103 protein-coding genes, 1 tRNA gene and 1 pseudogene (1 of these 105 only partly in view) are annotated in these 111,354 nt (G+C 73.0%); 45 read left to right on the top strand and 60 right to left on the bottom strand.

The genetic code is table 11. The features are described 5' to 3' along the window. The 11 genes from ACWEPF_RS17495 to ACWEPF_RS17445 form a co-directional block, all read right to left on the bottom strand. Positions 1 to 2,116, bottom strand: the 5' portion of a protein-coding gene (locus tag ACWEPF_RS17495) for a hypothetical protein (RefSeq protein ID WP_452173245.1). It extends 251 nt beyond the left edge of the window; only the first 2,116 of its 2,367 coding nucleotides appear in the window; it begins with the start codon at positions 2,114 to 2,116; the stop codon falls past the left edge of the window. A gap of 7 nt (positions 2,117 to 2,123) precedes the next feature. After that, on the bottom strand, positions 2,124 to 2,951 hold the full coding sequence (locus tag ACWEPF_RS17490) for a hypothetical protein (RefSeq protein WP_452173244.1): 828 nt from the start codon (positions 2,949 to 2,951) through the stop codon (positions 2,124 to 2,126). A gap of 50 nt (positions 2,952 to 3,001) precedes the next feature. Beyond that, positions 3,002 to 4,153: a phage tail protein gene (locus ACWEPF_RS17485; RefSeq protein WP_449797780.1), complete on the bottom strand. Its 1,152-nt coding sequence runs from the start codon at positions 4,151 to 4,153 to the stop codon at positions 3,002 to 3,004. A 17-nt stretch (positions 4,154 to 4,170) separates the two neighbouring features. Further along, positions 4,171 to 4,971: a hypothetical protein gene (locus tag ACWEPF_RS17480; protein WP_452173243.1), complete on the bottom strand. Its 801-nt coding sequence runs from the start codon at positions 4,969 to 4,971 to the stop codon at positions 4,171 to 4,173. Between the two features lie 15 nt (positions 4,972 to 4,986). Further along, on the bottom strand, positions 4,987 to 5,334 hold the full coding sequence (locus ACWEPF_RS17475; RefSeq protein ID WP_345289247.1) for a hypothetical protein: 348 nt from the start codon (positions 5,332 to 5,334) through the stop codon (positions 4,987 to 4,989). Between the two features lie 65 nt (positions 5,335 to 5,399). Continuing rightward, on the bottom strand, positions 5,400 to 5,690 hold the full coding sequence (locus tag ACWEPF_RS17470) for a hypothetical protein (RefSeq protein ID WP_452173242.1): 291 nt from the start codon (positions 5,688 to 5,690) through the stop codon (positions 5,400 to 5,402). A gap of 85 nt (positions 5,691 to 5,775) precedes the next feature. Next, positions 5,776 to 6,351, bottom strand: a complete 576-nt coding sequence (locus tag ACWEPF_RS17465; RefSeq protein WP_345289244.1) for a phage tail tube protein — start codon at positions 6,349 to 6,351, stop codon at positions 5,776 to 5,778. A 119-nt stretch (positions 6,352 to 6,470) separates the two neighbouring features. After that, positions 6,471 to 6,878 (bottom strand): hypothetical protein, encoded by a 408-nt coding sequence (locus ACWEPF_RS17460; protein WP_449797782.1) that lies wholly within the window; start codon positions 6,876 to 6,878, stop codon positions 6,471 to 6,473. Positions 6,879 to 7,179: 301 nt separating this feature from the next. Next, a complete protein-coding gene (locus ACWEPF_RS17455; protein WP_345289242.1) occupies positions 7,180 to 7,392 on the bottom strand; it encodes a hypothetical protein in 213 nt (70 codons plus the stop codon). After that, positions 7,389 to 8,171, bottom strand: a complete 783-nt coding sequence (locus tag ACWEPF_RS17450) for a hypothetical protein (RefSeq protein WP_452173241.1) — start codon at positions 8,169 to 8,171, stop codon at positions 7,389 to 7,391. Before ACWEPF_RS17450 ends, ACWEPF_RS17455 begins: the two co-directional genes overlap by 4 nt. Before the next feature lie 47 nt (positions 8,172 to 8,218). Next, the gene (locus ACWEPF_RS17445) at positions 8,219 to 8,536 is read right to left on the bottom strand and encodes a WhiB family transcriptional regulator (RefSeq protein WP_452173240.1); all 318 of its coding nucleotides are present in this window, start codon (positions 8,534 to 8,536) and stop codon (positions 8,219 to 8,221) included. A gap of 271 nt (positions 8,537 to 8,807) precedes the next feature. Between ACWEPF_RS17445 and ACWEPF_RS17440 the strand changes: the two genes are divergently transcribed. Together ACWEPF_RS17440 and ACWEPF_RS17435 are read left to right on the top strand one after the other, a co-directional pair. Next, positions 8,808 to 9,302 (top strand): helix-turn-helix domain-containing protein, encoded by a 495-nt coding sequence (locus tag ACWEPF_RS17440; RefSeq protein ID WP_452173239.1) that lies wholly within the window; start codon positions 8,808 to 8,810, stop codon positions 9,300 to 9,302. Between the two features lie 30 nt (positions 9,303 to 9,332). Beyond that, on the top strand, positions 9,333 to 9,932 hold the full coding sequence (locus ACWEPF_RS17435) for a hypothetical protein (protein ID WP_452173238.1): 600 nt from the start codon (positions 9,333 to 9,335) through the stop codon (positions 9,930 to 9,932). A gap of 27 nt (positions 9,933 to 9,959) precedes the next feature. Here the strand turns inward: ACWEPF_RS17435 and ACWEPF_RS17430 are convergent, their stop codons facing one another. The 5 genes from ACWEPF_RS17430 to proC all read right to left on the bottom strand — a co-directional run bounded on the left by ACWEPF_RS17430 (position 9,960) and on the right by proC (position 14,640). After that, complete coding sequence (locus ACWEPF_RS17430) at positions 9,960 to 11,615, bottom strand: penicillin-binding transpeptidase domain-containing protein (protein WP_452173237.1); 1,656 nt, start codon at positions 11,613 to 11,615, stop codon at positions 9,960 to 9,962. A 42-nt stretch (positions 11,616 to 11,657) separates the two neighbouring features. Next, positions 11,658 to 12,548, bottom strand: a complete 891-nt coding sequence (locus ACWEPF_RS17425) for a hypothetical protein (protein WP_452173236.1) — start codon at positions 12,546 to 12,548, stop codon at positions 11,658 to 11,660. Continuing rightward, the gene (locus ACWEPF_RS17420; protein WP_452173235.1) at positions 12,545 to 13,048 is read right to left on the bottom strand and encodes a SigE family RNA polymerase sigma factor; all 504 of its coding nucleotides are present in this window, start codon (positions 13,046 to 13,048) and stop codon (positions 12,545 to 12,547) included. The genes ACWEPF_RS17425 and ACWEPF_RS17420 overlap by 4 nt, the downstream gene beginning before the upstream one ends. A 103-nt stretch (positions 13,049 to 13,151) precedes the next feature. Next, entirely contained in the window at positions 13,152 to 13,805 is a 654-nt protein-coding gene (locus tag ACWEPF_RS17415) for an HAD family hydrolase (RefSeq protein WP_452173234.1), read from the bottom strand. A 10-nt stretch (positions 13,806 to 13,815) separates the two neighbouring features. Beyond that, positions 13,816 to 14,640, bottom strand: a complete 825-nt coding sequence (gene proC, locus ACWEPF_RS17410) for a pyrroline-5-carboxylate reductase (protein ID WP_345289234.1) — start codon at positions 14,638 to 14,640, stop codon at positions 13,816 to 13,818. A gap of 202 nt (positions 14,641 to 14,842) precedes the next feature. On the opposite strand from proC, the gene ACWEPF_RS17405 reads away from it, so the two are divergent. The 4 genes from ACWEPF_RS17405 to ACWEPF_RS17390 all read left to right on the top strand — a co-directional run bounded on the left by ACWEPF_RS17405 (position 14,843) and on the right by ACWEPF_RS17390 (position 18,897). After that, positions 14,843 to 16,402 carry an extracellular catalytic domain type 1 short-chain-length polyhydroxyalkanoate depolymerase gene (locus ACWEPF_RS17405; protein ID WP_452173233.1) on the top strand — a complete coding sequence of 520 codons (1,560 nt, stop codon included), beginning with the start codon at positions 14,843 to 14,845 and terminating at the stop codon, positions 16,400 to 16,402. A gap of 170 nt (positions 16,403 to 16,572) precedes the next feature. Beyond that, on the top strand, positions 16,573 to 17,022 hold the full coding sequence (locus tag ACWEPF_RS17400; RefSeq protein ID WP_452173232.1) for a hypothetical protein: 450 nt from the start codon (positions 16,573 to 16,575) through the stop codon (positions 17,020 to 17,022). A gap of 110 nt (positions 17,023 to 17,132) precedes the next feature. After that, entirely contained in the window at positions 17,133 to 18,386 is a 1,254-nt protein-coding gene (locus ACWEPF_RS17395; RefSeq protein WP_452173231.1) for an SCO2583/SCO2584 N-terminal domain-containing protein, read from the top strand. A gap of 58 nt (positions 18,387 to 18,444) precedes the next feature. Further along, the gene (locus tag ACWEPF_RS17390; RefSeq protein ID WP_452173230.1) at positions 18,445 to 18,897 is read left to right on the top strand and encodes an SCO2583/SCO2584 N-terminal domain-containing protein; all 453 of its coding nucleotides are present in this window, start codon (positions 18,445 to 18,447) and stop codon (positions 18,895 to 18,897) included. Positions 18,898 to 18,904: 7 nt separating this feature from the next. Here the strand turns inward: ACWEPF_RS17390 and ACWEPF_RS17385 are convergent, their stop codons facing one another. The 5 genes from ACWEPF_RS17385 to ACWEPF_RS17365 form a co-directional block, all read right to left on the bottom strand. Continuing rightward, complete coding sequence (locus ACWEPF_RS17385; protein ID WP_345289230.1) at positions 18,905 to 19,411, bottom strand: hypothetical protein; 507 nt, start codon at positions 19,409 to 19,411, stop codon at positions 18,905 to 18,907. A gap of 83 nt (positions 19,412 to 19,494) precedes the next feature. Then, entirely contained in the window at positions 19,495 to 21,339 is a 1,845-nt protein-coding gene (ilvD, locus tag ACWEPF_RS17380) for a dihydroxy-acid dehydratase (RefSeq protein WP_345289229.1), read from the bottom strand. A gap of 121 nt (positions 21,340 to 21,460) precedes the next feature. After that, the gene (locus ACWEPF_RS17375; RefSeq protein ID WP_452173229.1) at positions 21,461 to 22,225 is read right to left on the bottom strand and encodes a class I SAM-dependent methyltransferase; all 765 of its coding nucleotides are present in this window, start codon (positions 22,223 to 22,225) and stop codon (positions 21,461 to 21,463) included. A gap of 20 nt (positions 22,226 to 22,245) precedes the next feature. After that, entirely contained in the window at positions 22,246 to 23,043 is a 798-nt protein-coding gene (locus tag ACWEPF_RS17370) for a sugar phosphate isomerase/epimerase family protein (protein WP_345289301.1), read from the bottom strand. Between the two features lie 434 nt (positions 23,044 to 23,477). Then, complete coding sequence (locus tag ACWEPF_RS17365) at positions 23,478 to 24,434, bottom strand: Ppx/GppA phosphatase family protein (protein WP_345289227.1); 957 nt, start codon at positions 24,432 to 24,434, stop codon at positions 23,478 to 23,480. A gap of 117 nt (positions 24,435 to 24,551) precedes the next feature. On the opposite strand from ACWEPF_RS17365, the gene ACWEPF_RS17360 reads away from it, so the two are divergent. Next, the gene (locus ACWEPF_RS17360) at positions 24,552 to 25,301 is read left to right on the top strand and encodes an alpha/beta fold hydrolase (RefSeq protein WP_452173228.1); all 750 of its coding nucleotides are present in this window, start codon (positions 24,552 to 24,554) and stop codon (positions 25,299 to 25,301) included. A gap of 127 nt (positions 25,302 to 25,428) precedes the next feature. Here ACWEPF_RS17360 and ACWEPF_RS17355 read toward each other — a convergent pair whose 3' ends face one another. From ACWEPF_RS17355 to ACWEPF_RS17345, 3 genes are all read right to left on the bottom strand, one after another. Then, positions 25,429 to 26,697 (bottom strand): SUKH-4 family immunity protein, encoded by a 1,269-nt coding sequence (locus ACWEPF_RS17355; protein WP_452173227.1) that lies wholly within the window; start codon positions 26,695 to 26,697, stop codon positions 25,429 to 25,431. A gap of 43 nt (positions 26,698 to 26,740) precedes the next feature. After that, entirely contained in the window at positions 26,741 to 29,734 is a 2,994-nt protein-coding gene (locus ACWEPF_RS17350; RefSeq protein ID WP_452173226.1) for a toxin glutamine deamidase domain-containing protein, read from the bottom strand. A 138-nt stretch (positions 29,735 to 29,872) separates the two neighbouring features. After that, positions 29,873 to 30,232: a hypothetical protein gene (locus ACWEPF_RS17345; protein WP_452173225.1), complete on the bottom strand. Its 360-nt coding sequence runs from the start codon at positions 30,230 to 30,232 to the stop codon at positions 29,873 to 29,875. 240 nt (positions 30,233 to 30,472) lie between these two features. Here ACWEPF_RS17345 and ACWEPF_RS17340 point away from each other — a divergent pair, with 240 nt between their 5' ends. Next, on the top strand, positions 30,473 to 31,258 hold the full coding sequence (locus tag ACWEPF_RS17340; RefSeq protein WP_452173256.1) for a hypothetical protein: 786 nt from the start codon (positions 30,473 to 30,475) through the stop codon (positions 31,256 to 31,258). 48 nt (positions 31,259 to 31,306) lie between these two features. Here ACWEPF_RS17340 and ACWEPF_RS17335 read toward each other — a convergent pair whose 3' ends face one another. Both ACWEPF_RS17335 and ACWEPF_RS17330 read right to left on the bottom strand, forming a co-directional pair. Then, positions 31,307 to 32,470, bottom strand: a complete 1,164-nt coding sequence (locus tag ACWEPF_RS17335) for an NADH-quinone oxidoreductase subunit D (protein ID WP_345289221.1) — start codon at positions 32,468 to 32,470, stop codon at positions 31,307 to 31,309. Beyond that, the gene (locus ACWEPF_RS17330; RefSeq protein WP_452173224.1) at positions 32,467 to 33,468 is read right to left on the bottom strand and encodes an SAM-dependent methyltransferase; all 1,002 of its coding nucleotides are present in this window, start codon (positions 33,466 to 33,468) and stop codon (positions 32,467 to 32,469) included. The genes ACWEPF_RS17335 and ACWEPF_RS17330 overlap by 4 nt, the downstream gene beginning before the upstream one ends. Positions 33,469 to 33,802: 334 nt before the next feature. Between ACWEPF_RS17330 and ACWEPF_RS17325 the strand changes: the two genes are divergently transcribed. Together ACWEPF_RS17325 and ACWEPF_RS17320 are read left to right on the top strand one after the other, a co-directional pair. Then, positions 33,803 to 34,987, top strand: a complete 1,185-nt coding sequence (locus ACWEPF_RS17325) for a sensor histidine kinase (RefSeq protein WP_452173223.1) — start codon at positions 33,803 to 33,805, stop codon at positions 34,985 to 34,987. An 11-nt stretch (positions 34,988 to 34,998) separates the two neighbouring features. Next, positions 34,999 to 35,688: a response regulator transcription factor gene (locus ACWEPF_RS17320; protein ID WP_345289218.1), complete on the top strand. Its 690-nt coding sequence runs from the start codon at positions 34,999 to 35,001 to the stop codon at positions 35,686 to 35,688. Positions 35,689 to 35,691: 3 nt separating this feature from the next. Here the strand turns inward: ACWEPF_RS17320 and ACWEPF_RS17315 are convergent, their stop codons facing one another. Continuing rightward, complete coding sequence (locus tag ACWEPF_RS17315) at positions 35,692 to 35,916, bottom strand: hypothetical protein (RefSeq protein WP_452173222.1); 225 nt, start codon at positions 35,914 to 35,916, stop codon at positions 35,692 to 35,694. A 153-nt stretch (positions 35,917 to 36,069) separates the two neighbouring features. On the opposite strand from ACWEPF_RS17315, the gene ACWEPF_RS17310 reads away from it, so the two are divergent. The 13 genes from ACWEPF_RS17310 to ACWEPF_RS17250 all read left to right on the top strand — a co-directional run bounded on the left by ACWEPF_RS17310 (position 36,070) and on the right by ACWEPF_RS17250 (position 48,001). Continuing rightward, positions 36,070 to 37,017, top strand: coding sequence for a Rossmann-like and DUF2520 domain-containing protein (locus ACWEPF_RS17310; RefSeq protein WP_452173221.1), 948 nt, complete (start codon positions 36,070 to 36,072; stop codon positions 37,015 to 37,017). After that, on the top strand, positions 37,017 to 37,913 hold the full coding sequence (gene panC, locus ACWEPF_RS17305) for a pantoate--beta-alanine ligase (RefSeq protein WP_345289216.1): 897 nt from the start codon (positions 37,017 to 37,019) through the stop codon (positions 37,911 to 37,913). Before ACWEPF_RS17310 ends, panC begins: the two co-directional genes overlap by 1 nt. A 51-nt stretch (positions 37,914 to 37,964) precedes the next feature. Further along, the gene (gene panD / locus ACWEPF_RS17300) at positions 37,965 to 38,414 is read left to right on the top strand and encodes an aspartate 1-decarboxylase (protein WP_345289215.1); all 450 of its coding nucleotides are present in this window, start codon (positions 37,965 to 37,967) and stop codon (positions 38,412 to 38,414) included. A 15-nt stretch (positions 38,415 to 38,429) separates the two neighbouring features. Continuing rightward, positions 38,430 to 40,091 carry an L-aspartate oxidase gene (locus ACWEPF_RS17295; protein WP_345289214.1) on the top strand — a complete coding sequence of 554 codons (1,662 nt, stop codon included), beginning with the start codon at positions 38,430 to 38,432 and terminating at the stop codon, positions 40,089 to 40,091. Between the two features lie 32 nt (positions 40,092 to 40,123). Continuing rightward, on the top strand, positions 40,124 to 41,110 hold the full coding sequence (gene nadC, locus ACWEPF_RS17290) for a carboxylating nicotinate-nucleotide diphosphorylase (protein WP_345289213.1): 987 nt from the start codon (positions 40,124 to 40,126) through the stop codon (positions 41,108 to 41,110). A 24-nt stretch (positions 41,111 to 41,134) separates the two neighbouring features. After that, a complete protein-coding gene (locus tag ACWEPF_RS17285; RefSeq protein WP_345289212.1) occupies positions 41,135 to 41,929 on the top strand; it encodes a type III pantothenate kinase in 795 nt (264 codons plus the stop codon). A gap of 103 nt (positions 41,930 to 42,032) precedes the next feature. Continuing rightward, a complete protein-coding gene (locus tag ACWEPF_RS17280) occupies positions 42,033 to 42,707 on the top strand; it encodes a hypothetical protein (RefSeq protein ID WP_452173220.1) in 675 nt (224 codons plus the stop codon). A gap of 246 nt (positions 42,708 to 42,953) precedes the next feature. After that, complete coding sequence (locus ACWEPF_RS17275; RefSeq protein ID WP_452173219.1) at positions 42,954 to 44,642, top strand: hypothetical protein; 1,689 nt, start codon at positions 42,954 to 42,956, stop codon at positions 44,640 to 44,642. Between the two features lie 50 nt (positions 44,643 to 44,692). Beyond that, positions 44,693 to 46,321 (top strand): bifunctional lysylphosphatidylglycerol synthetase/lysine--tRNA ligase LysX, encoded by a 1,629-nt coding sequence (lysX, locus tag ACWEPF_RS17270; protein WP_452173255.1) that lies wholly within the window; start codon positions 44,693 to 44,695, stop codon positions 46,319 to 46,321. A 4-nt stretch (positions 46,322 to 46,325) separates the two neighbouring features. Next, complete coding sequence (locus ACWEPF_RS17265) at positions 46,326 to 46,475, top strand: hypothetical protein (RefSeq protein ID WP_345289208.1); 150 nt, start codon at positions 46,326 to 46,328, stop codon at positions 46,473 to 46,475. Between the two features lie 103 nt (positions 46,476 to 46,578). Beyond that, the gene (locus tag ACWEPF_RS17260) at positions 46,579 to 46,998 is read left to right on the top strand and encodes a BlaI/MecI/CopY family transcriptional regulator (protein WP_345289207.1); all 420 of its coding nucleotides are present in this window, start codon (positions 46,579 to 46,581) and stop codon (positions 46,996 to 46,998) included. Positions 46,999 to 47,007: 9 nt separating this feature from the next. Beyond that, on the top strand, positions 47,008 to 47,535 hold the full coding sequence (locus ACWEPF_RS17255) for an amino-acid N-acetyltransferase (protein WP_345289205.1): 528 nt from the start codon (positions 47,008 to 47,010) through the stop codon (positions 47,533 to 47,535). Positions 47,536 to 47,650: 115 nt separating this feature from the next. Next, entirely contained in the window at positions 47,651 to 48,001 is a 351-nt protein-coding gene (locus tag ACWEPF_RS17250; RefSeq protein ID WP_345289204.1) for a histone-like nucleoid-structuring protein Lsr2, read from the top strand. A gap of 7 nt (positions 48,002 to 48,008) precedes the next feature. Here the strand turns inward: ACWEPF_RS17250 and ACWEPF_RS17245 are convergent, their stop codons facing one another. Next, entirely contained in the window at positions 48,009 to 48,503 is a 495-nt protein-coding gene (locus ACWEPF_RS17245) for a hypothetical protein (protein WP_452173218.1), read from the bottom strand. A gap of 451 nt (positions 48,504 to 48,954) precedes the next feature. Between ACWEPF_RS17245 and ACWEPF_RS17240 the strand changes: the two genes are divergently transcribed. Both ACWEPF_RS17240 and ACWEPF_RS17235 read left to right on the top strand, forming a co-directional pair. After that, positions 48,955 to 51,468, top strand: coding sequence for an ATP-dependent Clp protease ATP-binding subunit (locus ACWEPF_RS17240; protein WP_452173217.1), 2,514 nt, complete (start codon positions 48,955 to 48,957; stop codon positions 51,466 to 51,468). Positions 51,469 to 51,829: 361 nt separating this feature from the next. Then, on the top strand, positions 51,830 to 54,187 hold the full coding sequence (locus tag ACWEPF_RS17235; RefSeq protein WP_452173216.1) for an immune inhibitor A domain-containing protein: 2,358 nt from the start codon (positions 51,830 to 51,832) through the stop codon (positions 54,185 to 54,187). An 84-nt stretch (positions 54,188 to 54,271) separates the two neighbouring features. Here the strand turns inward: ACWEPF_RS17235 and ACWEPF_RS17230 are convergent, their stop codons facing one another. Together ACWEPF_RS17230 and ACWEPF_RS17225 are read right to left on the bottom strand one after the other, a co-directional pair. Next, positions 54,272 to 55,390: a threonine aldolase family protein gene (locus tag ACWEPF_RS17230; RefSeq protein ID WP_452173215.1), complete on the bottom strand. Its 1,119-nt coding sequence runs from the start codon at positions 55,388 to 55,390 to the stop codon at positions 54,272 to 54,274. Between the two features lie 58 nt (positions 55,391 to 55,448). After that, a complete protein-coding gene (locus tag ACWEPF_RS17225) occupies positions 55,449 to 55,928 on the bottom strand; it encodes a hypothetical protein (protein WP_452173214.1) in 480 nt (159 codons plus the stop codon). Between the two features lie 391 nt (positions 55,929 to 56,319). Here ACWEPF_RS17225 and ACWEPF_RS17220 point away from each other — a divergent pair, with 391 nt between their 5' ends. Next, positions 56,320 to 57,123 carry a M23 family metallopeptidase gene (locus ACWEPF_RS17220; RefSeq protein WP_452173213.1) on the top strand — a complete coding sequence of 268 codons (804 nt, stop codon included), beginning with the start codon at positions 56,320 to 56,322 and terminating at the stop codon, positions 57,121 to 57,123. Positions 57,124 to 57,157: 34 nt separating this feature from the next. On the opposite strand, the gene ACWEPF_RS17215 is transcribed toward ACWEPF_RS17220, so the two are convergent. Next, complete coding sequence (locus tag ACWEPF_RS17215) at positions 57,158 to 57,772, bottom strand: TetR/AcrR family transcriptional regulator (protein ID WP_345289196.1); 615 nt, start codon at positions 57,770 to 57,772, stop codon at positions 57,158 to 57,160. Between the two features lie 133 nt (positions 57,773 to 57,905). On the opposite strand from ACWEPF_RS17215, the gene ACWEPF_RS17210 reads away from it, so the two are divergent. Continuing rightward, on the top strand, positions 57,906 to 59,459 hold the full coding sequence (locus tag ACWEPF_RS17210) for an MDR family MFS transporter (RefSeq protein ID WP_452173212.1): 1,554 nt from the start codon (positions 57,906 to 57,908) through the stop codon (positions 59,457 to 59,459). Between the two features lie 71 nt (positions 59,460 to 59,530). On the opposite strand, the gene ACWEPF_RS17205 is transcribed toward ACWEPF_RS17210, so the two are convergent. After that, on the bottom strand, positions 59,531 to 60,427 hold the full coding sequence (locus tag ACWEPF_RS17205; protein ID WP_452173211.1) for an A/G-specific adenine glycosylase: 897 nt from the start codon (positions 60,425 to 60,427) through the stop codon (positions 59,531 to 59,533). A 216-nt stretch (positions 60,428 to 60,643) separates the two neighbouring features. Between ACWEPF_RS17205 and ACWEPF_RS17200 the strand changes: the two genes are divergently transcribed. Both ACWEPF_RS17200 and ACWEPF_RS17195 read left to right on the top strand, forming a co-directional pair. Next, a complete protein-coding gene (locus tag ACWEPF_RS17200) occupies positions 60,644 to 61,522 on the top strand; it encodes a hypothetical protein (RefSeq protein WP_452173210.1) in 879 nt (292 codons plus the stop codon). Between the two features lie 322 nt (positions 61,523 to 61,844). Beyond that, positions 61,845 to 63,053, top strand: a complete 1,209-nt coding sequence (locus ACWEPF_RS17195; RefSeq protein WP_380149566.1) for a S8 family peptidase — start codon at positions 61,845 to 61,847, stop codon at positions 63,051 to 63,053. Positions 63,054 to 63,110: 57 nt separating this feature from the next. On the opposite strand, the gene ACWEPF_RS17190 is transcribed toward ACWEPF_RS17195, so the two are convergent. Next, entirely contained in the window at positions 63,111 to 63,704 is a 594-nt protein-coding gene (locus tag ACWEPF_RS17190) for an MBL fold metallo-hydrolase (protein ID WP_452173209.1), read from the bottom strand. Positions 63,705 to 63,795: 91 nt separating this feature from the next. Between ACWEPF_RS17190 and ACWEPF_RS17185 the strand changes: the two genes are divergently transcribed. The 3 genes from ACWEPF_RS17185 to ACWEPF_RS17175 all read left to right on the top strand — a co-directional run bounded on the left by ACWEPF_RS17185 (position 63,796) and on the right by ACWEPF_RS17175 (position 66,507). Further along, the gene (locus ACWEPF_RS17185) at positions 63,796 to 64,782 is read left to right on the top strand and encodes a GlxA family transcriptional regulator (protein WP_452173208.1); all 987 of its coding nucleotides are present in this window, start codon (positions 63,796 to 63,798) and stop codon (positions 64,780 to 64,782) included. 94 nt (positions 64,783 to 64,876) lie between these two features. Then, positions 64,877 to 65,239 (top strand): YciI family protein, encoded by a 363-nt coding sequence (locus ACWEPF_RS17180; protein ID WP_452173207.1) that lies wholly within the window; start codon positions 64,877 to 64,879, stop codon positions 65,237 to 65,239. Then, complete coding sequence (locus ACWEPF_RS17175) at positions 65,236 to 66,507, top strand: RNA polymerase sigma factor (protein ID WP_452173206.1); 1,272 nt, start codon at positions 65,236 to 65,238, stop codon at positions 66,505 to 66,507. The genes ACWEPF_RS17180 and ACWEPF_RS17175 overlap by 4 nt, the downstream gene beginning before the upstream one ends. A 137-nt stretch (positions 66,508 to 66,644) precedes the next feature. Here ACWEPF_RS17175 and ACWEPF_RS17170 read toward each other — a convergent pair whose 3' ends face one another. Then, positions 66,645 to 67,883, bottom strand: a complete 1,239-nt coding sequence (locus ACWEPF_RS17170; protein WP_452173205.1) for an MFS transporter — start codon at positions 67,881 to 67,883, stop codon at positions 66,645 to 66,647. 104 nt (positions 67,884 to 67,987) lie between these two features. On the opposite strand from ACWEPF_RS17170, the gene ACWEPF_RS17165 reads away from it, so the two are divergent. Next, positions 67,988 to 68,698: an ArsR/SmtB family transcription factor gene (locus ACWEPF_RS17165; RefSeq protein ID WP_452173204.1), complete on the top strand. Its 711-nt coding sequence runs from the start codon at positions 67,988 to 67,990 to the stop codon at positions 68,696 to 68,698. A gap of 7 nt (positions 68,699 to 68,705) precedes the next feature. Here the strand turns inward: ACWEPF_RS17165 and disA are convergent, their stop codons facing one another. Both disA and radA read right to left on the bottom strand, forming a co-directional pair. Continuing rightward, positions 68,706 to 69,764, bottom strand: coding sequence for a DNA integrity scanning diadenylate cyclase DisA (disA, locus tag ACWEPF_RS17160; protein ID WP_345282609.1), 1,059 nt, complete (start codon positions 69,762 to 69,764; stop codon positions 68,706 to 68,708). Positions 69,765 to 69,949: 185 nt separating this feature from the next. Then, a complete protein-coding gene (radA, locus tag ACWEPF_RS17155) occupies positions 69,950 to 71,482 on the bottom strand; it encodes a DNA repair protein RadA (protein WP_345282605.1) in 1,533 nt (510 codons plus the stop codon). A 155-nt stretch (positions 71,483 to 71,637) separates the two neighbouring features. On the opposite strand from radA, the gene ACWEPF_RS17150 reads away from it, so the two are divergent. Further along, on the top strand, positions 71,638 to 73,359 hold the full coding sequence (locus ACWEPF_RS17150) for a BACON domain-containing protein (protein ID WP_452173203.1): 1,722 nt from the start codon (positions 71,638 to 71,640) through the stop codon (positions 73,357 to 73,359). 33 nt (positions 73,360 to 73,392) lie between these two features. Here ACWEPF_RS17150 and ACWEPF_RS17145 read toward each other — a convergent pair whose 3' ends face one another. The 3 genes from ACWEPF_RS17145 to ACWEPF_RS17135 all read right to left on the bottom strand — a co-directional run bounded on the left by ACWEPF_RS17145 (position 73,393) and on the right by ACWEPF_RS17135 (position 77,319). Then, on the bottom strand, positions 73,393 to 74,202 hold the full coding sequence (locus tag ACWEPF_RS17145; RefSeq protein WP_452173202.1) for a DUF1254 domain-containing protein: 810 nt from the start codon (positions 74,200 to 74,202) through the stop codon (positions 73,393 to 73,395). A 534-nt stretch (positions 74,203 to 74,736) separates the two neighbouring features. Further along, complete coding sequence (locus ACWEPF_RS17140; protein ID WP_452173201.1) at positions 74,737 to 75,828, bottom strand: family 2 encapsulin nanocompartment cargo protein polyprenyl transferase; 1,092 nt, start codon at positions 75,826 to 75,828, stop codon at positions 74,737 to 74,739. A gap of 72 nt (positions 75,829 to 75,900) precedes the next feature. Continuing rightward, on the bottom strand, positions 75,901 to 77,319 hold the full coding sequence (locus ACWEPF_RS17135; protein ID WP_452173200.1) for a family 2B encapsulin nanocompartment shell protein: 1,419 nt from the start codon (positions 77,317 to 77,319) through the stop codon (positions 75,901 to 75,903). A gap of 461 nt (positions 77,320 to 77,780) precedes the next feature. On the opposite strand from ACWEPF_RS17135, the gene ACWEPF_RS17130 reads away from it, so the two are divergent. Beyond that, on the top strand, positions 77,781 to 78,860 hold the full coding sequence (locus ACWEPF_RS17130; protein WP_452173199.1) for an ATP-grasp domain-containing protein: 1,080 nt from the start codon (positions 77,781 to 77,783) through the stop codon (positions 78,858 to 78,860). 22 nt (positions 78,861 to 78,882) lie between these two features. On the opposite strand, the gene ACWEPF_RS17125 is transcribed toward ACWEPF_RS17130, so the two are convergent. Together ACWEPF_RS17125 and ACWEPF_RS17120 are read right to left on the bottom strand one after the other, a co-directional pair. Continuing rightward, positions 78,883 to 79,434 carry a methylated-DNA--[protein]-cysteine S-methyltransferase gene (locus ACWEPF_RS17125; protein WP_452173198.1) on the bottom strand — a complete coding sequence of 184 codons (552 nt, stop codon included), beginning with the start codon at positions 79,432 to 79,434 and terminating at the stop codon, positions 78,883 to 78,885. A gap of 97 nt (positions 79,435 to 79,531) precedes the next feature. Then, complete coding sequence (locus ACWEPF_RS17120) at positions 79,532 to 79,720, bottom strand: hypothetical protein (protein WP_345282594.1); 189 nt, start codon at positions 79,718 to 79,720, stop codon at positions 79,532 to 79,534. 140 nt (positions 79,721 to 79,860) lie between these two features. Here ACWEPF_RS17120 and ACWEPF_RS17115 point away from each other — a divergent pair, with 140 nt between their 5' ends. Together ACWEPF_RS17115 and ACWEPF_RS17110 are read left to right on the top strand one after the other, a co-directional pair. Further along, positions 79,861 to 80,400 (top strand): DUF6197 family protein, encoded by a 540-nt coding sequence (locus ACWEPF_RS17115; protein WP_449798505.1) that lies wholly within the window; start codon positions 79,861 to 79,863, stop codon positions 80,398 to 80,400. 46 nt (positions 80,401 to 80,446) lie between these two features. Continuing rightward, positions 80,447 to 80,593 carry a DUF6126 family protein gene (locus ACWEPF_RS17110; RefSeq protein WP_345282590.1) on the top strand — a complete coding sequence of 49 codons (147 nt, stop codon included), beginning with the start codon at positions 80,447 to 80,449 and terminating at the stop codon, positions 80,591 to 80,593. Between the two features lie 18 nt (positions 80,594 to 80,611). Here ACWEPF_RS17110 and ACWEPF_RS17105 read toward each other — a convergent pair whose 3' ends face one another. The 3 genes from ACWEPF_RS17105 to ACWEPF_RS17095 all read right to left on the bottom strand — a co-directional run bounded on the left by ACWEPF_RS17105 (position 80,612) and on the right by ACWEPF_RS17095 (position 83,180). Continuing rightward, positions 80,612 to 81,634 (bottom strand): YdcF family protein, encoded by a 1,023-nt coding sequence (locus ACWEPF_RS17105; protein WP_452173197.1) that lies wholly within the window; start codon positions 81,632 to 81,634, stop codon positions 80,612 to 80,614. Positions 81,635 to 81,744: 110 nt separating this feature from the next. Next, positions 81,745 to 82,446, bottom strand: coding sequence for a hypothetical protein (locus ACWEPF_RS17100; RefSeq protein ID WP_452173196.1), 702 nt, complete (start codon positions 82,444 to 82,446; stop codon positions 81,745 to 81,747). Next, complete coding sequence (locus tag ACWEPF_RS17095; RefSeq protein ID WP_452173195.1) at positions 82,446 to 83,180, bottom strand: MerR family transcriptional regulator; 735 nt, start codon at positions 83,178 to 83,180, stop codon at positions 82,446 to 82,448. Before ACWEPF_RS17095 ends, ACWEPF_RS17100 begins: the two co-directional genes overlap by 1 nt. A gap of 191 nt (positions 83,181 to 83,371) precedes the next feature. On the opposite strand from ACWEPF_RS17095, the pseudogene ACWEPF_RS17090 reads away from it, so the two are divergent. Further along, positions 83,372 to 85,747, top strand: a pseudogene (locus ACWEPF_RS17090) (discoidin domain-containing protein); the annotation flags it as partial. Beyond that, positions 85,739 to 86,200, top strand: coding sequence for a discoidin domain-containing protein (locus ACWEPF_RS17085; protein ID WP_452173254.1), 462 nt, complete (start codon positions 85,739 to 85,741; stop codon positions 86,198 to 86,200). The pseudogene ACWEPF_RS17090 and the gene ACWEPF_RS17085, both read left to right, overlap by 9 nt. 57 nt (positions 86,201 to 86,257) lie before the next feature. Here ACWEPF_RS17085 and ACWEPF_RS17080 read toward each other — a convergent pair whose 3' ends face one another. The 7 genes from ACWEPF_RS17080 to ACWEPF_RS17050 form a co-directional block, all read right to left on the bottom strand. Further along, positions 86,258 to 87,271 carry a LacI family DNA-binding transcriptional regulator gene (locus ACWEPF_RS17080; protein ID WP_345282583.1) on the bottom strand — a complete coding sequence of 338 codons (1,014 nt, stop codon included), beginning with the start codon at positions 87,269 to 87,271 and terminating at the stop codon, positions 86,258 to 86,260. Between the two features lie 116 nt (positions 87,272 to 87,387). After that, positions 87,388 to 91,761, bottom strand: coding sequence for a galactose-binding domain-containing protein (locus ACWEPF_RS17075; RefSeq protein ID WP_452173194.1), 4,374 nt, complete (start codon positions 91,759 to 91,761; stop codon positions 87,388 to 87,390). A gap of 84 nt (positions 91,762 to 91,845) precedes the next feature. Then, on the bottom strand, positions 91,846 to 93,465 hold the full coding sequence (locus tag ACWEPF_RS17070; RefSeq protein WP_452173193.1) for a glycoside hydrolase family 13 protein: 1,620 nt from the start codon (positions 93,463 to 93,465) through the stop codon (positions 91,846 to 91,848). Between the two features lie 38 nt (positions 93,466 to 93,503). After that, positions 93,504 to 94,388, bottom strand: a complete 885-nt coding sequence (locus ACWEPF_RS17065; protein WP_345290923.1) for a carbohydrate ABC transporter permease — start codon at positions 94,386 to 94,388, stop codon at positions 93,504 to 93,506. A 12-nt stretch (positions 94,389 to 94,400) separates the two neighbouring features. Next, the gene (locus ACWEPF_RS17060; RefSeq protein ID WP_449797851.1) at positions 94,401 to 95,273 is read right to left on the bottom strand and encodes a carbohydrate ABC transporter permease; all 873 of its coding nucleotides are present in this window, start codon (positions 95,271 to 95,273) and stop codon (positions 94,401 to 94,403) included. After that, entirely contained in the window at positions 95,270 to 96,658 is a 1,389-nt protein-coding gene (locus tag ACWEPF_RS17055) for an ABC transporter substrate-binding protein (protein ID WP_452173192.1), read from the bottom strand. The genes ACWEPF_RS17060 and ACWEPF_RS17055 overlap by 4 nt, the downstream gene beginning before the upstream one ends. Positions 96,659 to 97,117: 459 nt before the next feature. Continuing rightward, a tRNA-Thr gene (locus ACWEPF_RS17050) sits at positions 97,118 to 97,191 on the bottom strand. Between the two features lie 256 nt (positions 97,192 to 97,447). Here ACWEPF_RS17050 and ACWEPF_RS17045 point away from each other — a divergent pair. From ACWEPF_RS17045 to ACWEPF_RS17035, 3 genes are all read left to right on the top strand, one after another. Next, positions 97,448 to 98,539: an ABC transporter ATP-binding protein gene (locus ACWEPF_RS17045; protein ID WP_345290926.1), complete on the top strand. Its 1,092-nt coding sequence runs from the start codon at positions 97,448 to 97,450 to the stop codon at positions 98,537 to 98,539. Between the two features lie 146 nt (positions 98,540 to 98,685). Continuing rightward, a complete protein-coding gene (locus tag ACWEPF_RS17040; RefSeq protein WP_345290927.1) occupies positions 98,686 to 99,123 on the top strand; it encodes a hypothetical protein in 438 nt (145 codons plus the stop codon). Positions 99,124 to 99,248: 125 nt separating this feature from the next. Beyond that, positions 99,249 to 99,995, top strand: coding sequence for a nucleotidyltransferase family protein (locus ACWEPF_RS17035; RefSeq protein ID WP_452173191.1), 747 nt, complete (start codon positions 99,249 to 99,251; stop codon positions 99,993 to 99,995). 115 nt (positions 99,996 to 100,110) lie between these two features. Here ACWEPF_RS17035 and ACWEPF_RS17030 read toward each other — a convergent pair whose 3' ends face one another. The 7 genes from ACWEPF_RS17030 to ACWEPF_RS17000 form a co-directional block, all read right to left on the bottom strand. Then, positions 100,111 to 101,646: a DoxX family protein gene (locus ACWEPF_RS17030; RefSeq protein WP_452173190.1), complete on the bottom strand. Its 1,536-nt coding sequence runs from the start codon at positions 101,644 to 101,646 to the stop codon at positions 100,111 to 100,113. Positions 101,647 to 101,827: 181 nt separating this feature from the next. Further along, positions 101,828 to 102,820 (bottom strand): 23S rRNA (guanosine(2251)-2'-O)-methyltransferase RlmB, encoded by a 993-nt coding sequence (gene rlmB / locus ACWEPF_RS17025; protein ID WP_345290930.1) that lies wholly within the window; start codon positions 102,818 to 102,820, stop codon positions 101,828 to 101,830. A gap of 118 nt (positions 102,821 to 102,938) precedes the next feature. Further along, a complete protein-coding gene (cysS, locus tag ACWEPF_RS17020; protein ID WP_345290931.1) occupies positions 102,939 to 104,333 on the bottom strand; it encodes a cysteine--tRNA ligase in 1,395 nt (464 codons plus the stop codon). Positions 104,334 to 104,405: 72 nt separating this feature from the next. Continuing rightward, complete coding sequence (locus ACWEPF_RS17015) at positions 104,406 to 104,798, bottom strand: PPOX class F420-dependent oxidoreductase (protein WP_345290932.1); 393 nt, start codon at positions 104,796 to 104,798, stop codon at positions 104,406 to 104,408. Positions 104,799 to 104,897: 99 nt separating this feature from the next. After that, positions 104,898 to 105,392, bottom strand: coding sequence for a 2-C-methyl-D-erythritol 2,4-cyclodiphosphate synthase (ispF, locus tag ACWEPF_RS17010; protein WP_345290933.1), 495 nt, complete (start codon positions 105,390 to 105,392; stop codon positions 104,898 to 104,900). Then, complete coding sequence (gene ispD, locus ACWEPF_RS17005; RefSeq protein WP_380149559.1) at positions 105,382 to 106,170, bottom strand: 2-C-methyl-D-erythritol 4-phosphate cytidylyltransferase; 789 nt, start codon at positions 106,168 to 106,170, stop codon at positions 105,382 to 105,384. The genes ispF and ispD overlap by 11 nt, the downstream gene beginning before the upstream one ends. Before the next feature lie 224 nt (positions 106,171 to 106,394). Then, a complete protein-coding gene (locus tag ACWEPF_RS17000) occupies positions 106,395 to 106,877 on the bottom strand; it encodes a CarD family transcriptional regulator (protein ID WP_030244332.1) in 483 nt (160 codons plus the stop codon). A 363-nt stretch (positions 106,878 to 107,240) separates the two neighbouring features. Here ACWEPF_RS17000 and ACWEPF_RS16995 point away from each other — a divergent pair, with 363 nt between their 5' ends. Continuing rightward, entirely contained in the window at positions 107,241 to 107,945 is a 705-nt protein-coding gene (locus ACWEPF_RS16995; protein WP_452173189.1) for a DUF461 domain-containing protein, read from the top strand. An 81-nt stretch (positions 107,946 to 108,026) separates the two neighbouring features. Here ACWEPF_RS16995 and ACWEPF_RS16990 read toward each other — a convergent pair whose 3' ends face one another. Together ACWEPF_RS16990 and ACWEPF_RS16985 are read right to left on the bottom strand one after the other, a co-directional pair. Then, on the bottom strand, positions 108,027 to 108,716 hold the full coding sequence (locus ACWEPF_RS16990; RefSeq protein WP_345290935.1) for a response regulator transcription factor: 690 nt from the start codon (positions 108,714 to 108,716) through the stop codon (positions 108,027 to 108,029). Further along, positions 108,713 to 109,975, bottom strand: a complete 1,263-nt coding sequence (locus tag ACWEPF_RS16985) for a sensor histidine kinase (RefSeq protein ID WP_345290936.1) — start codon at positions 109,973 to 109,975, stop codon at positions 108,713 to 108,715. The genes ACWEPF_RS16990 and ACWEPF_RS16985 overlap by 4 nt, the downstream gene beginning before the upstream one ends. A gap of 267 nt (positions 109,976 to 110,242) precedes the next feature. Between ACWEPF_RS16985 and phoU the strand changes: the two genes are divergently transcribed. Both phoU and ACWEPF_RS16975 read left to right on the top strand, forming a co-directional pair. Continuing rightward, positions 110,243 to 110,917, top strand: coding sequence for a phosphate signaling complex protein PhoU (gene phoU, locus ACWEPF_RS16980; protein WP_452173188.1), 675 nt, complete (start codon positions 110,243 to 110,245; stop codon positions 110,915 to 110,917). Between the two features lie 148 nt (positions 110,918 to 111,065). Then, positions 111,066 to 111,245, top strand: a complete 180-nt coding sequence (locus ACWEPF_RS16975) for a hypothetical protein (RefSeq protein WP_345290938.1) — start codon at positions 111,066 to 111,068, stop codon at positions 111,243 to 111,245. The last annotated feature ends 109 nt before the right edge of the window (positions 111,246 to 111,354 follow it).

Raw genomic sequence — 111,354 nt, 5'->3', positions numbered from 1 at the left:
AGGCGCCGGAGGTGTCCACCAGCTGTACCACGTCGCCGAGTTGGAGCCTCGGGTCGTAGAGCACCTCGACTCCGCCGAACACCGGGATGGGGTAGCGGCCGGACATCTCCAGCGCCTTGGCCAGCGAGATCGCGGTGTCGTAGTCCTGCACCCAGTCGGTGTCCTCCGCGGTGAACTCCTGGAAGCCGTAGCGGGCCTGGCTCTCGGAGTTCTGGACGATCGCCGTGCGCTTCACCGGCTCGGTCTTCGGCATCGGCATGACCAGCCGGACCGAGCCCGAGCCGTCCTTGTTGACGGTGTAGAGCGGCTCGGCGGCCATGTTCCGGAAGCGGACGTAGAGGGTGCCGCCGTCCCGGCGGACGGAGGTCTCCACCCGGCCCTTCTGCGCCTTCTGGTTGGCCGCGTTGACCAGCGAGAAGCGGACGGCGGAGTCCTCGGAGACGACCTGGTCGCAGTCGACCAGCGGCGGCCAGATGTCCGGCTCCTCGACCGCCTTCTCGTAGGCGATCTCCAGCACGCCGTTGCCCGGGACGGTGCGGACCAGGGCCCCGTCGTGCATCACCTCGCTCTTCTGGGTCTCCACCTTGGACCAGTCCTGGTAGGGCTGGACGCAGTAGTTGCGGCAGGCGTCGATCTCCTCGGAGACCGTCAGGGCGGCGATGTCCCGCAGGGTGGTCAGCGTGCGCTGCGCCCTGGTCGGCGCGCTGAGGAACCGGGTGTGGTTGCGCCAGCGGAAGACCCCCGTCTCGTCGAACTCGGCGGTGGAAAGCGCCGCCTTGGCGATCTGGGTGATGACGTCCCACTGGCTCCCCGAGACCGTCGGGACGCTGTAGAGCGGCAGGGTGACCTCGTCGAGGGTGGCCCCCTTCTTCCAGTCCTGCTTGAAGCCGGCGGGCTGGAAGGTGAAGACCGTCCCCGCGCCGGCGGTCACCTGGACGCACTCGGCGGCCACGTCGGTGACCAGGTCGACCCGGTACAGCTCGGACTCCCACTGCATGGCGTCCGGAGCGTTCAACTCCATCATCTGCCCGGCCAGTTGGGTGCCGTCGGGGGCGATCAGGTGCGGGATCAGCTGGAACGCCTTGGCGTACCGCTGCAGGGTGGAGTCGTAGCGCTGCTGGGTCAGCGAGGAGATGCCGTCCCAGAGCATGCCCAGCTGCCAGTTGCCCTTCTGCTGGGTGAGCGCGGGGAAGGACCAGCTGTACCCCTGGCCGGCTCCGCCCTCACGGCCCGACCAGGCGGTCACCGTACCGGCGTTGAAGTCCACCGCGAAGCGGAGCAGGCCGAAGCCCCAGCCCGCGTCGTCGGTGGCGAGGTCGATCTGCACCTTGGCGCGCTCGCCGGCTCCGACCATGTTGTTCACGGTGACCTCGGCCAGGACGGTCCGGCCGGGGATCCTGGTACGGCTGCGCGGCATCCAACTGACCGTCAGGTTGGTCTTCTTGGGGACCAGGGCCATCTCGTACGGCGCCGCCGTCCGGGACCAGCCGTAGTCGGTGGCCGCCGGGATCTGGTACGGGATGCCGTAGGTCGGGGTGAGACCGCCGTGCAGCGAGGCGTAGAACGCGGTGTGCTGGTCGTTGGAGACGTTCGGGTAGCGCGGCGGCGGGCAGGTGTGCACCCCGCCCTGGCGCAGCAGCTCGTCCACGCACCAGGTGGCGCTGGCGATCGGCTGCTTGCCGAGGAACCCGGCGTAGGGCTTGGGCAGATGGGCCGGGCCGCGCAGCCGCTCGGCCCCGTCCAGCGCCGTCACCTGCACCGAGTCGCCGCCGGAGGCGGCGGAGCGGCTGCGCACCGTCCCGCGGAACACCGGCACCGAGCCGGTGTTCTCCAGGCCGACGGTCTGCACCACCGACTGGCGCGGACGGACAGTGTCGGCGGTGGCCCGGGGGGCCCACGGCGAGTACAGCGCGGGGCCGTTGCCGGCCGCGCTGCCGCCCAGCTGGAGGTCCAGCTGGGCGGACGAGCTGCCGGCGAAGGCCCGCATGGCGGAGGGCAGGTCGGTGTTGTAGGCGCGGTCGACCTTCCAGCCCTGGATCTGCGGGCTGAGGTCGGTGCCGCCGAGGCGGGTGGTGCTGCGGTAGGCGCGCTCGCCGGCGGCGAGCGCGTCGATCATGGTGGGGTCATCCGTTTGCACCGGCCACCTCCAGCAGGTCGATCGAGACGTTGCGGTAGCGGAGCTGTGCCGTCGGCACGTCGCTGTAGCCGGTGATCGCCATGGGCGGGCAGCCGTCGCCGGGCAGGGCCTCGTCCGGCCAGTCGCCGCCGATGGTGTAGCAGGCGTTGGCCAGCGAGTAGGTGCCGACCGCACCCGGCTTGGCGACCGCCGTGACGAAGGCGGCGTCCGGCGGTACCACGGCCGTGACCTGACGGCCCGTCACCACCGCGCTGTTCAGGTACGTGCCGGCGGCGGACTTGAAGTCCAGCTGGGCCACGCACGTGTCGGTCGGGAAGGCGGTCGGGACGCGGAACGACACCGTCCAGCCCGGCACCACCGGCAGGCCGCCGGCCCAGTACGGGCTGCGCCAGGCCACCGCGCTCTCCGCGGCCTGCGCCTGGAATCCGAACTGCCCCTTGACCGTGGTCGATTCGACCACCGCGCCGGGCTGGCCGGAGACGAACCAGGCCCGTCCGGTGCTGCCCGTCCGGTCCCGTCCGGCCGCCTGGGCGGGCTCCAGCAGGTTCACCGAGGCCGGGTCCATCACCGCGAGCGGCCCCGGTCCGTCGGCCCGCCGGGCCAGCCGGTCCAGGTAGGTGGCGGTGTCCCGGTCCAGCCCCTCCCAGCTCAGCTTCAGGCGGCGGACGGGCTTCGGGGTGTACACCACCGTCGCCCGCCCGCCGAGCGCCCGGAACTCGGTCACCCCCAGGTCGGCGCTGCGGTCCCAACTCTTCGCGGCCTGGTCGATCTCCCGGAGCGCTCCGGGCCGGCCGATCCACAGGTTGTGCGGCATGCGGCACAACTCCTCTCTTCAGGTGTCGGGTTCTGGCTGCTGCCGGTCGGCTACCGGCGCACGAGCTGGCGCTGACCGTCCATCGCGGCGCGGGCGATGGTCTGCGCGTCGACCTGGACCAGGACCGGCCGCAGCGCCATCGCCTCGACGGCGGCGGCCAGGCGGTGCAGCGCGGGCGCCGAGGCCCCGCCGGAGCTGAGCATCTTGTCCAGCCGGTCCAGCGGGATGACCGCCTCGTGCTGGCCGCCCTCGCCGATCAGCGCGAGCGTGCCGGAGGCGGAGGGCGCGATGATGCCGCCGTTGGCCAGCATCGGAATCGTGGGGATGTGGACCCCGAACCCCTTGCCGCCGATCCCCGGCACCCAGTCCGGAATCTCGATCTTGATCCCGTTGATCGCGTTGATCGCCCGGTTGACCAGCCCGATCACCGCGTTCAGCGGTGTCTTCACCGCCCCGAGCACCCCGTTGAACGCGGACTCCGCGATCCCCGACAGCGCCCCCCAGGCGCTGCTGAGCGCGTCCTTGACGGTGTTGAACGCACCGGTGGTGGCGCTCTTGATCCAGTCCAGCACGCCGGAGATCGCGCTGCGGATGCCGTTCCACGCACCCGTCACCACGCTCAGGACCACGTCCAGCACGGTGGTGATCACGGTCTTGTAGGCGTTGAAGTACCACTTGATCGCGGTCCAGATCCAGTCCACGACGGTGGCGATGGCGGACTGGATGCTGCCCCAGACCTTGGTGATGATCTCGCCGGTCTGCTTCATGACCGGGCCGATCGCCTTCATCACCGTGTCGATGACGTTGCCGATCACCTTGAAGGCGGTGTCCATGATCTTCTGCATGGTCTTGGACTGCATCGCCATGTCGACGATCTTGGCGATCAGCGGCGCGAGCAGCATCAGCAGCAGGCCGATGATGTTGCCCTTCATCGCCGTGTTGAGGCCCTTGAACCCGGTGGTCGCCGCCCCCAGGCCGGTCTTCATCTTCCCGAACATCCCGCCGGTGGTCCCGGCGGCCTTTCCGGTGCCGCCCACGGCCTTCTCGGCCTGGGCGGCGGAGTTCTTCAACTTGCCGACGGCACCGTCGGCGTCCCGCGCCGAGCTCCGGAGCCGGTCGACCCTGGAGGCCGTCGTTCCGAGCGAGGAGGCGAACTTCGACAGGCTTCCCGTGGCCCCGATGAGGGAGGACTTGAGACTCATCACTTCTCCGTTCGTGGTCAGCCCACGGCTGCGGCCAGGCTCCTGAGCTTCTGCTCCAGGCGGCCGGCCCTGGTTTCGATGTCCCTGAAGTACTTGTCCGCCGCGGTCTTCTGCTCCTTCGCCCGCTTCTCCGCCTTGTTGATCTTGTCCGTGATCTTGGTGACCTTCTCGGCCTCCTTGGCGAGCTTGCCGAGGCGGCCCTCGTCCTTCTGCGCCTGCTTGACCAGCTTCTTGAGGTCGTCGGACTCGCGCTGCGCCTTGTCGTGCAGGCGCTGGAACTCCTTCATGTCACGCTGGGCGGTCTTGAGGTCGTCATCACTGCCCGAGGTCCGGTAAGCCCGGGACGAGGCGTTCTTCTTGATCCGCGCGGCCTCGAGCTGTTCCTTGGTCGTGCCGTGGGCGGAGAGCTTGTTCTCGATGAGCCGCAGGCGGCGTACGATCTCGCCGTTCTTCTCCTTGAGGGCCGCCTGCGCCTTCTCGGTGTTCTTCGCGCGCTGCTTGTCCTTGTCGGCCCCCCACTGCTTCAGCGGACGGCCGCGCCAGTAGATCCCCTTCTCGTCCACCTTCAGGAAGGTGTAGTCGGCCTTGATCGCCGTCAGGCCGAAGGCGAGCAGGGTGACGTCGGCCTTCATCGCGGTGAGACTGCCGGCCAGGCCGTTGAGGTCACCCTTGATGTAGGTGATGCTGCTCGCGAGCCCGGTCAGGATGTGCTTCTGGACCTTGGCATCGGCCTTGTAGACCGTCCATTCGTCGGCGAGGCCGTTGACCTTGTCCTTGAGCAGGTGATCCGCAAGGTCGGAGCCGGGTACGTTGGCCATGGATTTCCTCCGGTCCTATCCGAAGAACGAGCGGAGCTCGACGGCGCTCGGGAGTACCGGCCGCGGCTCCTCGTCCCAGTCCTCGTCCGCCGGGCTGCCGTCCTCGTCCTCCTGGCCCGGGCGGACGACCGGCTCCGGGGGGTCGAGGGGGTCGGCTTCCTCGTCGCGGTTGATGGTGGCGAACATCCAGTTGGCGACGGCGAGGTGGTCGACCACGTTGGCCAGCAGGTAGTCGGTGGTGGACCAGTCGGCGGCTTCGCCGTGGAGTTCGCGGGTGAGGGCACTGTCGCGCGGGAGGTGCTTGATCAGCACCGAGAGCCGGCGGGCGGAGAGCCGGTCGCGGTGCCAGTCGAGGAGGTCCACGCCGTAGTGCCGGAGCAGGTCGGCTTCGAGGGCCTCGGCGTGTTCGTCGACGAACGCGCCGAGGCTCAGGATTCCCCCAGGCCGAGCCCGGTCTCCTTGCCGTAGGCCTCCAGGATCGCGCCGACGTCCTGCATGGTGACGTCGTGGCGGTCGAAGCGCTCGAACTGGGCGTCGCCGAGCAGGAGTCGGAGCAGGCCGTCGACGTCGTTGTCGTCCAGCGCGGCGAGCTTGCGGGCGATCCCGCGCGCGAGCTCGGTGGGGAGTTCGAAGACCTCGCCGTCGAGGTCGAAGGTCCAGGTGCGGCCGAGCGCTTCGAGGCGCTGGGCGCGGGCGGCGTTGACGGAGAAGCTGGCCATGTCGGGCTCCTGACTGGTGAGTTGGGGAGAGCGGGCAGGGCCCGGCGGATGGTCCGCCGGGCCCTGCTCAGGGGGTGACGAGGGATCAGACGGCCGAGTAGGCCGGGTCCTTCATCAGGATGGTCGCCAGCGGCTTGGTGTCGTCCACCGACAGGGCGGTGAAGGTGACGCCGAGCTTGATGGCAGCGGTGCGGGTCAGGCCGAGCTCCTCGGTGTCGGTCACCTGGCCGCGCGGGACGACGAAGCGGTAGGTGATCGCCGAGCCGTCGGTGAACTCGATGCCGAGGGCCTTCTCGTTCGCCTTCGGGGCCGGGGACAGGTCGTACTTGTAGATGCCCGAGCCGGCCGCGGTCTCCGCGGTGGCGTCGCCACCGAGGAAGAAGGGCAGGGTGTCCTCGTTCAGCTGCAGCAGCTGGAACTTCAGGGTGAGGTCACGGTCGCCGTAGATCAGCCGGGCGGTGCTGGAGGACTGCCAGGTCTTGACCGGGTCGATCTTGTCCTTCTTGGCGAACTTGATGCCGTCGGTGGTCGTGTAGCCGAGGTCCTTCCACGCGGCCGCCCAGGCGGCGGAGGTGTCGGCCGGGGCGGCGGTGCCGACCGGGGCGACCAGGATGCGGCCGGTGCCGGCGACGCGGATCTCGGAAGCGTTGGTGCCTGCCATGGTGATCTCCTCGGGAGAAGGTGGTGCCGGGTGGTCCGTACTCGCGGTCGCGGGTACGGGAAAGGCCCCTCGCAGTGGTGCGAGGGGCCCGATCGTGGGGAGCCCGCCGGGGCGGCGGCTCAGAGTGGACGGAGCGTCAACTGCACCGTGTTCCGGTACCTGTTGGCACTCGTCCGGTTGTAGTCGGGCAGCCAGCGGGGGCCGTCCGTCTCCTGGAAGTCGACGACCAGGGCGCCGCCGTAGACGGTGCCGCGCAGCTGGAAGACGGCCGCCCGGGCCAGCTGCATCAGGGCGTGCGCGGCGGTCTTGGTCGGCCCGTAGACCTCGAGGTCCACGAGCGGGAGGTCCAGGTGCTGGTCGTCGATCCAGGCCCCGCCGGTGCGGGAGACCAGGACGACCGCCTGCGTCCCGTCGAAGCCGGCGGGCGGCTTGTTGTCGACGGTGGCGGCGGCCAGTTCGGTGCGGTTGCGCAGGCTGTCGACGATCAGGCGTTCGACGTCGGGCAGGGCCAGCAGCGGAGTGGCCATGGTTCTGCTCCCTTCTGACGGGGGCTCGGAGTCGGTGCGCGGGACGGCCGTCGGTGGGCACGGCGGCGGGACCTCTTGCGGGAGGGAGGAGGGGGTCCGTTGCCGGCGGGGCGGCGGCCGCCCCGTGCGAAACGGCGGGCCGCGCTCCCCTCGCTTCCGCGCTGGGGGCACAGCTCCGCCGCTGCTCCAACTGTGACGCATTGCGTGCGCGGGCGCAACTTGTGCGGGCGGGCACGTCCGTCGGAACGCCGAGAGCCCCGCTCCGGCAACCGTGCCGGGGCGGGGCTCTCTTGATGGTGTGTCAGGCGGATCGCGGGCGACCTCGCCGGGTGAGGCGCTCGGCGGCGAAGACGTCCTCCAGCCGGTAGAGCAGGGCCCTGCCCTGCCGTCCGGCTGCGGCCAGGTGGCCGAGCTGGACCCACTTGCGGATGGTGGCGGGTGCGACGTCCACCTCGGCGGCGGCGATCAGCGCGTTGACCAGGGCGGCCCCGGCCGGGAGTCCGAGCGTGCTCATCGGGCCCCCTCCACCGCGGCGGGGACGGGGCCGGCGGGCTCGGCCTCGTCCACCAGGACGGCCAGGGCGGCCTCGTCCACCCCGGCCTCCTGGGCCAGTTGGGACCAGGAGGTCTCCGCCCAGCTGTGCCGGTGACCGGGGGCGGTGCGGCACTCGCAGTCCGGCTCGGTGCAGCGGCAGCCGGGGTTGACGCAGAGCACCGCCCGCCAGGCCGGGAAGGCCCGCAGCGAGACCGAGTCGCACCAGGGGCAGCGGCCCCGCACCCGGACCAGGGTCTCGGCCTCGCCGAGCGCCGCCGAGCAGCGGCGGGACATCCGGCGGGCCTCCTCCAGCACGTGCTCGGCGAGCGTCGGGTGGCCCGCCACCTCGGCGAGCAGCGCCTCGATCCGGTCCAGCCGGGCCGGCACGTCGGCCCGCGGGGCCCGGCCGAGCCGGAGCTTCTCCCGGACGGCCTCCTCCAACTCGACCACCCCGTCGGTGATGTCGCGCAGCACGTCGGAGATGTGCAGGCGCAGCGGGGCCCGGCCGCCGGAGGCGCCGCGCAGCCCGTGCCGCTCGTTCCAGAGGGCGGCCTCGCGGTCGGCCCGGTCGGCGGCCGCCCGGCGGGCCGCCTCGGCGGCGCCCTTGGGGGCACCGGACCGGTTGGCGGCACCCGGCCGTCCGGGGGCCAACTCATCGATCAGCTCCGGGAACTGGCGGCGCAGGATGTCGATCCACAGGGCGGCGCGGGCGAGCTGACGGCCCGCGACGGTGGAGGGGAAGGCGGACTGGGCGTGCATGGGTGACTCCCCGGCAGAGACGGCGGGACAGGAAGAGGAGGCGGACTTCAACGCGGTTCGACCACGCGACCGTTGCGCCAGAGGCGGCCGCCGCAGACTCCGTCGAACCAGGAGAGCTCGGGCTGCACCGCCTCCAGGCAACGGCGGCGCACCGGGCAGGCCGCGCAGCGGCGCAGGGCCGGGGCGGCCTGGGCGGCCCTGGTCACGAAGATCTCCCGGGCCGGCAGCCCCCGGCAGGCGGCCCGCTCGCGCCAGTCCTCGGCGCGCTCCCGGGCGTAGGCGTGACCCTCGCCGACGGGACGGGTAGCAGCGGGACGGGCGGCGGCAGCAGCAGCAGCGTCGGCAACGGTGGTGGCAACGGGCATGGCAGGGCTGCTCCAGGACTCGAGGGCGGAGCCCGGGGCGGCCCGTCCGATCTTGTTGCGGGTTCGCACTCATCCTGCGTTGTTGCGCCTGCGCACGCAAGCTGTTTCGGGACGGACCTTCGACGGACCGCGACGACTCCCTCACAGAGCGGCTGAATCACCGCACAACCGTGGCCCAATCGACATGACAGGGTGCGCCCGAGCACTGATTACGCGCGCGAGCGCGCGGTACCCTTGGGTGGTGCGGGGGCAGGCGGAGGGAGTCCAACACATGGTGCCGAGCAGCAGCACCGACATCGAGCGGTTCGCGTCCTGGATCGAGGACCTGATGCGCGACCGCGGGTACGACATCGACAGTCCCCGGGGCGGCGGCAAGTCGAAGCTCGCGGAGGACGCGGGCGTGCACCGGGCAGCCGTGACCCGGCTGCTGCAGCGCCAGAGCATGCCCGACCTCGACACCATGCGGGGTCTGGCCCACGCCCTCGGCGTCCCGATCCGGGAAGTCCTCATCCAGTCGGGCAAGCTGACGGCGGATGATCTCCCGGAGGCGGTCGGTTACCCTGTGGACACCGCACCCGCCACGGCCGTCGGGCAGCGGATGACCCTGGAGCAGGTCGCATCGGCACTCGGGATTCCCGACGACCGGCGCGAGATGTTCATCAAGGTCGCCCAGCAGTTCACGCCCGACCAGGCCGGGGACGACCACCGGGAGACCGGCCGGGAGACTACGGGACGCAAGGGGACCAGACGGCTCGCTACGGGCTGAGCCCGTGGATCGGTGAGAGGCGTTCGGCGCGTGGCTGGGCAGAACAACCGGACGGACGGTCCCGGCCCGGGCGAACTGGCCGAGAGCGGCGAGGAGTTCGACCTCCTCGCCTTCATCGCACAGCTCACCGACCGTGCCTCCCGGGAGCCCGGACGCCGGCTCTCCCCGGCCGCCGTCACCCGGGCTCTGACCTCGCTGGTCGAACTGGCCCTCCCCGAGGGCGTGCTGATCACCACTCCGGAGGAGTACGAGCGGTCCCGCGAGTCCGCCTACGCCCAGGGGTGGCAGGACGCCGTCCAGCACCTCCACCGCCAGTCGGTGTCCGGCCCCGCACCCTCCGTCCCGGCCCAGGCCCAGGGCCCTTCGGAGGCTCCGCCACCGGCCGGGTCCGAGGTCCGGGCGCCGCGCACCGAGGCCGACGACGAGCACTCCTCCGGCCCGGAGGCCACCGTCCTGGCCTTCCCGCCCCGGATCCCACTGGTCCGGGCGGCAGACAGCGACGGGCGGCGCGAGCTGATGCCGCACCGCCCGCGCCGCCCCTCCCGACGCCGCCGCCGGGAGACCGTCGAGCCACCCGGCCGGCCGGAGGCCCCGGAGGGTCCTGCCCGCTCCGAAGAGCCCGACGCCTGACGCCCGACACCCGACGCCCGAGTGGTGCTACCGCGTGTTGCCGATCCGCAGCAGCGCGGCCGCGGCCGGTGCGGCGGCCTCCGCCCCGTGGCCGCCCGCCTGGACCTCGGCCGCCACCGCGAGGTCGCCGCAGTACCCGGTGAACCAACTGTTGGGCTTGGGCTGCCCGTTGACCTCGGCGGTGCCGGTCTTGCCGGCCGCGCCGGAGATGCCGCGCAGCGCCCCGGCGGCCGTACCGCTCTCGGCGGTGCGACGCATCATCGACCGCAGGTCCTTCAGGGTCTGTGCACCGAGGGTGCGCGCGGACTTCGGCTGGGGCAGGCCGGGGATCAGGACCGGCTGGCGGAAGATGCCGCTCTGGACGGTGGCCGAGACCGAGGCCATGGCGAGCGCGTTGGTCTGGACCCGCCCCTGCCCGATCAGGGCCATGGCGGCCTCGGCCGGGTTGCTCTCGACCGGTACGGCGGTGTCGAAGGTGTCGATGCCGGTCTGCCAGACCAGGCCGAGCCCGAACACCTCCCGCGCCAGGGTGGGCATGGCCGCACCCTTGAGCCGGTCGCCGCCCGCGTCCAGGAAGGCGGTGTTGCAGGACTGCGCGAAGTCGTCCTTGAAGGTGTAGCCCGGGCGCGGATCGGTGAAGTCGTTCCGCACCGTCCGGCCGGACACGGTGGTGGTCGGCGGGCAGGGCAGCGGGCTGTCCGGCGTCAGGCCGGCCTCCAGCAGCCCGGCGGCGGTGACCACCTTCATGGTGGAGCCGGGAGCCTGGTTGGCCCCGAAGGCCCGGTTCTGGCCCTGGGCCGGGTTGTTGGCGAAGGCGAGCACGTGACCGGTGCTGGGTTCGACGGCCACGATCGAGGCCGGTGTGGTCCGGGCCGCGACCGCCGCCTCGGCGGCCCGTTGCAGGTCGGCGTCCAGGGTCAGCCGCCGCTGGGCACCGTTCTTCGGCTCGGTGATGGTGAACAGCTGCTCGCCGGGCGACGAGCTGCCCTGCGCGAAGGCCACCACCCCGCGGCCCGCACTGCCCGGGTCCTCCGTCCCCGTGAACCTGATCTGCCCCAACACCGCTCTCACGGAGGGGAATTCACCGACCGGCCGACCCTTTCGGTCCACCACCTGGGAGGGCGAGGAGGAGATCGGACGCACCGACAGCTCCTTGGTGCCGGTCAGCTTGGGGTGGACCACATCAGGACTCCAGTGCACCACCACCCGCCCGTCCCGGCCCCGCACCATGCTGAACGCGCCCTCGTACCGCCAGGGTTGGGCCGCGTCGGGCAGCCGCACCTCGGCCCGGAAGGCCAGCGGCACCTCGCGGTCCGACACCGGCGGAGTCGTCACGAAGGAGGACGGCGACGGCGAGGCGGACGGCACCGGGCCGCCCAGGGCGAGCGAGACCGCCGTCGGCTTCAGCTCCGTCCGGAACCTGGTCAGGGCGACGATCGCGGGCTCGGGGCGGTCGGTGAGGCGCCCGGCCTCCTCGTAGTCGCCGTCCGCCCAGGCCTTCAGGAACGCCTCGGCCCCCTTCGCCGCCTCCGCCGCCGTCGGCGGCCCGGTGACCACCACCGCCGGGACCTTCGGCCCCCCCGGGGTGGGGCCGCCCACCAGCGCGTACGCCGCGTACCCCCCGGCCCCGCACACGATGGCCCCCGCCACCGCGAAGCCGAATCCGGCTGCTGCCCTACTCATTGCCAACACTCCGTCACGTCGATTGCGGACACGTCCCGTTGGTCACTTCGCCCAGTGCGGATCCAGTGCGATGGCGGTCATCTCGTCGAAGCTGATCGCCATCGCCGTCCGGGAGAGGTCGGTGTAGTTGAACTGAACGACCCGCACTCCTCGGCCGTCGGGACGCACCGCGGTGACGCTCCACCTGGTCTCGCGCCCGGGGTCCTTCTCCCGCCCCGTGGTCACCCGAGTGCCATCGGGCCGGATCGCACAGGACACGTACTGCCCGTTCTCGCACCGGGGCCCCGTCACCTCCTGCGGGGTGAGGTCGATCAGCGTCACGGCCACGGTCACGGGTCCGTGCCCGTCGTCGAACAGCAGACTGCCGGTGACCTCCCGGTCCGTCCCCGGGGGCCGCGCCGAGGGTGCCGCCGCTCCGCCGTCCGGCAGGGTCAGCCGCCCTTCGGTGAACTGCCCCGCCCGGAGGCCGCCGCTGATGCTGCCTCGCGGGGGCAGCATCGCCGCGAGCTGGTGGTCCACCGGCCCCGTGCGATCCGTGCCACCCGGCCGGTAGCTCGGTGCCAGGATCGTGGGAGGGACGATGGGCGGGGAGGTGGAGGAAGAGGGCGTCGGCACCGCCGACGGCGACGGCGGAGCGGCGGACGAGGCGGCCGGCGGCACCGGGGCGGGGCCGGCGGCCGGGCCGAGGGTGCTCAGCCCGAATCCGGACGCCCCGATCAACACGGCGGCCGCAAGGCCGAGTTGGGCCCGCCGGAGACGGCGGAGCCGTCGGCCGCGAGCCGCTGCCCGGTGGACCAGGTCACGGCTGTGCGGGGCGAAGCCTCCCACGGCCACGCCGAGGGCGTCGTGCAGCGGAACGTCGGGCTGCTGGTCGTGGTGCACGGTGCCGGTCTCCGTTCGGTCGGTGCGGGCGCGGCCGCGCGGGGGCGTCACGCGCGGCTCAGTTCGGCGAAGTCCTGGCCGAGGACCTGCCGGAGGCGGTCGCGGGCGCGGAGGCTGCGCACCCGCACCGAGCCGACCCGGATGCCCATCAGCCGGGCGGTCTCCTCGACCGAGCGGTCCTCCCAGTAGCGCAGCACCAGCACCGTGCGGTCCTTCGGCGACAGCTGGGCCAGGGCCTCCAGCAGGGCGACCCGCAGGGCGGGGTCGTCGCCGAGGTGGCCGTCCGGTTCGGGCAGCGCCTCGGAGGGGCGCTCGCCGGAGCGGCGCAGCCGGCGCTGGGAGACGAAGGTCCGGGAGAGCACCGTGTGGGCGTACGCCAGCGGGGGCTCGGAGCGGTCGATCCGCCGCCACGAGCGGTACATCTTCGCCAGGGTCTCCTGGACCAGGTCCTCGGCGAGGTGCCAGTCACCGGTCAGCAGGCAGGCCGTTCTGAACAGTCTGCCGCTGTGGGCGTGTGCGAACTCCATGAAGTCCGCAGGAGCTTCCCCCACCACTTGGTCCTTCCCCGATCCCGTTCGTCGCGGTACCCACGCCGCGGGGCACCGGCGGCGTTACAGGCCGGGGAAAAAAGTTTTCCGGGCGTCCGACCGCCCGTCAGGGGCCGAGCAGCCCGGGCACCTCGGCGAGGTCGGTGATCAGGCCGGTGGCGCCCGCGCCGGCGAGCTTGGCCGGGTCGGTCAGGGCCGCGTAACCGTACACGTCCATCCCGGCGGCCCGGGCGGCCAGCACGCCGTTGCGGCTGTCCTCGATCACCAGGCAGCGGGCCGGGTCCACCCCCAGGGTGCGGGCGGCGTGCAGGAAGAGGTCGGGGGCGGGCTTGCCGACGCCGACGTCCTGGGCGCTGAAGATCCGCTCCTCGGCGTGGTGGCCGCGCAGCCCGGTGAGGTCGAGCGCGGTGCGGATCCAGGCGTGGTGGGCCGAGGAGGCCAGGCAGTACGGGACGCCGCGCTGCTGAAGGGTCTTCAGCAGCTCCTCGGCGCCCCGCACCGGGGTGAGCTCGCGCTCGAACGCGGCGAACACCCGGGCGTGGAACAGCTCGTCGAAGCCCTCGGGCAGCCGTGCCCCGTACCGCTCGCCGACCACGTCGTGCACGGTGTGCGCGGCGCAGCCCATGAAGTCCCGGTAGGAGTCCTCGACCGTGGTCGGGTGGCCGAGCTCGGTCAGGTACTCGGCGAGCACCCGGTTGGAGATCGGCTCGCTGTCCACCAGCACGCCGTCGTTGTCGAAGACCACCAAGTCGTAGCTCACGCCCGTGAGCCTACTTGCCGCCGGAGGCCAGCTCCTGCGAGCGGTTGCGGGCCGCCTCCAGGGCGCCGAGCAGGGCGGCCCGGACGCCGTGGTTCTCCAGCTCGCGGATGGCCGCGATGGTGGTGCCGGCCGGGGAGGTGACCGCCTCGCGGAGCTTGACGGGGTGTTCGCCCGAGTCGCGGAGCATCACCGAGGCGCCGATCGCGGACTGCACGATCAGGTCGTGCGCCACGTGCCGGGGCAGGCCGAGCAGGATGCCCGCGTCGGTCATCGCCTCGACCAGGAAGTAGAAGTAGGCCGGGCCGGAGCCGGAGAGCGCGGTGGCCGCGTCCTGCTGGCTCTCCGGCAGGCGCAGCGCCTTGCCGACCGAGCGGAAGATCTCCTCGGCCCGCTCCAGGTGCTGCTCCTCGGCGTGCGAGCCGCCGGAGATCACGCTCATCCCCTCGTCGACCAGCACGGGGGTGTTGGGCATCACCCGGACCACCGGGGTGCCGGGGGCCAGCCGGGCCTCGAACCAGCGGGTCGGCACGCCGGCCGCCGCCGAGATGACCAGCCGGTCGGGCTCGACGTGCGGGGAGAGCTCCTCCAGCAGGGTGCCCATGTCCTGCGGCTTGACCGCCAGGATCAGGGTGTCGGCCAGCTTGGCCGCCTCGGCGTTGGAGACCACGGTGACGCCGTAGCGCTCGGTCAGTTCGGCGGCTCGCTCGGGGCGGCGGGCGGTGACCAGGACGTCCGCCGGGTCGGTGCCGGCCCGCAGCAGACCGGAGAGCAGGGCCTCCCCGATCTTGCCGGTGCCGAGGAAGGCGATCTTCTGTCCGGACGCGCTGCTGGTCATGGCCGCTCCTTGCTCACGTGTACGGCCATCCTCGCACCAGGCGGCATCCGTCCGGCGCAGCCGTCCACGCTGTGGGCAATGTGCGGCACCGCCACCCGGGCCGCCCGCCGGTGTCCGCCCGCACCGTGACCGGGGCCACCGCCCCGCCACTACCGTCGCGGCAACCCCCACCCGGCTTCACCCCCACCCAGGAGCCTTCACCATGCACGTCCGACCCCAACGGGCGTGGTGGGCAGCCGTCCTGACGCTGCTCGCCGTGCTCTTCGCCGCCGCGCTCCCCCTCCTCTCCCCCTCCCCCGCCCGGGCCGCCGCCGTCCTGACCCAGGTCACCGGCTTCGGCTCCAACCCCGGCAACCTGCTGATGTACCGCTACGTCCCGGACGGGCTGCCCGCCGGGCGGCCGCTGGTGGTCGCCCTGCACGGCTGCACCCAGTCCGCCGCCGCCTACGACGACGAGACCGGCTGGACCAAGTGGGCCGAGCGGTACGGCTTCGCACTGGTGCTGCCGCAGCAGCAGTCGGCCAACAACTCCTCCGGCTGCTTCAACTGGTTCGTCCCCGGCGACTACTCCCGGGACCAGGGCGAGGCGCTGTCGATCCGTCAGATGGTCGCCCGGGCGACCGCCGACCTGTCCACCGACCCGTCCCGGGTCTACGTCACCGGGCTCTCGGCCGGCGGGGCGATGACCGCCGCGCTGCTCGCCGACTACCCCGACGTGTTCGCCGGCGGCGGGGTGGTGGCCGGGCTGCCGTACCGCTGCGCCTCCACCCAGACCCAGGCCAGCGTGGACTGCATGACCACCGGCCGCGACCTGACCCCCGCCCTGTGGGGCGACCTGGTCCGCTCCGGCCACCCGTCCTGGACCGGCCCCTGGCCCAAGGTGTCTATCTGGCACGGGAGTTCGGACGCACTGGTGAAGCCCGTGAACCTCACCGAGCTGATGGAGCAGTGGACGGACGCCAACGGCGTCCCGCAGACCCCCGCCCTCACCGAGGCCGTCGGGGGCAACCCCCACAAGGTCTACGCCGACGCCAACGGGCAGGCCCGGGTGGAGACTTGGTCCATCACCGGGATGGGACACGGGCAGCCGGTCGACCCGGGCAGCGGAGCCGAGCAGTGCGGCACGGCCGGCGCCTACGTCCTGGACGTCAACCTCTGCGCGTCCCACCGCATCGCCACGTTCCTCTCCCTCGACGGCACTTCACCCACCCCCTCGCCGTCCCCGTCCCCTTCCCCCTCCACGGGCACCCTCGCCCTCTCCGACGACACCACCCGCGACGGCTACGTGAAGGCCAACACCGACGGCACCTCCCCCACCGTCGGCACCCTGGCCGGCACCCTCGGCCTGGCCGTGGGCCGCGGCACCGACGGCAAGCAGAACCGGGCCCTGCTCTCCTTCGACACCTCCGCCCTCCCCGCCGGCGCCACCGTCACCGCCGCCCGGCTCACCGTCTCCTACGCCAGCGGCAGCGGAAACCCCTGGAACGAAGCCCAGTTGACCGTCTCCACCCGCGCCGGCTGCTTCGGCCCCGGCTGCACCACGACCCCCGAGGACTACGCCGCCCTGGCCGACACCCCCGACGCCGCCACCATCCCCGCCTTCAGCTCCGGCACCCGCACCTCCACCGACTTCCACCCCACCGTCACCCCGGGCACCCCCCTCCAACTCCGCCTGGCCTTCGACCGCCCGCTCTCCAGCACCGCCTACCTCTTCCTCCAACGCGGCACCGCGGCGACCCTGACCCTGGAGTACCGCACCTGAGGGAACGAGGAGGAGCTCCGCCGCACCACGGCGATCCCGGCCCCGGCCCACCGCACCCGGCCGCCGCGTCCTCCTTCTTCGGGGCCACTCCTGGCCGTCGTTCCCCGTAGGGGGAAGGTCAGGGGTGGCCCCTATGGATTACGGGAGTGGACGGGAGGACCGTGGAGGGCATGGGACACGGAGATCTGTCGCGTGGTGAGAAGAACCAGTTGGCGGTGGCTTCGGCGACGCTGGGGCCCTGGCGGACGGCCGCGGGGGCCGGGGCCCTGGTGGGCTCGGCCGCGCTCGGGGTGAACGTGGTGACCGGGCACTGGGGTGCGGACGTGGTGGCGGGGCCGGCCGGGCTGGGGCTGTTCGTGCTGTTCCTGGTGGGGACCTTGGGCGGGAAGCTGCGCCGGGACGCGGCCGACCGCCGGATCCACCGCTGGGCCGCCGAGCACCCGTGGCGCTCGGCGCTCCCGGCTTCGGCCGCGTTCTGGCTGCTCAACACGGTGAACCTGACCTTCCTCGGGGGGACCGAGCTGTTCGAGTCGCTGTTCTCCTCGCTCGCGCCGGCCGGCCTGCTGCTGGTGGTCGCCGGTGTGGTCGGCTCGGTCAAGCGCTCGCGCCGCGCCCGCTGACGGCCGTACACCGGACGAACCGTCAGCAACCCGTACGCACCGGAACGGCGGAGCGGCGGACCGTCCGGCCCTCCCGAACGGGCGCTCGACGGCGTCGGCATACTGTGCGCGTGCCCATAGCCGAAGAGCCCGAGCCGCGTCCCGCCGAGGACCCGTTCGACAAGCTGGTCCTGGACGAGGAGTTCGTCCGCTCCGCCGAGGTCAAGGAGCAGTCCGGACGCACCCGGATGCTCGCCGCCCGCTGGAAGGAGCAGCCGCCGCACGACCCGGGCGGCCGCCGCTCCGTCAACGACGGCCCGAAGCCGAAGCGCCGCTTCGGCCGCAAGCCGAAGCCCGTCGACCCCTGGGGCAACGTCCGCCGGAGCAGGCCGAACTGGCAGGCGCCGCTCTACGTGGCGCTCGCCGTGGCGCTGGTGCTGGCCGCGCTCAACGTCGAGTCGCTGCGCGGCTGGTACGCCGACTGGCGCGGCGACACCGGGACGGCCGACGGCACCGCGGCCCGTCCGGTGCCGACCGTCGGCCCGGAGACCGCGAAGCCGACCGCGGCCGCCCCGCAGGTGGACGAGCAGCAGCCCACCGTGGCCCGCCCCTGGGCCGGCTCCCCGGCCGAGGGCTGGCCGGCCGGGCCGGACGCGATCCTGCTGCCGCAGGCCCAGGCGGTCGGCACCTTCGACGCCGACCAGGTGGCCGCCCGGCTCAAGCTGGTCAAGGACTTCCTGGTGGCCTCGAACCTGGACCACGCGATGGTCGCGGGCGGGCAGACCGACACCGCGCTGTCCATGCTCGACACCGATCCGCGGCGGCAGACCGAAGGCTGGCTGCGCGCGCCCTCCGAGAAGGGGGACGCGACCTCGGTGTTCAGCCGCTTCGACCCGCGCGACGCGATCCCGGTGAACGACACCGTGAAGGTGCAGGGCCGGATGAGCTTCGAGGGCGACGGCGAGAAGGGCCTGCTGGTCCGCACCGACTACACCTTCGTCTACGCGCTGCGCCCCGGCCCGGAGGCCGGCAAGAAGCGGCCCTCGCCCGCCGCCGGCACCGTGAAGCCGGCCGGCTTCACGACCGAGGACGTCGCTCCGAACACCTGGACCGCCCGGACCATCGTCCGACGGGTGATGGCCTTCCGGTTCTACGACCCGGCCCGGTACGACGTGGACAGCAAGAAGATCCGCTTCGCGGACACCGACAGCGACGTCGGCAACAGCGCCTGCGACGTCTACGACGGCTTCTTCCACCCGCAGTTCGCCCAGTTCAACATGAGCTTCGGCACCCGGCCGGAGCCGACCGGCCCGAGCAGCGACCCGTACGACCGCAGCAAGGACATCGAGAAGCACGAGGAGTGCGGGACCACCACCCGCAGCTGAGTCCCCCGGCTGATCGAATTCACGCGTCCCCGACGGGGGCGGGGGGCATACTGACGGCGTGCCGATAGCCGATGAGCCAGAGCCGCGCTCAGCCGACGAACCGTCGGAGAAGGACCCGTTCGAGGGTCTCGTCCTGGACGAGGCCTTCGTCCGGGCTGCCACCGTCAAGGAGGCCAGCGGTCGGACCAGGATGCTGGCCGCCCGGTGGAAGCACACCCCGCCGCACGACCCGGGCGGCCGCCGCTCGGTCAACGACGGGCCGAAGGCGGCCCGCCGGAAGTCCGGGGCCGGGAGCCGCCGGGGGATCCGCCGGGGCGCCGGAGGTGCCGGGGCCTCGTGGCAGACCTGGCTGATCGTGGTCGCGGTCTGCGCGATCGTGCTGTTCAGCCTGAAGGTGGCGGCCGACACCGTGCGGGAGCCGGCCACCCCCGTGACACCTCAGCCGAAGCCGACCCCGACCGCCCCGGCCGATCCCACGGCGCCCGCGCAGGACGTGCCCAAACCGGTCTGACGGAGCCTCAGCGGCGCTTCTTCGGCCGCCCGGGATTGCCGCTGCGCGCGGCCTTCGCGGCCCGGCGGCGGTCGACGGCGGCCAGGGCCTCCTCGTACCGGGCCCGCTTCACCCTCTCGCCCGGGGCCTCCAGCAGGCTGCGCAGGAAGTAGGCGACCAGCGCGCCGACGAAGCCGATCAGCCAGACCGCGCCGAGCGACTTCTCCTCGGTCATCCAGCCGGTGAGGCTCTCCTTGCCCTCGCTCAGCACCTTCCAGGTGCGCAGCCCGGCCAGCAGGGAGCAGAGCCCGATGGCGGCCACCAGCAGCCCGTAGACCACCCCGCCGGCCTCGGAGTCCCGCACGCCCTCCACCGCGAAGCGCAGCAGCAGGGCGCCGGCCGCGGCGGCGGCCAGGGCTCCGAGCGGCACCGCGACCCGGCGGGCCCAGTAGCCGGAGCCGCGCTCCACCCAGCTGGTGCCGAACCAGCGGATCGGCTCGGGGGTGCCGTCGGGGTGCTCAGTCTGCTCGCTCACGGCTCCGATGATGACACGGGGCACCCCGGGAACGACGAAGCGGCCGCTCCCGGATCACCCGGGAGCGGCCGCCTGACGTCGGGTCAGCCCAGCTTGCTGACGTCGCGCACCGCGCCCTTGTCGGCCGAGGTGGCCATCGCCGCGTACGCCTTGAGCGCCGCGCTGACCGGGCGGACCCGGTCCTTGGGCCGGTAGCCGGTCTCCGCCTCCAGCTTGAGGCGCCGCTCGTGCAGCTCCTCGAAGGAGACCTTGAGCTCGACCGAGCGGTTGGGGATGTCGATCGCGATGACGTCACCGTCCTCGACCAGCGCGATGGTGCCGCCGGAGGCCGCCTCGGGCGAGGCGTGGCCGATGGACAGGCCCGAGGTGCCGCCGGAGAAGCGGCCGTCGGTGATCAGCGCGCAGGCCTTGCCCAGGCCGCGGCCCTTGAGGAAGGAGGTCGGGTAGAGCATCTCCTGCATGCCGGGGCCGCCCTTGGGGCCCTCGTAGCGGATGACCACCACGTCGCCCTCCTTGACCCGCTTGGTGAGGATCGCGTCCACCGCGTCCTCCTGCGACTCCAGGACGACGGCCGGGCCGGAGAAGGTCCAGATCGACTCGTCGACACCGGCGGTCTTCACGATGCAGCCGTCCTCGGCGAGGTTGCCGTAGAGCACGGCCAGGCCGCCCTCCACCGAGTAGGCGTGCTCGACCGAGCGGATGCAGCCGTTCGCCGCGTCGGTGTCCAGGGTGTCCCAGCGCTCGGACTGCGAGAAGGCGGTGGCGGAGCGGACGCAGCCGGGGGCCGCGTGGAACAGCTCGACCGCCGTCGGGGAGGGCGAACCGCCGCGGATGTCCCAGGACTTGAGCCACTCGGCCATCGTCGCGGAGTGCACGGTGTGCACGTCCTCGTTCAGCATCCCGCCGCGGTAGAGCTCGCCCAGGATGGCGGGGATGCCGCCGGCCCGGTGCACGTCCTCCATGTAGTACTTGCCGTTCGGCGCGACCTTGGAGAGGCAGGGCACCTTGCGCGAGATGGCGTCGATGTCCCGCATGTCGAAGTCGAGTTCGGCCTCCTGGGCGGCGGCCAGCAGGTGCAGGATGGTGTTGGTCGAGCCGCCCATCGCGATGTCCAGCGCCATCGCGTTCTCGAACGCGGCGCGGGAGGCCACCGAGCGGGGCAGCACCGTGGCGTCGTCCTGGTGGTAGTACCGCTTGGTGATGTCGACGATCGTGCGGCCGGCGTCCTCGTACAGCGCCTTGCGGGCGGTGTGGGTGGCCAGCACCGAGCCGTTGCCCGGCAGGGCCAGGCCGATCGCCTCGGCCAGGCAGTTCATCGAGTTGGCGGTGAACATGCCCGAACAGGACCCGCAGGTCGGGCAGGCGTTCTCCTCGATGATCGCGATGTCCTCGTCGGAGACGTTCTCGTTCACCGCGTCGGAGATCGCGTTCACCAGGTCGAGCTTGCGCACCGTGCCGTCCACCAGGACGGCCTGGCCGGCCTCCATCGGGCCGCCGGAGACGAAGACCGTCGGGATGTTGAGGCGCAGCGCGGCCATCAGCATGCCGGGGGTGATCTTGTCGCAGTTGGAGATGCAGATCAGCGCGTCCGCGCAGTGCGCGGAGACCATGTACTCCACCGAGTCGGCGATCAGGTCGCGCGAGGGCAGCGAGTAGAGCATGCCGTGGTGGCCCATGGCGATGCCGTCGTCCACCGCGATGGTGTTGAACTCGCGGGGGATGCCGCCCGCCTCCTTGATCGCCTCGGAGACGATCCGGCCGACCGGCTGGAGGTGGGTGTGCCCGGGGACGAACTCGGTGAAGGAGTTGGCCACCGCGATGATCGGCTTGCCGAAGTCCTCCCGGGCTACGCCCGCGGCCCGGAGAAGCGCCCGGGCGCCTGCCATGTTGCGACCGTGGGTGACCGTACGGGACTTCAGCTCGGGCACTGTGCTCCACTCCTTCGGAGGCTCCGGGGCGGGCCCCGCTCAGGTGGGAGGGTGCAGGGCCGCCGTGGCTGTCGAGCCTACGCCTCGGTTCCAGCGGACGGACACTCCGTCCGCCATCCGGTCACTCCTTCGTGAGCACCGTGAGGTCGAGCACGTACGGGTCGACCAGCTCGCCGTCCGGGAACTCGGCGAGCAGCGCGTCCCGTTCCGCCGCCAACAGCTCCTCCCGCCGCCGTTCCGGCAGCACCGCGACGTAGGAGCGGGACCGCAGGTCGGTGAGCATCGCGTCCACCGTGATCCGGCGGTCCCAGCGCAGCACCACGTGGCCGCTCGGCAGCCCGTACGGGGCGAACTCCACGGTGACCTCCTTCACCGCCCCGTACCCGTGGTAGCTCTCCGGGGTGCCGGCCTTCAGCCGCTCGCCCTGGGCCCGGACCCACGGGACCTCCGGATCCCTGACGTTCCACCAGACCGCCAGCGAGCCGCCCGGGCGGAGCACCCGCAGGGCCTCCGGGATCGAGCGGCCCGGGTCGGTCCAGTGGAAGGCCTGGGCGTACGTGATCAGGTCCGCGGTGGCGTCGTGGAACGGCAGCTCGTCCCCGGTCCCCTTGACCAGCGGCAGCTCCGGGCTGACCGCGCGCAGCCGCGCCGCCATCCCCGGGCTGGGCTCGACGGCGGTGACCCGGGCGCCCCGGGCGGCCAGCAGGCGGGTGGCGATGCCGGTGCCCGCACCGACGTCCAGCACCTCGGCACCCTTGAGCGGGAAGCCGGCCAACTCCTCCAGGCGGTCGAAGAGTCCGGCCGGGTAGGAGGGGCGGGCGGTGTCGTACTCGGCCGCCACCGCACCGAACGAGTTCGCGTGGTCGTGCAACTGATAGGACGTCATGGACCCACGGTAGCCCGGGCTTACTTCGCCACCGTGGCCAGGTGGAGCCGGGTGAAGGCGAGCGCCTCGGCCAGATCGGCCTCGCGTTCGGCGGGGGAGGCGGAGCGGCGGGTGTTGACCTCCAGCACCACGTGGCCCTCGAAGCCGGTGCGGGCCAGACGTTCCAGCAGCTCGGCGCAGGGCTGGTTCCCCCGGCCCGGGATGAGGTGCTCGTCCTTGGCGGAGCCCAGGCTGTCGGCCAGGTGCACGTGGGCCAGCCGCTCCCCCATCCGGTCCACCATCTCGAAGGCGTCCACCCGCGAGGTGGCCACGTGCGAGAGGTCCACCGTGTAGTGCCGGTACGCCTCCTCGGTGACGTCCCAGCCCGGCGCGTAGGCGAGCATCTCGCGGTCCCGGTAGCGCCACGGGTACATGTTCTCCACCGCGAAGCGGACGTCCGTCTCCCCGGCCATCCGGTGCACGCCCTCGACGAACTCCCGGGCGTACTGGCGCTGCCAGCGGAACGGCGGGTGCACCACCACGGTGTCCGCGCCGAGCTTCTCGGCGGCGGCCCGGGCGCGGACCAGCTTGGTCCACGGGTCGGTGCTCCACACCCGCTGGGTGATCAGCAGGCAGGGAGCGTGCACCGCCAGGATCGGCATCCGGTACTCGTCGGAGAGCCGGCGCAGCGCCTCGATGTCCTGGCTGACCGGGTCGTTCCAGACCATCACCTCCACGCCGTCGTAGCCGAGCCGGGCGGCCAGCTCGAAGGCGGTGGCGGTGTTCTCCGGGTAGACCGAGGCGGTGGAGAGCACCACCTTGGTGTCCGGCACGTGCAGGCCGTCGGCGTGCGGCGGCAGTACCAGGCGGTCGGTGGTGCGCAGCAGCGGGGCCCGCAGGGCCGGCTTCTTCGCGGCCCGGACGGCCTTGACCGCCTGGGTGGCGAGGGCCAGCTGCGACTGCCGGGGCGGCTTGGCGGCCCTCCTCCCCTCGACGGGCTTCGTGGCCTTGGCCGCTTCGGCCTTCTCCGCCCGCTTCGCGGCCTTCTTGGCGGCCTTCTTCGCGGCCTTCCTCACCGGCTGCGGGTCGTCGGAGCCCGTGGTCTCCGGCGCAGGCGCCTTGCGGGCCCTGCGCGGCTGCCGGGTGCTGTCACCGGCCGCGCGGCCCCGCCGCGACCCGTCCTCGTCCGCTGCTTCCGCCACGGGAGACAGCGTAAGCGGCGCGCGCCGGTATTGGTGTGCGCCCCGTCACGCCGCCGACCCGCGCAGGTCTGTCACCCCGTCAGCGCGGGGTGCCGGTCCGAGGGGCTGTCGAGGGTGTCCAGGCGGCGCAGGATGATGCCCTCGCGCAGCGCCCACGGGCAGATGTCCAGCTCCTCCAGCCCGAACAGGTCCATCGCGGCGTCCGCCACCAGGGCGCCCGCCAGTAGCTGTCTCGCCCGCCCCTCGGAGACGCCCGGGATCTGCGCCCGCTGAGCCACCGTCATCCCGGCCAGCCGCGGCACCCAGGCGGAGAGCCCGGCCCGGGTCAGCTTCCGGACCGCGAGCGGCCCCGCCTCGGCCGGCGCCGCGCCGGTCATCCGGGCCAGCTGCTTGAAGGTCTTCGAGGTGCCGACGGCGTGGTCCGGCGCCCCGCGCCGGGTGAACTCGCCCACCACCTGCGCGATCTCGGCCCGGATGTACCGGCGCAGCTCCCGGATGTCCTCCGGGTCCGCGACGTCCCCGGGCAGCCGGGCGGTCAGCCGGCCCGCGCCCAGCGGCAGCGAACAGACCACGTCCGGCTGCTCGTCCAGGCCGGCCGCCAGCTCCAGCGAGCCGCCACCGATGTCCAGGTCCAGCAGCCGCCCGGAGGACCAGCCGTACCAGCGCCGCACCGCCAGGAAGGTCAGCCGGGCCTCGTCCGGGCCCGACAGCACCCGCAGCTCCACCCCGGTCTCCTCGGCCACCCGGCGCAGCACCGCCTCGCCGTTGGCCGCCTCCCGGACCGCCGAGGTGGCGAACGGCAGCAGGTCCACCACGCCCTTGTCCTCGGCCACCCGGATCGAGGAGGCCACCATGGCCACCAGCTTGTCCACCCCGACGTCGGTGATCGCACCGTCCCCGTCCAGCAGCTCCGCCAGCCTCAGCTCCGCCTTGTGGGAGTACGCGGGCAGCGGGGCAGCACCGGGGTGGGCGTCCACCACGAGGAAGTGGACGGTGTTGGAACCTACGTCGAGCACACCGAGTCGCATAACCGCCCACGCTACGCGATCCGGCCGCACAGGTGGCCGGATAACACCTCACCGGCCCCGGGACCGGCCCGCTGCCGCTAGCGTCGCCTGGATCAACTCGACGTGGAGGAGACCGAGATGACGATCACTCACCGCCTGGTGGGCTCCGGCGAACACGGCGTCCTGGTGCTGCACGACTGGTTCGGCACCAGCGCCGGCTGGGGCCCGTTCCCCGAGTACCTCGACGGCTCGGCCTTCAGCTACGCCTTCCTCGACTACCGCGGTTACGGCGAGCGGGCCGCGGTCGAGGGCGAGTACAGCCTGGCCGAGATCGCCGGGGACGCCCTGGCGCTGGCCGACCAGCTGGGGTGGGAGACCTTCTCCCTGGTCGGGCACTCGATGGGCGGCAAGGCGGCCCAGCAGGTGCTGGCCCGGGCGCCCGAGCGGGTCCGCAAGCTGGCCGGCGTCGCGCCGGTGGCCGCCTCCGCGTACGAGCTCGGCGAGGCGTACGACCTCTTCCACGGGGCCGCCGCCGAGCCCGGCAACCGCCGCGCCATCATCGACCTGGTCACCGGCAACCGGGCCACCGGCGTCTGGCTCGACCGGATGGTCGCCAACTCGCTCGGGGCCTCCCGGCCCGAGGCCTTCGCCTCCTACCTGGAGCAGTGGACCACCGTCGACCTGAGCGCCGAGGTCTCCGGCCTGCGGCTGCCCGCCCGGGCCTTCGTCGGTGAGCACGACCTGGCCCTCAACGAGGACTACTACCGCTCCACCTGGCTCACCCACTACCCCGAGGGCGACCTCGAACTCCTCCCCGCCTCGGGCCACTACCCCATGCAGGAGACCCCGGTCGCCTTCGCCACCACCCTGGAGAACTTCCTCAGGTGATGCCGGGGGCGCAAGGAACTGCGCGCAGGGGAACGGCAGCACGTGCAACTGGCTCACGTGCCCCGATCTAGCCCTGGTCCGCCTTCCGGTTCGCGCAGTTCCTCGCGCCCCCGGTGTGACCACTTTCCTAGAGGAGGCCGTGCCAGAGCTGTTCGACGATGACGGACCACCAGTTCTCGGGGTCCGAGAAGACGGTGCGGTCCAGGCCCGCGAGGGACCACTGGAGTTCGGCGACGGCCTGGCCGGCCGCCAGGGGGTGGAGGTCGCGGAGGCGGGGGTAGCGGTCGGCGAGGAGGGCGAGGGAGCGGGCGAAGGCGGTGAGGTCGGCGTTGACGTAGCGGAACTCCGCGGTGTCGGGGTCGACCGCCCGGACCCGGCCCCGTGCGGTGTCGACGGTGAACCGGGCCCACCCGTCGGTGCCGATCAGCACCTGGCCGAGCAGGTCCCGCCGGGCCGCCTCGGTGGCGCGGCTCCCGCGCCCGTCCTCCGCCAGCACCTCGGCCAGCTCCGGCAGGACCGGCGCCGCGCCGGACACCCCGTCCGAGACCGGGTGGTAGAGCTCGAAGAAGCCCCGCACCCCGACCGGCAGCCCGACCCGGACCAGCGGCCGGCCGACCGCCTCGGGCAGGTCGGCCGCGAGCACCGCCGCCGGGTCGAAGCGCCGCACCCCGCCCTCGCCGAACTGAGCCGTCAGCCGGGCGGCCAGCGCCGCCTCCGCCTCGGGCTGGGCGGGCGGGACGTTCGCCGGGAAGGGCACCCGGTTGATCCGGGGCGTGGAGTCGAGGGTCCGCACGGCCCGGGCCCGCCCGTCGAAGCGCGGGCCGTAGGCGAGGTCGTGGCTGTGCCGGGTGCCGGGGAGTTCGGCCAGCAGGGAGGCGGCGACGTAGCCGCCGGGGAGCATCGAGGGGCGCAGGTCGGTGTGGACGGCGAGCACGTCCTCGGGCTGGACGCCCTGCTCGCTCAGCTGGGCCCAGGCGCGCAGCGCGGGGTGGGGACGGCCGGGGGCGGAGCGGAGCACCAGGGTGCGCTGCTCGCCGAGGGCGTCGCGGTAGACGAACTGGGCGCGGCAGCCGGGGCCGGTGGCGGGCGGCAGGGCCGGGTCGTAGTGGCCCGCGCCGAGCCGGTCACGGTAGAGCTCGATCACCTGCGGGACGGGGACGGAGGGCCAGACGGTGAGCTCACCGGTGGCCCGGTCGATGACCGCGCAGGCGGCGCCGAGCTCCTCGGGGGCGCGGCGTTCGCCGGTGAGCGGGTCGACCCGGACGGGGGCGGGCTCCGGCCAGACCACCCAGCCGAGGTCGAACTCGTGTGCCTTGACCGGCCGGACGGCCTCCGGGGAGAGCTCGGCGTTCACCCAGCGGTGGGCGGCCTCAAGGGCCTGCGCGAGGGTGGTCATCGGCAACTCCTGGCAGTGGTGCGGGCGTTCGGCGTGCGGACGGTCAACGGGAGCTGCCCCGGTGGATGGTGAGCCGCGAGCGCGGCGGCGCGGGAGGCTCCGGCACCGGCTTGACCAGCGGATCGGGTGCGGGCGCCGGGGTCAACTCGACCACCGGGATGGCGGGTTGGAGGGCCGAGAGGTCCACCGGGCGGCCGCCGGCCTCCAGCGCGATGGCCCAGAGGCCGTGGTCGGCCGGGTGCAGCGGGGCGGAGGAGCGGTAGCCGGTCTGCGGGTCGAGGTAGCTGATCGTGGCACCGGCCACGAACGCGTTCCACAGGTGCGAGCGGCCGTACCCGTCCAGGGTGAGCAGCACCGCCTGCGCGCCCGTGCCCAACTGGCGGAGCAGGTCGGCGAGTTGCCCGAGGGCGTCGTCACCGTAGCCCAGGTCCTTGAACTGGGTGCCGAGCTCGCGCTCGGCGCGGTCCCGGCCGCCGTACTCCCCCGCCGGGCCGTCGGGCAGCCGGGGGGCACCGCAGGTGGGGTTGCCCAGGTAGCTGTCGAGGGCGGAGAGCGAGAGGTCGAGCGCGTTGTTGGAGCGGCCCGGCTCGCGGAAGCCGCCACCGTTCAGCGCCTCCGGCCAGTCGCCCAGCCTCGGGTCGGCCGGCGCGGCGGGCTCGCCCTCCTCGGTGCGGGGCACCCGGCGCTCCACCTCGGCCTGGTGGGCCGGGTCGACCGGCCCGAGCCCGCCGGCCGCGCCGTACGGGCGCCCGTCCGCGATGACGCGCGGGCGGGCGCGCTCGCCGGGCTGCTCGGGCGCGGTGCGGCGGTAGTCGTGCAGCAGCAGGAACATCGCGGCCAGCGGCGCGGCCTGGGCCACGGCGACCGGCGAGTCGTCCTCGCGGCGGCCCACCGGCGGCAGGTCGAAGGTCCGCCCGGTGACCGGGCCGACCACCACCGCACCGGCGGCCGGAGGCGCGGGCGCCGCCGGGGCGGGCACCGGGTTGGGCACCAGCCCGACGGGCTGCGCGGCGCGCGGGGCGGCCGCGCCGGGCTGCTGCGGACCGGCCACGGCACCGACCGCGCCGACCGCAGCAGCCTGGCCACCCGCCCCGGGAGCACCGGCGGCACCGGGCGAGGCCACGGCGGCCGCACCACCCGCACCACCCGCCACGGGAGCACCGGCGGCACCGGCGGCAGGCGGGGCCGCGGTCACCGGAGCGGCCGGGGACGCGGGCGCGGCGGGCGTCGGCTGGCCCATGCCCATCGGCGGGGTGCCGAGCCCGGACTGCCCGCCGACCGGGCCGAGCCCGCCCGAGGCACCACCGGAGCCGAACGACCCGCCGGACGCGCCGGAGCCACCGGCGCCACCGGCCGCACTCGGCGCCGAGGGCTCGTGCCGCCCCCAGCCCGTCCCGGTCGACGGTCCGTCACCGAAGACCGAGGAGGGACCGCTCTGCGGCGGGGCCACCGCCACCGAGTCGGTGCGCAGGGTCCCGAGGGGCCGGTGCACCGGGCGGTCGTCCTCGCCCCGGTCGTACCCGCCGCCCTGGTAGCCGGGATCCGCGTCCACCGAGACCACGGTCCGCGGCTGGGTGCCGCCGCCCTGGCGCCAGGTGTCCTGCTGGTGGACCGAGCCCTGGCCGTTGCGGTCGTACGGGTCGTCGTGGCGCGGGTCGTAGGAGCCCGCCCCGGCCGAGACCGGGCCGACCTGCACCTGGACGCCGCCCCGGCCGTTCCCGTACGGGTCCTCCTGCCCGTGCCCGTTCCCGTGCCCGTTGCCGCCGAGGTGCGCGTCCACCTCCAGGCCGCCCGGCCCGACCTGCACGTCCGCCCCGACGCCGCCGAGGTCGAGCCCGAGGCCCGTCCCCGGCTTCTTGCCGTGCGCGGTCTCCGGCCCGGCGGTCCGGCCGTCGTCGTCGACCATCACCACGTGGCCGCTGCGGTCGGTCACCAACTCGCCCGAACGGTCCACCTTGGCGGTGTGCCCGTCGCTGCCGCGCACCGGCTGGCCCTCGCGGTCCAGCACCACCACCTCGCCGTCGGTGCCGGTCACCGGCTTGCCGTCCCGGCCGAGCGCCACGGTCACCCCGGCGGCGGCGATCAGGCCGCCCGCGCCGACCACCACCAGGGCGCCGGTGGAGTCGCGCAGCGGCTTGCCGTCGCTGCCGCAGGCCAGGCCGACCACCGGCTTGCCGTCCTCGCCGACCACGGCCACCTTGCCGTCCGGCCCGACCAGCGGCTTGCCGTCCGAGCCGACCTGGGGGACGACGCCGTCGACGCCCTCCACCCGGTTGCCGCTCTCGTCCACCAGCACCGGCCGGCCCTGACTGTCCTTCACCACCTCGCCGTCCCGGCCGACCACCGCCGACAGCCCGCGCACCTTGGCCACCGCGCGGCCGCCGAGCAGTGCCCCGGCCGCCACCCCGCCACCCGCTGCGGAGACGGCCCGGACCGACTGGTAGCCGTCGGCCACGGCGATCCGCTCCAGGGTGGTGACGGCGGGCTCCTTCAGCGCCTGCTGGAGCCCCTCCTTCATCTCCCGGCCGAGCTCCTCCAGCAGGTTGCCGACCTTGTGCCGGGCCAGCTCGACCGCGACCTTCTCGCCGACCCCGACCACCGCGTCGGCCACCGCGCCGCCGACCGTGCCGAGCACGGCCTTGGCCGCCGCCTCGACCTTCTCGGCCAGCTTGATCTCCTCGGCCAGCTCGCGGAGCACCGCGATGATCTCCGCCTTGCAGGAGTCCACCGCCCGGGCCGCCCGCTCGAAGGCCCCGGCCAGCAGTTCGGCGGCGCCGTGCGCGTCGTCCAGGCTGCCCCGGCCGCCGCCGGCGAAGCCGCGCCAGTGCTCGGCGAAGGCGTCCACCGCCCGGCCCTTGTTCTCCCCGGTGACCCGCTGCGCGGAGTCCCCGCCCCGGCGGCCCAGCCGCTCGGCCTCGGCGCCGAACTCGCGCCAGAGGCCGGCCGCGCGGCGCAGCCCCTCCTCGTCGGCCTGCGGCCACTGGTGGCCCAACCTGGCCAGCACCGGGGCGAGTTCCTCGGGCACGTTGCGGGACACCGGGTCCCTCCTTCATTCCGGTCGAGCGGGACGTTCAGCAGGACAGGCCGTCCGGCCGCGGCGCGCGGCGGGGAACGGAGACGTACACGAGCGCGGGCCCGCCGCGGTTCCCCGCCGCAGGCCGCACCGGACGGTGCGTCAGAGCTTCGGCGGGGCCACCGGCGCCACGTCGGGGTGCGCTCTGCCCAGGTCGGCGCTGACGTCCCCGTCGGTCCGCTCGGACGAGTCGGCCATCGTGTTGAGCTTGGCGCCGACCTGGCCGAGCCGGCCGGCCAGGCCGTGCAGCCCGGCCAGCAGCATGCCCTGCGCCTCGGTGTACTGCGTGCCGAAGCCGCTGCCGGGGGCGTCCGCGCCCCACGGCGTGCCGAGCCCGGCCATGCCCTGCTCCAGGGCCTCGGCCGCGGCCTCGAAGTCCTGCGAGATCTTCCCGAACTCCCGACCCTCGCCGCGCACTTCCCACGGCTTGATCAGGAAGTCACCCGTTCCACCCGTACTCATCCGCCCACTCCCCCAGCGCCCCCGTGCGAATACCAGGCAGTCATCCTAGGGCCAGCCCACCCGCCACCCCAGGGCACGTGCCGCTTCCACACACGGGCTTCACCTGCGCCGGGCCCGTCACCTGGCATCCTTCCGCCCAGGCCATACCCTTACCGGGTGGCAGCAGAGAGCAAGCAGAGCAAGCAGCACGGCAAGAAGAAGCCGAAGGCCGACAAGCCCGCCAAGAAGACCGACCTCGGCATGCCGGGCATGCGCCCCGAGGTCCCGCTCGACTTCGCCCGGGCCTGGGTGGAGTTCGCCGACCCGGCCGACGAGGAGCAGGTCTTCCGCTGCGACCTGACCTGGCTCACCTCGCGCTGGAGCTGCATCTTCGGCCAGGGCTGCCAGGGCATCCGGGAGGGCCGGGGCGAGTCCGACGGCTGCTGCACGCTCGGCGCGCACTACTCGGACGAGGACGACGAGCAGCGGGTGGCCGAGCACGCCGCCCGGCTGACCCCGGAGATCTGGGAGAACTTCGCGCACGGCACCGACGCCAAGGGCCGGATCGTGCTCGACGGCGGCATCACCATGTTCGACGAGGACGGCGACCGGCAGACCCGCCGGATCGACGGCGCCTGCCTGTTCCGCAACAGCCCCGGCTTCCCCGGCGGCGGCGGCTGCTCGCTGCACATCCTGGCCCTCCAGGAGGGCCGCGAGCCGCTGGAGACCAAGCCGGACGTCTGCTGGCAGCTGCCGGTGCGCCGCACCTACGACTGGATCGACCGCCCGGACGACACCCGCTACCTGCAGGTCTCGATCGGCGAGTACGACCGTCGCGGCTGGGGCCCCGGCGGCCACGACCTGCACTGGTGGTGCACCGGCAGCCCGGACGCGCACCAGGCCGCCGACCCGGTCTACGTCTCGTACCGGCCCGAACTCACCGAGCTGATGGGCCCCGAGGGCTACGCGGTGCTGGCCGGGCTGTGCGAGCAGCGGATCGGGACCGGCATCGCGGTGGCCCCGCACCCGGCCGACCCGAAGGTCTGACGGACGATCAACTCCGGTGCCCCACCTGGCCGGTGGGGCACCCCGGGGTCACTTGTCGATGTCGCCGACCACGAAGAACATCGAGCCCAGGATCGCCACCATGTCGGCGACCAGGGTGCCGGGCAGCAGCTCGGTCAGGGCCTGGATGTTGTTGAACGAGGCGGAGCGCAGCTTGAGCCGCCAGGGGGTCTTGTCGCCCCGGGAGACCAGGTAGTAGCCGTTGACGCCGAGCGGGTTCTCGGTCCAGGCGTAGGTGGCGCCCTCGGGTGCCTTGAGCACCTTGGGCAGCCGCTGGTTGACCGGGCCGGGCGGCAGTTCGGCCAGCCGGTCCAGGCAGGCCTCGGCCAGCTCCAGCGAGTTGACGGTCTGTTCGAGCAGGCACTCGAAGCGGGCCAGGCAGTCGCCCTCCTCGCGGACCGCGACGTGCAGCACGTCCGCCAGCTCCCCGTACGCCAGGTAGGGCTCGTCGCGGCGCAGGTCGAAGTCCAGCCCGCTGGCCCGGGCGATCGGGCCGCTGACCCCGTACGCGAGCGCGTGCTCGCGGGAGAGCACGCCGACCCCGGCGGTGCGGCCCCGGAAGATCTCGTTGCCGAGCACCAGCTCCTCGAAGACCGGCAGCTGCGCGCGCACGCTGCCGACCGCGGCGCGGCAGCGGCCCAGCCAGCCGGCCGGGAGGTCCTCCTTGAGGCCGCCGACCCGGTTGAACATGTAGTGCATCCGGCCGCCGCTGGCCTCCTCCAGCACGTGCTGGAGCTCCTCGCGGCCGGTGAAGGCGTGGAAGACCGGGGTGATCCCGCCGAGCTCCAGCGGGTACGAGCCGAGGAACATCAGGTGGTTGAGCACCCGGTTCAGCTCGGCCAGCAGGGTGCGCAGCCAGACCGCCCGCTCGGGCACCTCCATGCCGAGCATCCGCTCGACCGCCATCACCACGCCCAGCTCGTTGGAGAAGGCCGACAGCCAGTCGTGGCGGTTGGCCAGCATGACGATCTGTCGGTAGTCGCGGGCCTCGAAGAGCTTCTCCGCGCCGCGGTGCATGTAGCCGACCACCGGCTCGGCGGCCACGATCCGCTCGCCGTCCAGCACCAGCTTCAGCCGCAGCACGCCGTGCGTGGACGGGTGCTGCGGGCCGATGTTGAGCACCATGTCGCTGGTGCCCAGCTCGCCGACAAGATTCTCGGCACCCGCACCGACGCCGACCGTGGTCTCCCTCATGGGGTGAGAGTCTGCCATCCCGGCAGCCCCGCCAGGCTCTCCGGTACCGGCATGCGGACGGCCTGGGCCAGCCAGCCGAAGGCCCCGAGCCCGGACGGGTCGGTCAGTTCGGCCCCCTCCCCGGCCCCGCCCAACGCCCGCAGGTAGGCCACCGGATCCGTGGATGCCAGTGCCAGCGGCGGGCGCGCCCCGTGCACCCCCAGCGCCCGCAGCGCCTCCCGCTGCGTCGTCCACAGGGTGTGGAGGCCGGGCACCGCCACCGCGTCCAGCGCCACGTGCGCGGTCACGTCGCAGGAGCCGTCCGGCACCGGCCGCACCTCGCGGCCCTCCCGGAAGCCGGTCAGGGTCTCCCCGTACGGGCGGGAGGCCAGGGTGTGCGCGTAGTCCACCGCGACCGCCAGGCCGCGCTCCAGCGCGCCGACCGCCCCCGCCCAGGCCGCGTCCCGGGGCCCGCCCAGCTCGACCACCTCGCCCTCGGGCCACCACGCGGCCGCCCAGTCCGCGTCCTCCGCGTCGAGCTCCGCACCGAGCCGGCGCTCCCCGCGGACCGTCACCTCCTGGTACCGCAGCCGCCCGTCCTCGTCCCGCTCGGCCAGGTCCAGCGGCACGTTGTCCAGCCACTCGTTGGCGAACAGCAGACCTGACACCCCGTCGGGCACCCGGTCCGTCCAGACGATCCTCGGGTCCGTGCCCGCCGGCCGCTCCGCCAGCTCCACCGCGTACGGGCGCAGCCGCCCCGCCAGCTCCGGCCCCACCGCCGCCAGCACCCCGGCGAGCAGCTCGCCCCGCCCGGCCCCGACGTCCACCAGCGCGAGCTCCGCGGGGCGGCCGAGCGCCGCGTCCGTCTCCGTCAGCAGCCGGGCCACCGCCGCGGCGTACTTCGGCGAGGCGTGCACCGAGGTCCGGAAGTGCCCGGCAGGGCCCTCCGGCCTCCGGTAGAACCCCTCCGGTCCGTACAACGCCCGCTCCGTGGCGGGCCGCCAGCGCATCCACTCCATGTGCGGGGACGCTACCCGCCCGGAGGGCGGTCAGGGGCGCGAGGAACTGCGCGCTGCGGGAGGCACCGACCCGTGTGCCGGGTACGGAGCTTCACTTGCAAGTGGCTGTCCGTACCCGGCACACGGGCCAGCTTCTTCCGATTCGCGCAGTTCCCCGCGCCCCCGGGGTGACCACCACCCCGCGCCCCGGGGTGACCACCACCCCGCGCCCTGCCGCCCTCCGGGCGGGCCGGCACCCTGTCCGTCCGTACACCTCCCTCTCCACCCTGCGGAGTAGGACGGATCGCCCTTACGGCTGACCTGGCGGGCTTCCCCGACTGCCTAGGCTTGACCCGTGCATCGACTCAACGCCTGGTTCCGCCGCCACCCGATGGTGGTCGACTCCGCCTGGGCACTGTTGCTCCTCCTGTTCTGCCTGCTGGCATTCGTCAGCGGCGGGAACCGGGAGAGCCTGGTGCTCGGGGCGGTGATGGCCTGGCTGATGGTCTTCCGGCGGAAGCACCCGGACCTGACCACCGTCGCGGCGACCCTGCTCGGCCTGAGCCAGCTGGCCGCCAAGGTGGACCCGCAGGTGGAGAGCGTGGGCTACCTGCTCTTCGCCTACACCGGTGCGGCGTTCGGCAGCCCCTGGGTCTCCCGGCTGTCCTTCACGGCCGGCCTGGCCGCCGGGCCGCTGACCGCGCTCCGCTTCGGACCCGCCGCCACCGACAACGTCAGCAACGCGGAGCGGGTCTTCCTGGCCGTGCTGATGTCGACCCCGTTCGTGCTCTGCTGGGCCTGGGGCCGGCTGACCCGGGTGCGCCGCGCGTACCTGGTCGAGCTGGAGGACCGGGCCGCCCGGCTGGAGCGCGAGCGGGACGCCCAGGCCAAGGTCGCGGTGGCGGCCGAGCGGGCCCGGATCGCCCGCGAGCTGCACGACGTGGTGGCGCACAACGTCTCGGTGATGATCGTCCAGGCCGACGGCGCCGCCTACGTGCTCGACAACTCCCCGCAGCAGGCCAAGGAGGCGCTCTCCACGATCGCCTCGACGGGCCGTCAGGCCCTGGTCGAGATGCGCCGCCTGCTCGGCGTGCTGCGCACCACCGACACCACCGACGAGTACGTGCCGCAGCCCGGCGTGGCCGAGCTCCCCGAGCTCCTCGACCAGGTCCGGGTGGCGGGCCTGCCGGTCGAGTACGCCGCCACCGGCGAGGTGCAGGAGCTGCCCCGGGGCGTCGAGTTGACGGTGTACCGGATCGTCCAGGAGGCGCTCACCAACGTCCGCAAGCACGGCGGCCCGGACGCCCGGGCCAAGGTCGCGGTCGACTTCCGGGACCGCGAGCTGGAGGTCCTGATCGAGGACGACGGCCGCGGCTCCACCGCCGAGCAGCTGACCGCCGGTGGTACCGACGGGCAGGGCCATGGTCTGATCGGCATGCGCGAGCGGGTCGGCATGGTCAGCGGCAGCCTCGACGTCGGGCCGCGGCCGGGCGGAGGCTTCCGGATCCGGGCCGTGCTCCCCTACAAGACCACCAAGTGAGGACCGCAGCTGTGACCATCCGGGTGATGCTGGTCGACGACCAGGAACTGCTCCGCACCGGCTTCCGCATGATCCTGCAGTCCCAGGGGGACATCGAGATCGCCGCCGAGGCCGGCGACGGCCAGCAGGCCGTCGACACCCTCGCCCACACCCAGGTCGACGTGATCCTGATGGACGTCCGGATGCCCCGCCTGGACGGCGTCCAGGCCACCCGGCGGATCTGTCTGGACGAGAGCGGCTCGCCCGTCCCCGGCGCCCCGCACGTCCTCATCCTCACCACCTTCGACCTGGACGAGTACGCCTTCGCCGCGCTCAAGGCCGGCGCCAGCGGCTTCCTGCTCAAGGACGTCCCGCCGACCGAACTGGTCGCCGCCATCCGGGCCGTCCACGGCGGCGACGCGGTGGTCGCCCCCACCACCACCCGCCGCATGATCGACCGCTTCGCCGACGTCCTCCCGCTCCCCCACTCCACCCCCGGCTCACCGGTGCTGGCCCCCCTCACCGAGCGCGAGCGCGAGGTCTTCCTGCTGGTGGCCCAGGGCCTGTCCAACGGCGAGATCGCCACCAAGCTGACCCTCTCCGAAGCCACCGTGAAGACCCACGTCGGCCGCATCCTGGCCAAGCTCAACCTCCGCGACCGCGTCCAGGCCGTCGTCCTCGCCTACGAGGCCGGCCTGATCCGCGCGGGCGCCACCGACTGACCGTCAGGCGTCCGGCCGCCGGGCATCGCCGGCCGGGCCGTCGGCGGGCACCAGCCAGGCGACCAGCCGGCCCCGGTCGGTGATCCGGCCGACCTCTCCGGTCTCCGTCAGCTCCCGGATCAGGGCCCCCGGGATCCGCAGGTCCCCGAGCGTCACCGTCCGCACGCCGCCGGGCCGCCCGGGCGCCGGGCTCGCGGGGTCGGGACCATCGGTGGGTTTCGCTGCCATGTCCGCATGGTGGCAGCCGCGCCTCCGGCCGGTGCGGGCGTCCGGCCGGGGCCACCCGATCGGATGAGGCGCCTCCCCGCGCGGCCGTAGAATGACGCGGTACGTCTGGTACCGGCAGCGGACTGGAACGGGAATCAGGGACGAGGGCGAGCCGTGAGCAGCTCCGAGGAGTTCGGGTTCGGGGTGTTGGCCGACCCGTTCGGCGATCCGGGGGATCCGGGGAACCGGCCGGCCAGGTTGGCCGTGGGGGTGGTCGGGACCGGGCGGGTGGGTCCGGCGATGGGGGCCGCGCTGCAGCTGGCGGGGCACAGGGTGGTGGCCGCCTCCGGAGTGTCCGCGACCTCGAGGCGGCGGGCCGAGGCGCTGCTGCCGGGGGTGCGGCTGGTCACCCCGCCGCAGGTGCTGGCCGCCGCCGACCTGGTGCTGCTGACCGTGCCGGACGACGTGCTGCCGGAGCTGGTGGCCGGGCTGGCCAAGACCGGGGCGGTGCGGCCGGGGCAGATCGTGGTGCACACCTCGGGCGCGCACGGCGTCGCGGTGCTGGAGCCCGCCACCCGGGCCGGCGCCCTGCCGCTGGCGCTGCACCCGGCGATGACCTTCACCGGGACGGGCGTCGACCTGGCCCGGCTGGCCGGCTGCCCGTTCGGGGTGACGGCCCCTCAGGAGCTGCGCCCCGTCGCCGAGGCGCTGGTGGTGGAGATGGGCGGCGAGCCCGAGTGGGTGCCGGAGGAGCAGCGGGCCCGCTACCACACGGCCCTCGCGCACGGGGCCAACCACCTGGTGACCCTGGTGTCCCAGTCGCTGGAACTGCTGCGCACCGCCGGGGTCTCCGAGCCCGGCCGCCTGCTCGGCCCGCTGCTCGGCGCGGCCCTGGACAACAGCCTGCGCTCGGGCGACGCCGCGCTCACCGGCCCGGTGGCCCGGGGCGACGTCGGCACCGTCAGCCGCCACCTGCGCGAACTCGGTACGGTGGCCCCCGACATCGGGCAGTCCTACCGGGCGATGGCCCGCGCCACCGCGCAGCGGGCGCTGCGGAACGGAACGATCGACGAGGCGTCGGCGGCCGCGCTGCTGGACGTACTGAACGAGGAGAACATCTGATGGCCCGTGGCAAGCAGCCGACCAAGACCCCCCAGGTCCGCAAGGCCGAGCTCACCCACTCCGTCGCCGACTTCGAGTCCGCCTTCTGGCCGGACGAGGAGCCGGTGGACAACGCCGTGGTGATGACCATGGGCGCCCTGCACGAGGGCCACGCCAGCCTGATCCGGGCCGCCCGCAAGCAGGTCGGCCGGGACGGCCGGGTCGCCGTGACCGTCTTCGTGAACCCGCTGCAGTTCGGTGCCGGCGAGGACCTGGACCGCTACCCGCGCACCCTGGCCGCCGACGTCCGGCTGGCCGAGGAGGCCGGTGCCGACGTGGTGTTCGCCCCGCTGCCGGAGGAGGTCTACCCCAACGGCACCCCGCAGGTGCGGATCACCGCGGGCCCGATGGGCGAGCGGTACGAGGGCGCCTCCCGCCCGGGCCACTTCGACGGCGTGCTGACCGTGGTGGCCAAGCTGCTCAACATCACCGACCCGGACTTCGCCTTCTTCGGCGAGAAGGACGCCCAGCAGCTGGCGGTGATCCGCCGGATGGTGGCCGACCTGGACTTCGACGTCGAGGTCATCGGCGTCCCGACCGTCCGCGAGGAGGACGGCCTGGCGCTGTCCTCGCGCAACCGCTACCTCTCGGAGACCGAGCGGGAGCAGGCCCTCGCCCTGTCCAGGGCGCTGTTCGCCGGCCGCGACGCGGCCGTGCGCGGCGCGAAGGCGGTCCGCGAGGCCGCCGCGACCGCCCTGGACGGCGCCGAGGGCGTCACCCTGGACTACCTCGCCCTGATCGACCCGGACGACTTCACCGAGGCGTCCGACGACTTCCGGGGCGAGGCGGTGCTGGCCGTGGCCGCGAAGGTGGGCTCGACCCGCCTGATCGACAACGTCAGCATGCTCGTTCGCTAACACCGGTAAGAAGCAACCCCTCAGGCATGCACTCACAGGAGGCGTGACCCAATGCTCCGCACCATGCTCAAGTCCAAGATCCACCGGGCCACCGTGACCCAGGCCGACCTGCACTACGTCGGCTCGGTCACGGTGGACGAGGACCTGCTCGACGCCGCGGACCTGCTCCCCGGCGAGCTGGTCCACATCGTCGACATCAACAACGGCGCCCGGCTGGAGACGTACACCATCGCCGGCCCGCGCGGCACCGGCGTCATAGGCATCAACGGCGCCGCCGCCCGCCTGGTCCACCCCGGAGACCTGGTCATCCTGATCGCCTACGGGCAGATGGAGACCGCCGAGGCCAAGGGCTACGTCCCGAAGGTGGTCTTCGTGGACGGCGACAACCGGATCACCGGCTACGGCACCGACGCCGCCGAGGCCCCCGAGGGCAGCGGGCTGCTGCGCGGGGACCGGGCGTACGGTGACGGGCACGGCGCGGCCACCGCCGCCGCGAGCTGAGGAGCAGTCAGAACCATGTCCGCAACGCACCGCCTCACCGCCCCCGCCCCGGGCTGGACCGCCACCACCGACGTGGTGGTGGTCGGCTCCGGCGTGGCCGGGCTGACCGTCGCGCTCAACGTCCGTAAGGCCGGCCTGCGGGCCACGGTGGTCACCAAGGCGCTGCTGGACGACGGCTCCACCCGCTGGGCCCAGGGCGGCGTGGCCGTCGTCCTGGGCGAGGGGGACACCCCCGCCCAGCACCTGGACGACACCCTGGTGGCCGGCGCCGGGCTCTGCGTCGAGGACGCCGTCCGGCGTCTGGTGACCGAGGGTCCGGACGCCGTCCGGCACCTGATCGCCGCCGGCGCCGCCTTCGACAAGGACGCCGACGGCGAGATCCTGCTGACCCGGGAGGGCGGCCACCACCGCCGCCGGATCGTGCACGCGGGCGGCGACGCCACCGGCGCCGAGATATCGCGCGCCCTGGTGCAGGCCGTCCGCTCGGACCCGGGCCTCGAACTCATCGAGCACGCCCTGGTGCTGGACCTGCTGACCGACCCGGACGGCCACGCGGCCGGCCTCACCCTGCACGTGATGGGCGAGGGCCAGCGGGACGGCGTCGGCGCCATCCGGGCCCGCGCGGTGGTGCTCGCCACCGGCGGTATGGGCCAGGTCTTCTCGGCCACCACCAACCCGGCGGTCTCCACCGGCGACGGCGTGGCGCTGGCGCTGCGGGCCGGGGCCGAGGTCACCGACCTGGAGTTCGTCCAGTTCCACCCCACCGTGCTCTGGCTGGGCCCGGAGGCCGAGGGCCAGCAGCCGCTGGTCTCCGAGGCGGTCCGCGGCGAGGGCGCCCACCTGGTGGACGCCGACGGCGTGCGCTTCATGCTCGGGCAGCACGAGCTGGCCGAGCTGGCCCCCCGGGACATCGTCGCCAAGGCGATCACCCGGCGGATGCAGGAGCAGGGCGCCGAGCACATGTACCTGGACGGGCGGCACTTCGGCGCCGAGATGTGGGCCGAGCGCTTCCCGACCATCCTGGCCTCCTGCCGCTCGCACGGGATCGACCCGGTCACCGAGCCGATCCCGGTCGCGCCCGCCGCGCACTACGCCTCCGGCGGCATCCGCACCGACCTCTCCGGCCGCACCACGGTGCCCGGCCTGTACGCCTGCGGCGAGGTGGCCTGCACCGGCGTGCACGGCGCCAACCGGCTGGCCTCCAACTCCCTGCTGGAGGGCCTGGTCTTCGCCGAGGCGATCGCCGCCGACCTGACGGAGCGTCACACCGCCGGGGAGCTCCCCGAGCGCTCGGTGGACGTGGCCGCCGCCAAGGCCTGCGCGGCCGTGCCGCTGCTCGCCCCGGAGGCCCGGGCCGAGGTCCAGCGGCTGATGTCCACCGGCGCGGGCGTGCTGCGCTCGGCCGCCTCGATGGCCGGTGCCGCCGAGGGCCTGGCCGCGCTGGCCGCCGACGCCCTGGCCCACGCCGCCGAGGAGAAGCCCGCCGACCCGCGGGTGGAGACCTGGGAGGCCACCAACCTCCACCTGGTCGCCACCGCCCTGGTGGCCGCCGCCGCGCTCCGCGAGGAGACCCGGGGCTGCCACTGGCGGGAGGACTTCCCGGACCGGGACGACCAGCGGTGGCAGCGCCACCTGACCACCACCCTCGACGTCGACGGCGCCCTGCGCACCGTCTGACGACCCCTCACCACCCCCTAGGAGCAGCACCGATGTCCCACGACCACGACCACGACGGCCACACCCACGCCGAGCTGCCGATGGCGGGCGGCTGCGGCGACGGCTGCGCCTGCGGCGACGGCGAGGCGTACGAGACCGGCCTGGACCCGGCGCTGGCCGAGCTGCTGGAGGCGGCCGGCCTGGACCCGGTCGAGGTCGAGGACATCGCCACCCTGGCGCTGGCCGAGGACCTGGCCGGCGGCGACGACGTCACCTCGGTCGCCACCGTGCCCGCCGAGGCGGTGGCCACCGCCGACTTCACGGCCCGTCAGGCCGGCGTGGTGGCGGGCCTGCGGATCGCCGAGGCCGTGGTCTCGCTGGTCTGCGAGGAGGAGTTCGAGGTCGAGCGGCACGTCGAGGACGGAGACCTGGTGGAGGCCGGCCAGGTGCTGCTCTCGGTCCGCGGCCGCACCCGCGACCTGCTCACCGCCGAGCGCAGCGCGCTCAACCTGCTCTGCCACCTGTCCGGCATCGCCACCGCCACCCGGGCCTGGGCCGACGCCCTGGAGGGCACCGGCGCGGCCGTCCGCGACACCCGCAAGACCCTGCCGGGCCTGCGCGCCCTGCAGAAGTACGCGGTCCGCGCGGGCGGCGGCGTCAACCACCGGATGGCGCTCTCCGACGCCGCCCTGGTGAAGGACAACCACGTGGTCGCCGCGGGCGGCGTGGCCGAGGCGTTCAACGCCGTCCGGGAGGCCTTCCCGCACCTGGACGTCGAGGTCGAGGTCGACCGCCTGGACCAGATCCCGCCGGTGCTGGAGGCGGGCGCCGACCTGATCCTGCTGGACAACTTCACCGTCCCGCAGCTGAAGGAGGCCGTCGAGCTGGTGAACGGCCGGGCCAAGCTGGAGGCCTCCGGCGGGCTGACCCTGGCCACCGCCCGCGAGGTCGCCCAGACTGGGGTCGACTACCTGGCCGTCGGCGCCCTCACCCACTCCTCGCCGGTGCTCGACATCGGCCTGGACCTCCGCTCCTCCTGATCCCGACTCACCAGAAGGCTCCCCGTGCTCCTCACCATCGACGTCGGCAACACCCAGACCACGCTCGGCCTGTTCGACGGCGAGGAGATCGTGGAGCACTGGCGGATCTCCACCGATCCGCGCCGCACCGCGGACGAACTCGCGGTGCTGATGCAGGGTCTGATGGGCTCCCACCCGGTCGTCTCGGCCGAGGACCGGGTGGAGGGCCTGGCCATCTGCTCCTCCGTCCCCGCGGTGCTGCACGAGCTGCGCGAGGTGACCCGCCGCTACTACGGCGACGTCCCCGCGGTGATCGTGGAGCCCGGGGTGAAGACCGGGGTGCACGTCCTGATGGACAACCCCAAGGAGGTCGGCGCCGACCGGATCGTCAACGCCCTGGCCGCCAACCACCTCTACGGCGGCCCGTGCATCGTGGTCGACTTCGGCACCGCCACCACCTTCGACGCCATCAACGAGCGGGGCGACTACGTCGGCGGCGCGATCGCCCCCGGCATCGAGATCTCGGTCGAGGCGCTCGGGGTGCGCGGCGCCCAGCTCCGCAAGATCGAGCTGGCCCGGCCCCGTAACGTGATCGGCAAGAACACCGTTGAAGGCATGCAGTCCGGCATCCTCTACGGCTTCGCCGGCCAGGTGGACGGCCTGGTCGACCGGATGGCCAAGGAGCTCAGCAAGGACCCGGACGACGTCCAGGTGATCGCCACCGGCGGCCTGGCCCCGCTGGTCCTCGGCGAGGCGAGCAGCATCGACGTGCACGAGCCCTGGCTCACCCTGATCGGTCTGCGCCTGGTCTACGAGCGCAACCGCCCGCAGACCGCCTGACCGCCCGTCAGGCCCCCGGTCGGATCAGCCCACCATCCGCCAATCGGGCCGACCACGAGCGCCAATCGCCATAAATCGGACGTACGCCACGTACTGTCGAGCCATGCCGACGCCACACGGATCCCGCGGCGGCATGGCCTTCAGCGCCGACGAAGTCCGCGTGCTGCGCCGTGCCCTCGCCCAAGCGCTGTACCCGGTCCACCTGCCCCACAGCCCGGCGGGCGAACTCTGGGCGGAGGACGTCCAGGAGGCCCTGCGCCTCGCCGAGGCGGTGGACGAGGCCGTTCAGGAGGGCGGCCGTCTGCGCACCTTCCTGCTGGCCGACCTGGCCCGCTACCGCACCGCCCTCCCGGGCAGTGCCAGCGGCTACCTGGAACGCCTGGAGGAGGCCATCGCCGACGGCTACCTCCCCACCGCCGAGGACCTCACCGCCCTGCGCGCGCTGACCCGGATGCCCTGCGGGGGCGGCGAACGCGCCCGCAGGTCCCGGCTGGCCGGGCGCTGCCACGCCCTCGCCGAGGCCGACGTCCGCGAACGCCTCGCCCTGAGCACCGGCCAGCGGCACCTCGCGGCCGTACCGAGCCCCGCCGCTCCCCCGAGCGACGGCACTCCCACCCCAGTAGGAGGACGGTTCCCGATGACCGAAGCCAAGCCCCCCGCCGACGGCCGCCCCCAGCCCCGCCGGATGCCCACCCCCGCCGAACTCTTCGGCCGCCGCACCCACCCGGAGCCGGCTCCCGCCCCCACCCAGGACGAGCTCGAACTCGCCACCGGCTGAGGGGAGGCCGGGGGAGGCCGGACAACCGGCCTCCCCCGACGGGGGGCTGACGTCACGACAGTTCCGCACCGGCGGGCCGCAGTTGGAGACGGGGCGAAGGCGGCGGGCCGGACGAGGGCATAACGATTGCGCATACCGTGTGGCCGATTGTCCGCCCATGGTCATGATCACCCCTTTTGCCCGTCACCTTCCCGTGGTGTCCGGAACCTAGGGTGCTGGGGCGCACCCCGTGACCTAAGGACAGCAGTGGCCCCCACCCGCCCGGCCCGTTCGTTCGGGCTCGTCACCGCCCTCGCCCTCGCGGTGGCCGTCACCGCCCTCCCCGCCACCGCCGACGACCGGCCCCGGCTGGAGCTCTCGGGCCCCTCGGCGCTCGCGGTGGAGCCCGGCGCGAGCGCGGGCCTGCCGCTCTCGCTCCGGCTGCCGGGCGCGGAGACCGCCCGGGACGTGGTGCTCACCTTCGACACCGCCGGCCTGGCCGGGGTCGCCGAGCTGGGCGTCCGGGGGTGCACCGTCTCGGGCACCGTGCACAGCTGCCCCCGGCGGAGCGCGACCGGGCCGGCCGGCCTCGCCGAGACCCCGGAACTGACGGTCGCCAAGGGCGCTGTTCCGGGCTCCCGGGGCACCCTGCGGATCACCGCCACCGGCCCCGGCGCGGCCCCGGCCGCGCTGGAGGTGACCGTGTACGCGGGCGGCCCGCGGCTGACGGTCAAGCAGCTCCCGAAGGCCGAGCACGTCCCGCCGGGCAGCACCCTGGACACCGTCCTGGAGATCACCAACACCGGTTCGCTGCCCGCCCGCCGGATCCACCTGGTGATGCGCACCGACGAGCTGCTCAGCCTGGACCAGCGCTTCGCCAACTGCGAGTACGGCACCCGGCCCCGCGGCCCGGAGGGCGAGGGCAGCCGGCCCGCCACCACCGCGGTGATCTGCGCCGTCGACTCCACCGTGGCACCGGGCGAGACGGTCCGGCTGGACCCGGTCCGGGTCGGTGTCACCCCCGCCGCGTACGACGGCCGCGTCACCTTCTCGGTGCTCGCCGACCAGGAGACCGGGACCGAACGGACGCGCCGCGAGCACGAGTTCACCCGCGGCTCGGGCCCCCGCCTGACGGTCGGCAAGCCGGAGGCGCCGGCCGCCGAGCCGGGCGGGCCGAGCCTGGCGGGCCTCCCGGGGCAGGACGGTGAGACCGAGCTGGCGGTCCTCGCCGAGAACAGCGCGGACTTCGAGGCCACCGGCAGCTGGGCCCCCGCCGCGGGCGGCCGCGGCGGTGTGCTGACCGTCGGGCTGCACAACAACGGCCCGGCCTCGATCGTCGACCGCACCGGCGGGGACGTGATGCCCACCGTCGGGTTCACCCTCCCCGCCGGGGCCCGGGCCGCCGCCGTCCCGGCGGGCTGCCGTCCGGGCGAAGACGGCCGCAGCTACAGCTGCCGACAGGACAGCTGGGCCCCCAACGGCCTGCGGGCCCGCTACGACTTCCCGCTGGAGCTCTCCGCCGGGGCCGGCGGCACCGGGCTCACCGTCGCGCTGCGGAACTCCGTCGCCCACGGCGAGCCGGGGCGCGCCTCGGCCGCGATGAGCTGGGACCACAACCCCGCCAACGACCAGGTCCAGGTCCGGCTCGCCGAAGCGGCCTCCAGCGCCCCGCCGTCCACCGCCCCGTCCCCGGCCGCCCACGCCGCGCCGGACTCCTCCGCCTCCCCGGCGCCGAGTGCCTCCACGCCCGCCCCCGGCGGCGGAGCGGACACCCCCGCCCGGGGCCCCGCCGCCCCGCACGCCCCGGCCGGCGCCCCGCTCGCCTCCACCGGCGGCGGCGCCTCGGCCGGCCCGACGGCCGCCGCCGGCGGGGCGGCGTTCACCCTCGGCGCGGTCCTGCTGGTGGTGGTGGCCCGGCGCCGCCGGGCCGGCACCCACCGCCGCCGGCGCGTCTGAGGGTCCGGCCACCGGGCGGGCGCGGCGGCCGCGCGACACCCCCGGGGCCGCTGCCGTCATCCCGGGGCCGGGCGGCCCGTAACGGTCGATACCCTGGTGTGGTGAGCGATCAGATCAGCGTCCCCGCGACCGACGACCTCCCCGAGCAGATGCGCGTCCGGCGCGAGAAGCTGGACCGGCTCCGGGCCGCCGGCATCGACCCGTACCCGGTCGGCTTCCCCCGCACCACCACCATCGCCGACCTGCGTGCCAAGCACCCCGACCTGGAGCCGGACACCGCGACCGGCGAGCGGGCCGGCGTGACCGGCCGCGTGGTGCTGGCCCGGACGGGCGGCAAGCTCTGCTTCGCCACCCTGCGGGACGGCTCCGGCGACCTCCAGGTGATGTTCTCCCTGGACAAGCTGGGCCCGGAGCGGCTGGCGGCGTGGAAGTCCGACATCGACCTGGGCGACCAGGTGGGCGTCGAGGGCGAGGTGATCACCTCCAAGCGCGGCGAGCTGAGCGTCATGGTGGACCGCTGGGAGCTGACCGCCAAGTGCCTGCGCCCGCTGCCCGACAAGCACAAGGGCCTGACCGACCCGGAGGCCCGGGTCCGCCAGCGGTACGTCGACCTGATCGTCAATCAGGAGGCGCGCGACGTCCTCTACCTGCGCTCCAAGGTGGTCCGCTCGATCCGCCGCACCTACGAGGAGCGCGGCTACATCGAGGTCGAGACCCCGATGCTGCAGCCGGTGCACGGCGGCGCCAACGCCCGCCCGTTCACCACCCACATCAACGCGTACGACATCGACCTCTTCCTGCGCATCGCCCCGGAGCTGTACCTCAAGCGCCTGGTGGTCGGCGGCGCCGAGAAGGTCTTCGAGATCAACCGCAACTTCCGCAACGAGGGCGCCGACTCCACCCACAACCCGGAGTTCACCTCGCTGGAGTCGTACGAGGCCTACGGCGACTACGACACCCAGGCCGAGCTGATCCGCGCCACCATCGTGAACGCGGCCCGGGACGCGCTGGGCACCACCGTGGTGCGCGGCATCGGCCCGGACGGCGAGGAGCACGAGATCGACCTGGCCGAGCCGTGGGAGGAGGTCCGGGTCTACCCGGGCATCTCCGCGCACCTGGGCACCGAGGTCACCCCGGACACCTCCGTGGAGGAGCTGCGGGCGCTGGCCGAGAAGGCCGGCATCCCGTTCGAGAAGGACTGGGGCCACGGCCAGATCGTGCTGGAGATGGTGGAGCGCCTGCTGGAGCACCACGCGATCAAGCCGACCTTCATCAAGGACTACCCGACCGAGGTCTCCCCGCTGACCCGTCAGCACCGCTCGGAGCCGGGCGTGGCCGAGAAGTGGGACCTGGTCATCTTCGGCACCGAGATCGGCACCGCCTACTCGGAGCTGGTCGACCCGGTCGAGCAGCGGGCCCGGCTCACCGCGCAGTCGCTGCTGGCGGCCGGCGGCGACGTCGAGGCGATGCAGGTGGACGAGGACTTCCTGCGCGCGCTGGAGTACGCGATGCCGCCGACCGGTGGCCTCGGTCTCGGCGTGGACCGCCTGATCATGCTGCTGACCGGCAAGAACATCCGCGAGACGGTGCTCTTCCCGATCGTGAAGCCCGACCTGGGCGGGGCACCGAAGAACCCCAAGGGCGCCGGCGACGACGCCACCGGCTCTGACGAGGAGTGACCCGATGGACTACGTGAGCGCGATCGTCCCCCCGCTGGTGATGGCGATCGGCTTCGGCTTCCTGGTGCGGGCCATCATCCGCTCCCAGGGCGGCGCCCAGCGCGCCAAGGAGGACGCCGCCGCCGACGCGCTGGCACCCCGGAACGCCGAATAACCGGACGCCCGCTGACGCGCCGTCACCCTTCGGGGTGGCGGCGCGCCGCTTTGCACCGGATAAGCAAAATTTGTCCGGTTCTCCCCCCTATCCTGGCCGGACTATGGTGCGGCAACTCGGAGAACTCGAGAACGCCATCATGACCCGGGTCTGGCGGTGGAACCGGCCGGTCACCGTTCGCGAGGTTCTGCTGGATCTGCGGGAGGAACGCGAAATCGCGTACACCACCGTCATGACGGTGCTCGACAAGCTCCACAGAAAGGGCTGGCTCCGCCGCGAGCGGGCCGGCCGGGCCTATGTGTACGAGCCGGTCTCCTCCCGGGAGGCGTACACCGCGGCCCTGATGAACGACGCCTGGGCAACCAGCGACAATCCCGCGGCGGCCCTGGTGCACTTCTTCGGCCTGATGTCCCCGGAGCAGCGCGAGGCACTCCGCGACGCCCTGCGGGTCACCGACCCCGACTCCGCGCAGGCGGGGGAGGAAGGGGATACCGGCGAGACCGGGCGGCCCCGGGCGCGATAGCGTCCCGCCATGGAGGTCACCATCCGCCGGGCGCGGACCAGCGACGTGCGTGCCGTTCGGCGGCTGATCGACGGCTACGCGCGCAACGGCATTCTGCTCGACAAGCCGACCGTCACACTGTTCGAGTCCGTCCAGGAGTTCTGGGTCGCGGAACGCGACGAGGACGGACTGGTCGTCGCCTGCGGCGCCCTGCACGTGATGTGGGAGGACCTGGCCGAGGTGCGCACCCTCGCGGTGGACCCGGTCTGCCACGGTCAGGGCATCGGACACCTGCTGCTGGAGAAGCTGGTGGCGACCGCCCGCTGGCTCGGCGTCCGTCGGATTTTCTGCCTGACGTTCGAGGTCCCCTTCTTCGCGAAACACGGTTTCGTGGAGATCGGCGAAACCGACGACGGTACCTCAGACCCGGCGGCCATCGCTACGGATGTCTATGAGGAGCTTCTACGTTCGTACGACGAAGGTGTCGCGGAGTTCCTCGACCTGGAGCGTGTGAAGCCCAACACGCTGGGCAACTCGCGCATGCTGCTGCGCCTCTGAACACGTACGGAACAGGCCATCGGACACCTTCGGAGCAGCCAGGGGTTTGTGTTTTCACGGAAAAGACGCTTTCCTTTCCTCAGGCAATGGGTCGTTTACACGGAAAGGGAAGCCCGTGGCACAGAGGGTGCAGGTCATTCTTGAAGACGATCTCGACGGCGGTTCGGCGGACGAGACCGTGACGTTCGCCCTGGACGGCGTGGCCTACGAGATCGACCTGAAGAGCGCGAACGCGGACAAGCTGCGCGGGCTGCTGGCCCCGTACGTGGACAAGGGCCGCAAGCAGAGCGGTCGCCTGGCCGGTGGCCGGCGCAGCGCGGGCCGGAGCACGGGCCGTCCGGCGGCCGGCGCCCCGGACACCGCCAAGATCCGCGCCTGGGCGAAGGAGAACGGCTACGAGGTCAACGACCGCGGCCGCGTCCCGAGCAACGTGCGCGAGGCGTACGAGCGGGAGAACCCGTCCTGACCCTCCGTCAGGGCCCCAGGCCCAGCCGGGCCCGGGCGCAGGCGTCGGCCAGGCAGTCCAGCAGGCGGAGCAGGTCCGGCGAGCGCAGGTCCAGGCCCGGTCCGTGCCCGCCGTGACGCAGCCAGACCGCCCGTCGGTCATCGGGGCGCGGAGGGTCCTCCTCCGCGCCCCGCGGCCGTACCCCGGCCCGGCGCGGACCGGGGCGGTCCGCCCGCGGCGGCCTGGGCGGCGGCACCCTGAGCTCCCCGGCCGCCAGCGGCACCAGGTCGAGGCCGAGCCCGGGGCCCCAGCCCAGCCAGTCCAGGAGCTCCGGCACCTGCTCGGCGGTGCCCGGGGCGAGCAGGAAGACGGCCCGGCGGCCGCGGGCCAGCACCGGCCCGGTGGGCCGCCCCAGCCGGTCCAGCCGGCCGAGCGCGGCCAGCCCGGCGGGGCGGGCCAGTTCGACCCGGTCCGAGCCGAGCAGCACCGCGGCGGCCGCTGTCCGGCCCGACTGGACGGTCATGGGCTGTGCAACGCTGGAGGGGCACGGCGGTCACGCGGGCACCACCCGGACGGCCCCCGGCCCGAGCTGATCCCCCGTCACCCCGGGGGGACTTCTCGCCAGGCGAACACCGCCACCGGGGAAACTGCGCGAAACTCGCCGGAATACCGGGTATGAATGCAGGTGGGTGGGGCAGAGGGCCCCGGCCGAGCAGATCGCGGGGCCTGCCGACGCGTCCACGACGGACCTTGTTCGCCGTTGGCGTAGCGGAATCGGGTGCATCGGGCCCGACCGTGGGAACACCGTCACCCAGCATCAGGTTGGGAATGGTGTCGGCTGGTCGCGCAGCTGATAAGGGCTCCACGAGAGTGGAGCCGATCCGTGAGCCGCGCCGCTGAGCGGGACTAGCATGCGGAAGGACAGGGCGGGGACAGTCCCCGAACTGCCCGACCGCTCTGAGGAGCGATAAACGATGTTCGAGAGGTTCACCGACCGCGCGCGGCGGGTTGTCGTCCTGGCTCAGGAAGAAGCCCGGATGCTCAACCACAACTACATCGGCACCGAGCACATCCTCCTGGGCCTGATCCACGAGGGCGAGGGCGTCGCCGCCAAGGCCCTGGAGAGCCTCGGGATCTCCCTGGAGGCCGTGCGCCAGCAGGTCGAGGAGATCACCGGCCAGGGCCAGCAGGCCCCGTCCGGCCACATCCCCTTCACCCCGCGGGCCAAGAAGGTGCTGGAGCTTTCGCTCCGCGAGGCCCTCCAGCTCGGTCACAACTACATCGGCACCGAGCACATCCTGCTCGGCCTCATCCGCGAGGGCGAGGGCGTCGCCGCCCAGGTCCTGGTGAAGCTCGGCGCCGACCTCAACCGGGTGCGCCAGCAGGTCATCCAGCTGCTCTCCGGCTACCAGTCCGGCGGCAAGGAGTCGGCCACCGCCGGCGGCCCGGCCGAGGGCACCCCCTCCACCTCGCTGGTCCTGGACCAGTTCGGGCGCAACCTCACCCAGGCCGCCCGCGAGGCCAAGCTCGACCCGGTCATCGGGCGCGAGAAGGAGATCGAGCGGGTCATGCAGGTGCTGTCCCGCCGCACCAAGAACAACCCCGTGCTGATCGGTGAGCCCGGCGTCGGCAAGACCGCCGTGGTCGAGGGCCTGGCCCAGGCCATCGTCAAGGGCGAGGTTCCCGAGACGCTCAAGGACAAGCAGCTCTACACCCTGGACCTCGGCGCGCTGGTCGCGGGCTCCCGCTACCGCGGTGACTTCGAGGAGCGCCTGAAGAAGGTGCTCAAGGAGATCCGCACCCGCGGCGACATCATCCTGTTCATCGACGAGCTGCACACCCTGGTCGGCGCGGGCGCCGCCGAGGGCGCGATCGACGCCGCGTCGATCCTCAAGCCGATGCTGGCCCGCGGTGAGCTCCAGACCATCGGTGCCACCACGCTGGACGAGTACCGCAAGCACCTGGAGAAGGACGCCGCGCTGGAGCGCCGCTTCCAGCCGATCCAGGTCGCCGAGCCCTCGCTGCCGCACACCATCGAGATCCTCAAGGGCCTGCGGGACCGCTACGAGGCGCACCACCGGGTGTCGATCACCGACGCCGCGCTGGTCGCCGCCGCGACCCTGGCCGACCGGTACATCTCGGACCGCTTCCTGCCGGACAAGGCGATCGACCTGATCGACGAGGCCGGTTCCCGGATGCGCATCCGCCGGATGACCGCGCCGCCGGACCTGCGCGAGTTCGACGAGAAGATCGCCGACGTGCGCCGGGAGAAGGAGAGCGCGATCGACGCGCAGGACTTCGAGAAGGCCGCCTCGCTGCGCGACGACGAGAAGCAGCTCCTCACCGCGAAGGCGAAGCGGGAGAAGGAGTGGAAGGCCGGCGACATGGACGTCGTCGCGGAGGTGGACGAGGAGCTCATCGCCGAGGTCCTGGCCACCGCCACCGGCATCCCGGTCTTCAAGCTGACCGAGGAGGAGTCCTCCCGCCTGCTGCGCATGGAGGACGAGCTGCACAAGCGCGTCATCGGCCAGAAGGACGCCATCAAGGCGCTCTCCCAGGCGATCCGGCGCACCCGTGCGGGCCTCAAGGACCCGAAGCGTCCCGGCGGTTCGTTCATCTTCGCCGGCCCGTCCGGTGTCGGTAAGACCGAGCTGTCCAAGACGCTGGCCGAGTTCCTGTTCGGCGACGAGGACGCGCTGATCTCGCTCGACATGTCGGAGTTCTCGGAGAAGCACACCGTCTCGCGGCTGTTCGGCTCCCCGCCCGGCTACGTCGGGTACGAGGAGGGCGGCCAGCTCACCGAGAAGGTGCGGCGCAAGCCGTTCTCCGTGGTCCTCTTCGACGAGGTCGAGAAGGCGCACCCGGACATCTTCAACTCGCTGCTGCAGATCCTGGAGGACGGTCGCCTGACCGACTCCCAGGGCCGGGTGGTCGACTTCAAGAACACCGTCATCATCATGACCACCAACCTCGGCACCCGGGACATCTCCAAGGGCTTCAACCTCGGCTTCGCGGCCACGGGTGACAGCACCACCGGGTACGAGCGGATGAAGGCGAAGGTCGGCGAGGAGCTCAAGCAGCACTTCCGCCCCGAGTTCCTGAACCGCGTCGACGACATCGTGGTGTTCCACCAGCTGTCCGAGGACGACATCATCCAGATCGTCGACCTGATGATCGACAAGGTGGACGGCCGCCTCAAGGACCGCGACATGGGCCTGGAGCTCAGCGTCGAGGCCAAGAAGCTGCTGGCGAAGCGCGGTTACGACCCGATCCTGGGTGCCCGTCCGCTGCGCCGCACCATCCAGCGCGACATCGAGGACCACCTGTCCGAGAAGATCCTCTTCGGCGAGCTGCGCGCCGGCCACATCGTGGTCGTCGGCGTCGAGGGCGAGGGCAAGGAAGCGAAGTTCACCTTCCGCGGCGAGGAGAAGTCCCCCGTGGCCGACTCCCCGGCCGCCGTGACGGCGGGTCCGGACCTCACCAAGTAAGGTTTGTTGCACGTTCCGAAAGGGCCCCCGCACCGGTCATAACACCGGTGCGGGGGCCCTTTCGTTATGCCCGCCGCTTCATCTCCAGGTCACAATTCCTGTGATGAACCGCACGCCGATCCCCGCCGTTCGACGGGTGGCGGTGGTACTCCGTACGCGATGGACGGCCCCAGCAGCCGGGATGGCCCCGGGATTTGACACATGATCAGGTGATCGGGGCGCCGGAGCATAGCGCCGTGACCATGTCATGGTCAAGGTCTTTCTTTTTCATCCACGCTTGGATCAAATGACGTCCACCTGTCTTTCATTGGTTCACCGGCGGAGCCAAGAGCTTGGCCGGTATGGGGAGGACGTCACCACGTTGAACATATCCAAGAAGGTTGCCTCGGCGACCGCGGCCGCGGCGGTCATCACCGCCCTCGGCGCGGGGCTCCTGCCGGCCTCCGCCACGGCCGCCCCGGTCGTCCCGGTCAGCAACGACCCGGCCGACGCGGTGCAGCTCGCGTCCGTGGACCACAACCTTGAGGGTCCGCTGAGCGCCAAGGTCGAGGCCGAGCAGAAGGCCGCTCTGGACCAGCTGCTCGCCGGCACCGCGAAGATCGAGAAGCACAACGGCGGCACCAGCATCAAGCTCGGCCGCGACAAGTACGTGGAGCTCGCCCGCGAGCGCACGGACAAGATCTTCACCATCCTGGTCGAGTTCTCCGACCAGGTGGACAACACCACCAAGCTGCCCGACGGCCGGCTCAAGTACGGTGGCACCCCGGGCCCGCAGCGGAACCAGATCCCGCAGCCGGACCGCACGAAGGACAACTCCACGGACTGGCGGGCGGACTACAACCGCCAGCACTACCAGGACATGTACTTCAGCAAGACCCAGGACTCGCTCAAGACCTACTACGAGCGCCAGTCCTCCGGCCGTTACTCGGTCGACGGTCAGGTCACCGACTGGGTCAAGGTGCCGTGGAACGAGGCCCGTTACGGCTCGGACTACTGCGGCCAGCACGTCTGCAACAACGCCCAGGACCTGATCCGCGACGGCGTCAACGCCTGGGTCGCCGACCAGAAGGCCAAGGGCCAGACGGACGCGCAGATCAAGGCCACCCTGGCGCAGTACGACCAGTGGGACCGGTACGACTTCGACCACGACGGCAACTTCAACGAGCCCGACGGTTACGTCGACCACTTCCAGATCGTGCACGCCGGTGAGGACCAGTCCGCCGGCGGCGGTGCCCAGGGCACCGACGCGCTCTGGGCCCACCGCTCGTACGCCTACGGCGCGCTGCAGGGCCAGACCGGCCCGGCGAACAACAAGCTCGGTGGCACCCAGGCCGGCGACACCGGCATCTGGGTCGGCGACTACACCATGCAGGCCGAGAACGGTGGCCTCGGTGTCTTCGCCCACGAGTACGGCCACGACCTCGGTCTGCCGGACCTCTACGACACCACCGGCTCCGGCAACGACAACTCGGTCGGCTTCTGGTCGCTGATGTCGTCCGGTTCCTGGCTCGGCACCGGCAAGGACTCGATCGGCGACAAGCCGGCCGACCTGGACGCCTGGTCCAAGCTCAAGCTGGGCTGGTTCGACTTCGAGAAGGCCAAGGCGGGCAAGTTCTCCGCCCACCTCCTCGGCCCGGCCGAGTACAACAACAAGCGCCCGCAGGGCCTGGTCGTCGACCTCCCGGCCAAGACCGTCACCACCGAGATCAACACCCCCTTCCAGGGCAGCGGTGAGTGGTGGAGCGGCTCGGCCGACGACCTGAACGTCGCCCTCACCCGCGACGTCGACCTCACCGGCAAGTCCTCGGCCTCGCTGACGGCCAAGGGCTGGTACGAGATCGAGCAGGACTACGACTACGCCTACGCCGAGGTCTCGACCGACGGCGGCGCCAACTGGGTCGGCCTGAACGGCACCTGGAACGGCACGGCGATCCCGCTCAACCCGGGCAACAAGGCCGGTCTGACCGGCAACTCGGGCGGTCAGTGGGGCGACCTGGCCTACGACCTGAACCCCTACGTGGGCAAGGCCGTCAAGGTCCGCTTCCACTACACCACCGACGGTGGCGTGCACGAGAAGGGCCTGGCCCTCGACAACATCGGCATCACCGCCGATGGCGCGTCGGTCTTCTCCGACACGGTGGAGAACGGCGACAACGGCTGGAAGGCCGACGGCTTCTCCCGCATCAACGGCAAGTTCTCCAAGGACTACGCCCAGCACTACCTGGTGGAGAACCGTCAGTACGTCTCCTACGACGAGATGCTGAAGACCGGTCCGTACGTCTTCGGTTCCGCCGTGAAGCCGGACTGGGTCGACCACTACGCCAACCAGAACGGTCTTCTGATCTGGCTGTGGGACGAGTCGCAGACCGACAACAACGTCACCAACCACCCGGGCGCCGGTCTCATCCTGCCGGTCGACTCGCACCCGACCCCGCTCAAGTGGGCCGACGGCAGCACCATGCGTCCGCGTCTGCAGGGTTACGACTCCACCTTCGGCTTCGACCGCACCGACGGCCTGAAGCTCCACAAGGCGGACGTCCTCACCACCATCCCGTCCTCGAAGGGCGTCTCGTCCTTCAACGACGCGAAGAACAAGTACTGGGACGCCTCGACGCAGTTCTCCTCCGTCCAGGTCCCGAACACCAACACCGCGATCTCGGTCCTCTACGAGAGCTGGAACAAGCTCGAGACCCTGGTCCTGGTCAGCCCCGGCAAGTGAGCTTCGCTCAACTGACGTGGTAAGCAGGTGACTTCGGCCCCGCCGGGATTCGTCCCGGCGGGGCCGGAGTGTTTCCGCGCCCGGTCACTTCCCCAGCAGCGCCAGCAGGTCGGCGAGGGCCTCCTCGATCTCCTCGGCCGTCCACTCCAGCGCCTCGGCGGCGACCGTCACCTCGGTCAGCGCGCAGCCCGGCACCGGCCCGTCGATCCACAGGCCGAACAGCCCGACGCCCTGCTCCTCCGCCAGCCGGACCGTGGCCTCGTTCAACTCCCCCGCCCCGTACGGCAGCCAGAGCTGGAACTGGTGGGTGTGCGGCACCTCGGGCACCACTCTGGCCCCGGGCGTGCGCACCAGTGCGGCGGCCACCACCTTCGCGTGCGCGACGTAGGCCGGCAGCTCGGGCAGCACCCGCTCCAGCCCGGCCAGTGCCGACAGCGCCGCCGGCCACTGCTGGAAGAGCTGGCCGCCGTAGCGGTGGCGCCAGACCTTGGCCTCGCGCACGAAGTCCTCGGGCCCGGCCAGCGCGGCGCCGCTGATGCCCTCCAGGGTCTTGTAGAAGGAGACGTAGACCGAGTCGCCCAGGGCGGCGATCTCCGGCAGCGAGCGGCCCAGATGGGGCACCGACTCCCAGAGCCGGGCACCGTCGAGGTGCACCCGCACGCCCTCCACCGCGCCGACCGCGGCGGTCAGCTCCTCCCAGCTCGGCAGTACGAACCCGGCGTCGCGGAGCGGGAGTTCGAGCATCAGGGTGCCGAACCGCTCCTCGCAGCCCAGGAGTTCGTCGGCCGTGGGCAGCCGGGGCTCCTTGGTGGGCCAGACCGCGGAGAGGCCGGTGAGGCGCTGGTAGGCGCGGCGCTCCCAGCGCTCGGGGTGGGCCAGCGGGTGCATGGCCACCACGGAGCTGCCGGTGCGGTCGGCCCAGTACCGCAGGGCGATCTGCTGGGCCATCGTGCCGGTCGGGAAGAAGGCGGCGTCAGGCTTGCCGAGCAGCTCGGCGACCCGCTGCTCCAGGGCGCGGACCACGCCGTCGCCGTACATGTCGGGGCGGACGTCCAGGTCCACCCCGACGGTCTCGGCCTCGACGGCCAGGGTGGCCATGCGCTCCCGGAGCGACAGCGGGCGGCTGCCCGAGAGCAGCCGCCCGCAGCGGCGGAAGGCGGTGAAGCGGCGGTCCCGCAGGGCCGCGAGCGAGGAATCGGTCATACGAACGATGCTGCCTCAGCACCGGTCGGAGCGACAGGCTCACGGCGGGGGCACGGCGTCAGACGGCGATCCAGCGGTAGACCGAACCGTCCACCTTGCACGTGATCCACTCGCCGTTGCGGTCGTGGGTGGAGCGCCCGAGGTCGGCCTTCCGGCAGAACTGGCCGTCGTTGTAGCAGTTGCCCGCGTTGGACTTGATCTCGCAGACCTGCGCGGCGGGGGCCGTGGTCCTCGGCGCGGCGGGCGCGGTGGTGGCCGGCTTCGGCGTGGCCGCCTTGGTGGTGGGCGCCTTGGTGGTGGCCGCCGGGGCGGCGGCCGGGGTCACCGCGGCGGGGGCCTGGGTCGGCGTCTCCACCGCGGTCGGCGTCGGCGTCGGCGAGGGAGTGGCCGTCGGGGTCGGCGTGGCGGCCGGGCTGGAGGCGGCGGCCGGGCTCGTCGGGGCCTTGGCGGGGGTGACGGTGCCCGGCCCGCAGGCGGCGAGGGCGGTGACGGCCACCGCGAGGAAGGCGGTGCGGAGGGCGGTGCGGAGGTGTCTCATGCGACCTGTTCCGGCTCGGTCGGGGGATGTCCCGAAGCTCTGGGTGCGCGGAGGCTATCGCGCGGTTCGCACACGGGTTCACACGTTCCGCACATCGGTCCGGCTTGCCCGGAAAGTCCGCACGACTCCGTCAGCCCTGTGACCGCCCTCACGATTGGGCTCCGGCCGGAGGGGGTAGGGCGGTGGGCCTCGTCACAGGCCGGACGGGATTACGAGCGGCGGTAGTAGCCGGCGACCGCCCCACAGCGGCGCGTCCGGCCCGGCGGATCCGTCAAGGGCCCGGCCGACGCACTACCCGCCGTCGTACGTCACACCGTTTGGGGCGGCCACCGGTGTCCGTTTAGACCTGACTGGTCCCCATCCGTTCCTGCCGCCCCGAGGTGCTGCCACCATGACGACGTCCGCCCGCCACGCCGCCAAGAGCTGGCTCACCACCCACCGCACGGTCGCGCTCTGGACCGGCGCCCTGGCCATCGGCTCCGGCGCGCTGCTGGTGCCCGGCACCGCCGCCGCGCAGACCGTGCACCCGACCACCCCCGGCTCCTCGCTCTTCACCGCCGCGGCCTACACCGACGAGAACGCCTCCGTCGAGGTCACCCGGCCGGGCACGTACGAGCTGCCGCACTCGGCCTCCGCGCAGGCCGCCGTCTCGGTCGCGGACAACCTCGCCCAGGCCCCGGCCCCGGCCGAGGCGGAGGCCCACGACAGCGCCCCCGCCGCCGACCGCTCGGAGGCCCGGGCCGAGGCGCCGGCCCCTGCCGCGCAGCCCGAGCCGGCCCCCGCCCCGTCCTGGACCTCCCCCGCCCCCGGGGCCCGGATCAGCAACCCCTACGGCGGCAAGAACGCCAGCTACGCGGCCGGCTACCACACCGGCACCGACTTCGCGGTGAGCACCGGCACCCCGCTGCTCGCGGTGGCCGACGCGACCGTGGTCTCGGCCGGCCCGGACGGCGCGTACGGCAACGAGGTCGTGCTGAAGCTGGCCGACGGCAAGTTCGCCGAGTACGCGCACCTGTCCTCGATCGGCGTGAAGGCGGGTCAGACCGTCAAGGCCGGCCAGCAGATCGGCAAGGCCGGCTCCACCGGCAACTCCACCGGTCCGCACCTGCACTTCGAGATCCGCTCGGCCAACCGCTACGCGGCCGTGATCGACCCGCTCGCGTACCTCAAGGGCCACGGCGCCGTCGGCTTCTGACGCACCGGCAGACCCGACCGGGCCCCCGTGACGCTCAGGCGCGCGGGGGCTCGATCCGTTCGGCGATCTCCAGCGCGACCACCAGGGCCGCCTCCGTCGCCTGCGCCAGGCTGGTCACCGTGCCGGTCGCGCAGGCCGCCTCCGGCCCGGCCGCCAGGTCCTGCTTGAGCAGGAAGAGCGCGGTGTGGAAGGAGAACAGTGCCATCGCCGCCCGGAGCCGGTCCTCGGGACCCGCCTCCGGGCCGTGCACGAGCTTGATCATGGAGACCATGCGCTCCTTGAACTCCAGCCCGGCCGAGGAGTCCCGCAGGGCCGGCTGGTTCTCGTGGAAGAAGCGCAGCAACGGGGCGCGGTCGGCGGCGCCGGCCGCGAAGCGGCGGATCAGCTCGTCCCGCAGCCCGGGCGTCCAGGGCTTCCCCTCGCCCCAGGCGATCACCTCGTCGATCGGCGCCGCGGCCTGCTCGATGATGCCGTGGACGATGTCGTCCTTGGTCTTGAAGTGGTAGTAGAGCGCGGCCTTGGTGACACCCAGCCGGTCGGCGATCTCCCGCAGCGAGGTCTCCTGGTACCCCTGCTCCGAGAACAGTTCCAGGGCGACCTCGACGATCCGCCCCCTGGTGCCGCTGCGCGGGCTCTGCGTCGTGCTCATCGGTGGGCGGCCTCGACTCCGTCAGTAATCGGCTTGACGCCAGGATACGGACACCTTACCGTGCCACAGGTCAGTCAACTAGCCGGGCGGCAAGTAAGTTCCCCGGCAGCGGTAGTGCAGGGAGCCCCCACCCATGTCGAAACAGCAGGTCGAGACCGTGGAGCCGCCGGCAGCGGCCGCCGACCCGACCCCGCGCAGCCCGCGCGAGATCCGGTTGGTGATGATCGGTCTGGTGGTCGCCATGCTGCTGGCGATGCTGGACAACCTCATCGTCGGCACCGCGATGCCGACCATCGTCGGCGACCTCGGCGGCGCCGAGCACCTCTCCTGGGTGGTGACCGCCTACACCCTGGCGACCGCCGCCTCCACCCCGATCTGGGGCAAGCTCGGCGACCTCTACGGCCGCAAGGGCACCTTCGTCATCTCGATCGCGATCTTCCTGCTCGGCTCGGCGCTCTCCGGCCTCTCCCAGACGATGGGCCAGCTGATCGCCTTCCGCGCCGTGCAGGGCCTGGGCGCCGGCGGTCTGATGGTCGGCGTCATGTCGATCATGGGCGCGCTGGTGGCGCCGCGCGACCGCGGCAAGTACCAGGGCATGTTCGCCGCCGTGATGGCGCTGGCCACCGTCGGCGGCCCGCTGATCGGCGGCTTCATCACCGACCACCTCAGCTGGCACTGGACCTTCTACATCAACCTGCCGCTCGGCGTGGTCGCGCTGGCCTTCATCGTGATCACCCTGAAGCTGCCCTCGGTCCGCTCCAAGGCGAAGATCGACTACCTGGGCGCGGCACTGCTCACCGTCGGCATCACCTCGCTGGTCCTCATCACCACCTGGGGCGGCCAGGAGTACGAGTGGGCCTCGAAGCAGATCCTCGGCCTGGGCGCGCTCGCGGTCGCCTCGCTGATCGCCTTCGTCTACGCGGAGCAGAAGGCCGAAGAGCCGATGCTCCCGCTGGAGCTGTTCCGCAACCGCAACTTCACCATGGTCTCGCTGATCGGCTTCATCGTCGGCTTCGCGATGTTCGGCGCCGTCACCTTCCTGCCGCTCTACCAGCAGCACGTGCAGGGCGCCTCGGCCACCTCCTCCGGCCTCCAGCTGATGCCGATGATGTTCGGCATGCTGGTGGTCTCGCTGGTGGTCGGCCAGGCCATCACCAAGACCGGCAAGTACCGGATCTACCCGATCATCGGCACGGCGGTGATGGCCGGCGGTTCGCTGCTGCTCTCCACCCTCTCCACCGACACCGACCGCTTCGTCTCGTCCTGCTACATGGTCGTGCTCGGCGCGGGCATGGGCTTCCTGATGCAGGTCACCATGCTGGTCGCGCAGAACAGCGTGGAGCTCAAGGACATGGGCGTGGCCAGCTCCACCGCCACCCTGTTCCGCACCATCGGCGGCTCCTTCGGCGTGGCCCTGTTCGGCGCCCTCTTCAACGACCGGGTCACCTCGACCATGGCCGGTGCAGGCGTCCAGGGCGGCGGCCACGGCAACATCGCCCAGCTCGGCCCGGAGGCCGTCCGGGCGCTGCCCGCGCCGGTGCAGGACACCTTCCACCACGCGGTGGCCAACGGCATCCACACCGTCTTCATCTGGGGCGCGGTGATCAGCCTGGTCGCGGTGGCCGCCTCGGTCTTCCTGCGCGAGGTGCCGCTGCGCGGTGCCGGGGAGCCGGTGCTCTCCGAGTAGTGACGCCGCGTCAGTGAGACGGAGGGCCCGGTCCGTACGGACCGGGCCCTCCGTCGTACCGGGCCACCGGGCTACTGCGGCAGCCGGTAGACGCCCTGCGCGACCGGCTCGACCAGCCCGTCGGCGACCAGCCCGTCCAGTGCCCTGGCCCGCTGCACGTGGTCCGGCCAGACCTCGTCCAGCCGGGCCTGCGGGACCTCGCCGTGGGCCTCGCGGAGCACCGCCAGCAGCTTGCCCCGGACCTGACGGTCCGTCCCCTCGTACGTCTGCCCGCGCCGGGCCGGGCCCTCGTACGGCGGGCGTCCCGCCGCCTGCCAGGCGCACCGCCGCCGCAGCGGGCAGGCCCCGCACTCGGGGCCGCGCGCGGTGCAGACCAGCGCGCCGAGCTCCATCACCGCGACCGCCCAGACCGCCGCCGTGGCGGTGTCCTCGGGCAGCAGTGCGGTGGCGGTGCGGCGCTCGGCCGCGGTGGTGGCCTGGGCCGGGTACTCGACGCCGGTGACCGCGCGGGCGAAGACCCGGCGGACGTTGGTGTCGAGCACCACGTGGCGCTGCTTGAAGGCGAAGGAGGCGACGGCTGCGGCGGTGTACTCGCCGACCCCGGGCAGCGCCAGCAGCGCGGCGTGGTCCTCGGGCACCTCACCGCGGTGCTGCTCGGTGATCGCGGTGGCGGCGGCGTGCAGCCGCAGCGCCCGGCGCGGGTAGCCGAGCCGGCCCCACATCCGGACCGCCTCGCCGGGTGCGTCGGCGGCCAGCGCGGCGGGGGTGGGCCAGCGCTCCAGCCACGCGGCGTACGCGGGCAGCACCCGCTTCACCGGGGTCTGCTGGAGCATGAACTCGCTGACCAGGACGGCCCAGGGACTCGCCTCGGGCGTGCGCCAGGGCAGGTCGCGGGCGTTGGCCGCGTACCAGTCGAGCACGGTCGAGTGGAGCAGCGGGGCGGAGGTCTCAGTGGTGGTGGCAGCCATGGCCCGGCCATCCTCGCACCGGGCTCGGCGGGCCGACAAACGGCCCGGTGGCCGTGCCCGGCAGCCGGACCGGCGGGCGGGAGCGCACGCCGACGGGTCACCCGGGCGGCCCCGGGGCCTCACCCGGCCGGAGCAAAACACGGATGATGTGAAGGAAGCGACGCCAGACCGGTGTTGATGCACCATCGGGTCCTCCGGGTCTCGTAGAGTTTGCCCGTGCCTTCTCTGCGTCAACCCGTGGGACCGCTGCCGGCTTCGATCTACTGGCGCCGGCGGATCGTCGTGCTCGTAGCCCTCGCCGTCGTGTCGGCGCTGGTCTTCTGGCTGTTCTCCGGATCCGGGGGCGACGGGAAGTCGGGCAAGCAGGGCACCGCCCAGCCCGCACCGGTGCAGTCGATCACCCCGGGCGCCTCGCCGACCGGCCCGGCCGTGGACAGCCGCCCCGGCGGCGGCAGCGGCACCGGCGGCTCGGGCGGCTCCTCGGGCAGCGGCGGGGTCTCCGGCTCCGGCGGCGGCGAGGTCAGCCTGACCACCGGCGGCAGCGGCACCGGCGGTGCCGACGGCGGCGGTACGGGCGGCGGCGGTACGGGCGGCGCGGCCGGTGGTGCGACGGGCGGCGGCGCGGGCGGCACCGGCGGCGCGGGCAGCCCCCTGCCGGTGAACACCGCCGAGGTGATGGCGCTCCAGGTCTGCTCGGCCGGACAGCTCTCGCTGGAGCTGGCGGGCAGTCAGGAGACGTACAAGGCCAAGGAGAAGCCCCGGCTCTCCCTCACCGTGCGCAACACCTCCACCGGCGCGTGCCGGGTCAACCTCGGCCGGCTGGCCTCGACCGTCACCGTGACGCTGGCCGAGTCCAACGAGCGGGTCTGGTCCTCCGGCGACTGCCCGACGGACCGTCAGGACACCTGGGTGCAGGTCGGTGCGGGCACCGGCCTGACCGAGACCTTCACCTGGGAGCGCGGCCGCTCCAAGCAGCAGTGCGCCACCCCGGACGCGACGCCCGCACCGCTCGGCCGCTACCTGGTGCAGGCCGCCCTGACCGGCCCGGCCGGCGGCCCGGTCTCGGCCCGCGCCCTGATCCGCCTGGAGAACTGACCGCTCGCGCTCCGCGGAGCCCCGTCGGACCCCGGTCCGGAGGGGCTCGCGCCGTTCCCGGACGGATCCCGGCGGGTTCCGGCGGGTTCCGGCCAGCGCAGGGTGCCGCCGTGCGTCCGCGGCGTCACGCCGCCGTGAACGGAGCCCTTCCGCGGCCCGTCCGGCGGCCCGCTTGGAGCGCATTCGCCCGGCCTCCGGCCAACCCCGAACCACGGTGGCGTGTCGGGGACATGACGACGGGAAAGCCCCTTCGTCGGTGCACCGTCAAGCCCGCAGGCTGGTCCTCACTCACCCCGCACCACCGACGAGGAGGACCCCTCTCATGGCACAGCTCCCCCGCCGCCGCGCACTCGCCGTCCTGGCCGCCGCCGTCGCCACCGCGGCCCTCTCCGGTGCCGTCACCGCCCCCGCCTTCGCGGCCCCCGCCGAGGGCGTGGTGCTCCAGGCCGGCTCCCCCTCGGCGATACCGGGCAGCTACCTGGTGACCCTCAAGCCCGGCTCCGGCCTGGCGCCCGCCTCGGCCAAGGCCCAGGGCCTGGCCGTCCAGCGCGGCGGCCGGATCACCCAGGTCTGGGACAAGGCCGTGCACGGCTACGCGGTCGAGGGCCTGACGGCCGTTCAGGCCCGCCGCCTGGCCGCCGACCCGTCGGTGGCCGGCGTCGAGCAGAACCAGGTCTTCACCGTCACCGCCACCCAGGCCAACCCGCCGTCCTGGGGCCTGGACCGGATCGACCAGGCCGCGCTGCCGCTGAACCAGAGCTACACCTACCCGGACCGGGCCGGTGCCGGGGTCACCGCGTACGTGATCGACACCGGCGTCCGGATCAGCCACACCGACCTGGCCCCGCGCGCCGCCAACGGCTGGGACTTCGTCGACAACGACGCCGTCGCCCAGGACGGCAACGGCCACGGCACCCACGTGGCGGGCACCATCGCCGGCACCAAGTACGGCGTGGCCAAGGCCGCCAAGGTGGTCGGCGTCCGGGTGCTCGACAACAACGGCTCCGGCACCACCGCCGGGGTGGTCTCCGGCGTCGAGTGGGTCACCAAGAACGCGGTCAAGCCCGCCGTGGCCAACCTCAGCCTGGGCGGCAGCCCCTCCACCACCCTGGACAACGCGGTGGCCGCCTCGATCGCCTCCGGCGTCACCTACGCGGTGGCCGCGGGCAACTCCAACGCCAACGCCAACAACTACTCCCCGGCCCGCGTCCCGACCGCCATCACCGTCGGCTCCACCACCAACACCGACGCCCGCTCCAGCTTCTCCAACTACGGCACCCGGGTCGACCTCTTCGCCCCCGGCTCCAACATCACCTCGTCCTGGGGCACCGGCGACACCGCCACCAACACCATCTCCGGCACGTCGATGGCCACCCCCCACGTGGCCGGCGCCGCCGCCGTCTACCTCTCCTACCACACCACCGCCACCCCGGCGGCGGTCACCTCGGCCCTGCTCGCGGCCGCGACCTCCAACGTCCTCACCGGCATCGGCACCGGCAGCCCCAACAAGCTGCTCCGCGTCACCAGCTGACGCCCCCTCACCCGCTGCCCGCCCGGCCCTCCTCGGCCGCGGCGGGCAGTGGCCTGCTCAGAGCAGCGCGTCCTCGGCCCGGAAGGGGGCGCCGTGGCCGGGGACGATGACGTCGGCGACGGCCAGCACGCGTTCGCGGGAGGCCCGCAGGACCGCCTGGTCCGGGGAGACCGGGTCCTCGACCGGGCCGTTGGGGCGCCACCAGAGGTCACCGACGAAGGCCACCACGCCGTCCGGGGTGCCCGCCAGCAGGGTGATGTCCTCCGGACTGTGGCCGGGGGTCGCGATCAGGCGCAGGGAGGGGGTGAGTTCGTGGCCGTCGGCGTCCCGGTCGGTCCACTGGTCGGCCCGGTACTCGGCCTTGTGGTCGTGGACGGCGGCCTCGCCGAACAGGCCGACGTTCATGGTGTTGTCCGGGTGGTGGTGGCTGAGCACCACGTCGGTGACCTGGTCCGCCGTCAGGCCGAGCTCCGCCAGCGGGCCGAGGATGCGGTCGCGGTGGGCCACCATGCCCGGGTCCACCACCACGTGCCGGCCGCCGTCGGTCACGTACGAGACGGTGGCGGCCACGCCGGGGCCGGTGGAGAGGGTGTAGCCGGTGGTCAGGACGGTGAAGGAGGCGCTGCGGCCCGCGGGTGCGTCAGTGGTCATGCCGTAGAGCCTCGCCGACCTGCGACTTCCCGACGAGTGGCCGTGATGCCACCGATCGCGGGTTTCGTGCCAACCGTGCCACACTGCCCGGATGCCCGCGCCCGCCGCCCCAGCCCCCGCCCCCGCCACGCCGTTCCGCTCCGTCGCCGCCTACGCCCCGCCCGGGGTCGGGCTGCTCGCCGTCGGGGTGATCGCCGAGGTGTTCGCCGAGCGCGGCGGCGGGCTGCCCCGGTTCGACTTCGCTCTCTGCACCGAGCGGCCCGGCCCGGTGCCCACCGACGTCGGCGTCCCCGTCCAGGTCACGCACGGACTGGACCGCCTCGCCACCGCCGACCTGGTGCTCTTCCTCCCCTGGTCCGACTTTCGCACCCCGCCGCCGCCCGCCGTGCTGGACGCCCTCACCGCCGCCCACGCCCGCGGCGCCCTGGTCGGCGCGCACTGCGTCGGCAGTTTCGCGCTGGCCGCCGCCGGCCTGCTGGACGGCCGCCGGGCCACCACCCACTGGCGCTTCGCCGGGCTCCTGACCGACCGTCACCCCGAGGTCTCCGTCGAGCCCGAGGCGCTCTACGTGGACGAGGGCAGCATCGTCACCGGCGCGGGCGCGGCGGCCGGCTTCGACCTCAGCCTGCACCTGCTGCGCCGCGAGTACGGCGCCGCCACCGCCAACGCCATCGCGCGCGACCTGGTCCTCCCCCCGCACCGGGCCGGCGGCCAGGCCCAGTACGTGGCCGCCCCCGTCCCCGCCGACACCGAGGACGAACGCCTCGCCGAGGTGCTCGCCTGGGCCCGCGCGCACCTCGACCGGCCGCTCCCCGTCACCGAACTGGCCCGCCGTGCCCTGATGAGCCGCCGCTCCTTCGCCCGCCGCTTCACCGCCGCCACCGGCACCACCCCGCACGCCTGGCTGCTGGAGCTGCGCCTCGCCCGCGCCGAGGAACTGCTGGAGACCACCGCCCTCGCGGTCGAGGAGATCGCCCACTTGGTCGGCTACCGCAGCGCGGCGGTGCTGCGCGAACAGTTCGTCAGGCGTCGCGGCGTCCCGCCGACGGTCTACCGGCGCACCTTCGCGAGCTCCTGAAAAGATCTTCGAAGGAAATCCGCCGGGCGTGTAGAGGACCCCGTGCCGGCTCCGACCGAAGGGTGACAGTGCACCGCACCGAGGAGGACCCGAGATGAAGTACGTCGCGATGATCTACGGCAACCAGGCCAAGTGGGAGGCCATCCCGGCCGAGGAGTGGCCGGCCGCGATCGCCCGGCAGGACGCGTTCAACCGGAAGTACCGGGCCACCGGGGAGCTGATCGGCGCCTACGGCCTGGCCGACGCGGCCTCCGCCCAGCTGGTGCGCCGTCAGGACGGCGCCCCCGCCGTCACCGACGGGCCCTACCTGGAGACCAAGGAGTACCTGGCCAGCTTCTACCTGCTGGACGTGGAGGACCTGGAGCGGGCCCAGCAGATCGCGGCCGACATGCCGTTCGCCGACACCGACCCGGTCGAGCTCTGGCCGATCCTGCACGAAGCCGCGCCCGAGGCATGACCGTCCCGCCCACCGTCGAGGACCTGCTGCGCGAACTGGCGCCGCAGGTCCTCGGCGCGCTGCTGCGCCGCCACGGCGGGGCCTTCGACAGCTGCGAGGACGCCGTGCAGGAGGCCCTGCTCGCGGGCGCCCTCCAGTGGCCCGCCGAGGGCGTGCCGGACAACCCCCGCGGCTGGCTGGTCACCGTCGCCAACCGGCGGCTGGTCGACCTGGTGCGCAGCGAACGGGCCCGCCGTGACCGCGAGGACCGCACCGCACTGGCCACCCCGCAGTCCGCGCTGCTCGCCCCCGCCGCCGACGCCGACGCCCCGGCGGGGGACGACTCCCTCGCGCTGCTCTTCCTCTGCTGCCACCCCGCGCTCTCCCGCCCCAGTCGGGTGGCCCTCACCCTGCGCGCGGTCGGCGGTCTGACCACCGCTCAGATCGCCGCCGCCTTCCTGGTGCCCGAGGCGACGATGGCCCAGCGGATCAGCCGGGCCAAACAGGCCGTCCGGGAGAGCGGCGCGCGGCTCCGGATGCCCGCCCCCGCCGAGCGGGACGAACGGCTCGGCGAGGTTCTGCGGGTGCTCTACCTGGTCTTCAACGAGGGCTACACCGCCTCCGGGGGCGAGGAGTTGACGGCACCGGACCTCTCCGTCGAAGCGATCCGGCTCACCCGGCTGCTGCTCCGCCTGGCCCCGGACGAGACCGAGGCCGCCGGTCTGCTGGCACTGATGCTGCTCACCGAGGCCCGACGCCCGGCCCGCACCGGCCCCGCCGGCGAACTGGTGCCGCTGACCGATCAGGACCGCTCCCGCTGGGACGCCGCCCTGATCGCCGAGGGCACCGAACTCCTGGGCCGGACCTTGCCGTCGGGGCGGGTCGGGCCGTACCAGGTGCAGGCCGCGATCGCCGCCGTGCACAACGAGGCGCCCGACGTGGCCGCCACCGACTGGCCCCAAGTCCTCGTCCTCTACGACCTGCTGACCCGGCTCGACCCCGGCCCGATGGTCAGCCTCAACCGCGCCGTGGCCCTCGCCGAGGTCGAAGGCCCCGAGGCCGCCCTCGCCGTGGTCGACGAGCTCGCCACCGACAGGCGCCTGACCCGCCACCACCGCCTGCTCGCCACCCGCGCCCACCTCCTGGAGCGCCTCGGCCGCGACGCCGAGGCCGCCGAGGCGTACTCCGAGGCCGCCCGTCGAACCACCAGCGCCCCGGAGCAGCGGCATCTCCGGGACAAGGTCACGCGTCTGGGGGCGCGAGGAACTGCGCGAGGCGGAAGAGAGTGACCCACGTGCCGGGTACGGAAGCCCAGTTGCAAGTGAACATCCGCACCCGGCATTTGGGTCACTCTCTTCCGCCTCGCGCAGTTCCCCGCGCCCCCGGGATCACCACCCTGCTGTGCGCAGCCGCCGCGCCCCCGGGATCACCACCCTGCCGTGCGCAGCCGCCGCGGTGCGGCCATCCCCAGCAGCGCCACCGCCAGGACGGCCGCCACCCCGCCGAGCACCGTGCGCGCCGCGAAGTGGTCCAGCAGCACCCCGCCCAGGAACATCCCCAGCGGCACCCCGAGCATCAGCACCGTCATCGAGGCCGCGATCACCCGCCCCCGCACCTCGTCGGCCACCCGCTGGAAGACCAGCAGGTCCAGCATCACCCGCAGGGCCGGCACGCCCAGGGCGAGCAGCACCAGCGCCGCGAACAGCACCACCGGGGACGCGCTGACGTACGGCACCAGCAGCACCGGCACCATCGCCCCGCTGACCAGCAGCGCCAGCACGCCCGGCCCGAACCACCGGTGCAGCGGCCGGACCAGCAGCGCGCCGAGCAGGCCGCCGACCGCCTCGCCGGCCAGCACCAGGCCGGTGCCGGTGGTGCTCACGCCGTTGTCCCTCAGCAGGACCATGACCGGCAGCAGGGTGGTCGACCCGGCCAGGTTGATCAGTGCGATGACGCCGAGCACCGAGCACATCAGCCGGTTCCGCCCCAGCTCCCGGAGGCCGTCCAGCATGCTGCCGCCCTTCTCCCCGCCGGCACCCCCCGGGCGGCCGTCGAAGCGGACCAGGCAGGCGGTGGCCAGGGCGTAGAGCGAGGAGAGCGCGGTGGCCACGAAGGGCACCGCCCGGCCGAGGCCGAGCAGCAGGCCGGCCAACGGCGGTCCGAGCAGCGAGGCGCCGTTGACCCTGACCTCGTCCTGGGTGAGGGCCTGGCGCAGCTGGCTCGGCGGCACCACCGAGCGGACCGCGAGCATCCGCACCGGCCCGGCGTAGGCGACGGTGGCGCCGAGCACGGCGGCCACCAGCAGGACGTGCGGGACGGTGAGGCGGCCGAGCCAGAGGGCGGCCGGGACGCTGAGGGTGGCGAGCACCCGGACGGCGTCGCTCACGATCAGGATCACCCGGCGGTTGCGGCGGTCCGCCAGCGCGCCGCCGTGCAGGCCGAGCAGCAGCGAGACGGTGAACTGGACCGCGCCGAAGGCCCCGGCCAGCGTCGGGGAGCCGGTCATCGCGAGCAGCAGCAGCGGGTAGGCGGTGTCGGCCACCATCGTGCCGAGCATGGAGGCGGCGGCGCCGCTCCAGAGCGCCTGGAAGCGCCAGTTCCGCCGCAGCGGCACCACCGGCTCCGGCTCGGTCCCCGCCCCGCGTTCGACCTGAAGCGCAGTCATCGCACCCACCCCGTTCACCCATCAGAGACCATTCACGTTTGAGTGAACGATTGCAGAGACGTGACCGTTTGCACAAGGGTTGATGCGCATGGGTTAATGACCGCATGGTGGAGCAACTGACGGAGCGTGAGGTCGACGACGTGGCGACCCTCAAGGCGCTCGCCGACCCGGTACGGATCAAGATCATGAACGCGCTGTACCGGCAGGAGCCGCAGGAGCTGACGGTCAAGGAGATCGCGGCCGCGCTGGACGAACCACCGACCAAGCTCTACCGGCACGTCAAGCAGCTGGAGCAGACCGGCCTGATCCAGGTGGCCGGCACCCGGCTGGTCTCGGGCATCACCGAGAGCCGCTACCGGCTCGGCCAGAAGTCACTGCGGATCTCCCCCTCCGTGTTCACCGGGGGATCGGCCGAGCGGCCGGAGGCGCTGAGGGCGCTGCTCGCCACGGTCGACTCGGTCCGGGACGAGTACCAGGCGCTCTACCAGGCCGGGCGGCTCGGAATGCCGGCCGCGACCCCGGGGCAGGTCACCCACCCGGGGCTGTTCAGCCACCTCAGCCTGCGGGTGCGGCCGGAGCGCGCGCTCGTCCTGCGGGACCGGCTGCGGGCGGCCGTCGACGAGGTCCTCGCGGAGGGGAACAGCAGCGACCCGGACGCGGTGGAGATCACCCTGCTCGGCCTGTTCTACGCCGTCAAACCCGGCCCCGGCCCGACGGACGGCGCGGACGCCGACCCGGCGGACGCCGACCCGGAGGACGGCCTCACTGCCGGCCCGACGGACGGCCTCGACGCCGAGCCCGGGACCACGGGCTGACCACCCGTCAGACGTAGCGCTCCAGGATGGACGATTCTGCGAGCCGGGAGAGCCCCTCGCGGACCGAGCGGGCCCGGGTCTCGCCGACGCCCTCGACGGTCTGCAGGTCGTCGATGGAGGCGGCCAGCAGCTTCTGCAGGCCGCCGAAGTGCTCGACCAGGCGCTCGATCACCGTGTTCGGCAGGCGCGGGACCTTGGCCAGCAGGCGGTAGCCGCGCGGCGAGACGGCGGAGTCCAGCGACTCGGGGGTACCGGAGTAGCCGAAGGCCTTGGCCACCGTCTGGAGGTCCAGCAGCTCCGCGTGGGTGAGCGCCTCCAGGTCGGCCAGCACGTCGGTGACGGTCTTGCCGCGCTTGGCGGCCCGCTCCGGGAAGTAGTCCCGGGCGACCAGCTCGCGCTCGGGCTCGACGCCGGCGATCAACTCGTCCAGCTGGAGCGAGAGCAGGCGGCCGTCGGTGCCGAGCTCCAGCACGTAGCCGGCGATCTCGGCGGCGATCAGGCGGACCATCTCCAGCCGCTGGGCCACGGCGGTGACGTCCCGGACGGTGACCAGGTCCTCGATCTCCAGGGCGGAGAGGGTGCCGGCCACCTCGTCGAGGCGGAGCTTGTAGCGCTCCAGGGTGGCCAGCGCCTGGTTCGCCCGGGAGAGGACGGTGGTGGAGTCCTCCAGCACCCGGCGGGTGCCGTTGACGTACATGGCGATCAGGCGCATCGAGTGCGAGACCGCGACCACCGGGTAGCCGGTCTGCCGGTTGACCCGCTCGGCGGTGCGGTGGCGGGTGCCGGTCTCGTCGGTGGGGATGGTGGAGTCCGGCATCAGGTGGACGCCCGCCCGGACGATCTTGGTGATGTCCTTGTCCAGCACCACCGCGCCGTCCAGCTTGCACAGCTCGCGCAGGCGGGTGGCGGTGAACTCCACGTCCAGCACGAACCCGCCGGTGGAGATGGCGTCGACGGTCTTGTCGAAGCCCAGCACGATCAGGCCGCCGGTGTTGGCCCGGAGCACCCGCTCCAGCCCGTCGCGGAGTCCCGTGCCCGGGGCGATGGCACTGAGGGAGGCCCGCAGCAGGGCCTCCTCACGGGAGGACTTGTCCGCCCGGTCGCTGGCTGCCACGTGACTCCTCCGGTAGACCCGGACCGCTCGGCTTGGTGCCCGGCGGTCTTGTCTCTCGTTATTGCATTACTGCATTGATGCTTCTGCCGATTAAACAGGGGAAAGTCTAACGGCGTGCGGCAATAACGGGGTCTGGGTCAGATGAGTTCGTCCGAGTCGACCGGCTCCCACCCCTCCATCAGCTCGTCGGGGTAGGCCGCGACCGGGGCCTGGCGGGCGGTCTGACGGGTGCTCTGCCTCGGGGCCGGAGCGGCCGCGGCGCCCCCGGCGGCGTCCGCCTTCGGCTTCGCCGAGGCCCGGCGGCGGCCCGGAATCGCCCGCAGCGCCTCGCCGATGTCGGAGACCTCGACCACCTTCATGCCCGGCGGCACCTTGCCCGGGTCCGGCGGGACCAGGGCGTGGGTGAAGCCCAGCCGGTGGGCCTCGGCGAGCCGCCGCTGAACGCCCGTCACCCGCCGCACCTCGCCCGCCAGGCCGACCTCGCCGATCGCCACCAGGTTGTTGGGCAGCGGGGTGTCGGTGGAGGAGGAGGCCACCGCGAGGGCGATCGCCAGGTCGGCCGAGGGCTCGGTGAGCTTCACCCCGCCGACGGTGGCGGTGTAGATGTCCTGCTTGCCGAGCTTCACCCCGCCGTGCCGCTCCACCACGGCCAGGATCATCGCGATCCGGGGGGACTCCAGACCGGAGGTGGTCCGGCGCGGGGAGGGGATCTGCGAGTCCACCATCAGCGCCTGGACCTCGGCCACCAGCGGGCGCTTACCCTCCAGGGTGACCGTCAGACAGGTGCCCGCCACCGGCTTGTCACGGCGGGTCAGGAAGAGGCCGGACGGGTCGGCCAGGCCGACGATGCCCTCGTCGTGCAGCTCGAAGCAGCCCACCTCGTCCGTCGCGCCGTAGCGGTTCTTGACGCCGCGGATCAGGCGCAGCCGGGCGTGCCTGTCCCCCTCGAAGCTCAGCACCACGTCGACCAGGTGCTCCAGCAGACGCGGGCCGGCGATCTGGCCGTCCTTGGTGACGTGGCCGACCAGCAGGGTGGCCATGCCGCGCTCCTTGGAGACCCGGATCAGCGCGTTCGCCACCTCGCGGACCTGGGCCGGGCCGCCGGGGGCGCCGTCCAGCTCGGCGGAGGCGATGGTCTGCACCGAGTCCAGGATCAGCAGGCCGGGGTTGACGGTGTCGATGTGGCCGAGCACCGCGCCGAGGTCCGACTCGGCGGCCAGGTAGAGGTGGTCGGAGAGCGCGTTGATCCGGTCCGCGCGCAGGCGGACCTGGCCGGCCGACTCCTCGCCGGTGACGTAGAGCGTGCGGTGCTGCGCGGTGGCCGCCTTGGCCGCCACGTCCAGCAGCAGGGTGGACTTGCCGACGCCGGGCTCGCCGGCCATCAGGACCACCGCGCCGGGCACCAGGCCGCCGCCGAGCACGCGGTCCAGCTCCGGCACGCCGGTGGAGCGGGCCGTCGCCACCTGCCCGTCGATCTGCCCGATCGGCTTGGCCGGCGAGCTGACCGGCCCGGCCGCCGTGGTGCGGATCGGGACCGCGCCGTACTCCTCGACCGTGCCCCAGGCGTTGCACTCCGGGCAGCGGCCGACCCACTTGGGCACCACGTTCCCGCACTCGGTGCAGCGGTAGGCCGGGCGCGGCTTGGCGGTGGTCTTGGTACGGGCAGCCATGGCCCACACCGTAACGGCTGCCACCGACAGCCGGGGGCGCGCAGCGGGACACGGGGGTGCGCGGAGGTGACGGTGCGGCTGGTGTTGTTACCCGAAAGAAGTACAAGGAGCCCGAATCCGCACCGGCGCACGGGCCGGTGCCTAGCGTCGGAAGGGTGTCGACTTCCCCCACGCCCCAGGCCGCCGGCACCGGATCGACGGCCGCAGCCTACGACCACTACGCCGACGGGCTGTTCACCTACTGCCTCTCGGTGCTCTGCGACCACGACGCCGCGGTGGCCGCCGTCCGCGAGGTGCGCGACCTGGCCCTGCGTCACGACGCCCGGCTGGGCGCGCCCGAGCTGCGCCGCGCCTGGCTGTACTCGCTGGCCCGGCACTGCTGCCTGCGCCGGATGACCGAGGGGCAGGACGGCGGCGCACCGCCCGCCGGGGGTGCCCCGGTCAGCCGGGAGCACCGCCGCGAGCTGGCCTCACTGGCCTGGCCGGAGGGCGCCGGGACGTCCCCGGAGCAGCGCGAGGCGCTGGAGCTGGCGGTCCGTCACCGGCTCGCCCCGGCCGAGGTGGCCGCCGTGCTCGGGCTGCCGGGAGCGGAGGCGGACGGTCTGCTGGCCGCCGCCGAGGCCGAGGTCTGGCGGACCAGGGTGGCGCTGCTGGTGCTCGGCGTGGGCAGCTGCCCGGTGCTGGCCGAGCTGGGCGGGGCCGGGGCGGAGCACTGGCGGGAGTGGGTGCTCGGCCCGGCGCTGCGCCGGGAGCTGGTGCGGCACGTGGTGGAGTGCCCGACCTGCCGGGGCACCGCCGAGCGGGTCTCCGGCGAGCTGGACTCCGGGCTGGCCGCGCTGCCCGGGCTGCCGCTGCTGCGCGCGCCCGAGGTGCTGCGGGAGCGGCTGGTGGTCCGGCGCCAGGCCGGGCCGGAGGAGGAGACGCTCCGCTTCGACCGGCAGGGCTTCCCCCGGCATCGGGCGCCGCGCCGGCTGCGCGGGCCGGCGGTCCGTCAGCGGGTGGTCACCACCGGCGTGCTGGCGGCGGTGCTGACCGCGCCCGTGGTGGCGCTCTGGGGCGCGCACCGCGGTGCGGACGGCGGCTCCGGTGCGGCGGGCTCGGTCTCCTCGGTCCGGGTCGAGACCCCGGCGCCCGGCTCCGCGCCGCACGCCCCCCAGCCGGCCTCGGACCGGGGCCCGGCCCCCGAGCCCGGCCTGGCGCTGGCCGGGGCGGTCACCGGCGCCGCGGACGGGGCCCCGGGCGGGGCAGGGGCGGAGGGCGCAGAAACGTTGCTCCCGTCGGTGCTCGGGCCCGCCGTCCCGGTGCCCTCACGGAACGCGGTACGGCTCGACCGCACCACGCCGCACCTGGAGACGCCCACCCCGGCTCCCCCGGCGGCCCAGCAGGGCGGCGGGCAACTGACCGTCGAGGCGCAGGAGTTCGGCGAGCGCACGGTGATCACCCTGGTGAACACCGGCTCCACCGCCCTGCACTGGCGGGCCGAGAGCGACGCCCCGTGGCTGCGCCTCAGCCGGGACTCCGGCACCCTCGAACCCTCCCAGCGGATCACCCTCACCGTGACGGTCGATCAGGACCTCGCCCCGCAGCACCCCTGGCGGGCCCGGATCGCCCTGCCCCCCTCCCAAGCCGTCGTCACCCTGGAAGGCGGCCCGTCCGACCGTGGCGTCCCGACCCAGCCGAGTTCCCCGGCCCCCTCGTCCTCCCCGACACCCACCCAGACGCCCGGCGGGACCCCCACCGCCGAGCCGACTGCGACGCCCACCCCGACCCCCACACCGACGCCGACGCCGTCCGGTTCTCCATCCGCCGACCCGAGCCCCACGTCCTCCCCGTCCGACACCCCGTCGCCGACGGTGACCCCGGGCCCGGCCGCCTGAGCCGCGGAGACGGCCGGCCTGTCAGCCGGCCCGTCAGCCGGGCGGCTGCGCCGTCGGGTGGCCGTCGTGGAGTCCGGCGAGCATCTCCTCGCGCAGCTCGACCGGCAGCACGGCGGGCTCGAAGTCCCCTCCGCCGATGCCGAGTTCGGCCAGCCTCCGGCGCAGGTCGCGCTCGGCCGGGCGGGCCGCCGGATCGGGCGGGAGCGGGAGGAAGCCGAGCAGGAAGTCCAGCAGCACGAAGTAGTCCGGGCCGCTGAGCAGTTCGTCCCGCCAGACCGGCCACACCGGCTCCGGCGGGGCGGCCGGAGGCTCGCCGTGGTGAGCACTGAGCGGCAGCAGGAGCACCCCTCCCCCGCAGGGCTCGCCGGCCCGGACGGTGACCCGGACCAACCGCCCGTCGGCGCGCAGCACGCCTTCGAACGGCTCGTCGGCGTACGGCACCCCGTCGGTGGACCGCAGGTCGGACGGGGCGGCGGCGATCAGGTAGCGGGCGGGGCGGGCGCCGCAGGTGAGGGTGCCGATCAGCGAGGAGTCCAACTCCTGCACGGTGGCCGAGACCGCGGGGCCGGCCGCCGGGAGCTCCAGGACCCAGGGCTCGGTCCGCAGGTCGAGCCAGGCCCGGGAGTACGGGCCACCGTCCTCCTCCGGACGGTGGCGACCGAACCGGCCGAAGCCGCCGACGTGGCCCGGGTCGGCCTCGTCCAGCACCTCCGGGTAGAGCAGGCGGTAGCCCTCCACCAGGGAGTGCCCCCAGCTCCAGGCCTCGGCCGCCGTCCGCCGGACCGTCCCGGGGTCAACCAGTGCCGGATTGCCCATGCCGCCGCGCTCCCCGCTTCCGGACATACCGTCATGAACCGTACGGTCCGGATGCTATGCGCCCGACCCGCCCCCGGCACGGCGGCACGCGAGGCCGGGCCCGGGCCGGGCACGGCAGGAGGTGAGGCTCGGCGCGGGCCGGGCTCGGCAGGAGGTGAGGCTCGGCGCGGCAGGAGGCAAGGCCGGGGTGCGACAGAAGGTGAGGCCGGGGGCGCGGGGAACTGCGCGGGACGGAAGGAAACGACCCGTGTGCCGGGCACGGACCTTCGCTTGCAAGTGGCTGTCCGTACCCGGCACACGGGTCATCGCCTACCGCCGCGCGCAGTTCCTCGCGCCCCCGGGGTAACCACCAACCGCGCGCCCACGCGGCGGAGCCGCACATCAGCACAGCCCCGCGCCCCCGGGGTAACCACCAACCGCGCGCCCACGCGGCGGAGCCGTACATCAGCACAGCCTCGCGCCCCCGGGGTGACCACCAACCGCGCGCCCACGCGGCGGAGCCGCACATCAGCACAGCCCCGCGCCCCCGGGGTGACCACCAACCCCGCGCCCCCGCAGGAGTCAGAACGAGCGCCGCGTCACCAGTTCGGCGAGGGCGAGCAGGTCGTCGGCGGCCGACGGGTCGGGCACCGCGTCGGCCAGGTGGCCGATGGCGGCGGCCATCCGTTCGCAGGACTCGCCCTGGGCCCAGGCGCGGCCGCCGGCCCGGTCCACCGCGTCCGCCGCCTCGGCCAGCTCCTCCTCCGTCAACGCGCGCTCCACCGCGTAGAGTTCGGCCAGCCGGGCGCCCGCCTCGGTGCCGGAGCCGAGGGCGAAGACCACGGGCAGCGACTTCTTGCGGGCCGCCAGGTCGGCGCCGACCGGCTTGCCGGTGACGGCCGGGTCGCCCCAGATGCCGATCAGGTCGTCGATCAGCTGGAAGGCCAGGCCGATCTCGCGGCCGAAGGCGTCCAGCGCCTCGGCCGCCTGCTCACCGCCTCCGCCGTACAGCGCGCCGACCGCACCGGCGCAGCCGAGCAGCGCGCCGGTCTTCGCCTCGGCCATCTCCAGGCACTCGGCGAGCGTCACGTCGGTGCGCTGCTCGAAGGCGCAGTCGGCCTGCTGACCGGCGCACAGCTCGACCACGCAGTCGGCCAGCCGCCGGATCGCCGCCGGGGCGGCCGGGTGGCCGTCCTCGGCCAGCACCCGCAGGGCCAGCGAGTGCATCGCGTCGCCGGCGAGGATCGCCTCGGTGATGCCGAAGGCGCGCCAGGCGGTGGCCCGGTGACGTCTGGTCAGGTCGCGGTCGATCACGTCGTCGTGCAACAGGGTGAAGTTGTGCACCAGCTCCACCGCCGCGGCGGCCCGCACGGCGACCGCCGGGTCGGTGCCGCCGACCGCCTGGAGGGCGGCGAGCACCAGGGCCGGGCGGATCGCCTTGCCCGAGCCGGTGTCGGAGGGCGTGCCGTCCGCCTCCCACCAGCCGAAGTGGTAGCCGGACACCAGCCGCATCGAGTCCGGCATCGAGCCGATCGCGGCGCGCAGCGCCGGGTCCACCACCGCCCGGGAGCGGGCCAGCAGTTCGGCGGCCTCGGAGCCCTCCTGGCTGCCGCCGGCGCTTCCGTTCCCCGTCCCGCTCCCCGTCCCGTTCCGCTCCAGCGCGAAGATCCCCATCGTGCCCTCCCCCAACTCTGTCGGTTGCCTCGTACGAACGGAGCCGCCGAACCACCGGCCGGCGGCCGGCGGCTAGCCGCGGTGCGCCACGTCGACGTTCTCCAGGACGCCGACGGCGTCCGGGACCAGGACGGCCGCGGAGTAGTAGGTGCTGACCAGGTAGGAGACGATCGCCTTCTCGCCGATCCCCATGAAGCGCACGTTCAGCCCGGGCTCGACCTCGTCCGGGATCCCGGTCTGCCGCAGGCCGATCACGCCCTGCTCCTTCTCGCCCACCCGCATGGCCAGGATCGAGGTGGTCTGCTGCGGGCTGACCGGGATCTTGTCGCAGGGCAGGATCGGCACCCCGCGCCAGGTGGTCAGCAGCGTGCCGTCCTTCTCCCGGGCCGCCGGGTACAGCCCGCGCCGGTTGGCCTCGCGGCCGATCGCGGCGATCGCCCTCGGGTGGGCCAGGTAGAACCTGGTGCCCCGGCGGCGGCTGAGCAGGTCGTCCATGTCGTCGGGGGTGGGCGGGCCGGAGCGGGTGGAGATCCGCTGCTCGTGCGCCACGTTGGCCAGCAGGCCGAACTCCGGGTTGTTGACCAGCTCGTGCTCCTGGCGCTCGCGCAGCGCCTCGATGGTGAGGCGGAGCTGGTGCTCGGTCTGGTTCATCGGCTGGTTGTAGAGGTCTGCGACCCTGGTGTGCACCCGCAGAACCGTCTGGGCCACGCTCAACTCGTACTCGCGGGGCCGGAGTTCGTAGTCCACGAAGGTGGTGGGGATGACCGGCTCGCCGGAGTGTCCGGCGGCCAGCTCGATGGCGGCCTCACCGCGCTTGTTGACCGGCCGGGCCGCCGCCTCGCGGTGGGCGCGCAGCTGCTCGCGCAGCCCGGCCGAGCGCTCGGCCAGCTGCCGGAAGGCGTCCAGCGGGAGCGCCAGCACGGTGCCGGCCGTGGTGGCGGTCACCGTGTAGGGCCAGTGCGGCTCGTCCTGGGCCAGCGCCTCGTCGCCGACCGGGTCGCCGTCGGCGGCTCCGCCGAGCGCGGTGGTCTCGCCGTACCTGCCGGTGCCGGTCCGCCGAAGCTTGCCGTGCGCGACCAGCAGCACCTCGGTGACCGGTCGGCCGGCCTCGGCCAGCACCTCGCCGGGCTCGACCCGGCGCTGCACGCAGCGGTCGGCCAGCTCGGCCAGCGGCCCGTCCTCCGGGAAGCCCCGCAGCGCCGGGAGTTCGCGCAGCGAGGGCGGCACCAGCCGGACGGCGGCCCCGGCCTGCTCGAAGGCGACCCGGCCGCGGCCGGCCAGGTACGTCAGCCGCCGGTTCACCCGGTAGGTCCCGGCCTGGACCTCCACCCAGGGCAGTGCCCTGAGCAGCCAGCGGTCGGTGATCTCCTGCATCTGGGGGGCGGACTTGGTGGTGCTGGCGAGGGTGCGCGCCGCCTCGGTGCCGAGGCTGGAGCGCGCCTGATCCGCCCCGCGCGCGGCGGGGATTCCCTGCTGGATCTCGGTGGTCATCTGCGACCCTTCCGCGGGCACGACGAACGTGGACGTGGTGGCACCCCATGGTGCTGCGCGATCGGACGCCCACGGTCCGGTCCGGCGGGCCGACTCACCCGAACTGATGACAGTTCAGGCGTTCGAGCCCCTTCGGCACCACCGCTGTGCTCCGCGCGCCCCCGTCCACGCCGTCCCCGGAAGATTTCACCTGCCGGTAACCTTCGCCGACGCGCCCCAGCACCCCTCCCCGGCAGGGCTTTTGACCCTCCGTCCGCTCCCGGGTCGACGCGCGTCACGGATCGGCTGCCACCCCCCGTTCACCCGCTTCGAACGGGGCGCTAAGGTGCCACCACAAGGGCGCGACCGATGGCCGTTCTGGCCACTCCTGCGCGGACGCCCTCTCCCTTTGCCGTGCCCTCCTGCCCCACCCCTCCGCTTCGCCGTGCCCTCTTGTCGCGCCCTCTCCCCGGGAGACCTCCGTGAGCGCCCCCGTCCGCGTCTGGCTGAACCGCACCTACGCCGAGAACGTCTTCTTCATCGACCTGCTCCGGGCCGCCCCGGTCGAGGTCTTCGCCACCCACGTGGACACCGACTCCCCTGTGCTGGCCGCCGCCGACCACGGCCTGCCGGAGCCGGACGGCCTGACCCCGGAGGCGTACCTGGAGTTCGCACTGGACTTCTGCGACCGGCACCGGATCGACGTCTTCCTGCCCCGGCTGCACCAGGAGGTGGTGGCCCGACACCGCGCGGAGTTCGCCGCGCTGGGCACCGCCCTGGTCTGCCCGCCCGCCGAGGGCATAGCCACCTTCGCCGACAAGGTGGACGGCTACGTCGCGATGGCCGCCGCCAGCCTCCCGGTGCCGCCCTGGTACCGCGTCCGGACGGCCGGTGAACTCCTGGCCGCCGTCGCCGAGTTGGAGGAGCTGGGCGAGCAGCCCTGCCTCAAGCCGGCCAGCGGGGCGGGCGGCGAGGGCTTCCGCACCATCACCCGGGAGCCGTTCAGCCTGCGGCAGTTGAACGGCTGGCCGAGCGGCAGCGTCCAGCTGGACCAGCTGGCCGGCGCGCTGGCCGCCGCACCCGGCTCGGTGGACCTGCTGGTGATGCCCTACCTGGCGGGCCCCGAGGTCTCGGTGGACTGCCTGGCCGACCAGGACGGCCGCCTGCTGGCCGCCGTCGGCCGCACCAAGACCGGCCGCCGCCGGGGCTTCACCACCGACCCGGCCTACCTGGAGCCGGCCCGCCGGCTGGTGGAGACCTTCGGCCTGTCGTACCTCTCCAACGTGCAGTTCCGCCACTACCGCGGCACGCCGGTCCTGCTGGACATCAACACCCGGCCCTCCGGCGGGCTGCACCAGCTGCGGCTGTGCGGGCTCAACCTGCCGCTGGCCGCCGTACAGCTCGCGCTCGGCGCCAGCCCGGTGCTGCCGCTGGTCGAGGATCTGCTGGGCACCGACTACGCGCTGGTCTCCTCGGTCCAGCCGGTGCTGCCCGCAGCCGCTCCCGCTCCCGCCGTGGCGGCCACCGCCGCCCCGGTGCCGCGGCTGGTGGCGATGGCCTGACGGCCGCGGGCCCGGCCTCCGGTCAGGTCGGGCCGCTCCAGTCCAGGGTCGGCGGGAGCACGCCCTCCAGGGTGAGCAGCCAGCGCTTCACCTCCACGCCGACCTGGCCGCCGCCGAAACCGCCGATCCCGTCCGAGGCCACCACCCGGTGGCAGGGCACCAGCAGGCAGAGCGGGTTGGCCCCCATCATCTTGCCGACGGTGCGGGCGGCCGCCCAGTCGCCCTCGTCCAGCTCATCGAAGGCCCCGCTGCGGGCGGCGAGTTCGCCGTAGGTGACGGTCTTCCCGAACGGGACCTCGCGCTTGAGCGTCTCCAGCACCACCCGGTGCGGGCCGGTGGCGAAGCGCCAGTCCAGCGGCAGCTCCAGGTCCCGCCGGTTCCCCGCGAAGTACTCGTCGACCCGGGAGCGCACCAGCGCCACCCGCTGCTCGTCCGTGCACTCCGGCAGTCCGGCGGGCAGTCCCGCCACGGTGTCGCCGTGGTACGAGACCGCCGCCACCCCCTGGTCGGTGACGGCCAGCCGCACGGGCCCGCTCGGCAGCGGCGTCGGGACGGTCACCCACGAGATCGACATGCCCGCACGCTACCCGCCCGGATCCCGCCGCGTCCCGGCTTCGTCGGAGGTCCGGGCTCCGTCGGAGGTCCGGGCTCCGTCAGAGGTCCGGGCTCCGTCAGAGGTGCCGGTCCAGGTAGTCGGCCAGTCGGCGGGACCACCGGGCCTGTGCCTCCTCCCCTTCCTCCGCGGCAGGCGCCGGCCGGCCCTCGGAGAGCGCCCGCAGGGTGCGCGCCAGGCGCGCGGCGTCGTCGTGGCTGAGCATCACCAGTGCATCGGTGTGTCCGATGGTGACGGAACCAGGCATGGCGTCCTCCTCGGTGCAGACCCCCGCCTCCCACCGTACGCCGGGTCCCCACGCCCTTCCCGCGCGTCGGCGGCCGCCTCCCCGTACCCGCTCAGGTATCAAGAGAAAGGCCACCAAATCGGTACATAAGGAGCAGCCGCATGCCGGTCCTCGCCCCACTCCTCACCCCACCGCCGATGCTCACCGCCGACGGCTCCGCCCTGATCACCGAGATCGAGGCCTACCTCCACTCGCTCCCCGCACCCGTCCGCCTCGCCGTCCCCCGCGTCTGCCCGCTCGGCAGCGTGCTGCGCCCCTGGCACACGGGCTTCCCGCTCCCCGCCCCCACCCTGCTGGACCGCCTGCTCCGCAGGACCGCGCGGCCGACCCCCGTCAGCGTCGCCGACCACCTCGCCCTGACCTCCCGTTACCTGACCACCGCCGGCTGGGTGCAGGGCACCATGTGGGACGCCCGCGGCCGGGTCTGCCTGCTCGGCGCGCAGGCGGCGGTGCTCGCGCACGGCTTCGGCACGGCGGTCGAGGCGCGGCGCGGACGGGTCCAGGTGATGGAGGTGCTGCACTCCGACGGACACTGCGTCAGCTCGCCCGACGAGTTCAACGACTCCCCTGGTACGAGGCTCGCGGACGTCCACCGCGTGCTCGGAAGGGCCGAACTGCGCGCCCGTACACTCGGTATCTGAGCCGCGTCGGCAGACCGGCCGGCCACCACGGAGGGAGCACCCAGCGATGAGCCAGGCCGTGCGCAGCGCCGCCGTCCAGGACGAGAAGAGCCGCCGCAAGCAGATGTGGCTGCGGGCCAGTTTCTACATCGCCGGGACCCACCTGTTCGCCGGGTTCGTGATCCTGCTCTTCGCCCTGGGCAACCGGCACTGACGGTCCGGGCCCGCCCCGCTACCGGTAGAGCGCGTCGAGCAGGAAGGCCCCCAGGGCCATGCCGGCCAGCAGCGCGCAGATCACCAGGTTGACCACCTTGTGCTCCCAGAACACCGCGACGAACTCGCGGATGGTGGCGCTCGGCAGGTAGTAGCCGGCGGTCGGGGCGCCGCGCACCTGGCCGTTGACCCCGGCCCGGCGGGCCAGCATCGCGGCCCGGTAGGCGTGGAAGTTGTTGGTCACCACCACGCAGCGGTAGCCGGGCACCGCCTCGCTCATGATCTTCTGACTGAAGACCAGGTTCTCCTCGGTGGTCCGCGAGCGGTCCTCCTCCCACACCCGCTCGGGCGGAGCGCCGTTCTCGACCAGCCACCGGGCCATCGCGGTGGACTCCGGGACCTTCTCGTCCGTGCCCTTCCCGCCGGAGGCGAGCAGCACCGGGGCCGGCCGCCCCTTCGCCACCTGCCGGTCGTGGACGGCCAGACCGCGCCGCAGCCGGGCGGCCAGCAGCGGCGGCACCCGCTCCCCGTCGATCAGACCGGCGCCGAGCACCACCACGAAGTCCAGCTCTCCCCGGGCGGGGATCCGGCCGTAGAGCCAGGAGTAGCCGAGGAACGAGAGGCAGAGGAAGGAGAGGTAGGCCGAGAGCAGCAGCACCGCGACCACGAAGGCCAGGTAGCCGGAGGAGGCGTTCGGCCGTCCGGCCAGCAGCACCAGGACGACCGTCCCGTAGATGGCCAGCCCGAGCAGCAGCGAGAGCACGGTGGCCGGCCGGGCGCCCTCCCTCCGGATCACGGTGACGCCGTTGAGGACGAGGGCCGCCCCGAGCACCAGCACCCCGAGCGCGGGCACCAGCAGCACCGCCGCGTAGACGATCATCGCCGGTGTCTCCGGCAGGTGCCGGGCCTGGGCGAGCAGGGCGGCGGTCAGGCTGGTCAGGGTCAGCCCGAGCAGCACCGCGTTGCGGAACCGCCTCCGGTCCTGCCAGACGCTGGCGCAGAAGGCCAGGAAGAAGACCGCGGCCGGGAGGAAGGCGTACATGCCGCCCATCGTAGGCGGCGGCCCCGCCGCCCCCGCGGCCCCGCCTGACACCCCGTCACCGGGACGGCGCCCGGGATGCCTCGAAGAACCCGGGGATCGCGGTGAGGGCGTCAGCGGCCGGCGGGCCGGGCGGTCGGAGCCGCCGGGCCGAGCTGGGCACGGAGGGCGGCGGCGGCCGCCACCGGGTCGTCGGCGAAGAAGTGGATCCGGTGCGCCTCGGCGAGCCGGCCGAGCGGGCGGGTGACGGTCACCGGGGCCGCGAGCTCGACCACCAGGTTGGTCCGCGAGCCGGCCGAGACCGCGCAGCGGCCGTCGGCCACGCTCACCGCCTTCTCCTCGTTGAAGTTCCGTTCGGTCCGGACGGCGGAGACCAGGGCGAGCGGGACGCGCAGGTCGAAGAAGGCGCCGGAGCGGATCCGCAGCTCGGTGCCGGAGACCACGTGCGGCCGGGTGACCCGGGCCGCGCCGATCGCCACCACGGCGAGCACCCCGTAGACGTCCAGCACCAGGAGCAGCCCGCGCAGCCACTCCGGGGCGCCGACGCCGCGCAGCAGCAGCTCGGTGGCGACGCCCTCGACCACCACCACGAAGAGCAGGACCAGCAGCGTCCCTCGCTCCTCCCGCTCGTAGGGGACGGCGGTGGCGCCCGGCGGGACGCCGTGCCGGCGGCGCCGGGCGAGCAGCCAGAGGCTCTGCATCCCCCGGAGGTCGAACAGGGCCAGCCGGCGCAGCACGCGCAGCGCACCGGCACGCCCGCCCTCCTGCGCACCCCCCTCGGCCCCGGTCCCGGTACCCGTCTCGACGCCGTCCATCAGCCCTCTCCTCCCAGGAGTGCGAACAGCCGTCGGATCACGGCCAGTTGGGCGGGCGCCAGTTCTTCCGCCAGCCCGGTCGGCAGCTCCTCGCCCGGGGTGCGGCCGGCCATCAGCTCGGCCATCACCGGTGGCAGGTGCGCCACCAGCTCCTCGGCCAGCCGGTCGACCTCCGGGTCGTCCGGTGCCGCGCCGGCCAGCGCGTCGAGGCGCCGGTAGAGCGGGAGCAGGTCGGCGTTCCCGGCCAACGGGCGGATCATGTCGAGGAGTTCGGCCCGCTGCTCGGGCCCGCCGGCGGTGTGGACCAGGGCGAACACGTCGCGGTCCAGTGCGGCGAAGGGCGAGCCCTCGACGGGGAGCGCGGCCAGCACCTCGGCGAGCTCGGGGTCGACGGCGCTGTCCGGGTGCAGCTCCTCCTGGGCCAGCAGGGCGGCCAGCCGGGCCCTGCGGTCGGCGATGGCCTGCTGCTGGCGGGCCAGGTCCCGGTCCAACTCGGCCAGCACCTCTCGCAGTTCGCGCCCGCGATCGTCGGCCAGCACGTCCCGGATCTCATCCAGGGAGAGGCCCAGCTCGGCCAGCCGGCGCACCCGGGCCAGCTCGACGGCGTCCCGCAGGCCGTACTCGCGGTAGCCGTTGGCCCGCCGCTCGGGCTCGGGCAGCAGGCCCTGGTGGTGGTAGTGCCGCACCGTCCGGGTGGAGACCCCGACCAGGGCGGCCAGTTCGCCGATTCGCATGGCTCCATGACACACCTTGCCGCTACGTCAAGGTCAATCCGCCGCTCCGGCGTCGCACAACGCCACAGCCGACAGACTTGCGCCCTACCTGTCGAGATTTTGCACGTTTCCATGGACTTCATGCAGCGTCACGCCTAGTCTCTCCCTCGCTCGGCCGTCGTCCCCCACCCACGACCCAGCGAGGCCCCCTCATGCAGCCACCCACCGTCCGCCGCCTTCGCGGGCCGGTCGCCGTCCTCACGGCGGCCGCGCTCTCCACCGGCGCCCTGCTCGCCGTCACCGCGGCCCCCGCGCACGCGGCCGCCGTCCCCACCCTCTCCCCGCTCGACGTTCCCGGCCGGGGCGCGACCGTCCCGTTCAAGGAGCAGGAGGCCGAGTTCGCGGCCACCAACGGCACCGTGATCGGCCCGGAGCGGCGCTACGGCACGCTCCCCTCGGAGGCCTCCGGCCGCCAGGCCGTGACGCTCAACTCGCCCGGCCAGTACGTGGAGTTCACCCTCGCCGCCCCCGCCGACGCGATGAGCTTCCGGTACTCCCTGCCGGACTCGGCCGACGGCCGGGGCCGGGACGCCTCGATCGACCTGCTGGTCAACGGCAGCAAGCTCAAGGACCTCCCGGTGACCTCCAAGTACGGCTGGTACTACGGGGGTTACCCGTTCAACAACAACCCCGGCGACACCAACCCGCACCACTTCTACGACGAGACCCGGACCATGTTCGGCTCGCTGCTGCCGACCGGCACCAAGGTCCGGCTGCAGGTCTCCTCCACCGCGCAGTCGCCCAGCTTCACCATCGACCTGGCCGACTTCGAGCAGGTCGGCCCGGCGAAGACCAAGCCGGCGGGCGCGCTCGACGTGGTGGCCGACTTCGGCGCCGACCCGAGCGGGGCCACCGACTCCACCGCCAAGTTCCAGTCCGCCGTCAACGCGGGCCAGGCCCAGGGCAAGACCGTCTGGATCCCGACCGGCACCTTCACCCTCTACGACCACGTGGTGGTGGACGGCGTCACGCTGGCCGGGGCCGGGCCCTGGTACTCCGTGCTCGGCGGGCGCGACCCGATCAACCGCAACCGGGCGGCCGGCATCTACGGCAAGTACGTCCCGGGCGGCGGCTACGGCGGCGCGGTCCGCCCGCACGAGGCCAACGGGCCGAGCCGCAACGTCACCCTCAAGGACTTCGCCATCATCGGCGACGTCCGCGAGCGGATCGACGACGACCAGGTGAACGCCATCGGCGGGGCGATGAGCAACTCCACCGTCGACAACCTGTGGATCCAGCACACCAAGGTGGCCGCCTGGATGGACGGTCCGATGGACCGCTTCACCATCAAGAACAGCCGGATCCTCGACCAGACCGCCGACGGGGTCAACTTCCACACCGGCGTGACCAATTCGAGCGTCACCAACACCTTCGTCCGCAACACCGGCGACGACGGCCTGGCCTCCTGGCCGGAGCGGGTGCCCAACGTCGGCGACAGCTTCACCCACAACACCGTGGTGCTGCCGATCCTGGCCAACAACATCGTCACGTACGGCGGCAAGGACTGGACCATCTCCGACAACGTGATGGCCGACACCATCTCCAACGGCGGCGGCCTGCACATCGCCAACCGGTACCCCGGCGTCACCTCCGGCAACGGCACCGCCGTGGCGGGCACCATCACCGCCGCCCGCAACACCCTGATCCGGACCGGCAACAGCGACTACAACTGGAACTTCGGCGTCGGCGCGGTCTGGTTCAGCGGCCTCAACGAACCGATCTCCGGCGCCACCATCGCCATCTCGGACACCGACATCCTGGACAGCTCCTACGAGGCGATCCAGACCATCGAGGGCCCCTCCAACGGCATCAGCTTCACCAACGTCACCATCGACGGCGCCGGCACCTACGCCGTCCAGGCACAGGCCAACTCCTCGATGCGGTTCACCAACGTGACGGCCCGGAACATCGCGCAGGCGCCCACCCCGATCCACAACTGCGTCGGCACCGGTTTCCAGATCACCGACGGCGGCGGCAACTCCGGCCTCACCGGCTCGACCTGCACCGGTGTCTGGCCGAACCCGCAGTTCACCTACGGCGGCCGCCCGTCCAACGGGACCAACCCGACCCCGACGCCGACCCCGACCCCGACGCCCACCCCGACCCCCACTCCGTCGCCGTCCCCCTCCCCCACCACCCCGCCGGCCTGCACCCCGGGTGCGACCGCCAGCAGCACCAACCAGAACTACGGCCCCGCCAACGCGGTCGACGGCAACACCTCGACCTACTGGGAGAGCGCCAACAACGCCTTCCCGCAGACCTTCACCCTGGACAGGTGCACCGCCTCGGCCGTCACCGGCGTCCGCCTCGCCCTGCCCTCCGGCTGGGAGTCCCGCACCGAGACGGTCTCCGTCCAGGGCTCCGCGGACGGCGCCGCCTGGACCGAACTCGCCTCCGCCCGCGGCGTGGTGATCGCCCCTCAGGGTGAGGTCACCTTCCCGTCGGCCACCGCCCGTTACCTGCGGCTGACCTTCACCGCCAACACCGCCTGGCCGGCCGCCCAGCTCTCCGAGCTGACCGTGCTGACCGGTGCGACCCCGACCACCACGCCCACCCCCACGCCGACCCCGACCCCGACTCCCACCCCGACCCCGCCCGCCTGCACGCCGAGCGCCACCGCGAGCAGCTCCACCCAGACCTACACCGCCGCCAACGCGATCGACGGCAACCAGGCCAGCTACTGGGAGAGCGCCAACAACGCCTTCCCGCAGACCTTCACCCTCGACCGCTGCGCCACCACCGCCACCACCGGCCTGCGCCTCGCCCTGCCCCCCACCTGGGGCGCCCGGAACGAGACGGTCGCCGTGCAGGGCTCGGCCGACGGCGTGAACTGGACCCAGCTGGCCGCCGCCCAGAGCGTGGCGATCGCCCCGACCGGGACGATCACCTTCCCGTCCACCACCGCCCGCCACCTGCGGCTGACCTTCACCGCCAACACCGCCTGGCCCGCCGCCCAGCTCTCCGAGCTGACGGTCCTCTAACCGGCACAGCACTGAGCCCCCTGCGGTCGGCGGACCGCAGGGGGCTCAGTGCTGCGCTCAGGAACGCTCGCGCGGCGGCGCGGTGGACCCGCGGACCACCAGCTCGGGCTCGAAGAGCAGCTCGTCGTGGGTGATCTTCGCGCCGCCGATCTCGCCGACCAGCAGGTCGACGGCGGCCCGGCCCATCGCCTCGATGGGCTGGCGGACGGTGGTCAGCGGCGGGTCGGTGCAGGTCATGAAGGAGGAGTCGTCGTAGCCGATGACCGAGAGGTCGTCCGGCACCGAGAGCCCGGCCCGGCGGGCCGCCCGGACGGCGCCCAGGGCCAGCGGGTCGGAGGCGCAGATCACGCCGGTGACGCCCTGCTTGAGCAGCCGGGTGGTGGCCGCCTGGCCGCCCTCCAGGGTGAACAGCGCCCGCTCGACCTGACTGTCCGGCAGCTCCAGGCCCGCCTTCGCGGCGGCGGCCCGGGCCGCGTCCAGCTTGCGCCGGGACGGCACGTGGTCGGCCGGGCCGAGCACCAGGCCGAGCTTGCGGTGGCCGAGCTGCTTGAGGTGGCCGATGGACTGCTCCACGGCCACCGCGTCGTCGCAGGAGACCCGCGCGAAGTCCAGGCCATCGATGGCGGCGTTCAGCAGCACGGTGGGCAGGCTGCGCTCGGCGAGGCGGTCGTAGTGGTCGTGCGGGGCGTCGCCCTGGGCGTAGAGGCCGCCGAAGAAGACCACGCCGGAGACCTGCTGCGCCAGCAGCAGGTCCACGTAGTCGGCCTCGGAGACGCCGCCGGCGGTCTGGGTGCAGAGCACGGGAGTGAAGCCCTGGCCGGCCAGCGCGCCGCCGACCGCCTCGGCGAAGGCCGGGAAGATCGGGTTCTGCAGCTCGGGCATCACCAGGCCGACCAACCGGGCGCGCTCGCCGCGGAGTTGGGTGGGACGCTCGTAGCCGAGCACGTCGAGTGCGGTCAGCACGGCCTGCCGGGTGGCGTCCGAGACGCCGGGCTTCTCGTTCAGCACCCGGCTGACGGTGGCCTCGCTGACCCCGACCTTCTGCGCCACCTGGGCGAGTCGTCGCGTCATGATGGGAGTGTACGTCGTCCTTCGCAAGCCGTTTGCGCCTTCTTGCGCTGCTGCCCCGGGCGCGTCAGGGGCGCCCGGGGCAGCAGCTGCTCTCGGAGGGATGGGACCTGGAGGGGTTACGGGTTCACGGTGATGGTGAAGGTGGAGGTGGTGTTCTTGATGTCCTGCGCGTTGCCGCTCATCCGCAGGTTGTTGAAGACCACCGACCCGACCGCCGGGCCCTGGCCGGCCTCGGCCGCCTCGTTGGCCCAGATCCCGAAGCCGGACTTGGCGTCGTAGGCGTCACCGCTCTTCTTCGCCCCGGTGATCGAGATGTTGCTGAACACCGTGTCCTTGACCGGGAACTGCGGCTGACCGCCGGAGTAGTTGGTCTGGAACATGATGCCGTGGTAGGTCGGGTCGACGATGTCCACGTCGCTCACCCGGATGCCCTGGAAGACCTTCGAGGCCGAGAAGACCCAGATGCCCGGGAAGGTCTGCGAGCCCCAGAAGTGGCCGCCGGCCCGGACGATGGAGATGTTCTGCAGGTTGGTCGGGTCGGTGCCGAAGCCGTTCATCGGGTACCCGAAGTCCAGCGAGCTGATGGTGATGCCCGAGTAGACCAGGGTGTCGGCGATGTGGATGTTGCGGAAGGTGTTGGCGTAGCCGCCGTAGACCGCGACGCCGGCCGCCCGCCAGGTGAGGATCGAGGTCAGGTTCTCGAAGACGTTGTTCTTCTCGTCCGCGCCGCCCGCGTCGATCGCGGAGAACAGCGCGAAGGAGTCGTCGCCGGTGGCCCGGGCCTCGATGTTGGTGATCAGGTTGTCGGTGGAGCCGTTGGTCATGTTGATCCCGTCCGCGAAGGTGTCGCGGATCCGGGAGTTCTTGATGACCATGTTGTCGGTGTTGGCGCCCCAGTAGAGGCAGACCATGTGCTCGACCCAGATGTTGTCGATCACCATGTTGGCGACGTTGGCGAAGTCGAAGACCTTGCCGGGGCCGTCGATCCGCGAGGTGTAGTTGCCGAAGTAGGCGAAGCCGGTGAAGGAGGAACCGTTGGCGGTCGCCTCGGCCCGGAAGCCGACGTCGGTGTTGGACTGGGTGTCCGGCGCCCGGAAGCGGGTGAACCACGGGCCCGCGCCGACCACCTTCACGGCCTTGCCGTAGACCTGGAACTTGCTCGCGGTCTGGTAGTCACCGGCCGGCAGGTAGACGCCGACCAGCGTTCCGGTGGTGTCCATCCGGACCTTGTCCAGGGCGTTCTGCACGTCCTGGTGGGTGAAGCCGGCCGGGACGGCGTACTTCGCCGGGTCCGGGTTGGCGACGGCCGTGGCCTGCTCCAGGCTGACGAAGTCGATCGCGTACTGCGAGGTGTTCCCCGCGTCCTTCTGGAGCTTGATCTTGCTGCCCGCCGGGACGGTGGTGCCGAGCAGGACGTTGGCCTCGTCGTAGATGTGCCGCGGGCCGCCGGCGCCCGGCGAGTTGCCCGGGGCGGTCTCGCTGCCGTACAGCCAGGCGTACTTGGAGGTCAGGTCGATGGTCTTCAGGAAGGACCCGTTGACGTAGACGCTGAGCGTGGAGTTGATGCCGTCGCCGCCGGCCGCGTCCGGGATGGAGAACCGGGTGACCAGGGTGTTGGTGGGCGCCTTGGTGGTGAACTCCACGGACGCACCGGTGGAGTTGAGCGTCACCGCGCGGCGGCCGCTGGCCTCGCCGGCCAGGTCGCCGACCACCCGGTTGGGCCCGACCAGGGCCGCGCCGCCGGCCAGCACGCCGTCCTCGGCCTCGTAGGTGTCGTACGGCATGTTGGCGCCGCGGCCGACGTAGAGGGACTGGGTGTCGGTGTTGTTGGCCCGCTTCACCGGGAGCTCGTTGGCGTCGTCGGCGATCACCGTCTTCACGGTGTACTTGCCGTTGCCCGCCGTCCAGCTGCCCAGGTTCACCGGGGCCGCGGTGGCACCGGCCGCGATGGCACCGGTGTAGGCACCGGTCAGGGTCTTCACCACCGCGCCGCTCGCGTCGGCCACGGTGAGGGTGATGGCGTGGGCGCCGCCGGCCGAGGCCACCGTGCCCTGGTTCTTCACCGCCACCGAGAAGTTGACGACGTTTCCGGCCGCCGGGTTGGACGGCGACCAGCTGACCGGGGAGGCGAGCAGGTCGGAGCTGGCCACCTGGCTGACCACCAGCGGGGCGGCCGCGGTGAAGGAGTTGTTGGTCTCGTCCCGCTCGATCACCGCGTTGGCCTCGTCGACCTTGGCGGAGAGCTGGTAGCTGCCGGCGTTCTGCACCCCGGCGTTGACCTGCACGGTGGTGGAGGCACCGGCGGCCAGCGCGCCGACCTGGGCGGTGCCGACCTTGGTGGAGCCGAGGTAGAGGTTGACCGAGCTGGCCGGGGCGGCCAGGTTGCCGGCGTTCTGCACCGTGGCGGAGAGCGTGACGGCGTCGGTCTCCACCGGGTTGGCCGGGCTGGCCGAGGTGGCGGTGACGGTCAGGTCCGGGTTGGGCGCGGGGGTGCCGATCACCTGGAACTCGGCCACCTGGCCGCCCCCGGAGCCGGAGTTGGCGGTGAACTTCAGCTGCACCTCGGCGGCCGTGGCGGAGACCGGGATGGTCACCGTGTTCCCCGAGGGCTGGTCGAAGGCGTAGGTCTTGGCCGCCACCAGCGAGCTGAAGCCGCTCGCCGACTGGTCCCGGCCGAGCACCTCGATGGTCTGGGTCCGGGAGGACCAGGCCGCCGCCGGGTTGAGCTTGACCACCACGGCGCTGACCGAGGCGTTGGAGCCGAGCTGGACCGCCAGGGTGCCGGGCTGGCCGTTGGCCTCCCAGTAGGTGGTCACGTCGTTGTCGTTGGCGTTGGCCGCGACGAAGGTGTGGATCACCGAGGAGGCCGAGATCGGCTTGCCCGCCGCCAGGTTGGTGCCGCCGGTGGTGCCGCTGCGCAGCACCGTGTTGCTCGCGGCCGACTGGTTGCCCGCCGCGTCCTTGGCCTTGACGTAGTACGAGACCGTCTCGGAGTCCGGGCGGCTGTCGGTGTAGCTCAGCACGTTGCCCGCGACACTGGCGCGGAGCGCACCGTTGGCGTACACGTCGTAGCCCGTCACACCCACGTTGTCGGAGGCCGCACCCCAGGCCAACTTGACCTGCCCGGAGGCCGGTTGGGTGTACGACAGGGTGCCGGGCGCGGACGGCGCCTGGGTGTCGCCGCTCTGGCCGGCACGGGTCACGGTGTTGCTCGCGGCCGACTGGTTGCCCGCCGCGTCCTTGGCCTTGACGCTGTACGAGACCGTCTCGGAGTCCGGGCGGCTGTCGGTGTAGCTCAGCACGCTCCCGGCGACGCTGGTGAGCAGCTCGCCGTTGGCGTACACGTCGTAGCCGGTCACGCCGACGTTGTCGGTGGCCGCGCCCCAGTTCAACTTGACCTGCCCGGAGGCGGGTTGGGTGTACGACAGGGTGCCGGGCGCGGACGGCGCCTGGGTGTCGCCGGTGTTCGGCCCGTAGACCTCCAGCTCGGAGAGCTGGGCGGCCGGCCACGCGGTGTTGGCGGTGACGTTGACCCGCAGGTACCGGACGGTGGTGGTGCCGAGGTCGACCGTCACCGCGTTGCCGGTGGCGGGGTCGAAGACCCGGCCGGCCGAGGCGGAGAGGTCGGTGAAGGTGGTGCCGTTGGTGCTGCCCTGGACCGAGAGCGTCTGGGTGCGGCGCTCCCAGCCGGCCGGGAGCTTGAGCACGGCCCGGTTGACCGCGACGGCCGCGCCGAGGTCGACCTGCACCCACTGCGGGAGCGCGTTGTTGGCGCTCTCCCAGTAGCTGGCCTGGTTGCCGTCGCCCGCGTTGGCCGCCACGTAGGTCTGGCTGACGCCGCTGCTGCTGAAGGCCCGGCCGAGCGCCAGGTTGGGGCTGGTGGTCGAGGAGCCGTGCACCTCCAGTTCGGAGATCTGCGCGGCCGGCCAGCCGGTGTTGGCCGAGATCGCCAGCCGGACGTACCGGGTGGTGGCGGCCGGGAAGGTGATCCGGACGGTGTTGCCCGCGCCCGGGTCGAAGGAGTACCCGGCCGAGGTGGCCAGGGTGGTGAAGGAGGTGCCGTCGGCGCTGCCCTGCACCGCCAGCGTCTCGGTGCGGCTCTCCCAGCCCGCGGGGAGCTTGAGCACCACCTCGTCGATCGAGGTGGAGCTGCCGAGGTCGACCTGCACCCACTGCGGAAGTGCGCCGTTGGCGCTCTCCCAGTAGGTGCCCTGGTTGCCGTCGTTGATGTTGGTGGCGGACTGGCCGCCGGTGGTGCTGGAGGCGGAGACCGCCTTGCCGGCGGCCAGGTTGGGGCCGCCGGCGGCTACGGCGGTACCGGGGAGGAGCGGGCCGGCCAGCGCCAGCAGGCTGAGCGTGGCCGCGGTGGCCACCAGCCGGGGGATCGGTGCTCTGGTTCTCACGGGGGTCCTCTGTCTCTGACGACGGGGTGGGGGTGAGGAGTTGAGGGAACCTTGCGCGTGCGGTGGCGACCGGGCCGAGACGGCCATCCGGGCCTCCGGGGAGGGGCGGCGGGCGGAGCGGCACCCGGCCCGATGGCGGGCCGGGCGGAGGGTGTCCGCGCCACGTGCGGATCAGGCGACGCGCAGCCAGACCGCGGTGTCGGTGGGGAGCAGGGCCGGGCCGCTGAGCGGGCCGCTGGCCAGCAGCAGCGTGCGGTGCTCCGGGAGCGGGGCCGGCTCGGCCCCGAAGTTGACCAGGCAGAGCAGGTCGCCCCGGCGGAAGGCGAGCACCTCGCCGGCCGAGGGCAGCCACTCGAACTTGTCGCCGTGCAGGGCGGCTTCGGTGCGGCGCAGCTCCAACGCGGAGCGGTAGAGGGACAGCATCGACTCAGGGTCGGCCGACTGGGCCGCCACGGTGAGCGGGGCCCAGTCGGCCGGCTGCGGGAGCCAGGGCTCGGCCGTCGAATCCTGGCTGAACCCGTACGGGGGTCGGTCGCCCGACCAGGGGAGCGGCACCCGGCAGCCGTCGCGGCCGGGGTCGGTGCCGCCGGAGCGGAAGTGCATCGGGTCCTGGAGCCGGTCCAGCGGCAGGTTCTCCACCTCGGGCAGGCCCAGCTCCTCGCCCTGGTACAGGTAGACCGCACCGGGCAGGGCCAGCGAGAGCAGCGCGGCGGCCCGGGCCCGGCGCAGGCCGAGCGCCGGGTCGGTCGGGGTGCCCCAGCGCTTGGCGGCGAAGTCGAAGCGGGTGTCCCGGCGGCCGTAGCGGGTGACGGTGCGGGTGACGTCGTGGTTGCAGAGCACCCAGGTGGCCGGCGCGCCGACGGGCGCGTGCAGGGCCAGGGTGGAGTCGATCGACTCGCGCAGCGCGGCGGCGTCCCAGGGGCGGGCCAGGAAGTCGAAGTTGAAGGCCGTGTGCAGTTCGTCCGGGCGCAGGTAGCGGGCGAACCGTTCGGCGTCCGGCAGCCAGACCTCGCCGACCAGGATCCGGGTGCCGGGGTACTCGTCGGCGATCGCCCGCCAGGAGCGGTAGATCGCGTGCAGCTCCTCCCGGTCGGTGTAGGGGTGCGGGTCGGTGCCCTTCACGAAGTCGGGCAGCTCCGGGTCCTTGGCGAGCAGCGCGGCGGAGTCGATCCGCACGCCCGCCGCGCCGCGGTCGAACCAGAACCGGAGGATCTCCTCGTGCTCGGAACGCACCAGCGGATGAGCCCAGTTGAGGTCCGGCTGCTGGGTGGCGAACAGGTGCAGGTACCAGCTGCCGTCCTCGATCCTGGTCCACGGGCAGCCGCCGAACTCGGAGACCCAGTCGTTCGGCGGGATCTCCCCGTGCTCGCCCCGGCCCTGCTTGAAGTGGAACAGCTCCCGCTCCGGGCTGCCCGGCCCAGCCGCCAACGCGGCCTTGAACCAGGGGTGTTGGTCGGAGACGTGGTTGGGCACCACGTCCACCACCGTCCTGATGCCGAGCTCCAGCGCCTCGGCGATCAGCAGCTCGGCCTCCTCCAGGGTGCCGAACAGCGGGTCCACGCCCCGGTAGTCGGCCACGTCGTAGCCGCCGTCCGCCATCGGCGAGGGGTACCAGGGGTTGAACCAGACGGCGTCCACGCCGAGTTCGGCCAGGTAGGGCAGCCGGGCGCGGACTCCGGCCAGGTCTCCCGTGCCGTCGCCGTTCCCGTCGGCGAAGCTGCGCGGGTACACCTGGTAGATGGCCGCGTCGCGCCACCAGTCGGAGCGGTCGGGCGGGGATTGCTGTCCCACGATCGAGGTCCTTTCGGATCGGCGCCCGGGCCCCGGCCTCAGCCTTTGAGCCCACCCGAGGTGAGCCCGGACATGATGTTGCGTTGGAAGAGCAGGAAGAAGGCGATGGTCGGCAGCGAGGCGATCGCCAGCGCGGCGATGATGACGTTCTGCGGCACGCCCATGGCCAGGGACTTGATGCCGATGTTCAACGTCTGGTTGGCCGGGTCCGGCTGGACCAGCATCGGCCAGAGGAAGTCCTTCCAGACGTTCACCACGGCGAAGATGGAGACCACTCCGAGGATCGGCCGCGACATCGGCAGCACGATCGAGGCCAGGGTCCGCATCGGGCCGGCCCCGTCGATCGCGGCGGCCGCCAGCAGGTCGGCCGGGATGGAGTCGAAGAAGCGCTTCAGCAGGAAGATGTTGAAGGCGTTGGCCACCGTGGGCAGCCAGATCGCCCACGGGGTGTTCACCAGGTTGAGGTGGAGCACCGGCAGGTCAAGCACCGTCAGGTACTGCGGCACGATGAGGACCGCCGCCGGGATCATCAGGGTGGCCAGCATCATGCCGAGGATCACGTTCCCCAGCACCGGCCGGAGCTTGGAGAGCGCGTACGCCGCCGCCACGTCGAACACCAGCTGGAAGGCGAGCGCCCCCAGCGCGTAGTACAGCGTGTTGAACAGCAGCCTGCCGAGCCTCAGTTGGCTCCAGGCCGTGGCGTACGTCTCCGGGTGCAGCTCGCTGGGGAAGAGCGTCGGCGGGTTCTGCACCACTTCGGCGGTGGACTTCAGACCGCCGGTCACCAGCCAGTACAGCGGGCCCAGGAAGACCAGCGTGAAGCCGATGACGGTGACGGCCAGGACCACCCGGTAGAGCCACCTGCCGAGCGGACGGTCGAGTTGGGTCTGGGAGATCAGCGTCCGGGTCTGCGGCTCTGCCACCGGGCGTCCTTTCTAGTCGGCCGCCTTGCGGGACAGCCGCGCGTAGAGCACGGAGAAGCCCGCCAGCACCAGCAGCATGATCAGCCCGAGTGCGGAGGCGGCACCGTAGTTGTTGAAGTTGAAGGCGTACTGGTAGACCAGGAAGACCACGGTGGTGGTGGAGCCCTGCGGTCCGTTGCCCCCGGTCAGCAGGAAGGGCTCCACGAACACCTGCATGGTGGCCACGATCTGGAGCAGCAGCAGGAGCGAGAGGATCAGCCGGGTCTGCGGGATCGTCACGTGCCAGATCCGCCGCCAGATGCCGGCCCCGTCCAGCTCGGCCGCCTCGTACAGCTCCCCGGGGATGCCCTGGAGGGCCGCCAGGTAGATCAGCGTGGCGCCGCCCATGTTCATCCAGGTGGCCGCGATCACCACCGAGACCATCGCGGTGTCCGGCGAGTTGAGCCAGGCCGAGGTGGGCAGGTGCAGGGCCCGCAGGATGCTGTTGAAGAGCCCGAAGTCCGGATCGTAGAAGTACTTGAAGAGCAGCACCGAGGCGACCGGTGGCATCATCACCGGCAGGTACACCAGGATCCTCAGGTACGCCTTGGCGTGCCGCAGTTCGTTGAGCAGCACGGCCACGAAGAACGGCATCGCGAAGCCCAGCACCAGGGCCAGCAGGGTGAAGAGCAGGGTGTTGCCCCAGGCTTGCCAGAACGCCGGGTCCTGGAGCAGCTGTTCGACGTTGGCCCACCCGACCCAGGTGGTCCGCCCCCTCTTGGTGCGCTGGAAGCTCATCACGACTTCCCGCACCATCGGGTACCAGGTGAAGAAGCCGAAGCAGAGCAGCGCACCGATCAGGAAGCCGTGCGCCGTCAGTTGCTCCCGGACCCGACGTAGCGTCACTGCAGGCTCGCCAGGACCTGGTTGACCTGCGCCTCGGCCTCGCCCAGCAGCTTGGCGACGTCGGCGTTCTTGTCGGTCAGGACGGCGGAGACCGGGTTGTCCAGCACCTTGTAGATCTGCTGGGCGTTGGCCGGCTCGGTCTTGCCGGGCACCTGGACGGCCAGGTACGGCGCGTAGTTGGCGACCGGCACGGTGGCGCTGGCAGCCTTGGCCTTGTTGTCGCCCTCCAGCGACGCACCGGTGAAGAAGAACGGCTGCGGCAGGCCGACCGGCAGGCCGTCGGCCTTGGTCCGGGCGTAGTCGAACTGGCCCTTGCCGAGGGTCAGGTACTTGAAGTTGATCCAGGCGATGCCGGCCTTGATCTGCTCCGGGGTGGAGCCCTTCTTGAACATGTAGTCGTTGCCGCCGAGCAGCGCGGCCTTGCCGCCGATCATCGGGCCCATGCCGTAATCGTCGTAGTTGCCCTTGAGCGTCTGCACCATGTAGGTGATGTCGTCCGGCGCGCCGATGTACATGCCGAGCTTGTCGGTCGACATCTGGGTCATCAGATCGGGCCACTTGAGGCTCTGCGCGGCACCCATGCTGTTGTCGGTCCAGCGCATGTCGTACAGGTTCTGCAGGACCTGCTTGCCCTCGGGGGTGTTGAAGGCGGCCTTCTTGCCGTCCTCGCTCACCATCGAGCCGCCGAGGCCGTACAGCTCGGCGGTGTAGTGCCAGCCGCCCTGGTTGGTCGCGCTGTACTCGCCGTACCCGTTCACCCCGTTGCCCAGCGCGGCGATCTTCTTCGCCGCCTCCCGGACCTCCGCCCAGGTGGTCGGGGGCTTCTCCGGGTCCAGACCGGCCTGCTTGAACAGCTTGCGGTTGTACAGCAGGCCCATCTTGTAGTTGGAGGTCGGCAGGCCGTAGAGCTTGCCGCCGTCCTTCAGGGTGGCCAGCACCGAGGGGTCGATGTCCTTGAGCGCCGGGACGGTCTGCTCGTTGACGTACGCGGAGATGTCCTCCGCCGCACCCTCATCCAGCACCTGCTGCAGGTCGGTGAAGTAGGTGTAGAAGACGTCGGTCTGCGTCTTGCCCTTCAGCTGGGCCGTGAACGGCGCCGGCTCCTCGCAGGGCGAGGCGTCCTTGCTCTTGATCGTCACGTTCGGGTACAGCTTCCCGAACGCCGCGACGTCCTCGTCCCACTGCTTGCGCTCCGCCGCCTTGGTCACCGGCGGCTGGCAGTCCACGCTGATCGTCACCTTCGCCGACGCATCCAGCGTGGCGCCCCCACTCGCCTTGCCGTCCCCGCTCCCTCCCCCTGAACTCCCGCACGCGGCAAGCGACATGGCCATCCCTGCGGCCAACGCGACGACGACGGATCTGTGGACGATCCCAGCTCTGCTCATGACGGAGGAACCCTTCTGCGGGCACGGGTGGGTGGGGTGCCGCGGCACTCACCGGCGGCACGCACATGTAACCACCGCCCGACAGATGACCACAAGATGTCGACAGAGTTTCGCAAAAACACGACAGAGTTGCGTAGGTCGCCTCCCGGACCGAAACATCGGGCCGACGACGACGGCCTTCACGGCGGACCAGCACGACTGGGCGGGCACGTCCTGCGAATGCGACCAACCAGACACCCAGGTCGTCGAGTTGCTCATCCGGCTGGTCACGGGCGGGGAAGCCTCCGGCGTCACGCCGGTCTCCTTCGAGGGCCGCCTGCACCCGCCCTCGCACACCGACGCGTCCGCCGAGAGGCCCGCCACCTGATGTGGGAGGCCTGCCAGACCCCCTGGGAGTGACCCCGGGAACGACGGTGGGGCGCAGCGGCCGACAGCCGCTGCGCCCCACCGGGATCGCTGAGCCCCCTGTCGGGTTCGAACCGACGACCCCCGCTTTACAAGAGCGGTGCTCTGGCCAGCTGAGCTAAGGAGGCACGGTGACCGTCCGCGGCGAGGCCACGGCGGCACCAGTGGGCAGTGTACCGGTCGGGTGTGGGGACTGTGATCGGATTGATGCCGGATGCGGGGGCCGGAAGGGGCTGACAATCGGACGATCGGGCAGGTAGCGTCGCCAGGAAGTCGTCCGGGGGCGGGTGGTCCAGACCACCTGGCCAAGGGACGGCGGACGACAACTCCACCCCTTTACTCGGATCGTCCGGCACGTTCCTGCCGGTGAAGGAGCGCAGAAGCATGGCTTCGGTCACGTACGACAAGGCCACCCGTGTCTACCCGGGTGCCACCAAGCCGTCGGTCGACGGTCTGGACCTGCACATCGAGGACGGCGAGTTCCTCGTCCTGGTCGGCCCCTCCGGCTGTGGCAAGTCCACCAGCCTCCGGATGCTCGCCGGCCTGGAGGACGTCAACGGCGGTGCGATCCGCATCGGCGACCGCGACGTCACCCACCTGCCGCCGAAGGACCGGGACATCGCGATGGTGTTCCAGAACTACGCGCTCTACCCGCACATGACCGTCGCGGACAACATGGGCTTCGCGCTCAAGATCGCCGGCGTCAACAAGAGCGAGATCCGCGCCAAGGTCGAAGAGGCCGCGAAGATCCTCGACCTGACCGACTACCTGGACCGCAAGCCGAAGGCGCTCTCCGGCGGTCAGCGCCAGCGCGTCGCGATGGGCCGCGCGATCGTCCGCGAGCCGCAGGTCTTCCTGATGGACGAGCCGCTGTCGAACCTCGACGCCAAGCTCCGCGTCTCGACCCGCACCCAGATCGCCTCGCTCCAGCGCCGCCTGGGCATCACCACCGTCTACGTGACGCACGACCAGGTCGAGGCCATGACCATGGGCGACCGCGTCGCGGTGCTCAAGGACGGTCTGCTCCAGCAGGTCGACAGCCCGCGCAACATGTACGACCGCCCGGCGAACCTCTTCGTGGCCGGCTTCATCGGCTCGCCCGCGATGAACCTGATCGACGTCCCGCTGGTCGACGGCGGCGTGAAGTTCGGCGGCTCGATCGTCAACATCTCCCGCGAGGACCTGGCCGGCGCCGGCACCGACAAGAGCGTCACCGTCGGCATCCGCCCGGAGCACTTCGAGATCGTCCCGGCGGGCGGCATCGAGGGCGTCGCGGTCACCGTCAACGTGGTCGAGGAGCTCGGCGCGGACGGCTTCGTCTACGGCACCACCAAGATCGGTGGCGAGGACAAGGACATCGTCGTGCGCGTGCACGGCCGTCAGATCCCGCAGAAGGGCGAGACCGTCCACGTCGTCCCGACCGGCGGCGAGACCCACGTCTTCAACACCACCACCGGTGCCCGCCTGAGCGCCTGATCCTGACCGATCGTCATACGAAGGCCCCCGTCCGAGCGGACGGGGGCCTTCGGCGTCAACCCGGGCGGGGGACGAAACCGGACACGCGTCACTCATTGGGGTAACGGAGAGCCACCGGAGCCCGACACGCCGCTACGCTCTCGTGCGTGAAGCAACTCGTGCGCCGCATCGGCCAGACCGTTGCCCTGACCCTGCCCGTGATCCTGGTGACCACCGGCACGCTCGCCGTCACCCGCGTCCCGTGGGCACCGCCCACCGGCCTCGACCAGCAGGTGGTCGCGGCCTCCAGCGGCGACGGCACCATCGGGCGCAGCGCGACCGCCGCGAACACCGACGGGATGTCCCCCAAGGAAGCCCTCCGCACCGACCTGATGACGGAGCTGCGCAACCACAACCCGGGCACCGCGCTCGACCTGCTGGAGCGCTCCATGCGGGAGAAGCCCGCACTCACCCCGTACTGCACCGAGCTGGCCGCCGACCTCGGCCGGGCCGCCGTGCGCAAGTACCAGGGCGACGTGCAGCGGGCCCGCACCTTCGCCCGGCCGGTCTGCGACGGCTCCTTCGCCACCGGCGTGGTGGGCTGACACCCCCGGGGCCCTCGGTGCCGCGGCACGGGCCGCGGCACCGGCCGCCGCGTACGCATGCCGCGTGAGCTGCCGCGCGCGGCCAGGAGGGCGTCATAGGCCGTGCCTGGGCCTATCGTTCAGGCATGACCGCTGATTCCACCTCTCCCGCCCCGCACTCCCCGCTCGTGACGCAGGCCGTCATCCTGGCGGGCGGCCAGGGCTCCCGGCTGCGCCCCTACACCGACGACCGGCCGAAGCCGCTGGTCGAGATCCCGGGCACGGGCACCCCCATCGTCGGCCACCAGCTGGCCTGGCTCGCCGCCGAGGGGGTCACCGACGTGGTGATCTCCTGCGGCCACCTGGCCGAGGTCCTCCAGGACTGGCTCGACCGGACCGAACTCCCGGTCAGCGTCAGCACGGTGGTGGAGAGCGAGCCGCTCGGCCGCGGCGGCGGCCTCAAGTACGCCGCGAAGGCCCTGCCCCGGCCGGACCAGCCCTGGTACGCCACCAACGGCGACATCTGGACCAGGTTCAGCCTGCGCGAGATGGCCGCCTTCCACCACGAGCGGGACGCCGTCGCGACGCTCGCGCTGGCCCGGCCGCGGATCCCCTGGGGCGCGGTGGAGACCGACCAGTTCGGCAACGTGCTGGACTTCATCGAGGCGCCGCCCTCGCCCTTCCTCATCAACGCCGGCCTGTACGTCTTTGCGCCCGGCTTCCAGGACCTGCTGCCGGACGTCGGCGACCACGAGCGCACCACGTTCCCGCAGTTGGCGCGCGGCAAGCGGCTGGCGGGGTACCAGCTGCCGCAGGGGTGCTACTGGCGGGCGATCGACACCGCGAAGGACCTGACGGAGGCCGCCAAGGAGCTTGCCGCAGCGTCCAACTGAGGCCGCGTCAGGGAACGGAAGCGGGGCGCGAGGTGCTGCGCTGACCCGAACTCACCGGCTGTGGTGGGTTGGTCGCGCAGTTCCTCGCGCCCCTGGCTGCACTCCTCGTCAGTCGTCAGGCATCCACTCGCTGCCCGGCCGGGCCGGGGCCCATGCCGAGGAGGGGGGCACCGAGGACACCGCCGAGGATGCCGCCGCCGCCCGTGGAGGAGGGCTTCGGGGCGGTGGAGGAGCCGCCGGTGGCACCCCGGGTGGTGCCGGCCGGAGTGCCGCCGCCGGTACCGGCCTTGGTCGGCGAGGGCGCGGGGGGCGGCGTGTGGGGGGTCTCGGACTTGCCGGCCGAGGGCTTGGCCTTGGGGCTGCCGCTCTTGTTGGCCGAGGGGGCGGCCGGGGACGGGGTGGGCTTGGAGGACGGCGGCGGGGCCACCGGCATCGGGGCGTTGGAGGCGCCGCTGCCCGGCCACATCGGCGAACCGAAGTCCGTCGGCGGCTTGGCCGGCACCGGGCCGGTCCGTCCGCTGGTGCGGACCGCCGCGCCGAGCATGGAACCGATCAGCAGGGTCAGCCCGACCACGACGGCCGTCACCACGCCGCCGCGCCGCCAGATCCGGCGCCGGAGCGCGGCCGGGGCGGCGGCGCCGTAGCGGCGCCAGGCGTCCAGCGCGATCCGCCCGTCCAGCGAGCCGAACGGCGCGCCGGCGATCAGCAGCGGGCTCCACGCCACCAGGAAGATCAGGTCCGGGGTGTCGTAGACCGGCACCGCCCGCCAGCTGACGGTGAACAGCAGCGCGGCGGAGAGCAGCATCGCGGCACCGGCCGCGATCCGCTGCCAGAGGCCGAGCAGCGAGAGCACGCCGACCACGACCTGGGTGAACGCGACCGCCAGGCCCGCCCCGACCGGGTGGGCCATGGCGAAGTCCAGCAGCGGCTGGGCCACTCCCCACGGGTGCAGGGAGGAGAGCCAGCGCATCATCGAGCCGCGGTCGCCGCCGTCGAAGTACACCGGGTCGCAGAGCTTGCTGAAGCCGGCGTAGACCGAGAGCGAGCCGAGCACGATCCGCAGCGGCAGCAGCACCAGCCCCAGGTCGACCTTCCGGCCGGGGTACCAGGCGTGCTTGGAGTCCGCGCCGACCGCCGAGACCTCGGGCAGCTCGCCCGCCGGGGCCCAGTCCTGCCGGGGCCGGACGGCCGCCGGTGCGGCGACCGGGGCCGGGGCGCCGCGGTAGGTCTCCAGCTGCTCGGTGTCGTCCTCCCCGACCGGGCGGGCCGGGGCCGGCACGGTGTTGAGGCGGACGGCCTCCAGCAGCTGGGTGGCCGCCTGGTCGCCGGGGGCCGCCTGGCCGGTCCAGGTGACGGCGGTGACCCGGCCCTTGCGCCGGGTGGCCGCGACGGAGCCGGCCAGCGCCGGCACCTGGGAGCCCGCCACCACGACCTGCGGGGTGACCATCGGCCGGGGGGCGAAGCCCGGGGGCAGCCCGTTGTTGGACGTCCCGTACGGGTCGCCGAAGGCGGCGCCGGGCGGGCCGTCGATCAGCGGGGCCACCGGGGCGGCGAGCCTGACCCGGAAGCTGGCCTGGGTACTGCTGAGCCTGGCCGGGTCCGACGGCACCTTGACCGTGTTGAGGCCGGGGCCGGCATCTATTCCCGCCATGCCGCCCGGGGCAGTGCGCCGAGGTGTTCTGGTGTCCACACCCGTCTAACCGGGTGACGGCCGGTTAGGACACTCTCCCGGGTGGATTCCTGACGGCGATTGAAGTGATCATGAGTAAACCGATCGGGCCTGGTCAGGCCCGATCGGTTTCCCGTTCCAAACGTACGACTACCCCTCAGGGCTACTGCTTGGCGCGCATCCGGGCGGCCTCGTAGAGCACGATGCCCGCCGCGACACCGGCGTTCAGCGACTCGGTCAGACCGGACATCGGGATCCGGACCCGGATGTCGCAGGTCTCCGAGACCAGGCGCGACAGGCCCTTGCCCTCGCTGCCCGCGACGATCACGACCGGGCCGGTAAGCGCCTCCAGGTCGGCCACCTCGGCCTCGCCGTCGGCCGCCAGGCCGACCACCATCAGACCGGCCTTCTGGTACGCCTCCAGCGCGCGGGTCAGGTTGGTGGCGCGCGCGACGGGCAGGCGCGCGGCGGCGCCCGAGGAGGTCTTCCAGGCACCGGCGGTCATCCCGGCGGCGCGCCGCTCGGGGATCACCACGCCGTGCGCCCCGAAGGCGGCGGCGGAGCGGACCACGGCGCCGAGGTTGCGCGAGTCGGTCACGCCGTCCAGGGCGATCACCAGCGCGTCCTCGCCGTTCTCGGCGGCGTCGGCCAGCAGGTCGTCCGGGTGCGCGTACTCGTACGGCGGGACCTGGAGCACCAGGCCCTGGTGGTTCATCCCGCCGGTCATCTGGTCCAGCTGCGGGCGCGGCGCCTCCATCAGCGGGACGCCCCGCTCGTTGGCGGCCTGGACGGCCTCGCGCACCCGGTCGTCCATGTCGATGAACTGCTGGACGTACAGCGCGTTGGCCGGCACGCCGCCCTGCAGCGCCTCGACCACCGAGTTCCGGCCGAACACCAGCTCGGCCGAGCCGGCGCCACCGCGGCCGCCGCGGCCGCCACCGCCGGAGCGGCGCATGCCGGCCCGCGACTTGGCGTCCATCTCGCGCTTGGTGGCGGCGTTGGCCTGCCGCTGCTTGACGTGGCCCTTGCGCGCCGAGGCGGGCGGGGTCGGGCCCTTGCCCTGGAGCGCCTTCCGGCTGTGGCCGCCGGTACCGACGGACGCGCCCTTCTTCGATCCGGGGTTGCGTCGGTTCCTGCGCTGGCTGTTGCCGGCCATGGCTGTACTTCCCTTGTCTGTCTCGCCCGCCCCGGCGACGACCGTCGGCGGCGGGCTCTGCGTCGTGCGGGTGGGCCGCACCGGTGAAGGTACGGCCCACCCGCGCCCCGAACCGGGGCTACTGGTTGTTGAGCGTCCAGCGCGAGCCGGTCGGGCCGTCCTCGACGGACAGTCCGGCCTGCGCCAGCTGGTCGCGGATCGCGTCCGCGGTCGCGAAGTCCTTGCGGGCCCGGGCGGCCTGGCGCTGGTCCAGCACCAGGCGGACCAGCGAGTCGACCACCGGGCGGAGGTCGTCGCCGCGCTCGGCTCCGGCCCACATCTCGTCCAACGGGTCGAGACCCAGCACACCGAGCATCGCACGGACCTCGGCGAGCCGCGCCACCGCGTTCTCCTTGTCGTCCGCGGCGAGGGCGCTGTTGCCCTGACGGACGGCGGTGTGCACCACGGCCAGCGCCTGCGGGACGCCCAGGTCGTCGTCCATCGCCTCGGCGAAGGCCAGCGGCACCTCGGGCGCCGCGTCCACCGGGCCGCAGGTCTCCACCGCGCGCTCGATGAAGTTCTCGATCCGGGCGAAGGCGGTCTCCGCCTCGCGCAGGGCCTCCTCGCTGTACTCGATCATCGACCGGTAGTGCGGGGCGGCCAGGTAGTAGCGGAGCACGATCGGACGCCAGGCCCGGACCATCTCGGAGACCAGCACCGAGTTCCCGAGCGACTTGGACATCTTCTCGCCGCTCATGGTGACCCAGGCGTTGTGCACCCAGAAGTTGGCGAACCCGTCGCCGAAGGCCTTGGACTGGGCGATCTCGTTCTCGTGGTGAGGGAAGATCAGGTCCAGCCCGCCGCCGTGGATGTCGAAGGCGGTGCCCAGGTACTTGTGCGCCATGGCCGAGCACTCCAGGTGCCAGCCCGGGCGGCCGCGGCCCCAGGGGGTGTCCCAGCTGGGCTCGCCCTCCTTGGCCCGCTTCCACATCGCGAAGTCGCGCGGGTCGCGCTTGCCGGTCTCGCCCGCCGACTCGGGCTGCAGCAGGTTGTCCAACTCCTGGTTGGAGAGCTCCAGGTAGTCCGGGTAGGTGGTCACGGCGAAGTAGACGTTGCCGTCCGCCTCGTAGGCGTGGCCGCGCTCGATCAGGCCCTGCATCATCTCGATCATCTCGGGCACGTGCCCGGTGGCCCGCGGCTCGATCGAGGGCGGCAGGCAGCCGAGGGCGGTGTAACCCTCGCTGAACGCGCGCTCGTTGACGGAGGCGACCTGCCACCACGGGACGCCGAGGGCGTGCCCCTTGGCGATCACCTTGTCGTCGATGTCGGTGACGTTCCGGACGAAGGTGACCTGGTAGCCGCGGTAGCCGAACCAACGGCGCATCACGTCGAAGTTCAGGCCGGACCGGATGTGCCCGATGTGCGGGGGCGCCTGGACGGTCGCGCCACACAGGTACATCGAGACACAGCCCGGTACAAGCGGGACGAAGTCGCGTACCTGGCGGGTGCTGGTGTCGTACAGGCGAAGGCTCACAGCGTCAAGCGTAGTGGGCACCGGGGGGTGCCCCGCCACCTTTCCGTCATGGCCCCGTCGGATCGGGCCGGTTCAGAGGTTCCCGACCGCCTTGCGGGCCGCCAGGCGGCACACCACCCGGACGTCGTCCGGCCCGTCGTAGCCGTAGTCCTCGCCCCGGTACTTGCGCGACAGCTCGTCGATCAGCTCCCGCCCGCCCTCACGGACCATCACCACCTCGCCCCGCAGCTCCAGGTAGGTGTACGGGTGGTCCGGCGGGTTGACCAGCAGGGTGATCCGCGGGTCGCGGAGCATGTTGAGGTGCTTGCGGCGCCCCTCGACGGTGGAGAACAGCACCTCGTCCCCGTCCCGCCTGACCCAGACCACCGAGGACTGGGGGCTGCCGTCCGGCTGCACGGTGCTCACCACCGCGAAGGTCTTCCCGTCGAACAGCGCCCTGGCCCGCTCGGAGAGCTCTACCGCCATCGTGGTCCCTTTCCCTCGGCATCCCCGGGGAACGGTACTGACCGGCGGGCGGCACACGGGAGTTGAACACCCGTCAGCCATCCGAACGGACCAACGGCGTCAACCCGCCCGGTACACCAGGGCGGTGGCGATCGCGGCCAGGCCCTCGGCCCGGCCGGTGAGCCCCAGCCCGTCGGTGGTGGTGCCGGAGACCGAGACGGGGGCGCCCACGGCCGCCGAGAGCGCCGCCTGGGCCTCCGCGCGCCGCTTGCCGATCTTCGGGCGGACGCCGATCACCTGGATCGCCACGTTCCCGATCTCGAAGCCCTCGGCCCGGACGATCCGGGCCGCCTCGGTCAGCAGCGCGACGCCCGAGGCGCCGGACCACTCGGGGCGGTCGGTGCCGAAGTGCGCGCCCAGGTCACCGACCCCGGCGGCCGAGAACAGCGCGTCGCAGGCGGCGTGCGCGGCCACGTCCGCGTCCGAGTGCCCGGCCAGGCCGTCCCCGGCCCCGGGCCACTCCAGGCCGGCCACCCGGAGCGGGCGCCCGGCCTCGAAGGCGTGCACGTCGGTGCCGATCCCGACCAGCGGGATCACGGGGGTGTCAGAAGCCATCGGAGGCCCTCCTGCGGGCGAGCACGGCCTCGGCGAGCACGAGGTCCAGCGGACGGGTGACCTTGAAGGCCTCTTCGTGGCCCGGGACGACCACCACGGTGCCGCCGAAGTGCTCGACCATCCCGGCGTCGTCGGTGACGGTGAGCCCCGGCTCGACCAGCGCCCGCTCGTGCACCTCGGCCAGCAGCTCCCGGCGGAAGCCCTGCGGGGTCTGCACCGCGCGCAGCGAGGACCGGTCCGGGGTCTCCAGCACCGGCTCGGGCCGCCCGCCCGGCTGCGGCTCGACCCGCTTGACGGTGTCCGCCAGCGGCACCGCCGGCACCACCGCCCCGGCACCGCCCTTCACGGCGGCCGCCACCGCGTCCACCACCTCGACCGGCACCAGCGGCCGGGCCGCGTCGTGCACCAGCACCACCGGCACGTCGGCCGGGATCGCGGCCAGACCGAGCCGGACCGACTCCTGCCTGGTCGCCCCGCCGGCCACCACCCGGACGTCCTTGCCGTCCAGCCCGTGGCTGTCCAGCAGTCCGACCACCTCGGCCACGCCGTCCGGCGGCGCGGCCACCACCACCAGCCCGACCGCCCGGCTCCGGGCCAGCGCCCGGACGGCGTGCACCAGCAGGGGCACCCCTCCGAGTTCCCGCAGGGCCTTCGGGGCACCGGGCCCCAGCCGCTCGCCCCGCCCTGCGGCGGGGACCACGGCCGCTGCGACTGCTGCCGTACCGTTCAGGGTTCGCTCCTTCGGCGCTGTGCTGCATCCATGCCGTACTGCATTCATGTTTTACGCCCGCGGCCCGGTGGGTATGGCCCTGGCGAAGCCGAACGAGGCGCGCCGGTCCCCTTCCGAAGCCGGCCCGCCCCCGCCAGGCCTCACACCGAGTGACCGGGGCGGCTCGTCCCCGGGTACGCCGAAGCGCCCGGGCTGCCGGGCCGCACCGGGGCCACGTTACGTGACCGCGGTGAGTGCACCGACATCGGGCGCTTCGAACTGCGGTGGACCGCTTACGAGGCCAGGACCTCGTCGAGCAGCGTCTCCGCCTTGTCCTCGTTGGTGTTCTCCGCGAGAGCGAGCTCGCTGACCAGGATCTGGCGCGCCTTGGCGAGCATCCGCTTCTCGCCGGCCGACAGACCGCGCTCGCGCTCGCGACGCCACAGGTCGCGGACGACCTCGGCAACCTTGATCACATCGCCGGAGGCGAGCTTCTCGAGGTTCGCCTTGTACCGGCGGGACCAGTTGGTGGGCTCCTCCGTGTACGGGGCGCGGAGCACCTCGAACACCCGGTCCAGACCCTCCTGGCCGACGACGTCACGCACGCCGACGAACTCCGCGTTCTCCGCGGGGACGCGCAGCGTCAAGTCTCCCTGCTGCACCTTCAGCACCAGGTAGGTCTTGTCCACACCTTTGATCTGGCGAATCTCGATGGCCTCGATGAGCGCGGCCCCGTGATGGGGGTAGACCACCGTGTCGCCAACCTTGAACGTCATGTGACAGGACCCCTTCCGTGGCTTACCAGAATAACACGGTTCGCCGTCCACCCGAAGGGCGTTTTCGCAGGTCAGGGCGGGTCTCGGGGCTTGACAAGTGCCCCTTCGGCATGCTGCGACCCGTGTTCGACGGGGCCTTCCCGCAGGTCGGAGGTGGTCTGCACACCTGACGAAACCTCTGGCAACACTCCCGAAACCATGATTGGATCATGAGTTTTTGCCGTATACGCGTACGGGACGTGCTCGCGGCACCCGACGGGGCGGTCCGAGCGCGACACGGGGCCACCCCGTGATGAGCGGATATGCGCGGTCGGTAATCTGAGTCCTGACCACCGATCAGATACCCAAGGAGATGCCGCCGCCGTGAGCCGCAGCCTTCGTCGCGGCGCAGTCGCCGCCGTCGCCCTCGCCGCGATCCTCCCGCTGTCCGCCTGTGCCGCCGGGACCAGCCCCGCGACCCTGCAGGTGAAGCCGGACAACGCCTCGACCTCGATCGGGACCACCCTCAGGCTCAACAACATCGTGGTGGTGACCGCGGCGGGAGCCAAGTCCGACCACGCCGGCCCGGCCAACGTCTCGGTGAACATCAGCAACACCGGCTCCGGCCCGGAGGTCCTGAAGTCGGTGGAGCTGGCCGAGGGCGGCGCCGCGACCTTCGCCGACTCCAAGGGTGCCCCGCTGACCGAGATCGTCATCCCGGCGGGCGGCTCCGTGCTGCTCGGCGGCGAGGACCAGCCGGTCGCCAAGGTCGCCTCCGCCAAGGTGGAGATCGGCGGCAACGCCAAGGTCGCCTTCGGCTTCGGCACCGCCGGGAAGGTCGAGACCGAGGCCCAGGTGCACACGGGCGAGGGCATGTACCGCGGCTTCGGCCCGGCCGCCGCCGCCCCGTCGAAGCCCGCCACTGCGCCCTCCGCCTCGCCCAGCGCTTCGGCGTCGGCTTCGGCCTCGGCCTCTGCTTCGGCTTCGGCTTCGGCTTCGGCTTCGGCTTCGGCTTCGGCCGGTGCCTCCGCGAGCGGTTCGGCCTCGCCGTCCGCCTCGGGCAGCTCCACCGCCGCCGCCTCGCACTGACGTCCCGTCGGGGACGCCCGAAGGCCCCCGCTCGGTTCGAGCGGGGGCCTTCGGGTGCGTACGGGCCGGTGCCGGTCCGGTCTACGGCTCGAACTTGTAGCCCAGGCCGCGGACGGTGACCAGGTAGCGCGGGGCGCCCGGGTCCGGCTCGATCTTGGCCCGGAGGCGCTTCACGTGGACGTCCAGGGTCTTGGTGTCGCCGACGTAGTCGGCGCCCCAGACCCGGTCGATCAGCTGCATGCGGGTGAGGACCCGGCCCGCGTTGCGCAGCAGCATCTCCAGCAGGTCGAACTCCTTGAGCGGCAGGTCGACCTTGGCGCCGTCCACCGTCACCACGTGGCGGTCGACGTCCATCCGGACCGGGCCGGCCTCCAGGGCGCCGGGGCCGTTCTCGACGGTGCCGTCGGCCTCGCCGCGGCGGCGCAGGACCGCGCGGATGCGGGCCACCAGCTCGCGGGTGGAGTAGGGCTTGGTGACGTAGTCGTCGGCCCCTATCTCCAGGCCGACGACCTTGTCGATCTCGCTGTCCTTGGCGGTGACCATGATCACCGGCACGTTGGAGCGGACCCGCAGCTGGCGGCAGACCTCGGTGCCGGGGAGCCCGGGGAGCATCAGGTCGAGCAGCACCAGGTCGGCGCCGTTGCGTTCGAACTGCTCCAGCGCGTCGGGGCCGGTGGCGGCGATGGCCACCTCGAAGCCCTCCTTGCGGAGCATGTACGACAGGGCGTCGCTGAACGACTCCTCGTCCTCGACCACCAGTACACGGGTCACGAGCGGGCCTCCGGGGCAGGAAGGGGGTTGGTGCTGGGCATGGGGTGCTGCTGTTCCTCGACCGGGGGTTTCCCGGCGGGGAGCCGAACGGTGAAGGTGGAACCCTGGCCCTCGACGCTCCACACGGAGACGGTGCCGCCGTGCGAGGCCGCCACGTGCTTGACGATGGAGAGGCCGAGACCGGTTCCGCCGGTGGCGCGGGAGCGGGCCGGGTCGACGCGGTAGAACCGCTCGAAGATCCGCTCGCGGTCCGTCTCGGAGATGCCGATGCCCTGGTCGGTCACCGAGATCTCGATCAGTTCGCCGTCCGCCTCACCGAGGGCGGCGGCGCTGGAGATGCGCCGGGTGGCGATGGCCACCCGGGTGCGCGGCGGGCTGTAGTTCACCGCGTTCTCGACCAGGTTGCCGAGGGCGGCGGCCAGCTGGCCGCGGTTGCCGTGCAGGTAGAGGCCGCCGATGCCGCCGGCCGCGATGTGGATCTGCTTGGCGGCGGCGGGCTGGCGGCAGCGGTCGATCGCCTCGGCGATCAGGGTGTCCACCGCGACCGGTTCCGGGTCGACCAGCAGCTGGTCGTCCTGGACCCGGGAGAGGTCGATGATCTCCTGCACCAGGCTGGCCAGGCGGGTGGCCTCGATCTGCATCCGGCCGGCGAAGCGCTGCACCGCCTCCGGGTCGTCGGAGGCGTCCGCGACCGCTTCGGAGAGCAGGGAGAGCGCGCCGACCGGGGTCTTCAGCTCGTGCGAGACGTTGGCGACGAAGTCGCGGCGGACCGCCTCGATCCGGCGGCGCTCGGTGCGGTCCTCGACCAGCACCAGCACCAGCCGGGAGCCGAGCGGGGCGACCCGGACCGAGACCGCGAGCGGCTCGGTCGGCCGGGCCACGCCCGGCTTGGGCACCTCCAGCTCGACCTGGCGGATCTCGCCGTCCCGGCGGGTGGCGCGGGCCAGCGAGAGCATCTGCTCGACCGCCACCGCGCCACCGCGGACCAGGCCCATCGCGTAGGCGGCGGAGCTGGCCTTGACCACCTCGTCGCCCTCGCCGAGCACGATCGCGCAGGAGCGGAGCACCGAGAGCACGGTGTCCACGCCCGGGGGCAGCGGGGCTTCCTGGGCGGGGAGCCCGCCCGATCCGTTCTTCCCGCCGCCGTTGCCCGCGCGGGCCTGCTCCCGCTCGCTCCAGCGGAAGGCGATGGCGGCCGTGAGACCGACCCCGAGCCCGGCTATGGCGCAGGCTGCGGCGGCGGCCACATTCACGTCCATGTGGCCAGCGTAAGCGCATCCCGGCGGCGCTCCCCACGGGTGCGATCAAGGGATCGGCCGCACGTTACCGAGAATTCACCTCGAAGCTCCCGGCGGTTCACCACACCGGCCGTGCGTGGTCGCCCGAACGGCCCAGGGTGGGTCGCACAGCCCGTGCGGGCGGTGGCGGCACTACGATGCGGCCACCAGCAGCGGCCGGTCCGATCCTCCTACGGTCGGCACGGCCGGTCGGCACCGCCACCGACAGAGCTACTGAGGAGAGCAGCAATGCGCGACGCGTACCACGAGGAACTCGACTCGATCAGCGACCAGCTGGTCGAGATGGCACGGCTGGTCGGCTCGGCCATGGGCCGGGCCACCACCGCGCTGCTCGACGCCGACCTGGCGCTGGCGGAGAGCGTGATCGCGGCCGACGACAAGGTCAACGCCCTCCACCACGACCTGGAGAACCGGGCGATCGACCTGCTGGCCCGGCAGCAGCCGGTCGCCACCGACCTGCGGATCGTGGTCACCTCGCTGCGGATGAGCGCCGACCTGGAGCGCTGCGGCGACCTGGCCCGGCACGTGGCCAAGGTGGCCCGGCTGCGCTACCCCGAGTCCGCCGTCCCGAACGACCTGCACTCGATCGTCCTGGAGATGGGGCAGCTCGCCCAGCGGCTGGTGGCCAAGGCCGGCCTGGTGATCGCCACCAAGGACGTGGACAAGGCGCTGGAGCTGGAGCAGGACGACGACGCGATCGACGCGCTGCACCGCGAGCTCTTCTCGCACCTGCTGGACGACCGCTGGCAGCACGGCATCGAGACCGCGGTGGACGTCACCCTGGTCGGCCGCTACTACGAGCGCTTCGCCGACCACGCCGTCTCGGTGGCCAAGCGCGTGGTCTTCCTGGTGACCGGCGAGCACGCGGGCGAGTTCGTGCCCGCCACGGACGTCGACGCCTAAACCCCGAAGGGGCGGTGCGGGGGCGCACGGGAGGCCGATCTCCCCGCCCCCGCGCGCCCGTTGACGCCTCGTCACCGGGGGGGCTTCACTCGTGGAGGGGCACACCGCCGTGTGCACCCGCGGTGCCCTGCCGAGGAGGCCCAGCGCGATGAAGGCGACCACTGCCCCCGAGACCCAGCCGCCGAGTTCCGTCACCCCGACGGCCGTGAAGCTGCTGCCGGTGCTCTCCGCCACCTGTGGTTGCAGCCCCGGCTGCGGCTGCGGCTGCCAGTCCGGAGCGCCCTGCCAGTGCGGCGGCGCCAGCGGCGGCTGCTGCGGCGGCCACTGACCATCCACCCGCGCCGTCCGCACGTCGCACCGGAGCGCCCTGCCAGTGCGGCGGCGCCAGCGGCGGCTGCTGCGGCGGCCACTGACCATCCACCCGCGCCGTCCGCACG

The sequence above is a fragment of the Kitasatospora sp. NPDC004289 genome (genome assembly GCF_053602875.1).
The sequence above is the reverse complement of the archived record's forward strand: the minus strand, read 5'-3'. Positions and strand labels throughout refer to the sequence as shown.

What these genes read in the sequence shown, in the direction of transcription:
- ACWEPF_RS17095 (WP_452173195.1), bottom strand. Translation starts at nt 83,180, where the DNA reads ATGCGAATCGGCGAACTGGCCGCCCTGGTCGGGGTCTCCACCCGGACG.
- radA (WP_345282605.1), bottom strand. Translation starts at nt 71,482, where the DNA reads ATGGCTGCCCGTACCAAGACCACCGCCAAGCCGCGCCCGGCCTACCGC.
- ACWEPF_RS17485 (WP_449797780.1), bottom strand. Translation starts at nt 4,153, where the DNA reads ATGAGTCTCAAGTCCTCCCTCATCGGGGCCACGGGAAGCCTGTCGAAG.
- ACWEPF_RS17045 (WP_345290926.1), top strand. Translation starts at nt 97,448, where the DNA reads ATGGCTTCGGTCACGTACGACAAGGCCACCCGTGTCTACCCGGGTGCC.
- ACWEPF_RS17430 (WP_452173237.1), bottom strand. Translation starts at nt 11,615, where the DNA reads ATGAGTAGGGCAGCAGCCGGATTCGGCTTCGCGGTGGCGGGGGCCATC.
- ACWEPF_RS17375 (WP_452173229.1), bottom strand. Translation starts at nt 22,225, where the DNA reads ATGACGTCCTATCAGTTGCACGACCACGCGAACTCGTTCGGTGCGGTG.
- proC (WP_345289234.1), bottom strand. Translation starts at nt 14,640, where the DNA reads ATGACCAGCAGCGCGTCCGGACAGAAGATCGCCTTCCTCGGCACCGGC.
- ACWEPF_RS17335 (WP_345289221.1), bottom strand. Translation starts at nt 32,470, where the DNA reads ATGAGGGAGACCACGGTCGGCGTCGGTGCGGGTGCCGAGAATCTTGTC.
- ACWEPF_RS17345 (WP_452173225.1), bottom strand. Translation starts at nt 30,232, where the DNA reads ATGAGTACGGGTGGAACGGGTGACTTCCTGATCAAGCCGTGGGAAGTG.
- ACWEPF_RS17105 (WP_452173197.1), bottom strand. Translation starts at nt 81,634, where the DNA reads ATGTACGCCTTCCTCCCGGCCGCGGTCTTCTTCCTGGCCTTCTGCGCC.
- rlmB (WP_345290930.1), bottom strand. Translation starts at nt 102,820, where the DNA reads ATGGCCGGCAACAGCCAGCGCAGGAACCGACGCAACCCCGGATCGAAG.
- ACWEPF_RS17315 (WP_452173222.1), bottom strand. Translation starts at nt 35,916, where the DNA reads ATGGCAGCGAAACCCACCGATGGTCCCGACCCCGCGAGCCCGGCGCCC.
- ACWEPF_RS17255 (WP_345289205.1), top strand. Translation starts at nt 47,008, where the DNA reads ATGGAGGTCACCATCCGCCGGGCGCGGACCAGCGACGTGCGTGCCGTT.
- ACWEPF_RS17330 (WP_452173224.1), bottom strand. Translation starts at nt 33,468, where the DNA reads ATGGAGTGGATGCGCTGGCGGCCCGCCACGGAGCGGGCGTTGTACGGA.
- ACWEPF_RS17170 (WP_452173205.1), bottom strand. Translation starts at nt 67,883, where the DNA reads ATGACTGCGCTTCAGGTCGAACGCGGGGCGGGGACCGAGCCGGAGCCG.
- ispF (WP_345290933.1), bottom strand. Translation starts at nt 105,392, where the DNA reads ATGGCTTCTGACACCCCCGTGATCCCGCTGGTCGGGATCGGCACCGAC.
- ACWEPF_RS17455 (WP_345289242.1), bottom strand. Translation starts at nt 7,392, where the DNA reads ATGAGCACGCTCGGACTCCCGGCCGGGGCCGCCCTGGTCAACGCGCTG.
- ACWEPF_RS17205 (WP_452173211.1), bottom strand. Translation starts at nt 60,427, where the DNA reads ATGGCTGCCACCACCACTGAGACCTCCGCCCCGCTGCTCCACTCGACC.
- ACWEPF_RS17400 (WP_452173232.1), top strand. Translation starts at nt 16,573, where the DNA reads ATGGGACACGGAGATCTGTCGCGTGGTGAGAAGAACCAGTTGGCGGTG.
- ACWEPF_RS17230 (WP_452173215.1), bottom strand. Translation starts at nt 55,390, where the DNA reads ATGACCGATTCCTCGCTCGCGGCCCTGCGGGACCGCCGCTTCACCGCC.
- ACWEPF_RS17080 (WP_345282583.1), bottom strand. Translation starts at nt 87,271, where the DNA reads ATGACGCGACGACTCGCCCAGGTGGCGCAGAAGGTCGGGGTCAGCGAG.
- ACWEPF_RS17100 (WP_452173196.1), bottom strand. Translation starts at nt 82,446, where the DNA reads ATGGACGGCGTCGAGACGGGTACCGGGACCGGGGCCGAGGGGGGTGCG.
- ACWEPF_RS17445 (WP_452173240.1), bottom strand. Translation starts at nt 8,536, where the DNA reads ATGCCCGTTGCCACCACCGTTGCCGACGCTGCTGCTGCTGCCGCCGCC.
- ACWEPF_RS17190 (WP_452173209.1), bottom strand. Translation starts at nt 63,704, where the DNA reads ATGACCACTGACGCACCCGCGGGCCGCAGCGCCTCCTTCACCGTCCTG.
- ACWEPF_RS17260 (WP_345289207.1), top strand. Translation starts at nt 46,579, where the DNA reads ATGGTGCGGCAACTCGGAGAACTCGAGAACGCCATCATGACCCGGGTC.
- phoU (WP_452173188.1), top strand. Translation starts at nt 110,243, where the DNA reads ATGCGCGACGCGTACCACGAGGAACTCGACTCGATCAGCGACCAGCTG.
- ACWEPF_RS17135 (WP_452173200.1), bottom strand. Translation starts at nt 77,319, where the DNA reads ATGACCACCGAGATCCAGCAGGGAATCCCCGCCGCGCGCGGGGCGGAT.
- ACWEPF_RS17225 (WP_452173214.1), bottom strand. Translation starts at nt 55,928, where the DNA reads ATGAGACACCTCCGCACCGCCCTCCGCACCGCCTTCCTCGCGGTGGCC.
- panC (WP_345289216.1), top strand. Translation starts at nt 37,017, where the DNA reads ATGGCCCGTGGCAAGCAGCCGACCAAGACCCCCCAGGTCCGCAAGGCC.
- ACWEPF_RS17185 (WP_452173208.1), top strand. Translation starts at nt 63,796, where the DNA reads ATGCCCGCGCCCGCCGCCCCAGCCCCCGCCCCCGCCACGCCGTTCCGC.
- ACWEPF_RS17265 (WP_345289208.1), top strand. Translation starts at nt 46,326, where the DNA reads ATGGACTACGTGAGCGCGATCGTCCCCCCGCTGGTGATGGCGATCGGC.
- ACWEPF_RS17125 (WP_452173198.1), bottom strand. Translation starts at nt 79,434, where the DNA reads ATGTCGATCTCGTGGGTGACCGTCCCGACGCCGCTGCCGAGCGGGCCC.
- ACWEPF_RS17110 (WP_345282590.1), top strand. Translation starts at nt 80,447, where the DNA reads ATGAGCCAGGCCGTGCGCAGCGCCGCCGTCCAGGACGAGAAGAGCCGC.
- ACWEPF_RS17140 (WP_452173201.1), bottom strand. Translation starts at nt 75,828, where the DNA reads ATGGGGATCTTCGCGCTGGAGCGGAACGGGACGGGGAGCGGGACGGGG.
- ACWEPF_RS17405 (WP_452173233.1), top strand. Translation starts at nt 14,843, where the DNA reads ATGCACGTCCGACCCCAACGGGCGTGGTGGGCAGCCGTCCTGACGCTG.
- ACWEPF_RS17245 (WP_452173218.1), bottom strand. Translation starts at nt 48,503, where the DNA reads ATGACCGTCCAGTCGGGCCGGACAGCGGCCGCCGCGGTGCTGCTCGGC.
- ACWEPF_RS17055 (WP_452173192.1), bottom strand. Translation starts at nt 96,658, where the DNA reads ATGAGCAGAGCTGGGATCGTCCACAGATCCGTCGTCGTCGCGTTGGCC.
- ACWEPF_RS17000 (WP_030244332.1), bottom strand. Translation starts at nt 106,877, where the DNA reads ATGACGTTCAAGGTTGGCGACACGGTGGTCTACCCCCATCACGGGGCC.
- ACWEPF_RS16975 (WP_345290938.1), top strand. Translation starts at nt 111,066, where the DNA reads ATGAAGGCGACCACTGCCCCCGAGACCCAGCCGCCGAGTTCCGTCACC.
- ACWEPF_RS17240 (WP_452173217.1), top strand. Translation starts at nt 48,955, where the DNA reads ATGTTCGAGAGGTTCACCGACCGCGCGCGGCGGGTTGTCGTCCTGGCT.
- ACWEPF_RS17175 (WP_452173206.1), top strand. Translation starts at nt 65,236, where the DNA reads ATGACCGTCCCGCCCACCGTCGAGGACCTGCTGCGCGAACTGGCGCCG.
- ACWEPF_RS17195 (WP_380149566.1), top strand. Translation starts at nt 61,845, where the DNA reads ATGGCACAGCTCCCCCGCCGCCGCGCACTCGCCGTCCTGGCCGCCGCC.
- ACWEPF_RS17215 (WP_345289196.1), bottom strand. Translation starts at nt 57,772, where the DNA reads ATGAGCACGACGCAGAGCCCGCGCAGCGGCACCAGGGGGCGGATCGTC.
- ACWEPF_RS17470 (WP_452173242.1), bottom strand. Translation starts at nt 5,690, where the DNA reads ATGGCCAGCTTCTCCGTCAACGCCGCCCGCGCCCAGCGCCTCGAAGCG.
- ACWEPF_RS17015 (WP_345290932.1), bottom strand. Translation starts at nt 104,798, where the DNA reads ATGGCGGTAGAGCTCTCCGAGCGGGCCAGGGCGCTGTTCGACGGGAAG.
- ACWEPF_RS17355 (WP_452173227.1), bottom strand. Translation starts at nt 26,697, where the DNA reads ATGACCACCCTCGCGCAGGCCCTTGAGGCCGCCCACCGCTGGGTGAAC.
- ACWEPF_RS17145 (WP_452173202.1), bottom strand. Translation starts at nt 74,202, where the DNA reads ATGTCCGGAAGCGGGGAGCGCGGCGGCATGGGCAATCCGGCACTGGTT.
- ACWEPF_RS17465 (WP_345289244.1), bottom strand. Translation starts at nt 6,351, where the DNA reads ATGGCAGGCACCAACGCTTCCGAGATCCGCGTCGCCGGCACCGGCCGC.
- ACWEPF_RS17210 (WP_452173212.1), top strand. Translation starts at nt 57,906, where the DNA reads ATGTCGAAACAGCAGGTCGAGACCGTGGAGCCGCCGGCAGCGGCCGCC.
- ACWEPF_RS17280 (WP_452173220.1), top strand. Translation starts at nt 42,033, where the DNA reads ATGCCGACGCCACACGGATCCCGCGGCGGCATGGCCTTCAGCGCCGAC.
- panD (WP_345289215.1), top strand. Translation starts at nt 37,965, where the DNA reads ATGCTCCGCACCATGCTCAAGTCCAAGATCCACCGGGCCACCGTGACC.
- ACWEPF_RS17480 (WP_452173243.1), bottom strand. Translation starts at nt 4,971, where the DNA reads ATGGCCAACGTACCCGGCTCCGACCTTGCGGATCACCTGCTCAAGGAC.
- ACWEPF_RS16985 (WP_345290936.1), bottom strand. Translation starts at nt 109,975, where the DNA reads ATGGACGTGAATGTGGCCGCCGCCGCAGCCTGCGCCATAGCCGGGCTC.
- ACWEPF_RS17450 (WP_452173241.1), bottom strand. Translation starts at nt 8,171, where the DNA reads ATGCACGCCCAGTCCGCCTTCCCCTCCACCGTCGCGGGCCGTCAGCTC.
- ACWEPF_RS17220 (WP_452173213.1), top strand. Translation starts at nt 56,320, where the DNA reads ATGACGACGTCCGCCCGCCACGCCGCCAAGAGCTGGCTCACCACCCAC.
- nadC (WP_345289213.1), top strand. Translation starts at nt 40,124, where the DNA reads ATGTCCCACGACCACGACCACGACGGCCACACCCACGCCGAGCTGCCG.
- ACWEPF_RS17165 (WP_452173204.1), top strand. Translation starts at nt 67,988, where the DNA reads ATGGTGGAGCAACTGACGGAGCGTGAGGTCGACGACGTGGCGACCCTC.
- ACWEPF_RS17490 (WP_452173244.1), bottom strand. Translation starts at nt 2,951, where the DNA reads ATGCCGCACAACCTGTGGATCGGCCGGCCCGGAGCGCTCCGGGAGATC.
- ACWEPF_RS17295 (WP_345289214.1), top strand. Translation starts at nt 38,430, where the DNA reads ATGTCCGCAACGCACCGCCTCACCGCCCCCGCCCCGGGCTGGACCGCC.
- ACWEPF_RS17460 (WP_449797782.1), bottom strand. Translation starts at nt 6,878, where the DNA reads ATGGCCACTCCGCTGCTGGCCCTGCCCGACGTCGAACGCCTGATCGTC.
- ACWEPF_RS17180 (WP_452173207.1), top strand. Translation starts at nt 64,877, where the DNA reads ATGAAGTACGTCGCGATGATCTACGGCAACCAGGCCAAGTGGGAGGCC.
- ACWEPF_RS17075 (WP_452173194.1), bottom strand. Translation starts at nt 91,761, where the DNA reads ATGGCCGTCTCGGCCCGGTCGCCACCGCACGCGCAAGGTTCCCTCAAC.
- ACWEPF_RS17360 (WP_452173228.1), top strand. Translation starts at nt 24,552, where the DNA reads ATGACGATCACTCACCGCCTGGTGGGCTCCGGCGAACACGGCGTCCTG.
- ACWEPF_RS17440 (WP_452173239.1), top strand. Translation starts at nt 8,808, where the DNA reads ATGGTGCCGAGCAGCAGCACCGACATCGAGCGGTTCGCGTCCTGGATC.
- ACWEPF_RS17365 (WP_345289227.1), bottom strand. Translation starts at nt 24,434, where the DNA reads ATGCGACTCGGTGTGCTCGACGTAGGTTCCAACACCGTCCACTTCCTC.
- ACWEPF_RS17115 (WP_449798505.1), top strand. Translation starts at nt 79,861, where the DNA reads ATGCCGGTCCTCGCCCCACTCCTCACCCCACCGCCGATGCTCACCGCC.
- ACWEPF_RS17120 (WP_345282594.1), bottom strand. Translation starts at nt 79,720, where the DNA reads ATGCCTGGTTCCGTCACCATCGGACACACCGATGCACTGGTGATGCTC.
- ACWEPF_RS17030 (WP_452173190.1), bottom strand. Translation starts at nt 101,646, where the DNA reads ATGGCGGGAATAGATGCCGGCCCCGGCCTCAACACGGTCAAGGTGCCG.
- ACWEPF_RS17035 (WP_452173191.1), top strand. Translation starts at nt 99,249, where the DNA reads ATGACCGCTGATTCCACCTCTCCCGCCCCGCACTCCCCGCTCGTGACG.
- ispD (WP_380149559.1), bottom strand. Translation starts at nt 106,170, where the DNA reads ATGAATGCAGTACGGCATGGATGCAGCACAGCGCCGAAGGAGCGAACC.
- ACWEPF_RS17340 (WP_452173256.1), top strand. Translation starts at nt 30,473, where the DNA reads ATGCCGGGCATGCGCCCCGAGGTCCCGCTCGACTTCGCCCGGGCCTGG.